This window comes from Galbitalea soli (assembly GCF_010686725.1).
In the GTDB taxonomy this organism is placed as follows: domain Bacteria; phylum Actinomycetota; class Actinomycetes; order Actinomycetales; family Microbacteriaceae; genus Galbitalea; species Galbitalea soli.
The window spans coordinates 57672-173014 of sequence record NZ_JAAGWZ010000001.1; the positions used below are offsets into that span (position 1 = coordinate 57672).

The 115343-nt window shown below is 70.8% G+C and carries 109 protein-coding genes (2 of these 109 cut by a window edge); 75 read left to right on the forward strand and 34 right to left on the reverse strand.

The window, feature by feature from the left end:
- The 7 genes from hrpA to G3T37_RS14615 all read right to left on the reverse strand — a co-directional run.
- On the reverse strand, positions 1–2946 hold the 5' portion of the coding sequence (gene hrpA / locus G3T37_RS00250) for an ATP-dependent RNA helicase HrpA (RefSeq protein ID WP_163471377.1). 903 nt of this gene lie to the left of the window's left edge; only the first 2946 of its 3849 coding nucleotides appear in the window; it begins with the start codon at positions 2944–2946; the stop codon falls past the left edge of the window.
- Between the two features lie 115 nt (positions 2947–3061).
- Complete coding sequence (locus G3T37_RS00255) at positions 3062–3643, reverse strand: cation efflux transmembrane domain-containing protein (RefSeq protein ID WP_163471379.1); 582 nt, start codon at positions 3641–3643, stop codon at positions 3062–3064.
- A 112-nt stretch (positions 3644–3755) separates the two neighbouring features.
- Positions 3756–4019, reverse strand: a complete 264-nt coding sequence (locus tag G3T37_RS00260) for a ferredoxin (protein WP_163471381.1) — start codon at positions 4017–4019, stop codon at positions 3756–3758.
- Complete coding sequence (locus tag G3T37_RS00265) at positions 4016–5257, reverse strand: NADH-ubiquinone oxidoreductase-F iron-sulfur binding region domain-containing protein (RefSeq protein ID WP_163471383.1); 1242 nt, start codon at positions 5255–5257, stop codon at positions 4016–4018. Before G3T37_RS00265 ends, G3T37_RS00260 begins: the two co-directional genes overlap by 4 nt.
- Entirely contained in the window at positions 5254–5886 is a 633-nt protein-coding gene (locus tag G3T37_RS00270; protein ID WP_163471386.1) for a ferric reductase-like transmembrane domain-containing protein, read from the reverse strand. Before G3T37_RS00270 ends, G3T37_RS00265 begins: the two co-directional genes overlap by 4 nt.
- 2 nt (positions 5887–5888) lie before the next feature.
- Complete coding sequence (locus tag G3T37_RS14610) at positions 5889–6845, reverse strand: FAD:protein FMN transferase (RefSeq protein ID WP_206673777.1); 957 nt, start codon at positions 6843–6845, stop codon at positions 5889–5891.
- 2 nt (positions 6846–6847) lie between these two features.
- Positions 6848–7123, reverse strand: a complete 276-nt coding sequence (locus G3T37_RS14615) for a hypothetical protein (RefSeq protein WP_206673778.1) — start codon at positions 7121–7123, stop codon at positions 6848–6850.
- 293 nt (positions 7124–7416) lie between these two features.
- On the opposite strand from G3T37_RS14615, the gene lgt reads away from it, so the two are divergent.
- Positions 7417–8352 (forward strand): prolipoprotein diacylglyceryl transferase, encoded by a 936-nt coding sequence (gene lgt / locus G3T37_RS00280; RefSeq protein WP_163471390.1) that lies wholly within the window; start codon positions 7417–7419, stop codon positions 8350–8352.
- 18 nt (positions 8353–8370) lie between these two features.
- Here lgt and G3T37_RS00285 read toward each other — a convergent pair whose 3' ends face one another.
- From G3T37_RS00285 to G3T37_RS00300, 4 genes are read right to left on the reverse strand one after another with little or no spacing between them, the layout of a single operon-like run.
- Positions 8371–9633: a chloride channel protein gene (locus tag G3T37_RS00285; RefSeq protein WP_338401131.1), complete on the reverse strand. Its 1263-nt coding sequence runs from the start codon at positions 9631–9633 to the stop codon at positions 8371–8373.
- A gap of 44 nt (positions 9634–9677) precedes the next feature.
- Positions 9678–10607: a cation diffusion facilitator family transporter gene (locus tag G3T37_RS00290; RefSeq protein WP_163471392.1), complete on the reverse strand. Its 930-nt coding sequence runs from the start codon at positions 10605–10607 to the stop codon at positions 9678–9680.
- Positions 10604–11647 carry a cation diffusion facilitator family transporter gene (locus tag G3T37_RS00295; protein ID WP_163471394.1) on the reverse strand — a complete coding sequence of 348 codons (1044 nt, stop codon included), beginning with the start codon at positions 11645–11647 and terminating at the stop codon, positions 10604–10606. Before G3T37_RS00295 ends, G3T37_RS00290 begins: the two co-directional genes overlap by 4 nt.
- The gene (locus G3T37_RS00300; RefSeq protein ID WP_163471396.1) at positions 11644–12012 is read right to left on the reverse strand and encodes an ArsR/SmtB family transcription factor; all 369 of its coding nucleotides are present in this window, start codon (positions 12010–12012) and stop codon (positions 11644–11646) included. Before G3T37_RS00300 ends, G3T37_RS00295 begins: the two co-directional genes overlap by 4 nt.
- A 241-nt stretch (positions 12013–12253) precedes the next feature.
- On the opposite strand from G3T37_RS00300, the gene G3T37_RS00305 reads away from it, so the two are divergent.
- The 5 genes from G3T37_RS00305 (at position 12254) to G3T37_RS00325 (ending at position 16087) form a co-directional block, all read left to right on the forward strand.
- The gene (locus tag G3T37_RS00305; RefSeq protein WP_163471398.1) at positions 12254–12730 is read left to right on the forward strand and encodes a nuclear transport factor 2 family protein; all 477 of its coding nucleotides are present in this window, start codon (positions 12254–12256) and stop codon (positions 12728–12730) included.
- 37 nt (positions 12731–12767) lie between these two features.
- Positions 12768–13259 carry a hypothetical protein gene (locus G3T37_RS00310; protein WP_163471400.1) on the forward strand — a complete coding sequence of 164 codons (492 nt, stop codon included), beginning with the start codon at positions 12768–12770 and terminating at the stop codon, positions 13257–13259.
- Between the two features lie 111 nt (positions 13260–13370).
- Positions 13371–14006 (forward strand): TetR/AcrR family transcriptional regulator, encoded by a 636-nt coding sequence (locus tag G3T37_RS00315; protein WP_163471401.1) that lies wholly within the window; start codon positions 13371–13373, stop codon positions 14004–14006.
- 123 nt (positions 14007–14129) lie between these two features.
- A complete protein-coding gene (locus tag G3T37_RS00320) occupies positions 14130–15161 on the forward strand; it encodes an LLM class flavin-dependent oxidoreductase (protein ID WP_163471403.1) in 1032 nt (343 codons plus the stop codon).
- 125 nt (positions 15162–15286) lie between these two features.
- On the forward strand, positions 15287–16087 hold the full coding sequence (locus G3T37_RS00325) for a phosphate ABC transporter ATP-binding protein (RefSeq protein ID WP_422110961.1): 801 nt from the start codon (positions 15287–15289) through the stop codon (positions 16085–16087).
- Between the two features lie 134 nt (positions 16088–16221).
- Here G3T37_RS00325 and G3T37_RS00330 read toward each other — a convergent pair whose 3' ends face one another.
- The 4 genes from G3T37_RS00330 to G3T37_RS00345 form a co-directional block, all read right to left on the reverse strand.
- Positions 16222–16425 carry a cold-shock protein gene (locus G3T37_RS00330; protein WP_163471407.1) on the reverse strand — a complete coding sequence of 68 codons (204 nt, stop codon included), beginning with the start codon at positions 16423–16425 and terminating at the stop codon, positions 16222–16224.
- Positions 16426–16604: 179 nt separating this feature from the next.
- Entirely contained in the window at positions 16605–18077 is a 1473-nt protein-coding gene (locus G3T37_RS00335; protein WP_338401132.1) for an SDR family NAD(P)-dependent oxidoreductase, read from the reverse strand.
- A 1-nt stretch (position 18078) separates the two neighbouring features.
- A complete protein-coding gene (locus tag G3T37_RS00340) occupies positions 18079–18645 on the reverse strand; it encodes a WHG domain-containing protein (protein ID WP_163471409.1) in 567 nt (188 codons plus the stop codon).
- Positions 18638–19459 carry an alpha/beta fold hydrolase gene (locus G3T37_RS00345; RefSeq protein ID WP_163471411.1) on the reverse strand — a complete coding sequence of 274 codons (822 nt, stop codon included), beginning with the start codon at positions 19457–19459 and terminating at the stop codon, positions 18638–18640. Before G3T37_RS00345 ends, G3T37_RS00340 begins: the two co-directional genes overlap by 8 nt.
- A gap of 62 nt (positions 19460–19521) precedes the next feature.
- Between G3T37_RS00345 and G3T37_RS00350 the strand changes: the two genes are divergently transcribed.
- Complete coding sequence (locus G3T37_RS00350) at positions 19522–20457, forward strand: nucleoside hydrolase (protein ID WP_163471413.1); 936 nt, start codon at positions 19522–19524, stop codon at positions 20455–20457.
- The gene (locus tag G3T37_RS00355; RefSeq protein WP_163471415.1) at positions 20450–22966 is read left to right on the forward strand and encodes a DEAD/DEAH box helicase; all 2517 of its coding nucleotides are present in this window, start codon (positions 20450–20452) and stop codon (positions 22964–22966) included. The genes G3T37_RS00350 and G3T37_RS00355 overlap by 8 nt, the downstream gene beginning before the upstream one ends.
- 18 nt (positions 22967–22984) lie before the next feature.
- On the opposite strand, the gene G3T37_RS00360 is transcribed toward G3T37_RS00355, so the two are convergent.
- Positions 22985–24238: an FAD-binding protein gene (locus G3T37_RS00360; RefSeq protein ID WP_163471417.1), complete on the reverse strand. Its 1254-nt coding sequence runs from the start codon at positions 24236–24238 to the stop codon at positions 22985–22987.
- Between the two features lie 124 nt (positions 24239–24362).
- On the opposite strand from G3T37_RS00360, the gene G3T37_RS00365 reads away from it, so the two are divergent.
- Together G3T37_RS00365 and G3T37_RS00370 are read left to right on the forward strand one after the other, a co-directional pair.
- Positions 24363–25061: an esterase/lipase family protein gene (locus G3T37_RS00365; RefSeq protein WP_163471419.1), complete on the forward strand. Its 699-nt coding sequence runs from the start codon at positions 24363–24365 to the stop codon at positions 25059–25061.
- Entirely contained in the window at positions 25036–26418 is a 1383-nt protein-coding gene (locus tag G3T37_RS00370) for an MFS transporter (protein ID WP_338401133.1), read from the forward strand. The genes G3T37_RS00365 and G3T37_RS00370 overlap by 26 nt, the downstream gene beginning before the upstream one ends.
- Before the next feature lie 16 nt (positions 26419–26434).
- Here G3T37_RS00370 and G3T37_RS00375 read toward each other — a convergent pair whose 3' ends face one another.
- Entirely contained in the window at positions 26435–27601 is a 1167-nt protein-coding gene (locus tag G3T37_RS00375; RefSeq protein WP_163471421.1) for an ROK family protein, read from the reverse strand.
- Between the two features lie 39 nt (positions 27602–27640).
- Complete coding sequence (locus G3T37_RS00380; RefSeq protein WP_163471423.1) at positions 27641–28492, reverse strand: UbiA family prenyltransferase; 852 nt, start codon at positions 28490–28492, stop codon at positions 27641–27643.
- A gap of 58 nt (positions 28493–28550) precedes the next feature.
- On the opposite strand from G3T37_RS00380, the gene G3T37_RS00385 reads away from it, so the two are divergent.
- Together G3T37_RS00385 and G3T37_RS00390 are read left to right on the forward strand one after the other, a co-directional pair.
- Positions 28551–29045: a hypothetical protein gene (locus G3T37_RS00385; RefSeq protein WP_338401134.1), complete on the forward strand. Its 495-nt coding sequence runs from the start codon at positions 28551–28553 to the stop codon at positions 29043–29045.
- Positions 29009–30253 (forward strand): glycoside hydrolase family 3 N-terminal domain-containing protein, encoded by a 1245-nt coding sequence (locus tag G3T37_RS00390; RefSeq protein ID WP_163471425.1) that lies wholly within the window; start codon positions 29009–29011, stop codon positions 30251–30253. Before G3T37_RS00385 ends, G3T37_RS00390 begins: the two co-directional genes overlap by 37 nt.
- Positions 30254–30259: 6 nt before the next feature.
- Here the strand turns inward: G3T37_RS00390 and G3T37_RS00395 are convergent, their stop codons facing one another.
- Positions 30260–31300: an FUSC family protein gene (locus G3T37_RS00395; RefSeq protein WP_163471427.1), complete on the reverse strand. Its 1041-nt coding sequence runs from the start codon at positions 31298–31300 to the stop codon at positions 30260–30262.
- Between the two features lie 60 nt (positions 31301–31360).
- Positions 31361–31714, reverse strand: a complete 354-nt coding sequence (locus tag G3T37_RS00400; protein WP_163471429.1) for a hypothetical protein — start codon at positions 31712–31714, stop codon at positions 31361–31363.
- Between the two features lie 369 nt (positions 31715–32083).
- Here G3T37_RS00400 and G3T37_RS00405 point away from each other — a divergent pair, with 369 nt between their 5' ends.
- Both G3T37_RS00405 and G3T37_RS00410 read left to right on the forward strand, forming a co-directional pair.
- Complete coding sequence (locus G3T37_RS00405; RefSeq protein ID WP_163471431.1) at positions 32084–33307, forward strand: phosphotransferase family protein; 1224 nt, start codon at positions 32084–32086, stop codon at positions 33305–33307.
- A gap of 95 nt (positions 33308–33402) precedes the next feature.
- Positions 33403–34149 carry a dienelactone hydrolase family protein gene (locus G3T37_RS00410; RefSeq protein ID WP_163471432.1) on the forward strand — a complete coding sequence of 249 codons (747 nt, stop codon included), beginning with the start codon at positions 33403–33405 and terminating at the stop codon, positions 34147–34149.
- A 1-nt stretch (position 34150) separates the two neighbouring features.
- Here G3T37_RS00410 and G3T37_RS00415 read toward each other — a convergent pair whose 3' ends face one another.
- Complete coding sequence (locus G3T37_RS00415; RefSeq protein WP_163471434.1) at positions 34151–35941, reverse strand: glycoside hydrolase family 15 protein; 1791 nt, start codon at positions 35939–35941, stop codon at positions 34151–34153.
- A gap of 29 nt (positions 35942–35970) precedes the next feature.
- Here G3T37_RS00415 and G3T37_RS00420 point away from each other — a divergent pair, with 29 nt between their 5' ends.
- Positions 35971–37353, forward strand: a complete 1383-nt coding sequence (locus G3T37_RS00420; RefSeq protein WP_163471436.1) for a glucose-6-phosphate dehydrogenase — start codon at positions 35971–35973, stop codon at positions 37351–37353.
- Positions 37354–37357: 4 nt separating this feature from the next.
- Here the strand turns inward: G3T37_RS00420 and G3T37_RS00425 are convergent, their stop codons facing one another.
- The 4 genes from G3T37_RS00425 to G3T37_RS00440 form a co-directional block, all read right to left on the reverse strand.
- The gene (locus tag G3T37_RS00425) at positions 37358–38644 is read right to left on the reverse strand and encodes a type II toxin-antitoxin system HipA family toxin (RefSeq protein WP_163471438.1); all 1287 of its coding nucleotides are present in this window, start codon (positions 38642–38644) and stop codon (positions 37358–37360) included.
- On the reverse strand, positions 38641–38961 hold the full coding sequence (locus G3T37_RS00430; protein WP_206673779.1) for a helix-turn-helix domain-containing protein: 321 nt from the start codon (positions 38959–38961) through the stop codon (positions 38641–38643). The genes G3T37_RS00425 and G3T37_RS00430 overlap by 4 nt, the downstream gene beginning before the upstream one ends.
- 66 nt (positions 38962–39027) lie before the next feature.
- A complete protein-coding gene (locus G3T37_RS00435) occupies positions 39028–40104 on the reverse strand; it encodes an App1 family protein (RefSeq protein ID WP_163471440.1) in 1077 nt (358 codons plus the stop codon).
- A 17-nt stretch (positions 40105–40121) separates the two neighbouring features.
- Positions 40122–40805 carry an SOS response-associated peptidase gene (locus G3T37_RS00440; protein ID WP_163471442.1) on the reverse strand — a complete coding sequence of 228 codons (684 nt, stop codon included), beginning with the start codon at positions 40803–40805 and terminating at the stop codon, positions 40122–40124.
- 106 nt (positions 40806–40911) lie between these two features.
- Between G3T37_RS00440 and G3T37_RS00445 the strand changes: the two genes are divergently transcribed.
- From G3T37_RS00445 to G3T37_RS00465, 5 genes are all read left to right on the forward strand, one after another.
- A complete protein-coding gene (locus G3T37_RS00445; protein ID WP_163471444.1) occupies positions 40912–41562 on the forward strand; it encodes a TetR family transcriptional regulator in 651 nt (216 codons plus the stop codon).
- A gap of 161 nt (positions 41563–41723) precedes the next feature.
- Entirely contained in the window at positions 41724–42629 is a 906-nt protein-coding gene (locus G3T37_RS00450) for an ABC transporter ATP-binding protein (RefSeq protein ID WP_163471446.1), read from the forward strand.
- Positions 42630–42655: 26 nt separating this feature from the next.
- Entirely contained in the window at positions 42656–43306 is a 651-nt protein-coding gene (locus G3T37_RS00455; protein ID WP_241732038.1) for an ABC transporter permease, read from the forward strand.
- Entirely contained in the window at positions 43303–44043 is a 741-nt protein-coding gene (locus G3T37_RS00460; RefSeq protein ID WP_206673780.1) for an ABC transporter permease subunit, read from the forward strand. The genes G3T37_RS00455 and G3T37_RS00460 overlap by 4 nt, the downstream gene beginning before the upstream one ends.
- Positions 44044–44079: 36 nt before the next feature.
- Positions 44080–44985: an ABC transporter substrate-binding protein gene (locus tag G3T37_RS00465; RefSeq protein WP_206673781.1), complete on the forward strand. Its 906-nt coding sequence runs from the start codon at positions 44080–44082 to the stop codon at positions 44983–44985.
- 56 nt (positions 44986–45041) lie between these two features.
- Here G3T37_RS00465 and G3T37_RS00470 read toward each other — a convergent pair whose 3' ends face one another.
- Both G3T37_RS00470 and G3T37_RS00475 read right to left on the reverse strand, forming a co-directional pair.
- Entirely contained in the window at positions 45042–45689 is a 648-nt protein-coding gene (locus tag G3T37_RS00470) for a VTT domain-containing protein (protein ID WP_163471452.1), read from the reverse strand.
- 14 nt (positions 45690–45703) lie between these two features.
- Positions 45704–46552, reverse strand: coding sequence for an aminotransferase class IV (locus G3T37_RS00475; RefSeq protein ID WP_163471455.1), 849 nt, complete (start codon positions 46550–46552; stop codon positions 45704–45706).
- Between the two features lie 11 nt (positions 46553–46563).
- Here G3T37_RS00475 and G3T37_RS00480 point away from each other — a divergent pair, with 11 nt between their 5' ends.
- The 5 genes from G3T37_RS00480 to holA all read left to right on the forward strand — a co-directional run bounded on the left by G3T37_RS00480 (position 46564) and on the right by holA (position 54838).
- A complete protein-coding gene (locus G3T37_RS00480; RefSeq protein WP_241732039.1) occupies positions 46564–48027 on the forward strand; it encodes an anthranilate synthase component I family protein in 1464 nt (487 codons plus the stop codon).
- A gap of 83 nt (positions 48028–48110) precedes the next feature.
- A complete protein-coding gene (gene leuS / locus G3T37_RS00485) occupies positions 48111–50687 on the forward strand; it encodes a leucine--tRNA ligase (protein WP_163472531.1) in 2577 nt (858 codons plus the stop codon).
- A gap of 64 nt (positions 50688–50751) precedes the next feature.
- A complete protein-coding gene (locus tag G3T37_RS00490; protein WP_338401135.1) occupies positions 50752–51450 on the forward strand; it encodes a ComEA family DNA-binding protein in 699 nt (232 codons plus the stop codon).
- A complete protein-coding gene (locus tag G3T37_RS00495; RefSeq protein WP_163471457.1) occupies positions 51447–53768 on the forward strand; it encodes a ComEC/Rec2 family competence protein in 2322 nt (773 codons plus the stop codon). The genes G3T37_RS00490 and G3T37_RS00495 overlap by 4 nt, the downstream gene beginning before the upstream one ends.
- 26 nt (positions 53769–53794) lie before the next feature.
- Positions 53795–54838 (forward strand): DNA polymerase III subunit delta, encoded by a 1044-nt coding sequence (holA, locus tag G3T37_RS00500; RefSeq protein ID WP_163471459.1) that lies wholly within the window; start codon positions 53795–53797, stop codon positions 54836–54838.
- A 242-nt stretch (positions 54839–55080) separates the two neighbouring features.
- Here holA and rpsT read toward each other — a convergent pair whose 3' ends face one another.
- Positions 55081–55341 (reverse strand): 30S ribosomal protein S20, encoded by a 261-nt coding sequence (rpsT, locus tag G3T37_RS14700; protein WP_163471461.1) that lies wholly within the window; start codon positions 55339–55341, stop codon positions 55081–55083.
- Positions 55342–55599: 258 nt separating this feature from the next.
- On the opposite strand from rpsT, the gene G3T37_RS00510 reads away from it, so the two are divergent.
- From G3T37_RS00510 to G3T37_RS00525, 4 genes are read left to right on the forward strand one after another with little or no spacing between them, the layout of a single operon-like run.
- The gene (locus tag G3T37_RS00510) at positions 55600–55914 is read left to right on the forward strand and encodes a helix-turn-helix domain-containing protein (RefSeq protein WP_163471463.1); all 315 of its coding nucleotides are present in this window, start codon (positions 55600–55602) and stop codon (positions 55912–55914) included.
- A gap of 4 nt (positions 55915–55918) precedes the next feature.
- Positions 55919–57091, forward strand: coding sequence for a pyridoxal phosphate-dependent aminotransferase (locus tag G3T37_RS00515; protein ID WP_163471466.1), 1173 nt, complete (start codon positions 55919–55921; stop codon positions 57089–57091).
- A 3-nt stretch (positions 57092–57094) separates the two neighbouring features.
- Positions 57095–58945: a translation elongation factor 4 gene (lepA, locus tag G3T37_RS00520; RefSeq protein WP_163471468.1), complete on the forward strand. Its 1851-nt coding sequence runs from the start codon at positions 57095–57097 to the stop codon at positions 58943–58945.
- Between the two features lie 56 nt (positions 58946–59001).
- Positions 59002–59616 (forward strand): DUF1990 family protein, encoded by a 615-nt coding sequence (locus G3T37_RS00525; RefSeq protein ID WP_338401196.1) that lies wholly within the window; start codon positions 59002–59004, stop codon positions 59614–59616.
- A gap of 27 nt (positions 59617–59643) precedes the next feature.
- On the opposite strand, the gene G3T37_RS00530 is transcribed toward G3T37_RS00525, so the two are convergent.
- A complete protein-coding gene (locus tag G3T37_RS00530) occupies positions 59644–60306 on the reverse strand; it encodes an HAD family hydrolase (protein WP_163471472.1) in 663 nt (220 codons plus the stop codon).
- A gap of 35 nt (positions 60307–60341) precedes the next feature.
- Between G3T37_RS00530 and hemW the strand changes: the two genes are divergently transcribed.
- A complete protein-coding gene (hemW, locus tag G3T37_RS00535) occupies positions 60342–61574 on the forward strand; it encodes a radical SAM family heme chaperone HemW (protein ID WP_163471474.1) in 1233 nt (410 codons plus the stop codon).
- Between the two features lie 133 nt (positions 61575–61707).
- Here the strand turns inward: hemW and G3T37_RS00540 are convergent, their stop codons facing one another.
- On the reverse strand, positions 61708–62103 hold the full coding sequence (locus G3T37_RS00540; RefSeq protein ID WP_163471476.1) for a DUF4870 domain-containing protein: 396 nt from the start codon (positions 62101–62103) through the stop codon (positions 61708–61710).
- A 207-nt stretch (positions 62104–62310) separates the two neighbouring features.
- Between G3T37_RS00540 and hrcA the strand changes: the two genes are divergently transcribed.
- From hrcA to leuA, 15 genes are all read left to right on the forward strand, one after another.
- Complete coding sequence (gene hrcA, locus G3T37_RS00545; RefSeq protein WP_163471478.1) at positions 62311–63333, forward strand: heat-inducible transcriptional repressor HrcA; 1023 nt, start codon at positions 62311–62313, stop codon at positions 63331–63333.
- A 29-nt stretch (positions 63334–63362) separates the two neighbouring features.
- Positions 63363–64475 (forward strand): molecular chaperone DnaJ, encoded by a 1113-nt coding sequence (dnaJ, locus tag G3T37_RS00550; RefSeq protein WP_163471480.1) that lies wholly within the window; start codon positions 63363–63365, stop codon positions 64473–64475.
- A 4-nt stretch (positions 64476–64479) separates the two neighbouring features.
- Complete coding sequence (locus G3T37_RS00555) at positions 64480–65208, forward strand: 16S rRNA (uracil(1498)-N(3))-methyltransferase (RefSeq protein WP_163471482.1); 729 nt, start codon at positions 64480–64482, stop codon at positions 65206–65208.
- 24 nt (positions 65209–65232) lie between these two features.
- Positions 65233–65586 (forward strand): HIT domain-containing protein, encoded by a 354-nt coding sequence (locus G3T37_RS00560; RefSeq protein WP_163471484.1) that lies wholly within the window; start codon positions 65233–65235, stop codon positions 65584–65586.
- A gap of 64 nt (positions 65587–65650) precedes the next feature.
- Positions 65651–66700 carry a PhoH family protein gene (locus tag G3T37_RS00565; protein WP_241732114.1) on the forward strand — a complete coding sequence of 350 codons (1050 nt, stop codon included), beginning with the start codon at positions 65651–65653 and terminating at the stop codon, positions 66698–66700.
- Positions 66700–67161, forward strand: a complete 462-nt coding sequence (ybeY, locus tag G3T37_RS00570; RefSeq protein ID WP_163471488.1) for an rRNA maturation RNase YbeY — start codon at positions 66700–66702, stop codon at positions 67159–67161. The genes G3T37_RS00565 and ybeY overlap by 1 nt, the downstream gene beginning before the upstream one ends.
- Before the next feature lie 12 nt (positions 67162–67173).
- Complete coding sequence (locus G3T37_RS00575; RefSeq protein WP_422110970.1) at positions 67174–68472, forward strand: hemolysin family protein; 1299 nt, start codon at positions 67174–67176, stop codon at positions 68470–68472.
- Entirely contained in the window at positions 68469–69365 is an 897-nt protein-coding gene (gene era / locus G3T37_RS00580; RefSeq protein WP_163471490.1) for a GTPase Era, read from the forward strand. Before G3T37_RS00575 ends, era begins: the two co-directional genes overlap by 4 nt.
- Before the next feature lie 69 nt (positions 69366–69434).
- Positions 69435–70703, forward strand: a complete 1269-nt coding sequence (locus G3T37_RS15080; RefSeq protein ID WP_163471491.1) for a sensor histidine kinase — start codon at positions 69435–69437, stop codon at positions 70701–70703.
- Positions 70700–71368, forward strand: a complete 669-nt coding sequence (locus G3T37_RS00590; protein WP_163471493.1) for a response regulator — start codon at positions 70700–70702, stop codon at positions 71366–71368. The genes G3T37_RS15080 and G3T37_RS00590 overlap by 4 nt, the downstream gene beginning before the upstream one ends.
- Before the next feature lie 76 nt (positions 71369–71444).
- Positions 71445–72212, forward strand: coding sequence for an ABC transporter ATP-binding protein (locus G3T37_RS00595; RefSeq protein ID WP_163471495.1), 768 nt, complete (start codon positions 71445–71447; stop codon positions 72210–72212).
- Complete coding sequence (locus G3T37_RS00600) at positions 72209–73609, forward strand: FtsX-like permease family protein (protein ID WP_163471497.1); 1401 nt, start codon at positions 72209–72211, stop codon at positions 73607–73609. Before G3T37_RS00595 ends, G3T37_RS00600 begins: the two co-directional genes overlap by 4 nt.
- A gap of 182 nt (positions 73610–73791) precedes the next feature.
- Positions 73792–75114, forward strand: coding sequence for an alpha/beta hydrolase-fold protein (locus tag G3T37_RS15230; RefSeq protein WP_163471499.1), 1323 nt, complete (start codon positions 73792–73794; stop codon positions 75112–75114).
- Positions 75111–77621: a phosphatidylglycerol lysyltransferase domain-containing protein gene (locus G3T37_RS15235; protein WP_163471501.1), complete on the forward strand. Its 2511-nt coding sequence runs from the start codon at positions 75111–75113 to the stop codon at positions 77619–77621. Before G3T37_RS15230 ends, G3T37_RS15235 begins: the two co-directional genes overlap by 4 nt.
- Before the next feature lie 143 nt (positions 77622–77764).
- A complete protein-coding gene (gene leuA / locus G3T37_RS00615) occupies positions 77765–79531 on the forward strand; it encodes a 2-isopropylmalate synthase (RefSeq protein ID WP_163471503.1) in 1767 nt (588 codons plus the stop codon).
- On the opposite strand, the gene G3T37_RS00620 is transcribed toward leuA, so the two are convergent.
- Positions 79479–80177, reverse strand: coding sequence for a trimeric intracellular cation channel family protein (locus G3T37_RS00620; protein WP_338401137.1), 699 nt, complete (start codon positions 80175–80177; stop codon positions 79479–79481). The two genes, leuA and G3T37_RS00620, sit on opposite strands and share 53 nt — an antisense overlap.
- A 67-nt stretch (positions 80178–80244) precedes the next feature.
- On the opposite strand from G3T37_RS00620, the gene recO reads away from it, so the two are divergent.
- The 3 genes from recO to G3T37_RS00635 are packed head-to-tail and all read left to right on the forward strand — an operon-like array spanning position 80245 to position 82610.
- Positions 80245–80970: a DNA repair protein RecO gene (gene recO / locus G3T37_RS00625; RefSeq protein ID WP_163471507.1), complete on the forward strand. Its 726-nt coding sequence runs from the start codon at positions 80245–80247 to the stop codon at positions 80968–80970.
- The gene (locus G3T37_RS00630) at positions 80967–81770 is read left to right on the forward strand and encodes an isoprenyl transferase (RefSeq protein WP_163471509.1); all 804 of its coding nucleotides are present in this window, start codon (positions 80967–80969) and stop codon (positions 81768–81770) included. Before recO ends, G3T37_RS00630 begins: the two co-directional genes overlap by 4 nt.
- A gap of 15 nt (positions 81771–81785) precedes the next feature.
- The gene (locus G3T37_RS00635) at positions 81786–82610 is read left to right on the forward strand and encodes a hypothetical protein (RefSeq protein ID WP_163471510.1); all 825 of its coding nucleotides are present in this window, start codon (positions 81786–81788) and stop codon (positions 82608–82610) included.
- Here the strand turns inward: G3T37_RS00635 and G3T37_RS00640 are convergent.
- Positions 82604–83572, reverse strand: a complete 969-nt coding sequence (locus tag G3T37_RS00640; RefSeq protein ID WP_241732040.1) for a LysR family transcriptional regulator — start codon at positions 83570–83572, stop codon at positions 82604–82606. The two genes, G3T37_RS00635 and G3T37_RS00640, sit on opposite strands and share 7 nt — an antisense overlap.
- Positions 83573–83650: 78 nt before the next feature.
- On the opposite strand from G3T37_RS00640, the gene G3T37_RS00645 reads away from it, so the two are divergent.
- From G3T37_RS00645 to dapF, 20 genes are all read left to right on the forward strand, one after another.
- Positions 83651–84730 (forward strand): aminotransferase class V-fold PLP-dependent enzyme, encoded by a 1080-nt coding sequence (locus G3T37_RS00645; RefSeq protein WP_163471512.1) that lies wholly within the window; start codon positions 83651–83653, stop codon positions 84728–84730.
- A 9-nt stretch (positions 84731–84739) separates the two neighbouring features.
- A complete protein-coding gene (locus G3T37_RS00650; protein WP_163471514.1) occupies positions 84740–85777 on the forward strand; it encodes a Gfo/Idh/MocA family protein in 1038 nt (345 codons plus the stop codon).
- Between the two features lie 94 nt (positions 85778–85871).
- On the forward strand, positions 85872–86606 hold the full coding sequence (locus tag G3T37_RS00655) for an NrtR DNA-binding winged helix domain-containing protein (protein ID WP_163471516.1): 735 nt from the start codon (positions 85872–85874) through the stop codon (positions 86604–86606).
- 28 nt (positions 86607–86634) lie between these two features.
- Positions 86635–87939, forward strand: coding sequence for a quinolinate synthase NadA (gene nadA / locus G3T37_RS00660; protein WP_163471518.1), 1305 nt, complete (start codon positions 86635–86637; stop codon positions 87937–87939).
- A gap of 1 nt (position 87940) precedes the next feature.
- Positions 87941–89467: an L-aspartate oxidase gene (gene nadB, locus G3T37_RS00665; protein WP_163471520.1), complete on the forward strand. Its 1527-nt coding sequence runs from the start codon at positions 87941–87943 to the stop codon at positions 89465–89467.
- Complete coding sequence (gene nadC, locus G3T37_RS00670) at positions 89461–90318, forward strand: carboxylating nicotinate-nucleotide diphosphorylase (RefSeq protein WP_163471522.1); 858 nt, start codon at positions 89461–89463, stop codon at positions 90316–90318. Before nadB ends, nadC begins: the two co-directional genes overlap by 7 nt.
- The gene (locus G3T37_RS00675; RefSeq protein WP_163471524.1) at positions 90315–91469 is read left to right on the forward strand and encodes an aminotransferase class V-fold PLP-dependent enzyme; all 1155 of its coding nucleotides are present in this window, start codon (positions 90315–90317) and stop codon (positions 91467–91469) included. Before nadC ends, G3T37_RS00675 begins: the two co-directional genes overlap by 4 nt.
- 59 nt (positions 91470–91528) lie before the next feature.
- Complete coding sequence (locus tag G3T37_RS00680; RefSeq protein WP_163471526.1) at positions 91529–92914, forward strand: glycine--tRNA ligase; 1386 nt, start codon at positions 91529–91531, stop codon at positions 92912–92914.
- Positions 92915–92990: 76 nt separating this feature from the next.
- A complete protein-coding gene (dapA, locus tag G3T37_RS00685) occupies positions 92991–93968 on the forward strand; it encodes a 4-hydroxy-tetrahydrodipicolinate synthase (protein WP_163471528.1) in 978 nt (325 codons plus the stop codon).
- 51 nt (positions 93969–94019) lie between these two features.
- Positions 94020–95696, forward strand: coding sequence for a ribonuclease J (locus G3T37_RS00690; protein ID WP_163471530.1), 1677 nt, complete (start codon positions 94020–94022; stop codon positions 95694–95696).
- Positions 95697–95767: 71 nt separating this feature from the next.
- Positions 95768–98521: an FtsK/SpoIIIE family DNA translocase gene (locus tag G3T37_RS00695; protein ID WP_163471531.1), complete on the forward strand. Its 2754-nt coding sequence runs from the start codon at positions 95768–95770 to the stop codon at positions 98519–98521.
- A gap of 77 nt (positions 98522–98598) precedes the next feature.
- Positions 98599–99174, forward strand: a complete 576-nt coding sequence (gene pgsA / locus G3T37_RS00700; protein ID WP_163471533.1) for a CDP-diacylglycerol--glycerol-3-phosphate 3-phosphatidyltransferase — start codon at positions 98599–98601, stop codon at positions 99172–99174.
- Positions 99171–99737, forward strand: a complete 567-nt coding sequence (locus tag G3T37_RS00705) for a CinA family protein (RefSeq protein WP_338401138.1) — start codon at positions 99171–99173, stop codon at positions 99735–99737. The genes pgsA and G3T37_RS00705 overlap by 4 nt, the downstream gene beginning before the upstream one ends.
- A 172-nt stretch (positions 99738–99909) precedes the next feature.
- On the forward strand, positions 99910–100218 hold the full coding sequence (locus G3T37_RS00710; RefSeq protein WP_163471535.1) for a helix-turn-helix domain-containing protein: 309 nt from the start codon (positions 99910–99912) through the stop codon (positions 100216–100218).
- A 224-nt stretch (positions 100219–100442) separates the two neighbouring features.
- Complete coding sequence (locus G3T37_RS00715; protein ID WP_163471537.1) at positions 100443–100670, forward strand: DUF3046 domain-containing protein; 228 nt, start codon at positions 100443–100445, stop codon at positions 100668–100670.
- Between the two features lie 281 nt (positions 100671–100951).
- Positions 100952–102070 (forward strand): recombinase RecA, encoded by a 1119-nt coding sequence (gene recA / locus G3T37_RS00720; protein WP_163471539.1) that lies wholly within the window; start codon positions 100952–100954, stop codon positions 102068–102070.
- 51 nt (positions 102071–102121) lie between these two features.
- Positions 102122–102802, forward strand: a complete 681-nt coding sequence (locus G3T37_RS00725) for a regulatory protein RecX (protein ID WP_163471541.1) — start codon at positions 102122–102124, stop codon at positions 102800–102802.
- 67 nt (positions 102803–102869) lie between these two features.
- On the forward strand, positions 102870–104444 hold the full coding sequence (gene miaB / locus G3T37_RS00730; RefSeq protein ID WP_163471543.1) for a tRNA (N6-isopentenyl adenosine(37)-C2)-methylthiotransferase MiaB: 1575 nt from the start codon (positions 102870–102872) through the stop codon (positions 104442–104444).
- Positions 104445–104450: 6 nt separating this feature from the next.
- Positions 104451–105356 carry a tRNA (adenosine(37)-N6)-dimethylallyltransferase MiaA gene (miaA, locus tag G3T37_RS00735; protein ID WP_163471546.1) on the forward strand — a complete coding sequence of 302 codons (906 nt, stop codon included), beginning with the start codon at positions 104451–104453 and terminating at the stop codon, positions 105354–105356.
- On the forward strand, positions 105353–106231 hold the full coding sequence (dapF, locus tag G3T37_RS00740) for a diaminopimelate epimerase (protein WP_163471548.1): 879 nt from the start codon (positions 105353–105355) through the stop codon (positions 106229–106231). Before miaA ends, dapF begins: the two co-directional genes overlap by 4 nt.
- Before the next feature lie 4 nt (positions 106232–106235).
- On the opposite strand, the gene G3T37_RS00745 is transcribed toward dapF, so the two are convergent.
- Positions 106236–106847, reverse strand: coding sequence for a class I SAM-dependent methyltransferase (locus tag G3T37_RS00745; protein WP_163471549.1), 612 nt, complete (start codon positions 106845–106847; stop codon positions 106236–106238).
- A 42-nt stretch (positions 106848–106889) separates the two neighbouring features.
- Here G3T37_RS00745 and hflX point away from each other — a divergent pair, with 42 nt between their 5' ends.
- The 3 genes from hflX to metE all read left to right on the forward strand — a co-directional run bounded on the left by hflX (position 106890) and on the right by metE (position 111837).
- Positions 106890–108434 (forward strand): GTPase HflX, encoded by a 1545-nt coding sequence (gene hflX, locus G3T37_RS00750; protein WP_163471551.1) that lies wholly within the window; start codon positions 106890–106892, stop codon positions 108432–108434.
- 152 nt (positions 108435–108586) lie between these two features.
- Positions 108587–109525, forward strand: a complete 939-nt coding sequence (locus G3T37_RS00755) for a methylenetetrahydrofolate reductase (RefSeq protein WP_338401139.1) — start codon at positions 108587–108589, stop codon at positions 109523–109525.
- A complete protein-coding gene (metE, locus tag G3T37_RS00760; RefSeq protein ID WP_163471555.1) occupies positions 109522–111837 on the forward strand; it encodes a 5-methyltetrahydropteroyltriglutamate--homocysteine S-methyltransferase in 2316 nt (771 codons plus the stop codon). Before G3T37_RS00755 ends, metE begins: the two co-directional genes overlap by 4 nt.
- 59 nt (positions 111838–111896) lie before the next feature.
- Here the strand turns inward: metE and lexA are convergent, their stop codons facing one another.
- Positions 111897–112592 (reverse strand): transcriptional repressor LexA, encoded by a 696-nt coding sequence (gene lexA, locus G3T37_RS00765; protein ID WP_163471557.1) that lies wholly within the window; start codon positions 112590–112592, stop codon positions 111897–111899.
- A gap of 498 nt (positions 112593–113090) precedes the next feature.
- On the opposite strand from lexA, the gene G3T37_RS00770 reads away from it, so the two are divergent.
- The 4 genes in view from G3T37_RS00770 to hisH are tightly spaced (at most 45 nt apart) and all read left to right on the forward strand, a layout consistent with a single transcriptional unit that may run on beyond the window.
- On the forward strand, positions 113091–113438 hold the full coding sequence (locus tag G3T37_RS00770; protein WP_163471559.1) for a LysM peptidoglycan-binding domain-containing protein: 348 nt from the start codon (positions 113091–113093) through the stop codon (positions 113436–113438).
- A gap of 45 nt (positions 113439–113483) precedes the next feature.
- Complete coding sequence (locus G3T37_RS00775; RefSeq protein WP_163471561.1) at positions 113484–114599, forward strand: histidinol-phosphate transaminase; 1116 nt, start codon at positions 113484–113486, stop codon at positions 114597–114599.
- Positions 114596–115201 carry an imidazoleglycerol-phosphate dehydratase HisB gene (gene hisB, locus G3T37_RS00780; RefSeq protein ID WP_163471563.1) on the forward strand — a complete coding sequence of 202 codons (606 nt, stop codon included), beginning with the start codon at positions 114596–114598 and terminating at the stop codon, positions 115199–115201. The genes G3T37_RS00775 and hisB overlap by 4 nt, the downstream gene beginning before the upstream one ends.
- Before the next feature lie 2 nt (positions 115202–115203).
- Positions 115204–115343 carry the start of an imidazole glycerol phosphate synthase subunit HisH gene (hisH, locus tag G3T37_RS00785; RefSeq protein WP_163471564.1) on the forward strand. 493 nt of this gene lie beyond the right edge of the window, so the window shows 140 of its 633 coding nt (coding positions 1–140); its start codon is at positions 115204–115206; the stop codon falls past the right edge of the window.

A 115343-nucleotide genomic window follows, 5' to 3' on the forward strand; every position in this document is an offset into this window, starting at 1 on the left:
GCGGGCACGGCTCTTGAGCTTCTGCTGCAGGGCGGGGAGGTCCTTCGACCGGGCGACCTCGCGGCCGCCCTCGCCGATGACGGCGAAGGTGACGCGCAGGTGCGCGGGGACCCGCTCGGTATCGAAGTCCTCGGCCGAGAGCGGGGTGTGGGTCATCCGCTGGATCGTGTCGGCCAGGAACTCGGTGAGCGTGGTCTGTTCGAGGGCGACGGGGTCGTCGGTCGGCAGGGCGTCGAGCAGCCGTCGCGCCCAGTCGGCCGCGGGGACGACGTTGCGCCGGATCGCCTTCGGCAGGCTCTTGATGAGGGCGGTGACGAGGTCGTCGCGCAGCCCGGGTACGAGCCAGTCGAAGCCCGCGGGGGAGAGGCGGGCGAGGAGCGCGAGCGGCACCCGCACCGTGACGCCGTCGTCGTCGGCACCCGGCTCGAATCGGTAGCTCAGGGCCAGCGTCTGGTCGCCCTGCACCCAGTTCGCCGGGAAGGCGTTCTCGTCGATCTCGGCCTCGCCCGCCAGCGCCTCCGCGGTCATCGTGAGGAGTTCGGGGGTCGTGGCGCGGGTGCGGCGCCACCAGCTCTCGAAGCCGCGGGTGGTCGCGACGTCGGCGGGGATGCGCGCGTCGTAGAACTCGAAGATCGCCTCGTCGTCGTAGAGGATGTCGCGCCGGCGCGTGCGCTCCTCGACCTCGGCGAGTTCCGCACGCAGCTGCCGGTTGGCACGGTCGAAGGCGGTCAGCCGGCGGTCGAGCCGACTGGTGTCCCACTCGCCCTCCACGAGCGCAGCGCGGATGAAGAGTTCACGCGCGACGACCGGGTCCACCCGCGCGTACTGCACCCGCCGGTGCACCACGATCGGCACGCCGTAGAGGGTGGCGCGCTCGTAGGCGACGACGGAGCCCTGCCGCTTCTCCCAGTGCGGCTCGGAGTAGCTGCGCTTCACGAGGTCGCCGGCGAGGGCCTCCGCCCAGGCCGGGTCGATGGCAGCGTTCATGCGCGCGAAGAGCCGGGAGGTCTCGACCAGTTCGGCGCTCATGACGGCGGCCGGGGGCTTCTTCGCGAGCGCCGACCCGGGGAACAGCACGAATTTCACCTGCCGCGCACCCGTGTACTCGCCGCGCGCCTTCTGCGCGGGGCGCCCCTGGCCCGGGCTCGCCCCGCGCGCGCCGCCGGTCGCGCCCGCCGCGCCCTCGCGGATTCCGATCTGGCTCAGCAGGCCGGCGAGCAGGGAGGTGTGGATGCCGTCCGGGTTCACCGCGGGGTCACCGATCGTGAGCCCCAGTTGCCTGGCCTGGCGGCTGAGCTGGCGGAACAGGTCGCTCCACTCGCGGATCCGCAGGTAGTTGAGGTACTCGCTGCGGCACAGGCGGCGGAACTGGTTGCCGCTCAGCTCCTCCTCCTTCTCGCGCAGGTAGTTCCAGAGGTTCAGCAGGGTGAGGAAGTCGCTCGTCGGGTCGATGAAGCGGGCGTGCTTCTCCTCCGCCTGCGCGCGCTTCTCGAGCGGGCGCTCGCGGGGATCCTGGATCGTGAGCCCGGCGACGATCGCTGCGACCTCTCGGGTCGTGCCGTGGCGCTTCGATTCGACGATCATCCGCCCCAGTCGCGGGTCGATGGGCAGCCGCGCGAGGTCGCGGCCGATCCGGGTGATGCGCGGGGTCGCGCCGCTCGTGTCGACCGCGCCGAGCTCGCGCAGCAGCTCGAGACCGTCTTTCACCCCGCGCGAGTCGGGGGGCTGCAGGAAGGGGAAGGCCTGCAGGTCGCCCAGACCCAGGGAGATCATCTGCAGGATCACCGCCGCCAGGTTCGTGCGCAGGATCTCGGGCTCGGTGAACGCCGGCCTCTTCTCGAAGTCGGCCTCGGAGTACAGCCGGATCGCGATGCCGTCACTCGTGCGCCCCGAGCGCCCCGAGCGCTGATTGGCCGAGGCCTGGCTGATCGCCTCGATGGGCAGCCGCTGGATCTTCGCGCGAGTCGAATACCGACTGATACGCGCGGTGCCCGCGTCGATGACGTAGCGGATGCCCGGCACGGTGAGGCTCGTCTCGGCCACGTTGGTCGCCAGCACGATCCGCCGCTGCACCCCGGCCTGCTGCGAGGGCTGGAATACGCGGTGCTGGTCGGCCGCGCTCAGCCGCCCGTAGAGCGGCAGCACCTCGGTGTGCGGGAGGTTGCGCCCGCGGATCGCCTCCTCGGCGTCGCGGATCTCGTTCTCGCCGCTCAGGAAGACGAGCACGTCGCCGGCGGACTCGCGCGCCAGCTCGTCGAGTGCCGCGTTGATGCCCTCCAGGTAGTCTCGGTCGACCGTCGCGGGGCCGTCGACGTCGTCGTCGTCGCCCTCGCTCTCGGCCGCCTCGGCCACGAGCGGGCGATACCGGATCTCGACCGGGAAGGTGCGGCCGGAGACCTCGATGATGGGGGCGCCGTCGAAGTGGCGCGAGAAGCTCTCCGGGTCGATCGTCGCGCTCGTGATGATGACCTTGAGGTCGGGGCGCTGGGGGAGGATCTGCTTCAGGTAGCCGATGAGGAAGTCGACGGTGAGGCTGCGCTCGTGCGCCTCGTCGATGATGATGGTGTCGTATTTGCGCAGCAGCCGGTCGCGGTGGATCTCGTTCAGCAGGATGCCGTCGGTCATGAGCTTGATGCGCGTCTCGGGCCCCACCCGGTCGGTGAAGCGCACCTGGTAGCCCACGATGCCGCCCAGCTCGTCGCCCAGCTCCTCCGCGACGCGCTCGGCGATCGTGCGGGCGGCGAGGCGGCGGGGCTGCGTGTGACCGATGCTCGTGCGGCCCAGCTCGAGGCAGATCTTGGGGAGCTGGGTGGTCTTGCCGGAGCCGGTCGCGCCGGCCACGATGACGACCTGGTGATCGCGAATCGCGCGCGCGATATCGTCCTTCCGCTGGCTGACGGGCAGCTCGGGCGGGAAGGTGATGGCGGGGAGGGCGTCGAGAGACATCAGCCCTCCATCGTAAGCGGCGCCGGGCGCGGGTCGGGGCGCGGGGTCGCGGTCGGTTCTCCGGTCACTTCTCGCGGTCGGTGCTCCGGTCACTTCTGGCGGTCGGTGCGCGCGGTCAGTGCGCGCGGAAGACCTGCACAGCCTCGCGCACGGCGTAGAACACGATGACGTAGCCGGCGAGGGCATCGGCCCACCACCAGCCGAGCAGCAGGTCGAGGCTCACCCCCAGCAGCACGGCGACGGCCAGCAGACCGTCGACGAAGGTGACTCGACCCTCCGTCTCGAGCACGGGATTGCCGAGCGCGCGCCCCGTGCGCGCCTTGCCGGCGGCGAGGGAGAACATCACGATCGCGGTCACCCCGGTCCAGACGATTCCGCCCGCGCCGGGGTCGGGGCGGTGCGCGGTGACGAGCGCGACCGTGGACTGCGTGCCGAGGTAGAGGGCGAGCGCGATGAAGGCGAGGCCGATCATCCGCAGCGCCCGCCGTTGCCGCGCCTCACCGGTGCCCGAGAGCTCCCAGAGCACGACGGCGCTCGCGCCGATCTCGATCAGGCTGTCGAGGCCGAAACCAGCCAGGGCGACGGATGCGCTGCTCAGGGCGAGCACCGCGAGCACGACGACGCCCACGACGTTCCAGCCGAGCGTCACCCACTCGAGGGCGCGACCGCGGCGGAGGAGCGCGGCGGAATCGGTCATGCTCCGATTCTCGCAGGCGCAGGCGCAGGCGCAGGCGCGGGTACCGGCGCGAGCTGGCCGGGCGCAGGCGCAGGCGCGGGCCGGGCTCAGCCGCGCGGCGCCGCGCGCAGGCTCAGCCGCGCGGCGCCGCGCGCAGGCTCAGCGCCTGGCGCGGGCAGAGTGCGACCGCGTCCCAGGCGGCCTCCTCCTCCGCGGCCGAGACGGGCACGTCGGATCCGTAGCCCAGCGCGCGCGGATACCCCCACTCGTCCCGGTCGAGCAGCCCCGCGAGCAGTTCGGTGCAGAGCCCGCGACCGTCGCAGGCCGTCCAGTCGATGTGCAGGGTGTGCGTCGCCGCGGCCCGCGCTCCGGTCGTCAACCGGGTCTGGCCGCTCATGCCGCACCGCCCAGGCAGTGGCCCGCGAGGTGGGCCTCGACGTCGTCCGCGAACGCGGTGAGCGTGCTCAGCACGAATCGCGCCGTGCCGTCCGGGTGGTGGCAGGAGCCCCGCCCGGTCACGATTCCCGCGAGTCGCCGCACCTCCGCGGGCAGACCGGGGTCGCGCCGGCCGCTCGCCAGTCGCGTGAGCACGCTCGCGAGCTCGGGGAGGCCGTTCACGCAGGGTCCGCACTGGCGGGCCGACTGGCTCGCGAGGTAGCGAGCGATCTGCGCCGCGGCGGTCAGCCCGCAGCTGCCCACGGGCAGACCCATGAGGATCCCCGCGCCCGGCGCCGCGCCGAACTCCTGCAGCGCCTCCCGCGTAAGGGGCCGACCGAGGTGCTCGGATCGCACCCAGCCGCCGTGGTACCCGCCGACGAGGACCGCCGAGAATCCGCGCGGGTCGACCCCCGCGAGCGAGACCGCCTCCGCGATCGACACGCCGCCGGCGGCCTCGATCACTCGCAGACCGTCCGGTGCGCGAACCGTGAAGAGGCGGGTTCCCGGCTCCTCGCGCGAACCGACGGAGCGGAACCAGTCCGCGCCGTAGCGTGCGACGAGCGCGAGGTGCGCGAGCGTCTCGACGTTGTGCAGCAGCGTGGGGCGACCGCGCAGGCCCGAGGTCGTCAGCCGCACCACGTGGTCGCGGGGGATTGCCCTGCCCTTCTCGATCGAGTGGATGACCGCCGAGGCCTCACCCGAGATGAAGCTGTCGGGCGCCTCGCGCAGCACGATGCCGCGGGCGTCCGAGCGCTCGAGCGTCGCCGCGCGCACACTGGCCAGCGCCGCGGCTCCCGTGTAGAGGTAGAGCTCGGTCGCGCCGACCGCCGCACCCGCGAGCAGCAGTCCGTCGATGACGAGGTGCGGGGCGCGCTGCAGGAGCGTGGCATCCTTCGCGCTCATCGGCTCGCCCTCGGCGCCGTTCCCGATGACGACGACACGGTCGCGGGTGCCGGCCCGCTTCTGCGCGGAGGCGATCTTGCGCCAGGCCGGGAAGGCGGCCCCGCCTCGACCCGCAAGGCCCGCGGCCTGCACCTCGTCGACGAGCGCCGCGGAGTCGGGATGGGGGAGCGGCCCGAAGGTCGCCGCGTGGTGGGCGAGATCGGGTGCGCCCGCGGCGAACAGTCGGCGGGTGCCGGCGGGAGCGGGTGGGTCGGTCACCGCGCGGGTCGCTGCGGTGAGGGTGGGCGTGCTCATCGGGTCACCTCCAGGGTGCGGGTCGTGTCGGTCGTCGGGGTCGGGGTCGGGGCGAGCGCCGGGGTCGGATCGGCCGGGAACTCGTGGACGCGGCGCGAGCGGTACTCGACGAATCTCTCGTTCACCCGCCAGACGAGCGCGCCGCCGACGAGCGCGATGCACAGTCCGGTGAGCAGCAGGAACCAGGCCGACGAGGCGTCGGACCCCATTCCGAGAGCGTGCACGAGCGCGATGGGCCACATGGCGTAGCTGAACCAGTGCACGGCGCGGAACACCCGGCGTCCCACTCGGGCCCGCAGCAGCGCGGTGATCACGATGGCGAACAGCAGGTCGAGCCCGACCGTGCCGAATCCCAGCCACAGCGGGTTCGCGGCCCCGAGGAAGGGCAGGAACAGGTCGACGAGGTCCAGCTGGGCGTAGGAGTCGAAGAAGAGCGAGACGACGTGGATGACCACGAACACGCTGCCCAGGAGCGAGGCGTTGCGGTGCACGAGCGTGACCGCGAACCGCGGCAGGCCGAAGGCGGGGCGCCCGGAGCGGGTCAGGATGCCCAGTACCACCGAGACGGTGATGAGCACGAGCGACACGACGCCCGTCCCGCGGCCGAGCGCCCACAGTGCGGTGGACATGGTCAGCCCGCCTTTCTCAGTTCGGGGTGCGTCGCGGGGGTCGCGGACGCGGGTTCGGCCGGCCAGTCGCCGGTCGTGATCACGGTGTCGTCCCAGCGCACGAGTCGCGCGGCGACGCCCTTCGCGGCGAGCCACGACACCGCCTCCTCCCCGCGCACGATGCTCGAGGTGCTCAGCGCGTTCGCGGCGAGGCAGCTCGGCGCGGCGGCGGTGACGGTCTTCCACACGGCGGGCGCGGGCAGGCCGGTCCGCGGGTCGAGGATGTGGTGCACGGGGATGCCCGCCCGCGTCCAGCGCCGCTTCTGCGTGCTGCTCGTGGCGAGGGCCGTGCCACCACCCAGTTCGACGGTGATGCGGCGGTCATCCGGCAGGTCCTGGACCAGCACGTGCCAGCCGACCCTCGGGGGAGTGCCCGCGGTCGCGATGTCGCCGCCGAGGCTCACGAGCACGCCGCAGCCCAGCTGGTCGACGATCTCGGCGGCCACGAGGTCGGCTGCGACGGCCTTCGCCGTCGCCCCGAGGTCGAGCGCGAGGTGCGCGGGGAGCCGCAGCAGCGAGCCGTTCAGGCTCACGCTCTTCCATCCGGGTCGTCGGGAGACGATCGCCCGGAGGATGCGATCGGAGTCCTCGACGAGCCGGATATCGCGGTCGTAGCCGACCGCGCTGAGGGCGTACCCCAGCGTGGGGTCGACGGTGCCGTCGGTCTCGGCCGCGACGTCGAGGGCATAGCGCACAAGGGTCGCGAGCAGGGGGCTGACGTCGACGCCGTCGGCGAGCGCGGGGGCGATCCGGCTGAGCTCCGAGTCGGCGCGGAACCGGCTGCAGGCCGCGTCGATGTCGGCGAGGATGCGGTCGGCGATGCGGACAGCGTCGTCGAGGCGAGCGGGGTCGGTGACGACGAGGCGGGCCGTGGTGCTCCAGAGCGACCATTCCGCCGCGCGCGTGGTCGGGGCCGACACGGTCACGATCCGCTCGAGGTCGCGGCGGTGTTGCTGCTCGAACTCGACCCGACGGAGGTGGTGCCCGAGGAGGTGCTGCTCGTCGTGCCGGTGGAGCTGGTGCCGGTGCTGCTGGTGCCCGTGCTGCTCGTGCCGGTCGTGCCGCTGGTTCCCGAGGTCGAGGCCTCGATGCTCACGGTCGCGGCGGTGAACGCGGCGCCCAGCCCGAGCGCGCTGGCGGTGGCGATGAGCGCGGTCGCGATGGTGGCCTTGCGCTTGCCGGTCTGTCTGGGGGTCATGGTTCGCTCCGTTTCTGCTCCGTGCGGGTGTTCTGTCTGATGTCAGCGTGCTCAGCGACCCTGAGGGGTTTCTATGAAGCAGCCAAGACGGAAGCGAGACTGCGTGTGAGTTCTCACGTGCGGGGTGGCGGTGCCCGCGTCGCGAGCTCCCGGGCACGGCGCGGCCACCGCGCGGCCCGCCCCGGCACCCGCGCCACCCGCTCCCGGAATTGTGCGAGAAGATGGTCTGTGCGTCGCGATCGTCGGCGCGCCCACCGTCCCGCCGATCGTCACGCCCGTGGAGGAGCCCCGTCATGCTGCACGCGAGTATTCCGAGTCCGCCGTCCGCGTGGGCGCAGTTCAGCATCGGACCGCTGACGATCCACACCTACGCGATCTGCATCCTCATCGGGATGGTCGCGGCGATCATCATCACCCAGTCGCGTCTGACCCGGCGCGGTGCTCCGTCGGGGGTCGTGCTCGACATCGTGTTCTGGGCGATCCCGCTCGGCATCGTCGGGGCGCGGTTCTATCACGTGTTCACGCACGTGGGCGACTACTTCTTCCCCGGTGCGAATCTCTGGAACGTGTTCGCGATCTGGGACGGCGGCAACGCGCTGTACGGCTCGCTCATCGGCGGCGCGATCGGCGCGTGGATCGGGTGTCGTCGCTACGGCATCCGCTACTGGGCCTTCGCCGACGCCCTCGCGCCGGCCATGCTGGTGGCCCAGTCGCTCGGCCGCTTCGGCAACTACTTCAACCACGAGCTCTTCGGCCTGCCCACGACCCTCCCGTGGGGCCTGCAGATCGAGTCCACCAACGCCAAGTTCCCGGCGGGCCTGCCGGCCGGCACGCTCTTCCACCCGCTGTTCCTCTACGAGATCATCTGGAACCTGATCGGCGTCGCGATCCTCCTGCTCATCGAGCGTCGCCTCCACCCGCAGTGGGGCAAGCTGTTCGGCGCCTACCTCATCTGGTACGGACTCGGCCGCAGCTGGCTCGAGGCGATCCGCATCGACCCGACGAGCGACGGCTACCTCGGCATCCCCGCGAACATCTGGGCGTCGTTCGTGGCCATCGCCCTGGGGATCCTGCTCATCGTGGTGCAGAGCCGCCGCCACCCCGGCGTCGAACCCTCGGTCTTCGTCGACGGCTGGGTTCCGAAGAACGCCGCCGCGACGGTGGACACCTACAGTGACAGCGACGAGGAGCCGGCCACGACGCCGAGCGAGACCGCGCGCACTCCCTGAGCCATCCCGCTCGCGGGGTCAGTCGACTCCGGGTGCCCGCCTGCGGCGCCAAGGGTGGGAGGCGAGCATCGCCGCCGTCGTGCCGATCACCATCGGCAGCAGCATCCACGGGGTCGCGTGGGTGAACTCCACGACGAGCACGATCGCGGTCACGGGCGCGCGCAGGGTCACGGCGAGGAATGCCGCGGCCCCCACGAGCGCGAAGGCGCTGAGGGATGCCCCGGTGAGGGAGTGCAGCGGAGCGCCGGCCGCGGCACCGAGCGCCGCCCCGATCGCGAGGGCGGGCGTGAGCGTGCCGCCCGCCGCACCGCTCGCGATCGTGCCCGTGGTGGCGACCGTCTTCACGATCGCGAGCACGGCGAGACCGAGCATCCCGATCGCACCGTCGAAGGCGATCTGCCCGAGGCCACGGCCGTTGCCGAGGATCGCCGGCAGCCACACCGAGGCGATGCCGACGGCCGCGAACACGAGCGGCATGACCAGCAGGATCCGCCAGCTCCGCGGTCGTCGCGCCGCTGCGCGGGCCGTCAGTGCGACGAACCCCGCCGCGAGCGCGCCGAGCACCGCGCCCACGACGATCGACCACGCCACGAACCACGGGCCGAAGGGAACGGATGACCAGCGCACCGCGGTCGTCCAGCTCAGCTGCGCCGGCAGCGTGTAGAGCGGGTCGGTGGGCACCACGAGGCGCGCGACGAGGGTGCCGAGGCCCGCGGTCACGACGGCGGGGATGACCGTCCCCACGGTCAACTGCGCGAGCAGCACCTCCAGCGTGAAGACCGCGCCGCCGAGGGGCACGTCATACACCGCGGCGAGCCCGGCGCCCGCGCCGCAGGCGACGAGGATGCGCCGTTCCCGCTCCGAGATGCCCGCCCGGTCGCTCAGCCAGCCGCCGACGAGTGCCCCGAGCTCGCGGGGTGCCGCCTCCCGCCCGATGGAGGCGCCGAGTCCCACGACCACGACCTGGAGGGCGGCGTTCGCGAGGGTCGCGAGGCCGGGCATCCGTCGGCCGTCGACCGCTCGCTCGACGGTGACGATCGCGCGTCCCCAGCGCCGCAGTGCCCACCAGCCGAGCGCGCCGACGACTCCCGCGACGAGGAGGGCGACGACGCGCACGGCGGGCGGCGCGTGCGTCGCCCCGTCGAGGAAGGTGCCTGCGGAGTAGCCGTAGGCGAGGTGCTGCACGAGGCGGAGGGCGAGGGTGACGAGCATGCCGCCGATTCCGGCGCCGATCCCGACGAGCACGGTGACCACGGCGAGGCGGAGGAGCCGGGGGAGCACAGTCTCGATCCTAGAGTCCGCCGCGGTACGAGGGATGCCCGCGATCAGTCGTGCGTCGGGCTCTCGTGTGAACGGTGGGTGACCGGTTCGAGTTGGAAGGTCGAGTGCTCGACGCTCACATTGAAGTGGCCGGCCACGCACTGCTGCAGCTCGTCGAGGAGCTGGGGGGAGTGCCCGTCGGTGAAGCACTCGTTGTCGATCACGACGTGGGCGGTGAGCACGGGGAGGCCGGTCGCGATCTGGCTGGCGTGCAGGTCGTGCACGCTCTGCACGTGGTCGAGCGCCAGAAGGTGCTCGCGCACGGCGTCGAGGTCGAGTCCGCGCGGGGTCGATTCGAGCAGCACGTCGACCGCCTCGCCCAGGAGCCGGAAAGCCCGGGGGAGGATCAGCACCCCGATGAGGATGGCGGCGACGGCGTCGGCCCCGCCCCAGCCCGTGAGCCGGATGACGATCGCGGCCGCAATGACCGCGATCGAGCCGAGCGCGTCGTTCACGACCTCGAGAAAGGCCGCGCGCAGGTTGAGATTGTGCGACCGGGAGCTCGCGAGCACGACGATGGAGGCGACGTTGCCGACCAGACCGATGATGCCGAACACGAGCAGAGTGGTCGGCGGAACCTGCGGTGCCTCGAACAGCCGGCGCACACCCTCGACGAGCACGAAGAGTCCGACTGCGAGCAGGACTCCCGCCTGTGCTGCGGCCGCGATCACCTCGGCGCGACCGTATCCCCAGGTGCGACGGGTGGTCGCGGGCCGGCGCACGAGACCGGCGGCGAGCAGGGCGACCGCGAGGCCGCCCGCATCGGTGAGCATGTGCGCCGCGTCGACGAGCAGGGCGAGGCTTCCCGTCAGGATGGAGCCGATGATCTCGGCCACCAGGATTCCCGCGGTGATGCCGAACGCGATCGCGAGCCGCTGGCGGGTCGCGCCGGACTGCCCGTGGCTGTGACTGTGGCCGTGATCGTGCGCCGTCATCCGGCCTCCTCCCGCGTTCGCTCGCTCGATGTGGTCCGAATGGTCATGCTATCGAGCGTGGGGAAGGCGTGGCCCAGCCGGTGCTCCGCCTCCGCCGCGATCGCCTCGGCGCCGGCGAGAGTCGTCGCGCCGACGGCGACCGTCGCGGTGCCCTGGAGCCGATGGCCGACCCACCGCAATTGGAGTCTGTCGACGGCGTCGACGCCGGGGGTCTGGGCGATGACCCGCTCGGCGCGCTCCACGAGCGCGGGCTCGATGCCGTCCATGAGGCGACGACCGATGCTCCGCACCGTGCCCGCGAGCAGCACGAGGATCGCGACGGAGATGAGGATGCCGACGAGGGGGTCGGCGAGCGGGAACCCGGCGAGCACCCCGATCGCGCCGAGCACGACGGCCAGGGAGGTGAAGCCGTCGATGCGGGCGTGCACACCGTCGGCGACGAGCGCGGCGGAGCCGATCTTCTGGCCCACCCGGATGCGATAGATGGCGACCAGCTCGTTGCCGGCGAAGCCGATGACCCCGGCCACGAGCACCCACCACAGGTTGTGGAGGGGGTGCGGGGTGACGAAGCGATCGATCGACTGCCAGGCCGCCACGATGGCGGAGACGGCGACGACGGCGATGATGAAGAGCCCGGCGAGGTCTTCGGCGCGGCCGTAGCCGAAGGTATAGCGGCGGGTCGCGGCGCGTCGTCCGATCACGAAGGCGATCCAGAGCGGAACGGCCGTCAGCGCGTCGGAGAAGTTGTGGATCGTGTCGGCGAAGAGCGCGACCGAGCCGCTGATGAGCACGATCGCGAACTGCAGCACCGTGGTCGCGAGCAGGATGAACAGGCTGATCTTGACCGCTCGCACCCCCTGCACGCTCGCCTCGAGGGCGTCGTCGATCGAGTCGGCGGCGTCGTGCGAGTGCGGGACGAAGAGGCCGTAGAGGAACCCGCGGAACCCGCTCGGGTGCGCGTGGTCGTGGTCGTGGTCGTGCGGGTGGTCGTGACCGTGGCCGTGGTCGTGCGCGTCGTCGTGGGCGTGGTCGTGGGTCACGGGGTGGTGTCCTCAGGGCTGTCGTGGTGGTGCCGGGGGACGTCGTCGAGCGAGTGCTCGGCCTGCAGAATGGCGTCGGTGACGAGCTGGCGGGCGTGCTCGTTCTCGAGTCGGTAGTACACGCGCTGGGCATCCTTGCGGATCGCGACGATGCGCGCGAGACGCAGCTTGGCGAGGTGTTGCGAGACGGCGGTAGGCGACTTGCCGACGATCTCGGCGAGCTCGCCGACCGAGCGCTCTCCCGCGCGCAGGGCGAGGATGAGGCGAACGCGCGTGGCATCCGCGAGCATCGCGAAGACCTCCACGGCGAGTTCGACGTACTGGCCGTCGGGGTCGAGACCGCATATCTGCTTATCTGCGTCCATGCGCATATTCTGTCACACGGCGGGCTCGCGCCCAGGGGTGCCGCGGCCCGCGGGTACCCGCAGCTCGGCCGCAGCCCCGGACAGGCCCGCCCGATTTACGGTTTGTTGTCGAAAACCGCGAATTCCTCGTCGAATCGTCTTGCCGACGGATCGCCCGCCGTGTTTGATTGCTGGCGCCTGCCCATTTTCGCCGGGGCGGCACGGGCTGTGTGGGGATATCGCTCGGGGGGAGTGAATAACCATGAGTTGGATCAGTGACCATCTGGGCGTGCGCGGCCCACGGCGCACAGTGACGACGGGCGCGCTCATCGTCAGCACCCCGCAGGTGCTCACCGCCGCCGAGGCGATCGTCGCACGCCTCGGTGCGGGAGACATCGAGGCCTACTTCGAGTGCTTCGCCAGCGACGCGACCTTCGCGCACTACGCCCACTCCGACCAGGTGCTGTCGCGCAGCCAGTTCCTGCTGCGCTGGCGCGAGTCCATGGAGGCGGAGGGGGTTCGGATGCTCTCGGCGCGGTCGAGCGACCGGCGGGCGCACATCCACGGGGACTTCTCCGTCTTCTCGCACCTGCTGCGCCGGGAGATCGCGCGCGGCGAGCAGCGCGAGACGCTCACGGAGCGCGAGAGCATCGTGTTCGCTCGCCGCGGCGGGCGCTGGATGGCCGTGCACTCGCATGTCTCGCCGGTCCACTCGACGGCGGGCCGCTCCGCACGCTAGGTTGTGCCTGAGGATTTCTCTGAGGGCGAGGGTGTCGATGAACCTGCACGACCTTCGATCGGCGATCAGCGGCACGGTCGACGACGACTGGAACCTGATCGAGCTGGACGCCGTTCCCGGGGCGGATGCCCGCTCGGTGCCCGCGTCGTTCGAGATCGACACCTACCACCGCGCCGTGCTCACGAGCGACGTGAGCGCCGCCATCGAGTGGGGCAAGCCGGGGCAGCGCGTGAGCGACGACGACCTGACCCTCGACGACTACGGCTGGGCGGCGCGCGTGCCGTGGGCCGACCGTCGCGTCGCGGAGGAGCTCGTCGACGTCTACTTCGGGGCGAGCCTCGTCGACCGGGTCACGATCCTCGTCGTCGACGGCTATCGCGCCCACCTGCCGATCCCGCGGGTCGACGGCGACCACTGGGTGGTCGACTCCTGGCACGTCGCGATCGCGCGACTCGTCGACATCCTCTCGGGGCACACCTCCTTCGAGCGCTATCTCGGCGAGGCCGGGGTGCGCTTCGGTCGCCCCTGACGCGGCCGAGACCCGCGTTACGTCCCGTGAATGCGGGGGACAGACAGGTCTTTCCGGCCACGTAGGATGTGCACAGTGGTACCCGACATCGCCACCTGAGGAAGTGACGCCATGCCTGAAAGCCTCTCCGTCGCCGCGCGCATCATGGACGCGGCCGCCGACGTCATCGTGGGCGATGGCTTCGATGCGGTCTCCCTGGCCCGGGTCGCGCAGACCGCGGGCGTCTCGGAGTCGCAGATCCTCGCCGAATTCGGCAGCCTCGATGAAGCCCTCGTGCTCATGCTCAACCGCGAGTTCACGTCGATCTACGTCTCGATCGTCGACAACATCGAGCGCGATCCGCGCGGCGGGCTCCTGTCGCGCATCTACTACTACACCCTGACCTCCGTGTACGAGCGGCCGCTCGCCAAGGTGCTCTACACCGCCGACCGCGACGCGATGAACACGATCATGCGCAACGCGAACAGCTTCGGTTACGTGCCCGGGGTCGGGATCCGCAGCGACTTCGTCGAGGGCATGCAGCGCGCTGGCATGGTCCGCCGCGACATCGACGCCGAGACGGTCTCCCACCTCCTCACCATCTTCTCGGCCGGGCTCGCGCTCACCGCCCCGCACGCGGATCTCGATCAGATCGTGCGCGGCGTGACGGACGTGCTCGCCCGGGCCGTCGACACGGAGGCACGCGACACCACCGCGGGCAAGCGCGTGTTCTTCGACTGGGCGATGAAGCTGACGCAGTCGCGCTAGCGTGACGATGCCCGCGGCACGGTCATCCGACGGGAATACCCGGCCCGCCGCACCGGTTGACGCGTTCGATACGTTTGCATAGATGCCCGACCACCGGGCGGTGCAGGGAATGGACGGTGCGCGATGGCACAGGAACTCGAACTCGGACTCGACACCTTCGGCGATGTGACGCGCGCCGAGAACGGGGAGCCGACGCCCTACCCGCAGGTGATCCGCGACGTGATCGAGGAGGCCGTGCTCGCCGACCGCGTCGGTGTCGACTTCTTCGGCATCGGGGAGCACCACCGCAGCGACTTCGCCGTCTCCTCGCCCGAGATGGTGCTCGCCGCGATCGCGGGGCGCACGAGCCGCATCCGTCTGGGCTCGGCCGTCACCGTACTCAGCTCGGACGACCCCATCCGCGTCTTCCAGCGCTTCTCCACCCTCGACGCCGCCTCGAACGGGCGGGCCGAGATCATCCTCGGCCGCGGCTCCTTCACCGAGTCCTTCCCCCTCTTCGGCTTCGACCTCAGCCAGTACGAAGAGCTCTTCAGCGAGAAGCTCGACCTCTTCGCCGAGCTGCGCAAGGAGGAGCCGGTGACCTGGGCCGGCAGCACCCGCCCGCCGCTCGTCGCCCAGAGCGTGTACCCCACGACCGGGTCCGGCTCGCTGCCGGCCTGGATCGGGGTGGGCGGCAGCCCGGAATCGGTCGTGCGGGCCGCCCGCTACGGCATGCCCCTCCTGCTCGCGATCATCGGGGGAGCGCCCGAGCGGTTCGCGCCCTACGCCGACCTCTACCGCCGCGCGCTCACGCAGCTGGAGCAGCCCGAACTGCCCATCGGGGTGCACTCGCCGGGTCACATCGCCGACACCGACGAGGAGGCGCGCGAACAGCTCTGGCCCGACTACAAGATCATGCGCGACCGCATCGGCGCCGAGCGCGGCTGGGGCGCGATGGGTCGCGACGAGTTCGAACAGGAGGCCGATCACGGCTCGCTGTACGTGGGCTCGCCGGAGACCGTCGCGCGCAAGATCGCGACGACGGCGCGGGCACTCGGCCTCAGCCGATTCGATCTCAAGTACAGTGCGGGACCGCTCCCGCACGCGCTGCTCATGCACTCGATCGAGCTGTACGGCACGCGGGTCATCCCGCGGGTGCGCGAGCTGCTCGCCTGAGCGGGCGCCGATCATTCACCGGGCGTTCATCCGGCGCCACACTCCCGTTTGATCGGCCTCGGTAGCTTTCATCCGGCGGGTCGCCCCCGGGCCCACGACGGACCCACCGCCGTGTGAAGGAACCCGTGAGCCTCGTCGACGCCCGCCCCCGTCTCGCCTCGCTCGAAGCCCGCGCCGTCTCCGCCTGGTTCGGTGACCGCAAGGTGCTCGACCGGGTCTCGCTCCTCATGCCTGCCGGCAAGGTGACGGCCCTCATCGGCCCCTCCGGTTGCGGCAAGAGCACCTTCCTGCGCATCCTCAATCGCATGCACGAACTCGTCCCGTCCGCCTCGCTCGCCGGCGAGGTGCTCGTCGACGAGGTCGACATCTACGACGCTGGCCTGCGGATCACCGACGCGCGTCGGCAGATCGGGATGGTGTTCCAGAAGCCGAACCCGTTCCCCGCGATGAGCATTCAGGACAACGTCACGGCGGGCCTCGTGCTCACCGGCATCAAGGCGGGAAAGGCGGAGCGCGCGGACCTCGTCGAGGAGTGCCTCACCAAGGCGGGGCTGTGGAACGAGGTCAAGGATCGCCTGCGGCAGCCCGGCGGCGGCCTTTCCGGCGGCCAGCAGCAACGGCTCTGCATCGCCCGCTCGCTCGCGGTGCGGCCCCGTATCCTCCTGATGGACGAACCCTGCTCGGCCCTCGACCCCACCTCCACGCGGCGCATCGAGCAGACGATCCAGGAACTCGCCGCCGATGTCACGATCGTCATCGTGACGCACAACATGCAGCAGGCCGCGAGAGTCAGCGATCAGTGCGCGTTCTTCCTCGCCGAAGCGGGCACGCCGGGCGTGATCGTCGAGCACGGCCCGACCGACCTCATGTTCGAGGCACCGCAGGACCAGCGCACGATGGACTACGTGAACGGCGTCTTCGGCTGAGCGCCCCCGCAACGACAGAGCCCCCGCAACGACAGAGCCCCGACGACAGAGCCCCCGCAACGACAGAGCCCGGGCAACGACAGAGCCCCCGGTCCCTTCCGAGGAAGGAGCCGGGGGCTCTGTGCTAGCGAAGACTAGAGCGGGCGGATGTTCTCGGCCTGCGGACCCTTGGGGCCCTGCGCGACGTCGAATTCGACCTTCTGGTTCTCGTCGAGGCTCTTGTAGCCGCTCGTGGCGATCGCGGAATAGTGCGCGAACACGTCGGGGCTGCCATCCTCGGGGGAGATGAAACCAAATCCCTTTTCAGCGTTGAACCATTTAACAGTTCCAGTTGCCATGTTGTTGTGACTCCTTTTTCGTGCATTCGGTCGGTCCCGAACACCGGAGCCTCACGATCACCGCGCCAACTGAGCGCAGTAATGCACTTGTAACCCTAGTGCAGTGGCCCGCATCCGCAAGACCGGGGCGCGATCGCCGCGTAACAATCCGGTACGAGCGGCGCCGTGCGCGACCGCCGTCACCACCCGCTCGGCGCGTAGTCCTTCAGGAAGACCCCGTAGAGATCGACACCCGCCTCGCCCTGCACGATCGGGTCGTAGACGCGTGCGGCGCCGTCGACGAGGTCGAGCGGTGCGTGGAAGCCCTCCTCCGCCAGCCGCACCTTCGTGGGGTGCGGGCGCTCGTCGGTGATCCAGCCGGTGTCGACGCTCGTCATGAGGATGCCGTCGCTCTCGAACATCTCGCGGGCACTCGTGCGCGTGAGCATGTTGAGGGCCGCCTTCGCCATATTGGTGTGCGGGTGGCCCGGCCCCTTGTAGCGCCTCGAGAACACCCCCTCCATCGCCGAGACGTTCACCACGTAGCTGCGGTGGGCGCTCGTGGCCGCGAGGGCGGGGCGCAGCCGGGAGATGAGGATGAACGGCGCCGTCGTGTTCGCGAGCTGCACCTCGAGCATCTCGAGCGGATCGACCTCGTGCACGTGCTGCGTCCAGCTGTTGACGTGGTGCGTGTCGGGCACGAGTCCGCCGGCGTCGATGGCCGTGCCCGCGGCGAGACGGTCGAGCGAGGTGGACCCCGCGGCGAGCGCCTCCGCGGTCAGCTGCTCCGCCCGGGCGGCGGCCGCGGCGAGGATCGGGTGGCTGGCCACCGAGGCGGCGAGCGCCTGCGGGTGGGCGTCGTTGGTGTGGCCGAAGGTCAGCAGCTCGGGAAGGGGGCCGTCGGGCAGGGGCGCAAGCTCGGCCTCGGCGAGCGGGGCGTAGGCCCCGGGGGAGCGGCGGACCGTCTGCGCCGCGTTGTTGATGAGGATATCGAGCGGCCCCGCCTCGGCCACCGAGTCGGCGAGGGCGATCACCTGGGCCGGGTCGCGCAGGTCGATTCCGACGATGCGGAGGCGGTGCAGCCAGTCACCGGCATCGGGCAGGGAGGAGAAGCGGCGCACCGCGTCGCGCGGAAACCGCGTCGTGATCGTGGTGTGCGCGCCATCGCGCAGCAGTCGAAGTGCGATGTACATGCCGATCTTGGCCCGGCCCCCGGTGAGCAGGGCGCGCCTGCCGCTCAGGTCGGTGCGGGCGTCGCGCTTCGCGTGGCTGAGGGCGGCGCAGTCGGGGCACAGCTGGTGATAGAACGCGTCGACGAGCGTGTAGTGCTTCTTGCAGATATAGCAGGCGCGCGACTTCAGGAGGGTGCCCGCGACCGGCGCCTCGACGCGGGTCTGCAGCGGGATTCCGCGGGTCTCGTCGTCGATGCGGTCGGATGCGCCGGTCGCCGTGGCGGCGACGACGGCACGGTCGGCTTCCGCGATCTCCGCCCGCTTCTCGAGCCGGCGCGACTTCTTGACCGACTTGAACATGCGCGCGGTGGCCCGCCGCACCGCGATGAAGTCGGGGTGGTCCTCCTCCAGCCGATCCATGCCGGCGAGCACCTCGAGCGCGATCGCGAGCTTCGCGGGGTCGATCCCGGGCTCGGAGTCGGGCAGCTCGGTGGAGGTCACATCAGATTGTATCCGAGCCCCATGAGGCGATCATCCGCTCGAGCCCCGCGACCAGGCGGTCGAAACTGCGGTCGGTGCCGGGCAGTCCGAAGCCGCCCGAGGCCTCCAGGCTGGCGAAGCCGTGCAGGGTCGCCCGCAGCGCGCGGGTGGCGTCGATCGCGTCGTCGCCCGCCAGCCCGTAACCCGCCAGGATCGCCGTGATGACCTCGACCGCCCGGGCGGAGGCGGCGACCTCGGCCGCGTCATCCGGGTCGGGGGCGCGCAGCGTGGCCTGATAGCGCCCCGGATGATCGGCCGCCCACTCCCGGTACGCCCGGCACGCCGCGTCCACCGCCGCCGCGCGCGACCGCCCGACCGTCGCGGCAGCCAGCGCGTTCGCGAACTCGTCCTTCGCGCGCGTGGCGACGAGCGCCCGCAGTGCGTCCAGGCCGCCGACGTGCTTGTAGAGACTGGGCACCTGGACCCCGAGTCGCTGGGCGAGCTGGGCGAGGGTGACCGGCAGTCCCTCGTCGGAGAGGCGCTCGGCTTCGAGCACGACCCGCTCGGTGCTGAGCCCCGCCCTAGGCACCGGCGGTCACCCGCTCGGCGAAGGCCACGATCGCGGGGGCGACGAGGTCGGCCCGCTGCGAGTGCGGGTAGTGGCCCGCCTGCGGCACCATGAGCACCTCGGCGTGCAGTCGATCGCCGATCCAGGCGGCCTCGGCGGCGGGGTCGCGGAAGTCGGGGTCGCGGTCGCCCATCACGACGAGCGCGGGCGACTCGACGTCATCGAGCGCCGCCTCGGCGGGGGCGTGCGAGGTGCGGGTGGTGGCGGAGAAGGCGCGGGCATGGCCCGGTCGCCGCATCGCGGCCGCCACGCTCGCGCGGTAGTCGTCGAAGTCGGCCGGCTTCGTTCCGGCGTAGAGCGAGGGCAGGTAGGCCGCCCAGACCCACCGGCACCAGGCCGGGGCCATCAGCACCCGGAGCAGCAGCGCGCTCGCCCGGTTCACCGGGGGGTTGCGCACGAAGGGCCCGACGAGCACGAGTCCCGTCACGAGCTCGGGCCGGTGCGCGGCGGCGATGACCGCGGCTCCCGCCCCCATCGAGTTGCCGACGAGGAGGGCGGGCTCGCCCAGCTGCTCGGCGAGGGCGATCGCGTCGTCCGCCGCCGCCTCGTCGTCGTATCGGGTGAAGGTGGCGTCGCTGTCGCCGTGCCCGCGCAGGTCGAGGGTCGCGACGCGGAACCCGGCCGCGGTGAGCGCCGGCACGAGGTGGCGGTAGCTCGCGCGCAGATCGCCCATGCCGGGGATGGCGATGACGAGCGGGCCCCGGCCGGTGACGGTGTAGGCGATGCGGCCGCCATCGCGGTCGAGGTGGGTGACGAGAGGCTGGCTAATTGACATAGCTAAAAAGCTAATAAAGTTAGCTGGCGTTGTCAAGACGCGCGATATGGCACGGTTGAGGCATGACCCACAGGATCCTCCTCGACTGCGACCCGGGACTCGACGACGCGCTGGCCATCCTCCTCGCCGTGGGCGACCCGGCCCTCGAACTCGTCGGCATCACGACGGTCGGCGGCAACGTGTCGCTCGCGAACACGACGCGCAACGCCCTGCAGTTGCGGGAGTACCTGGGCATCGACGAGGTTCCCGTCGCCGCGGGGGCCGCCGAGCCGCTCGTGCGCGCGCCCGAGACCGCCGCGCACGTGCACGGGGCCGAGGGTCTCGGCGACCTGGTGCTGCCGGCGGCCCGGCTCGCCGCATCCGAGGCCCACGCCGTCGAGGTCATCATCGAGACCCTGCGCGCCGAGCCGGGAGCGATCCACCTGGTCGCCACCGGCCCGCTCACCACGATCGCGCTCGCGCTGCGCAAGGAACCGCGCATCGCCGAGTGGGCCGCGTCGTTCACGATCATGGGCGGCTCCTTCACCCGCGGCAACGCGAGTCCCGCGGCCGAGTTCAACATCTACGTCGACCCGGAGGCGGCCGCCGAGGTCTTCGCCGCGGGCTGGACGGTCACCATGGTCGGCCTCGATCTCACCCTCCAGGCGCTCGTCACCCCCGAGGTCGAGGCGCGCATGCTCACGCTCGGCCCCATCGGCGGCGAGCTCGTCGTGCCGCTCGCTACCTACTACCGCAACCGGAGCGGCGACGCGTTCCAGGGGCAGGCGGTGCACGACGTCTGCGCGGTCGCCTACCTCGCCCGGCCGGAGCTCTTCGTCTCGCGCCCCGCGCGCGTGGAGGTCGAGACGCGCGGCGAGTTCACCTCGGGGATGACCGTCGTCGACTTCTCCTCCGACCGCCCCAACGCGATCGTGCCGGTCGAACTCGACGTCGAGGGATTCTGGGACTACGCGCACGAGGCGTGGGGTCGCGTCGCGCCGACGCGCCGGCATGGCTGACGACCTCCTCGGCAGCGCGCCCCGCCCCTGGGATCCGGACGCGGCCTACCTCGCCTTCGAGGTGTGGGCCGAGTCGCGCGGACTCTACCTCTACCCGGCCCAGGCCGAGGCGCTCATCGAGATCGTGTCGGGCAACAACCTGATCCTGAGCACCCCCACCGGCACCGGAAAGTCGCTCGTCGCCGTCGGGGCCCACTTCGCCGCGCTCGCCCAGGGCTGGCGCAGCTACTACACCGCTCCCATCAAGGCGCTCGTCTCCGAGAAGTTCTTCGCGCTCGTCGACATCTTCGGCGCCGAGAACGTCGGCATGGTGACGGGCGACTCCTCGGTCAACGCCGACGCCCCGATCATCTGCTGCACGGCCGAGATCCTCGCCAACCTCGCCCTGCGGCACGGAGCCGACACTCCTGTGCAGCAGGTGGTGATGGACGAGTTCCACTTCTACTCCGACCCGGAGCGCGGCTGGGCGTGGCAGGTGCCGCTCATCGAGCTTCCCGGCGCGCAGTTCATCCTCATGTCGGCCACCCTCGGCGAAGTGGGCTGGCTCGCGGATGACCTCACCCGCCGCACCGCGCGCGAGACCGCCCTCGTCACCGGCGTCGAGCGCCCCGTGCCGCTGCACTATTACTACGAGACGACCCCGATCCACGAGACGGTCGAGGAGCTGCTGCAGACCGGGCAGGCGCCGGTGTACATCGTGCACTTCTCGCAGGCGGCCGCGCTCGAGCGCGCCCAGGCACTCACGAGCGCGAAGGTCGCCACGCGCGAGCAGCGCGACGCGATCGCCGACCTCATCGGCGGCTTCCGCTTCTCGACGAGCTTCGGCACGACGCTGTCGCGGCTGCTGCGCGTGGGGGTGGGGGTGCACCACGCGGGCATGCTGCCCAAGTACCGCCGGCTCGTTGAGCAGCTCGCCCAGTCGGGCCTGCTGCGCGTGATCTGCGGCACCGACACGCTCGGCGTGGGCATCAACGTGCCGATTCGCACGGTGCTGCTCACCGCCCTCACCAAGTTCGACGGCACGCGCATGCGGCAGCTGAGCGCGCGGGAGTTCCACCAGATCGCGGGCCGCGCGGGCCGCGCGGGCTTCGACACCGCAGGAACCGTCGTGGTGCAGGCGCCCGAGCACGAGACAGAGAACGCGCGCCTCGTCGCGCGCGCGGGCGACGACCCGAAGAAGCTCAAGCGCGTGGTGCGCAAGAAAGCGCCCGAGGGCTTCGTCTCCTGGGGCAAGGCGAGCTTCGAGCGGCTCGTCGAGGCGGAGCCGGAGACCCTCGTCTCGAGCATGACGATGACCTCGGCGATGCTCATCAACGTGATCGGGCGGGGCGGCGACGTCTTCGCGAACGTGCACCACCTGGTCTTCGCGAACCACGAGCCGTGGAAGCGGCAGCTGGCGCTCGCGCGGCGCGCCCTCGCGATCTACCGCACCCTACGCACCGCCGAGGTCGTGACGCAGGAGGCCGACGGCACCATCCGGCTCACGCTCGAGCTGCAGCCCAACTTCGCCCTCAATCAGCCCCTCTCGCCGTTCGCGCTCGCCGTGTTCGACCTCCTCGACCCCGATCCCGCCCGCTCGGCCGGCACGGGCCACTACGCGCTCGACATGATCTCGGTCATCGAGGCGACCCTGGACGACCCGCGCCCCGTCACCTCGCAGCAGCAGTTCCTCGCCCGCGGCGAGGCCGTCGCGGCGATGAAGGCGGAGGGCATCGAGTACGAACAGCGCATGGAGCTGCTCGAGGAGATCACGCACCCCCAGCCGCTCCGCGACATGCTCGATGCGGCCTTCTCCACCTACAGCGCCTCGCAGGCCTGGATCGCCGACTTCGAGCTGCACCCCAAGTCGGTCGTGCGCGACATGTACGAGCGCGCGATGACCTTCGGCGACTACATCCGCTACTACAAGCTGGCCCGCAGTGAGGGACTCGTGCTGCGCTACCTCTCCGACGCCTTCCGCGCCGCCCGGCAGACGATCCCCGACGAGGCGAAGACGGATGACCTGCTCGACCTCATCGAGTGGCTCGGCGAGCTCGTGCGCCAGGTCGACTCCAGCCTGCTCGATGAGTGGGACGAGCTCGTGAACCCGAGCGCCCGCGACGACGATGGGGCGCCGATCCTGCCCCCCGCACCCCCGGGCGTGACGGGCAACGCTCGCGCCTTCCGGGTGCTCGTGCGCAACGAGCTGTTCCGTCGGGTGCAGTTGGCCGCCCTGGAGAAGTGGGACGAGCTCGGCGAGCTCGACGCCGCCGCGGGCTTCGACGCCGACGGCTGGGCCGACGCGCTCGACCCGTACTACGACGAGTACGACCGGATCGGCACCGACGCCGACGCGCGCAGCTCGCGGATGCTCATCCTGGAGGAGGGGGCGACCCAGTGGACCGCCCGCCAGATCCTCGCCGACCCGGCCGGCGACCACGACTGGGGGATCAGCGCCGTGATCGATCTCGCCGAGTCGGACGAACAGGGTGTCGCCGTGGTGCGCATCGTCGGGGTCGGTCCCGCCTAGAAACCGACCCCGATCGCCTCAGATTCCGAGGGTGCGCGTGAGGAACGCGTTGTGGAACAGCCCCTGCGGGTCGTGGCGGGCGACGAGCGCGGCGAAGTCGCGCAGCCGCGGGTAGAGCGGTGCGACCCGGTCGGCGCCCGCGGTGAACACCTTGCCCCAGTGCGGGCGCGCGCCGAGCGGCAGCAGTCGTGCCTCGATCTCGGGCAGCAGCGCGGTCACCTCGGCGGGCAGCTTCTTCCAGGTGAAGTGGATGCCCAGCGCATCCGTTCCGTACGCCCCGCTCAGCCACAGCTGATCGGCCGCCATCGTGCGCAGCTCGGTGACGAGCAGGAGCGGCTCGATGCGGTCGGCGATCTCGCGCAGGCTGCGGAGCGCCTCCACGGCCCGGGCCCGTGGCACCAGGAACTCGCTCTGGATCTCGGTGCCGTTGCTCGGCGTGAAGCCCATCTTGAAGTGCGGCAGTCGATCGTTCCACGCTCCGGGCACGCCGCCCTGGGTGGTGGTGTTGAGCGGCTCCTGCTCGGGCACCATGTGCTCCTCACGCGCGGCCGGACGGGCGCCGAACAGCTCGGTCGGCGGCACCGGCTGGTCCATGCGCGACTTGAGCCAGACCTGACCGATCGTCTCGCCCACCCACCGGGTGAACATGCTCACGCTGTAGGCGCTCGAGGTGATGCGATCGAGGTGCTCGAGGGCCGCATCCCAGGGCAGCTCGTCGTAGAGATCCTGTCGCACCTGGAAGCTCGGCTCGATGTCGAGGGTGATGCGGGTGACCAGGCCGATCGCGCCAAGCGACACGATCGCGCCCGAGAAGTCGGCGTCGGAGCGGCTGAGCCGCACGAGCCGGCCCGCGCCGTTCACGAACTCGAGGCCCGCGACCGCCGTGGCGAGGTTGCCGTTGCGGTCGCCCGAGCCGTGCGTCGCGGTCGCGACCGCTCCCGCCACCGAGATGTGCGGGAGCGACGCCATGTTGTGGATCGCCCAGCCCCGGCCCTCCAACAGGGCGGCGAGCTCGCCGTAGCGCACGCCCGCCCCGAAGCTCGCGGTGCGCGCCTCCTCGTCGATCACGAGGTCGACGGGGAGACCCGCGAGGTCGACGAGCGCGCCCGTCGTGTCGGCCAGGTCGTTGAAGGAGTGCCGCGAGCCGAGGGCGCGCAGCGGTGTTCCGCGTTCCACGAGTCGGATGACCTCGTCGACGCTCGTCGGGCGCTCGAGCGCCGCGGCCCGGTAGTCGTAGACCTCGGCCCAGTTGGAGCCCGCGGGGCCGGTCATCGGATTCCGTCGCGGTGGGCTGGCTCGCGCGCCGCAGCGTCGCGGTAAACGTTGTAGATCATGTGCTCATTCTGGCGCATTCCGCACCGCCCGGGGCCCCGATCCGCCTGCTTAGACTGAACAAATGGTCGCCGCCCGCCTCGCCGAGGGAATCGCCGATTGGCCGTACAGCTGGTTCTGGAAGCTGCGCGGTCTGCTCGGCGACGAACCCGCCGAGTCCTTTCGCAGCGGGCCGGGCTCTCCCGTGCTCCTGCTTCCCGGCGTCTACGAGACCTGGCACTTCCTGCGGCCGGCCGCGCGCCGCCTGCACCGACTCGGCCACCCCATCCACGTCGTGCCCGGCTTCCGTCGCAACACCGGCAGCATCCCCGAGATGGCCGCTCTCGCCGAGCGCTACCTCGAGCAGCACGATCTCCGCGACGTCCTCCTCGTCGCCCACAGCAAGGGCGGCCTCATCGGCAAGCACCTGATGGTGGTGGATGACCGGGCCGGCCGCATCCGCGGAATGATCACGATCAACACCCCCTTCGCCGGCTCCGTCTACTCGCGCTACGCCCCCAGCGCGGCTCTGCGGGCATTCATTCCCACCGCACCCACCCTGGCGATGCTCCAGGCGAGCGTCGACGCGAACGCCCGGATCGTGTCGCTGTCGGCCCAGTGGGACCCGCTCATTCCCGGCGGCGGCCAGCTTCCCGGGGCCACGAACGTGCGCCTGCCGATGGCCGGACACTTCCTGCCGCTCGTCGACAGCCGGGTGCTCGCCTGCATCGAGCGCGTCGCGGGTGTTGACTGGGGGAGTGACCACCGCCGCCCTCAGCCGTGACCAGCGGCTCGTTCTCGGGACGGCCATCCTCGCGTCCTTCGTCGCCTTCCTCGATGGCAGCGTCATCAACGTCGCGCTGCCCGCGATCTCGCGCGAGCTCGGGGGCGGCATCGTCACCCAGCAGTGGGTGGTCGACGCCTACCTGATCACGCTCGGGTCGCTCATCCTGCTCGCCGGGTCGCTCTCCGACGTGCTCGGGCGCATCGTGATCCTGCGGGTCGGCATCATCGGCTTCGGTGTCACCTCGCTGCTGTGCGCCGTGGCCCCGGGCCCCGAGTTCCTCATCGTCATGCGCGGGGTGCAGGGCATCGCGGGCGCGCTGCTCGTGCCGAGCTCGCTCGCCCTCATCACCTCCACCTTCGAGGGACCGGCGCGCTCCCGGGCGATCGGGCAGTGGACCGCCGGCACGACGGTGGCCTTCCTCACCGGCCCGCTGCTGGGCGGCGCGCTCGTCGACAGCGTCGGATGGCGCTGGGTGTTCGCAATTAACGTGCTCCCGATCGCCGTGACCCTCGTGCTGCTCGCCCTCCTGCACCACCGCGACGCGCGCGAGCCGGGCGTGCGGATCGATCTGTTGGGCGCCGCGCTGTGCGTGGTCGGGCTCGGCGGACCGGTGTACGCGCTGATCGAGCAGGGGCGGCTGGGGTGGGGGACGCCGGTCATCCTCGTGCCGCTCGTCGTCGGGCTCCTCGCCTTCGCCGCCTTCCTCTGGCGCCAGCGGGTCGCGCGCCAACCGCTCATGCCGCTCGGGCTCTTCGCGGTGCGCAACTTCGGCATCGGCAACATCTCGACCGCGCTCATCTACGCCGCCCTCTCGATCGGCGGTTTCATCATCGTGGTGTTCCTGCAGCAGGTCGCCGGGTTCCCGGCGACGCTCGCCGCGCTCTCCCTGCTCCCTCTGGGCATCCTCAACATCACGCTGTCGACGTGGTTCGGCTCGCTCGCCGGTCGCTACGGCCCGCGCTGGTTCATGGCGATCGGCCCGATCGTCGCGGGGATCGGCTACCTGCTCATGATCGGCGCGGGTGACCGGGTCGACTACCTGACGCAGATCCTGCCCGGGGTGCTGCTGTTCGGGCTGGGGCTGGCGGCGACGGTCGCCCCGCTCACGGCCGCGATCCTCGGCTCGATCTCCGAGGCCCAGTCGGGCATCGGTTCGGCGATCAACAACGCCGTCAGCCGGGTCGCCGGGCTCATCGCGATCGCGTTCATCGGTGTGATCCTGGGCGGCCAGGTGACCGCGGCCGGCTTCCACCGGGTGCTCATCGTCGCGGCGGCGCTGCTCATCGCCGGGGGAGTGGTGGCGGCGCTGGGCATCCGCACCCCGGGCGGGAAGGCTCCGAGCAGCGCGGGCTGAGCACCGCGGCCGTCGCTCAGCCGGGCAGCCCCGTCACCGCGCTGTCGAGCCGCCGGTGCAGTTCGGCGACCAGCAGCTCGCGCGCACCGGTGAGCACGGGCGCCGGACCCGCGGCCGTGGCGACCACGGGCGTGCGCCAGCGCGAGAGGCGCGCCACCTGCGCCGCCACCCGCTCGGCGAGCGCGGCGCCGCCGGCGAGCCCGGTCGGTCCCCCGAGCACCACGAGCTGCGGATCGAGGATCGCCACGAGCGGGATCACGCTCAGCGCGATCCGCGGTGCCAGTTCGTCGAGGGCGCCCGCGTCGTCGGGCAGCCGGGCGAGCAGTTCCGAGAGGCGCTTGCCGCGCGCACCGTGCCGCCGCAGGATCCGCGTGACCGCCGGTCCGCCGATCAGCTCGGTGAGGTCCCGCGCATCCGGGGCGAGGTCGATCGCCGCGCGCGGCACCGAGAGGGAGCCGATCTCCCCGGCGCTGCCGGTCGCGCCGCGGTGCAGCCGGCCGTCGAGATCGAGCGCGACGCCCAGGCCGCTCCCCATCCAGAGCAGGGCGACGCTCTCGCTTCCCGCCGCGGCTCCCACCGCCCGCTCGGCCACGGCCGCGAGGTTCACGTCGTTGTCGATCGTCACGTCCAGCTCGAGGGCCGCCTCGATCGCGCGTCGCGCGCCGTGCTCCGGCCAGCCGGGCAGGGTCTCCGAGAAGGCGAGCGTGTCGCCCGAGTCGCTGACCGCGGCCTGCACGCCGATCGCCACGAGCTGCACGCTCCCGCGCTCCACTCCGGCGGCGGTGACGGCGGTGTCGATCGCCTGGCGCACATCGCCCTCCGGCGTGCGCGAGTGCGGCAGCACGGGGATCTCCACGATCGGGTGCTCCGTGCGGGTGGCGTCGACGACGGTCGCCGACATGACGGTCTCCCGGATATCGATCGCGACGGCGCGGAGCCGATCGTTCCGCACGGCGTAGACGGCGGCGTTGGGCCCGCGCCCGCCGGACGCCTCGCCGACCACGTGGATGAGCCCCGCCTCCTCGAGCCGGGAGACCATGAGAGCGGCGGTCGGCTTGGAGAGGCCCGAGAGCTCGCCCAGCCGATTGCGGGTGAGCGGTCCGTGCTCGAGCAGGAGGGCGAGCGCGAGGCGGTCGTTGCGCGTTCTGAGCCAGCCGGGCGTGCCGGGTTGGGTCGTTGTCACTCGCGTCTCCTCCGCGAGGAATCTATCAGTAAAGAATCTTTATGAAAAGGTCCAGGCGCGCCCGGTCAGCACGAGCGCGACGACGTCGACGAGGGCCGCGAGGATGATCAGCCGAAAGTTCCACCGCGTCGCCCGGCCCGACAGCGCGACCCCCGCGACCCCGACCGCACCGCTCAGTGCCGTGGCCACCGCGGTGGCGGCGATCGCGGAGGGCGCAGCCCCACCGCTCGCCTCCCCGAGCAGCAGCACGCCCGCGGCGAGCGCGAGGGCCGCGGCGGCGACGATGGCGGTGGGTCGGCGGCCGAGCCGGTGCGGGAGTCCACGCACGCCGGTGCGGCGGTCGTCGTCCAGATCGGGGAGGACGTTCGCGAAGTGCGCGGCGGCGCCGAGCAGGGCACCGGCGGCGAGGGGCCACCAGGCGGTCATCCGCACCGGATCGGCCGAGACGGCGACGAGCAGGGGGAGCAGCCCGAAGCTCAGGAGGTACGGGGCGACCGAGAACGGTGTGGCCTTGAGCCCCAGGTTGTAGGCCCAGGCGCTCGCCAGGAACACAGCGTGGATTCCGAGGGCGGCGGGGCCGAGCGCCGCGGTCAGCAGCAGCGCGAGCGCGAGGGTCGCGAACGCGGCGGTCCGCACCGGTGCCACGCCCACGTCCCCGCGGGCGACGGGTTTGTCCCGGCGCCCCACCGCGCGGTCGCGACCCGCGTCGATCCAGTCGTTGCAGAGGCCGACGGAGGCCTGCCCGGCCAGCATCGCGAGCGCGAGAAGGGCGACGCGCCACGGCGACAGCGCGGCGCCCACGCCGAGGAGCGCGGTCACCGCGGTCACCGCGAGGGTGGGGCCGGGGTGCGTCGAGAGGGCGGTCGCGGTCGCGGTCGCTCGGGAGGGCATGCCGTCATCGTAGCCGCGGCTCTCGCCGCGACCGTGGGCCGACCGGTAGATTGGTGCCGTGACCGTGGCGACGAACGACCGTGCCCTGGCCGGGATCCTCCCCGGGCGATGGCGCGTCGCCGCGAGCAACTTCCCGATGTGGGTGGACGGCACCCGCTTCTCGCCGGTCTTCAGCTATGAACTGCTGTCGAGCGACCCCCTCGTGCTCGCCGACGACGTGTCGTACCTCACCGCGGAGGGAGTGGAGAAGCACATCCTCGGCGTCGACACCTTCGTCGAACTGGACTTCATCTGGCGGGGTCGCGGCTGGCAGCGCTTCGTGTCGAGCCGCTGGCGCATCGGCGGGTTCAACCACGACCAGACCATCGCCTGCCTTCATTTCAGCCGCTCCCGGGTGAGCCCGGCCGGCATCGACCTCGTGGTGCGCGAGGGAGTGGAACCGCCCGAGTTGCGCCGCACCGTCGCGCACGACGCCGCCCTGTACGGCCTGGGCCCCGAAGAATTCGCGTCCCTCGCATGGCTCGACCAACACGCCCCCCGACCGCCCGCCTGACGGCGGCCGGCCATCACCCCCGGGCGCGCGCCCTCGCGTCGGCCGTGCTTCTCGGAACCCTGCTCGCGGGCTGCACCCTGCCCGCACCCCTCCCGGGGCAGGGGAGCCCCGGCCCGGGTCCCTCGCCGAGCTCGGGCCCGCATCCCGCGCCGAGTCCCACCCCGACCGTCGATCCGATCGTCGCGGCGGCGCAGGCGCGTCTCGCCGCGATGACGGTGCGCGAGCGGGTCGCGAGCCTGTTCATGTTCCATCTGCGCGGCGCCTCCGCCGCCGCGCTGCGGGCGTTCGCGACGCAGACCGGCGCGGGCGGGCTCATCCTCATGGGTGACAACATCCCCGATCCGGTCACTCGGCTTGCCGCCGAGGTCCGTGGAGTCAGCCCCGATGCGGCCCTTCCCCTCCTGACCGCCGTCGACCAGGAGGGCGGTAGCGTCCGACGCATCCCCGGCGATGACGGCGCGGCCGGCCACGCCCTCGCGGCGCTGCCCGTGGCCGCGACCCGATCCGCCTTCGCGGCCCGCGGGGCACTCGTCGCCTCGATGGGCATCGCCATCAACTTCGGGGTGATCGCCGACGTGACGGATGACCCCCGCTCCTTCATCTTCCCCCGCACGCTCGGCTCCACTCCCGCCCAGGCCGCCGCGCGGGTCACCGCCGCCGTGGACGGCGAGGGCACCCGCGTGCTCACCACGCTCAAGCACTTCCCGGGACACGGCGCCTTCGAGGCCGACTCGCACTCGACGATCCCGCGCTCGAACCGCAGCCTCGCGGTGTGGCGCACCCACGATGCCGTCCCGTTCGAGGCGGGGATCGCGGCGGGCGCGCCGATCGTCATGTTCGGCCACCTGCGCTACGACGCGGTCGACCCGCTTCCCGCCACGCTGTCCCCGCGCTGGCATCGAATCCTGCGCGACGAGCTCGGTTTCCACGGCATCACGATCACCGACGACATGATCATGCTCCAGCACTCGGGCGACCCGCGCTATCGGGACCCGGGGCGCAACGCCGTCGCCGCGCTCGCCGCGGGCAACACCATGCTCCTCTACGTGCTCCAGCCCGACTCCGCGGCCGCGGGGGACGACCCCGCCCGGCTCGTCGACGCGGTCGTCGCCGCGGTCGCCGACGGCAGTCTCCCGCAGTCCACGGTCGACGCGGACGCGCTGCTCCTCCTGGAGGCGCGCCTGCGACTGGCCACCGCCCGCGGCTGACGCCGATCAGGCCTCGTCGAGCGCGCCGAGAACCTCTTCGCGCACCCGCCGCATGTCTTCGAGCAGCGATCCGATGAGCATCCACTGGGTGGGGTGCGGGCGCAGCACCTCGAGCGGGGCTGTGAGCGCGGGTGGCTCCGGCGGGCCGGTGGGAAGGGCGGCGTCGCCGTCGCCCGCGACGATCCGCAGGTCGTGCGCGGCACGGCGCATCTCGCGGGCGATGTCGTGCACGGTCGGGTCGTCCACGACCTCGGCGTCCCAGTTGTCGTGCACGGTGCGCGACATGCCCACGATCCGGGTGACGAGGATCGAGAGGCGGGCGAAGAGCTCGGTATCGCGTTCCAGGATGCGCCGGTGGCGACCGCGCCGCGCGTTGAGGGTGAGGCTCTCGGCGCCCGCCGAGATCGCCGACTGGGCGGTGTCGCGCAGGGGGCGGAGTTCGCGCGCGCGGGCGAGCAGGGCATCCAGTTGCTCGCCGGTCTGCTCGGTCGTGAGGGCGTCGGCGACCGCCTCGAGCGCGGCCGCGCAGTCGTGCACGAGTCGCTGGACGGCGAGGTGGGCGGGGGCGAGCGCGACCGGCGGGGCGATGGCCGCGTTGACGACGAGGGCGACAAGCGCCCCGAGCACGGTCTCGATGATGCGGTCGACCGCGTAGCCGGGCGTCTGCGCGCCGATGGCGAGCACGAGCATGGCGCTGATCGGGATCTGGTTCGCCGAGCCGGGGGAGAGGCGGAACGCCCACGCGACCAGGAGCGCGACGACGATGACGCCCAGCACGATCACGCTCGAGCGCCCGAAGAGCGCGCCGATGCCGTAGGCGAGCGCGACGCCCGCGATGACACCGAGACTGCGCTCGACCCCGCGCGCGAACGACTGCGACACGCTCGGTTGCACGACCAGGAGCGCGGCGATCGCGGCGAAGATCGGAAGCGGCTGGTGCAGCAGGGCGACGCTCAGCAGCCAGGCAGCGATGGCGGCGATCGAGGTCTTGATGACCTGGATGATCGGCGGTCGTGTCGCGAGCCGCAGGCTCCCGGTGATCTTCACCCGTCAAGGCTAGCCGGGAGCCGGGAGCCGGGAGCCGGGAGCCGGGAGCCGACAGGGGTGTTACGGAGTCGAGCCCGGGGCGTCGTAGGCCAGGGTCGGAAGCTGTGTACCGTCGAGCTGCGAGGCCGAGTACGGCCCGGACGCTCCGCGGGGGGTCGCGGGAGCGGGATCAGCGACGGCGGTCGGCGACTGGGTAAGCGCGCCACCGACCAACAGGGCACTCGCCAGGATCGCGACCGCGCCGGCACCGCTGAGCCACCCGGCGAGGGCGTTCAGGCGGGAGGTGCGGCGCAGGATCACGAGGTACACGCCCGCGATCATCAGCGCGATGATCGAGGCGGCGAGGAGCAGTGCCAGGGGGAGGGTGCCGAGCGCAGGCGTAACGGGGGTGAGCAGGCGCGCGGCGGTGTTCATTGCTGGGCGTTCCTTTCGGGTGAGGAACCGGCCGTGTCGGGTACGCGGTCGTGTGGGGGGATGCGGTGTCCGCCCTTAGGGGGACACCCAACCAGCACTGCACAAGCTACCAGCGAGATTCTCGCGTCGTCAATCACTTTTCGGGGCGAGCCGCGAAAGTCATTGCGGATGGCAATGAGAGCGCTCTCAGCGCGCTGCCGCCGTGCATATCGTCGAGCAGCGGCGTCAGGGCCGATGCTTTGCCCCGACTCGCGCCGAACACCCGCATGGTGGCGCGCTGAGCCGCGAAATACCACCCCTTTCGCCGGAAGTTCGGCATCATCGACAATCAACAGGTAACGCTCAGCGTCGCCCGAGAAAGCGAGAACCATGACCGCCCTGACACCCCCGGGTCCGGCGGCCCCTGAGAAGCATGCCCCGCGTGTGCTCACGCGGCTGGCCGACACCCTCGGCATGCAGTTGCTCGCCTGGCGCACCACGGTCGCCGAACCCACCGACGCCGGGTTCCTGCAGGGCTACGAACTGGAGTTCCGGGGCCGGGCGGGCGAGCGCATCCGCCAGACGGTCTTCGTCGAGACCAGCCCGAGCACGCCCATCCGTGCCGGCGTCCTCGTGCTCGATGACGAGCCGGACGCGACGGTCGCGGTCTGGACCTACCCGCACGACCCCCAGCTTCCCGCGCTCGCCGAACTGCTCGACGCCGAGCGGGTGGTGGGCGTGCTCGCCCGGCTCGGTGTGGATGCGCAGCCCATGGCGTCCACCGTCGTCGCCTACCGCCCCGGCAAGCGTGCGGTCGTGCGTCTCGATACCCCGCAGGGCAGGCTCTACGTCAAGATCGTGGAGGACGGCAAGGCGCCGTCGATCGCGGAGCGGCACGCGCTCTTCCGGGCGAGCGCGGTGCCGGTGCCCCGCGTGCTCGGCTGGTCGCGCGACGGCCTCGTCGCGCTGTCGGAGCTCCCGGGTGTCGAAGCGCAGGCGGCGCTCGCGCGCATCGGCGACCCGGAGCGATTCCTCGATCAGGTGGAGTTCCTGACGACGCTGATCGCGGGCATCCCCGCCATCAACACCGCACGCCCCTCCCTCCTCGATCGTGTCGACTGGTACGTCGATCGTCTTCGGGAGCGTCTGCCCGAGCGGGCGGACGCCGTCGCGCGAGTCGGCGACCAGATCATGCGTCTGCGGCGGCGGGGCCGGGAGTACGCGCCCGATCCGGTGACCATCCACGGCGACCTCCACCTGGGCCAGCTCTTCGTGGACCGGACGGACCCCGCGCAGATCACCGGCGTGCTCGACATCGATACGGCCGGCTCCGGCGATCCCGCCGACGACGCGGCCGCCCTCTACGCGCACCTCGTCACGCTGGGCGTCACCTCCGAGCAGGCGGACGCCGCCTACGCGGCCGCCTGCTTCGACCTCGCGGCCCGCTGGCTCGCCCGCTGGCCGCGGCACCGGAACGCGGGCTTCAACGCGCGGGCCCGGGCCATCGCCGCCACGCACCTGCTCGGCCACGCGCTCCGCCCCGCGACCGGCGACGACGACGCGATCGCGCCCCGGCTGCTGGCCTGGGCGGAGAGGCTCGTCGCCGTCGGCTGATCGCCCAACGGAGGGCAGTGCCGCGCGGCGGGCCGACCACCCCGCCGCGCGGCCCGGTGGCCCGCCGGCCCGCGCGAAGGGCGTAGCGTTCAGACATGACCCAGGGCCTCGCCGACATCCTCATTCCGATCGACCTCGACGGGGCGAGCCGCGGCCTCGGCGGCGTGCTGGGGGTACCGGAGGGCGATGGTCCGTGGCCCGCGATCGTCGTCGTGCACGAGGCCTTCGGAATCAACGAGGTGATGCGCCGCCAGGTGGAGCGGCTCGTGGCCGCCGGCTACGTCGTTCTGATGCCCGACCTCTTCACCGAGGGCGGCGCGCGCAAATGCCTCACCGCCACGTTCCGGGCTCTCACGAGCGGGACGGGTCGGGCGTACCAGGACATCGAGGCCGCGCGGCGATATCTTCTCGCCCGTGAGGACGTCACCGGCGCGGTCGGCGTGATCGGCTTCTGCATGGGCGGCGGCTTCGCCCTCATGACCGCCTCGCGCGGTTTCGACGCGGCCTCCGTCAACTACGGGATGCTGCCGAAGGACCTCGACGCCGCTCTCGCCGGCGCCTGCCCGATCATCGGCAGCTACGGCGCCGCCGACCGGACCCTGAAGGGGGCGGCCGCGCAACTGGACGCCGCGCTCGACCGGCTCGGCGTCGAGCACGAGGTCACCGAGTACCCGGGAGCGGGCCACGCCTTCCTCAACGATGCGCCGAGCGGTCCCGTGCTCCTGCGCCCGCTCCTGCGCGTCACCGGGATGGGCCCGCGCCCGGAGCAGGCCTCCGAGGCGTGGACACGCATCGAGGCCTTCTTCGCGACGCACCTCCGCGAGGGGGCCGACCGGGCCTGAGTCAGCCCTGCGCCTCCGCGGCGAAGGCGAGCTCGATCGCGTCGGCGGCGCGCACGAGGCTGAGGTGCGAGAAGGCCTGCGGGGTGTTGCCGGCCTGCCGGGAGTCGCCCACGTCGTACTCCTCGCTCAGCAGTCCCAGGTCGTTCGCGAAGCCGACGAGCCGGTCCATGAGCGCGACCGCCTCCGGCAGCCGCCCCGAGCGCGCGTACTGCTCGGCCAGCCAGAACGAGCAGGCCAGGAACGGATGCTCGCCGCCCGGCAGCCCGTCCACCCCGGTCTCGGTGCGGTAGCGCAGCACCAGGCCGTCGCGCAGGAGGGTGCGCTCGATGTGCGCGACGGTGCCGAGCATCCGCGGATCGGTCGGCTCGATGAAGCCGATCTGGGTGAGTTGCAGGAGCGAGGCATCGACGGTGCCGCTGCCGTAGAACTGGGTGTATGTGCCGAGGTGGTCGTCCCAGCCCTTCGTCTCGATCTCGGTGCGCAGGGCATCCCGGTGCTTCTCCCAGCGCTCCACCGGGCCGTCGAGCCCGAACTCGCGCACGCCTGTGATCGCGCAGTCGAAGGCGGCCCAGAGCATCGCGCGGGAGTGCGTGAAGTGCCGCGCAGGACCGCGGATCTCCCAGATGCCGTTGTCGGCGCGGGTCCAGTTGTCTTCGACGAACTGCATGAGGGAGCGCTGCAGCGACCAGGAGAGGTCCGTCTCGGCGATGCCCGCCGCGCGCGCGTGGTGCAGCGCCAGCATCACCTCGCCGAAGATGTCGCCCTGGTACTGGGTGAACGCGCCGTTGCCGACGCGCACCGGCGCGGAGTCCTGGTAGCCCGGGAGCGACTCGACGACCCACTCGGTGAGCCGGCGCTCGCCCGCGATTCCGTACATGATCTGCACGTCCTCCGGGTCGCCGGCGATCGCCCGGAGCAGCCACTGGCGCCAGTCCTCCGCCTCGGCGACGAAGCCGTGGCTCGTGAGCGCGCCGAGGGTGAGCGAGGCGTCGCGCAACCAGACGTAGCGGTAGTCCCAGTTGCGGCTGCCGCCGAACTCCTCGGGCAGGCTCGTGGTCGCCGCGGCGACGATGCCGCCGGTGTCCTCGTGACTGAGGGCGCGCAGCACGAGCAGCGAGCGGTGCACCTCGGCCCGGTAGTGCTCGGGAGCGGCGCAGCTCGCGGCCCAGTCGCGCCACCAGTCGCGCGTGACCCGGAGCTGGTGGTCGACGTCGAGCGGCCCCGGTGCCGCCTGATGCGAGGGGTACCAGGTGAGGCTGCAGTCGACGGTCTCCCCGGGCGTCACGCTGAACTCCGCCACGTGGCGATGGTCGGCCGCGACGAGCCGCGGCCCGCGCAGCACGACCGCATCGGGACCGGCGACCGCGATGAGCGCGTTCCCGCCGTCCGCGGGCGACTGCCGCACCCAGGGCAGGGCAGCGCCGTAGTCGAAGCGGATGCGCACCTCCTCGGTCATCGTCACGGTTCCCTCCACCCCGCGCACGCGTCGCACGAGGTCGGCCCGACGCTCGCCGTGGGGCATGAAGTCGATCACGTCCACCCGGCCGGTCGTGGTGACCCAGTGGGTCACGAGCACGAAGGTGTCCTCCTGATACTCCCGCGTCACCTCGACGACCTCGTCGGCGGGCGCCACGAGCCAGCGGCCGTGATTCTCGTCGCCGAGGAGGGCACCGAACAGCGACGGGGAGTCGAAGCGGGGGAGGCACATCCAGTCGATGGAGCCGTCCTTGCCCACGAGCGCCGCGGTGTGACAGTCGCCGATCAGGCCGTAGTCCTCGATTTTCAGAGCCATTCCGTCATCCTGACAGTTAGTTTGGAGACATGACCTCTCCCCGCCGCACTCTCGTGATACTCGGAGCGAGCGGCGACCTCACCGCCCGACTCCTGCTCCCCGGCCTCGCCCAGCTCCTCGACTCGCGGCCCGATCTCGAGGTCGACCTCATCGGGGTCGGCTCGGAGCCGATGACGGCGAGCGCCTGGCACAAGCGGGTCACCGCATCCTTCACCGCGGGTGGGATCGACGTGCGCAAACAGGCCGGCGTCATCTCGGCGAGCCGCTACTTCGACGCCGATGCGACCTCGGCCGCCGATCTCGCCATGATCCTCGAGGCCTGCCCGGGAATCCCCGCGCTGTACTTCGCGCTGCCTCCCGCGGTCACCGAGCGGGTGTGCGAGACCCTCGCGACGATGAGGCTCCCGCGTGGAATAGTGCTCGCACTCGAGAAGCCGTTCGGCACCGATCTGCGCAGCGCGCAGGCGCTCAACCGGCTGCTGGCCGGCTTCCTGCCCGAGCGGCAGATCCATCGCGTCGACCACTTCCTCGCCAAGTCCACCGTGCTCAACATCCTGGGACTCCGCTTCGCCAACCGTGTCTTCGAGCAGAGCTGGAACGCCACCAACATCGAGCGGGTCGAGATCGGCTACGACGAGAGCCTCGGCCTCGAATCGCGCGCGGGGTACTACGACCACGCGGGGGCGCTGACCGACATGATCCAGAGCCACCTCCTGCAGGTGCTCGCGGTCGTCGCGATGGAGCCGCCGTCGACGCTCGACTCGGATGACCTCCGCGGGGCGATGGCGCAGGCCCTCCGTGCCACCCGCCTGTGGGAGAACTCGCCGCAGGCGGCCACCCGGCGGGCGCGATACACGGCGGGTGAGATCGACGGCAAGCGGCTCCCGGCCTACGTGAAGGAGCCCGGTGTCGACCCGTCCCGCGGCACCGAGACGCTCGCCGAGATCGCGCTCGCCGTGAACAACTGGCGCTGGGCGGGCGTGCCGTTCATCCTTCGCTCGGGCAAGGCGCTCGCCGACGACGACAAGGCCATCGTCATCACCTTCAAGCCCGTGCCGCACCTCCCGACCGGGCTCACCGGAACGACGGGCGCGACCCAGCTCCGCATCGCCCTCGATCCTCACCTCATGCACCTCGACCTCAACGTGAACGGCGAGGGCGATCCCTTCGCGCTCGACCGGGTCACCCTCAGCGCCACGATGCAGGACTCGGCCCTCGGCGCCTACGGCGAGGTGCTGGAGGGGATCCTCACCGGCGACCCGACGCTCTCCGTGCGCGGCGACGTCGCCGAGGAGTGCTGGCGCATCGTCGGCCCCGTCCTCGCCGCCTGGCGTAAGGACGCGGTTCCGCTCGACAACTATCGCGCGGGCTCGGCGGGACCCCGGTCGTGGAAGCAGCTGCCGACGGCCTGACCGCTCAGAGCTCCGCGAAGCTGCGGCGGATCTCCGTCGTCAGCCCGGGGAGGAGTCCCGCGGCCCCCGCGAACTCCTCCCAGCGCGCGACGGCGGCCTCCACCTCGCGCAGCGCGGCGGCCGCGCCCGGCACCTCGAAGCGGTCGGCGACCCGCATCAGCTCGGCGCGGCCGATGTCGCGGAACCTCCCGTCCACCGCCATGAGGTGCTGGTACGTCCACTCCCCAGAAGGGTTGTACGCGAAGGTGAGGTCGTAGGCGGGCGACAGCTCCCAGCTCGCCCCCGGCCCATCGAGCAGGAAGGAGTGGTTCTTGCTGTGGTCGTCGCAGTTGCGGGCGAGCACGTTGAACGCCATCCTTCGGAACGCCTCGGCACGGTCCCGGGGCCCGAGTCCCAGCTCGGCCATCGCCTGGAACAACTGGGCGTAGTCGTTCGCACCGCGCCGGCGGAAGTCGATCTCGGCCAGGTCGCAGAGGGTGAGGGTGTGGATGCGCCGGCCGTCGTCGCCCCGGTCGAAGCGGCGGGTCAGGAAGTGCGCGCGGCCGTTCTCCTCGAGAAGGCGGCACTCGGTCATCCGGATTCCCGCCGCGACGGCCATCAGGTGGTAGGCGTACTCGATCCGCCCATAGGCCTGCCCCATGCCGAGTTCGCGATCGGGGCCTACGCCGTCGAGCTTGACGAGCCAGTACTCGAAGCCCTCGTCGGCCGGCAGCTGCCCGGAGCGGATCTCGCCCGTCGCCCGGTTCCACGCGATGACGGCCTTCGCCCGCGCTCCACCCGCGGAGGTGCCGACGCGGATGAGGCTCTGCAGGGCCTCCTCGGTGTCGCCATCCGAGGCGAATCGTCCGCCGAGCAGCGCCCGCGCGCCCTGCACGAGGTCGCCCAGCTCGACCGCGCTCGGCACGCGATGCCGCGGCCCGCGACTGGGGCGGAATTCGAGCGCGCCCATCGCGCGCCCCGCCATGTACGCGAGCCGGTCGAGCGGCGTGATGTCGGCCCGCCGAACGCCCTGGCCGGCGAGCCAGGCATCGATGAGCGCGTTGCCGAAGTCGTCGGGCAGCGAGTCGGCGAGGAGCGCTGGAAGACGGTGGAAGGTGGCCTCGGGCAGGGCCGGGAAGACCCAGCGGCCGCGGCGCGCGGGCATGGTCAGCGGGGCGAGCTCGATTCCGCGCGCGATCCAGTCGGGGTAGTACTCGAAGACGTAGAAGCCGAGCCCCGGGTCCGGGGCGACGACGCCCACGCGGTGCCCCCAGGCGCTGACCTCGACCGCGTCGACCGGCTGGTAACTCATGCGCTGCCGCCGCGCTCCCGGTAGACCCGCTGCCGCGGTGTGCGCCGCTCGCGCATGAGGTCGAGCGGGCTGACCGTCACGGCGGGCGCGAGCGCGTCGAGCCAGTCCTCGCGACCCAGCGCCCGGGCCACGCGGATGACCGTCCGCAGCGTGGAGCCCTCGCCCCGTTCGAGGTGGCGCAGCGCCCCCAGGCTCACCGCCGCATCCCGCGCCAGGCCGGCCTGATCGCGACCGTCGGCCAGCCGCATCGAGCGGAACTCCGCACCGACCCGCTGCTCCCACTCCTCGGTGGTGAAATGCTGCTCTCTAATACGCACACTTATAGTTTTAGCACGTCAAAGTGCCAATAAAAAGCATAAAAGTGACTATTGCATCACTGCAATTCAGCCACCGATGCCATTCGGGTAGTGCGGCAGCAGGCCGACGTCGGCGAGGAGCTCCGAGAGCCCGGCGCCATCGGAGGCGTACAGCCAGGGCACGTCGGTCATCGCCGCCCGCTCGCCGTTCTCGCTGCGACCGCCCGCGAACACCGCCTCGCCCGGCGAGAGCTGCCGGATACAGACCGCCGCGACGTTGGCGGGGTGCTCGGTCGCGAAGTGGCCGTACAGCTCCTCGTCGTGCTGGCCGTCGTCGCCCACGAGGATCCAACGCATCTCCGGGAATTCCGCCGCGAGCCGCTCGAGCGAGGCGCGCTTGTGCTCCCGGCCGCTGCGGAACAGGCGATCGTGGGTCGGCCCCCAGTCCGTCAGCAGCAGCGGACCCGCGGGATACAGGTTGCGCGAGAGGAAGCGGGTGAGGGTCGGGGCGACGTTCCAGGCGCCGGTGGAGAGGTACAGCACGGGGGCGTCACGGTGGGCGCGGGCCAGACGCTCGTACAGCACGGCCATTCCGGGAACGGGCCGCCGGGCGTGCTCGTCGAGCACGAAGGTGTTCCAGGCGGCGAGGAAGGGGCGGGGGAGCGCGGTGACCATGACGGTGTCGTCGATGTCCGAGATGAGGCCGATCCGCACCGCGGGGTCGACGATGTGGACGGGCGCGTCGACCGCGGCCGAGTCGTCGGTGCGCAGCGAGATGGTGTTCCAGCCGACCGGCAGCTTCACCTCGATCCGCGTGTCGACCACGCCGCCGCGGTCGGCCTTGACTCGGAACTCCTGGCCGCCCGCCTGAATCGTGACCTGCACGGCGCCCGCGGGAACGCTCGTGAAACTGCGCCAGCCGCGGATGTTCCGCGCGCGCGTCTGCGGCGCCTCGCCCTTCTTCGGCGGCTTCGCCAGCAGCACCCGGCCGAGCACGCGGACCCAGCCCGTGCCGCCGTACCCGGCGTAGGGGATGACCGCCGGCAGCAGACCGCGCCGACGCGCCCGCACCTCCCGGAAGTGGTGGAACGCGTCCTCCATCCGCGCGGCGCGATGCAGGATCAGCTCGCCGTTCGCGGCGGCACTGCCGGGTCGGGGAGCCATGACTCCATCCTGACACGTCACTCCGCGCCGACGGGGCTCCGGGGCTCGATCAGCACGCGATCCGCGACCTCCGCGGCACCGGCGACGAGCTGGTCGAGCAGCTCCTCGGTGCCCTCCTCGACCGGATCCAGCCAGGTCTCGACGAGGTCGGCGTCGAGGAACACCGGCATGCGCTCGTGGAGTTCGGCGAGACCGCCGGTGGAGGGGCAGGTGAGGATGGTCGCCGACAGCAGCCACCGCTCGGGCGAGCCCTCCGGCGCCTCCGTGTTCTTCCACCACTCGTAGAGCCCGGCGAACAGGAGCAGTTCGTGTCCGGGCGCGTGGATGAACTGCGCGACTGTGCCGTCCGCCCGCGTCTCCCACTCGTAGTACCCGCTCGCCGGGATGACCGCCCGCCGGTGTGCGAAGGCCTTCTCGAAGCTGGGCTTCTGCTGCACGGTCTCAACCCGGGCATTGAACAACGGCGCGCTCTGGGTGGGGCTCGCCGCCCATCCGGGAACGAGCCCCCAGCGGGCGGACTCGAGTCGGCGGACGGGTTCGGGAAACTCCTCACCCCGGGGGAGCGAATCGATCACGACTGCAATACGCTGGGTCGGAGCAATATTCGAGGAAGGCTCCGGTAGGCGGTCGCCCTCGATATCGACGTCGAAGAGGGTGACGAGATCGGTGGTCTTCCGGTCGAGAGCAAAGCGTCCGCACATGCCCCAATCCTGTCAATCTTCAAAGACGTGAGAAAGTCGCGTGGTTTTTGCCGCCCCCGCTTCGGGGGCGCGCTAGTATTTCGCTCACAGACACGAAGGAGACCCAGTGCCGATCACAGACCTCATCGAGAGCCAGCTCGGGGCGTCCGCGCAATTGCGCAATGAGCCCGTTCAGGCCCGGTCGACCGCGCGCCTGACCGCACTGCTGGATGCGGCCGCGGCCGCCGTCGACGAGCTCGGTTACGAGCGTCTCACGACCGCCATGGTCGCCGAGCGTGCGGGTGCCTCCATCGGCACCGTCTACCGCTACTTCCCCGACCGCATCGCGGTGCTCCAGGCGCTCGCCTCCCGCAATCTGGAGCGCGTGCTCACCTCGGTGCACGAGGCGATCAGCGACCCCGCCGCGACGACGTGGCTCGCCGCCGTGGACGGCGCGTTCGCCGCGTTCGTGGAGGCCTTCCGCTCCGAGCCCGGCTTCGCCTCGCTCCGCAGCGGTGACGTCATCGACCTTCGTCCCGCCCCGCTGCCGACCACCTTCAACAGCCGGGTCTCCGACGCGATCCTCACCATGCTCTCGGAGCGGTTCGGAATCGAGAAGTCGGCCGACCACCTCTTCGCGCTCGAGAACGCGATCGAGGTCTCCGACGCGCTCATCGCGCGGGCCTTCGCCCGTGACGCGGCCGGCGACGCGGCGTTCCTCGCGAGCGCCCGCTCGATCGTGCGCGACATCCTCGAGAAGGCCTTCGGCCCGGCATAGCCGGGTCACCGCGCGGGCGACCGCGCGGCGCGTCATCGCCGACGGTCGCGATGATGACGGAAAATTTCATTCCCCGCGGGAATGTCATCGGCTCCGAATAGTGTTGGAATGGTCGATGGCTGGCGTCGATTCGTGCCCCCGCGAGGAATGAGCCGCAACACATGATCGAGTTCCGCTCGGTGACGAAGCAGTATGCCGATGGCACTCGTGCCGTCAGCGAGTTCAGCGCCGTCATCCCGAGTCGCAAGACGACCGTGTTCGTGGGCTCGTCCGGCTGCGGCAAGACGACACTGCTGCGGATGATCAACCGCATGGTCGACCCCACCGAGGGCGTCATCGAGATCGACGGTCATGACATCGCGGCCACCGAGCCGGTCGCCCTGCGTCGCAGCATCGGCTACGTGATGCAGAACTCCGGACTCCTCCCGCACCGCCGCGTCATCGACAACATCGCCACCGTCCTCCTCCTCACGAGGGTGCCGAAGGCCGAGGCGCACGCGCGCGCCCTCGAACTGCTCGACACGGTGGGTCTCGATCGCGCGCTCGCAAACCGTTATCCGGGTGAGCTCTCCGGCGGGCAGCAGCAGCGCGTGGGCGTCGCCCGCGGGCTCGCCGCCAATCCGAACATCCTCCTGATGGACGAACCCTTCGGGGCGGTCGATCCCATCGTGCGCACCGATCTGCAGGCCGAGACCATCCGTCTCCAGCGGGAGCTCGACAAGACCATCGTCTTCGTCACGCACGACATCGACGAGGCGTTTCTGCTCGGCGACCAGGTGATCATCCTCGAGAAGGGCGCGACGATCGCGCAGCAGGGGTCGCCGGAGGAGATCCTCGCCAACCCAGCCAGTGACTTCGTGGCGAGCTTCATCGGGGCCGATCGCGGCAAGCGGCGCCTCACCGTCAGCGCCGATGTCCCGGCCCGCGGCGACGACGTCCTGCTGATCGACGCCGGCGGATACGCCGCGGGCGTGATCTCCGCGCCCGGGGGCAAGCTCGCCTCGGGCAGCGCGAGCCCCAAGTCGCGCAGCGTGTCCAACAAGACCTCCCAGGCGGGCGACGCCTGATGGACTGGGTATGGAGAAGCCTCCCCATGATCTGGGGGCTCGTCGTCGATCACGTCGCGGTGAGCGTTCCCCCGATCATCCTGGGATTCATCCTCTCCATACCGCTCGGCTACTGGGCATCCCGGTCGCGCGTCGCGCGGGCGATCCTGCTCGGCCTCGGCAGCGTGCTCTACACGATCCCCGCGCTCGTGCTGATCGTCGTGCTGCCGGTCGCACTCGGCACCGCCATCCTCGACCCGCAGAACCTCCTGCGGGCGCTGACCGTCTACGCGATCGCCATCATGGTGCGCTCCTCCACCGACGCGTTCAGCTCGGTGAGTGACGACGTGCGGGAGTCCGCCCGCGCGATCGGCTACTCCGGCGTTCAGCGCTTCTTCGCGGTCGAGCTGCCCCTCGCGGGCCCGGTGCTGCTCGCCGGCGTGCGCGTGGTGTCGGTGAGCACGGTGAGCCTCGCCACCGTGGGCGCGGTCATCGGCATCAGCACGCTCGGGCAGCTGTTCACGAACGGCTTCCAGCTCGACTTCCAGATCGAGATCGTGACCGGGATCGTGGCCGTGCTCATCGTCGCCGCGGTCTTCGACGTCATCATCACCACGGTCGGGCGGCTTCTCATGCCCTGGAACCGGCGCCCCGCCCGCACGCGGGCGTCCCGCCGACCCGCGGGGGTGACCGCGTGAATCTGTTCGGAGCGGGCTTCGCGTGGATCCTCGCCCCGAGGCACTGGGTGACGACCGCCGAGGGCTCGGGCATCGGCGACGCGCTCGTGCACCACCTCTTCCTCACGGCCGTGAGCGTGCTGATCACGGTCGTCATCGCCGGACCGCTCGGGCTGTACATCGGCCACACCGGCCGTTTCCGCCGGGTGGCGATCGGTGCCAGCAACGCGGCTCGCGCGCTCCCCACCCTCGGGCTCCTCTCCGCGCTCATCCTCCTGCTCGGCATCGGTGACGTGCCCCCGGTCGTCGTCCTCGTGGTGCTCGGCATCCCGCCCCTCCTCGCGGGTGCCTACGCGGGGCTCGAATCCCTCGACCGGCAGACCATCGACGCCGCCCGCGCCGTGGGCATGACCGAGTTCCAGATACTGAGGAAGGTCGAGATCCCGCTCGCCGCCCCGCTCCTGCTGGGCGGCCTCAGGGCGGCCGCGCTTCAGATCGTCGCGACCGTGGCGCTCGCCTCTGTCTTCGGCCTGCAGAGCCTCGGAACCTTCATCATCGACGGCCTCGCGCAGGCCGACTACGTGAAGATGACGGCGGGGGCGATCCTCGTCGCCGCCCTCGCCCTGCTCCTCGACGGCGTGCTCGCCGTCGTCCAGAGACTCGTCGGTCCGCGAGGGGTGTCCCGCGGAACCGACCGACACCGCACCACAGCACGCGACGGGAAGAAGCCCGTCGCGCTCACGCAGGACGCCCACTAGGAAGGTAGACGCACAATGTTCGGATCAAGAAGAGGCATGATCGCGGTCGGCGCGATCGCAGCAGTCACCGCGGTGCTGCTCGCGGGGTGCTCGTCCAGCTCCTCGACCCTGAGCGGCAACTCGGGCACCAAGGCCAAGACGTCGATCGTCGTCGGTTCGGCCAACTTCAGCGAGAACGAGATCCTCGCCGACATCTACGGTCAGGCGCTCGCCGCCAACGGCTACCACGTGAGCTACAAGCTCAACATCGGCGCCCGGGCAGCCTACGTCCCCGCGCTCGAGAAGGGCGAGGTCAACCTCATCCCCGAGTACTCCGGCAGCATCCTCGCCTACCTGAGCAAGTCGGCGACGGCCAGCTCGTCGGCCGACGTGAAGGCGGCCCTCGACGCCGCCCTGCCGGCCAGCCTCAAGGCGCTCACCCCGTCGTCGGCGGCCGACAGCGACTCGCTCAACGTCACGCCCGCCTTCGCCGCCAAGAACGGACTCAGCTCGATCGCCGATCTGTCGAAGCTCTCGACGGTGAAGATCGCGGCCAACCCCGAGTTCCAGACCCGGCCCGACGGCATCAAGGGTCTGCAGAGCATCTACGGGCTGACCAACCTGAAGTTCACCGCGATCAGCGACGGCGGTGGCCCGGCCACCCTGAAGGCGCTGCTCGACGGCACGGTCGACGTGGCCGACATCTACAGCACGACGCCGTCGATCCTGGCGAACAAGCTCGTGACCCTCAGCGACCCGAAGAGCCTCTTCGCCTCGCAGGAGGTCGTGCCGATCGTGAGCAGCAGCAAGGTCGACGCCAAGCTGACGAGCGTGCTCAACAAGGTCTCCGCCGCCCTCACCACGCAGGACCTCCTCGCGCTCAACACCGAGGTCTCGGGCGACAGCAAGACCGCTCCCGCCGACGCCGCCAAGGCGTGGCTCGCGAAGGCGGCGCTCTTCTAGAGCCGGGTCAGCGATGTGCGGGACGAGGGGCGGATGCCGGGCATCCGCCCCTCGACTCATTCCCCGGGGTGCCGCATGTGCTTGTCTTCGCTGCGCTCGATGAGCTTCTTGACGAGATAGATCACGAGCAGGGCCGCGCCCACCACGGCGACGAACAGGTAGCCGGCGACGTGCAGCTGGCCGGACAGCTGCCGGTAGCCGCCCGCCGCGAAGGCGCCGACCGACACATACGCGAATGCCCACAGCACGCAGGCCGGCGCCGTCCACGCGATGAATCGTCCGTAGCGCATGGCGCTCGTGCCGACCACGAGCGGCACGAGCGAGTGGAACACGGGCAGAAAGCGCGAGATGAAGACCGCGACTCCGCCGCGCCGCTCGAGATAGGTCTCGGCGCGCACCCAGTTGCGTTCGCCGAGTCGCCGGCCCAGGCGCGAGGCACGGATGCGCGGGCCGAAGAATCGACCGAGTGAGAAGCCGATCGACTCCCCGCACAGCGCCCCCGCGATCACCGCGAGCGCGAGTGCCACGTACTGCACCGGACCGTCGACCCCCGTGGACGACACGAGCACGATCGTGTCGCCGGGCACCACGAGCCCCAGCAGCACCGAGGTTTCGAACACCATCGCGATGCCGGTGATGAGCACGCGCAGCACGGGATCGACCGACTGCACCGTCGACAAGAGTCCGTCCAGGATCTCGTTCACGGTACCGAGACTAGCTACAGCGGCTTACGGAGAGCATCGAGTCGGGCGCGCCAGGTGGATAACCGGCCGGGGAGCTCAGCGAGCGCGGGACCGTCCACCCACGCGGTCACGATCCTGATCCCGTGCAGGGCGCTCAGCGACCACAGCTCGGTGCCGGCGAGCTCGGCCGGCGTGACGGCCTCCGCGAAGGTCTCCACCCCGAGAGCGGCCGCGAGGGCGAGCACGCTGCGCGCGGTCACGCTGTCGACCCGTTCGAACTCGTCGAGCGGTCGGCACAGGATCTCGCCGCGCCACCAGAGCAGCGCGCTGTAGGCGCCCTCCACGACGAATCCCTCCGGGGTGAGGATGACCGCCTCCCCGGCCCCGGCCGGCTGCACCGCGGTGCGCAGCGCGAGCATCGCGGCGAGGTCGGGGCCCTTCCGGCGCGGGTGCGTGCGCGGGTCCTCGCCGCCCCACGAGGCGACGACGACGGAGCGGGACCGCTCGGGGGCGGAGCGCAGTCGGAGCACGAGCAGCCAGCCGCCCGCTGCGCGGTGCTGCAGCTCCACGCGGGGGAACCAGTCCCCGGTGCGCGGAATGACGGCGCGCGAGGCGTCCCAGAATCCGACGGGGTTCAGTGCCGCGAGCGCGAGGTGGGGCTCGACCGCGTCACCCGCCTCGCCGCCCGCCTCGGTCGCTGCGGCCTCGGTGACCGCCTCGGTCACCGCGGCCAGGAATCGCTCGCGGTGCAGGCCGAGGGCGAGCGCCGTGCCCTCCGTGACGAACCAGGAATCCGCCGCCGCGATCGAGGTCTCCGTCATGTCGCAGTAGTCGAGCGGGTGCAGCTCGCCGCCGTGCCAGCGGTGAATGCTTTCGACGCTCATAGAGTTAGGGTATGCGCCCCCGAGTCCTGCGGTATCCGCTCGCCCGCGCTGTCGATCCCGCCGCCGCCTACCTCGCGCTCTTCGCGGGGCAGACCGACACCGTGTGGCTGGACTCGGGGCCGGATGCGGTGGCGGGCACGAGCATCATGGGCCGGGCATCCCGGCGACTGGTGCGCGACCGTGTGGAGGAGTCCTTCTTCGCGGAGCTCGCGGCGGACCTCGCCCGCGTCGGGGCGGGCCAGGGCGGCGTCGAGGTGCCCGTCGCGCCCGTCACCCCCGCCTCGCCCGTCGCGCCCGTCACCCCCGCCCCGCCCGTCGCGCCCGTCACCCCCGCCCCGCCCGTCGCCCCCGGCGCGGCCATCCCGGCGGGGTTCCCGCTCGGCTGGGTCGGCTGGCTCGGCTACGAGGCCCGCTTCGCCGCGATGGGGGAGGCGCGCACCCGCGACGGCCGGCACCCGGAGGCCGCCTTTCTCTTCCTCGACCGCGCCGTCGAGTTCGACCACGCCTCGGGGCGGGTCGCACTCGTCGCGCTCGGCTCGGAGTGGGCGGGCGAACTCCGCGAGTGGCGCGACGGGGTGGAGCGGGCCCTCACCTCGCCGCCCAGCGCCGCGATCGCGCCGTCCGCGAGCCCGGCCGTCGCGCGCTGGCACGCCGACGAGGAGCGCTACCTCGCCGAGATCGAGGCCTGTCGCGAGGCGATCGTGCGCGGCGACGCCTATCAACTCTGTCTTACCAACGAGGCCACGGTCGCAGGCACCCACGACCCCGTCGAGGTGTACCTCCGCCTGCGCACCGCGAGCCCGAGCCATCACGGCGCGATCATCCGGGTCGGCGGCATCGCGCTGCTGAGCGCCTCACCCGAGCAGTTCCTGCGCGTGACATCCGACCGGATGATCGTCACCAAGCCCATCAAGGGCACGCGCCCGCGCGGGCGCGACCTCGCCCAGGATGCCGCCCTCCGCGCCGAGCTGCTGGAGAGCGAGAAGGAGCGCGCCGAGAACCTCATGATCGTCGACCTCATGCGCAACGACATCGCGCGCGTGAGCGAACTGGGGAGCGTCGAGGTCACCAGCCTCAACGCCGTCGAGTCCTACGCTCAGGTGCATCAGCTGGTCAGCACCGTGCGCGGGCGCCTCGCCCCGGGGCTGACGGGGGTGGATGCCGTCGTCGCCTGCTTCCCCGCCGGCTCCATGACCGGGGCGCCCAAGCGCAGTGCCACCCGCATCCTCGACCGGCTGGAGGGTCGCCCCCGGGGGGTCTACGCGGGGGCGTTCGGCTGGTTCGGGGTGGACGGCACGGTGGACCTCGCCATGACCATCCGCAGCATCGTCATCGACGGGGAGGGCGCGACGATCGGTGCCGGCGGCGGGATCACGGCGCTGAGCGTGCCCGCGGAGGAGTTGGCGGAGGTGCGGCTGAAGGCCGCGGTGCTTCTCGCCTGCGTCGGGGCCGGGGCAGGTCATCCCCAGCTTTAGTACGCTTGTCTGCGGGCAACGGCAGCTTCGCCGACCACGTCGACGATGACGGGGCCCTTCCCCGCAACGAATTGGATCTCCCCGTGGTACCAGAGCACGACCGTCCCGACGCACCCGAGGTGCAGGGCTACGACTTCCGCAGGCTGCAGGAGAGGTGGCTGCCCGTCTGGGACGAGCTGCAGCCGTTCCGCAGCGGCGATCCGGCCGACACCCGACCCCGCAAGTACGTACTCGACATGTTCCCGTACCCCTCCGGCGACCTGCACATGGGGCACGCCGAGGCCTACGCGCTCGGTGACGTGATCGCGCGGTACTGGCGCCTGCAGGGCTTCAACGTGCTGCACCCGATCGGCTGGGACTCCTTCGGCCTGCCCGCCGAGAACGCGGCGATCAAGCGCGGCATCGACCCGCGCAAGTGGACCTACGACAACATCGACCAGCAGAAGCAGTCGATGCGCCGCTACGCGACCTCCTTCGACTGGGATCGCGTGCTGCACACGAGCGACCCCGAGTACTACAAGTGGAACCAGTGGCTGTTCCTCGAGATGTTCAAGAAGGGTCTCGCCTACCGCAAAGACAGCTGGGTCAACTGGGATCCGGTGGATCAGACGGTCCTCGCCAACGAGCAGGTGCTGCCGGACGGCACCTCGGAGCGCAGCGGCGCGGTCGTCGTCAAGCGCAAGAAGACCCAGTGGTACCTGCGGATCACCGACTACGCCGACCGACTGCTCGACGACCTGAATCAGCTGGAGGGCTCCTGGCCGTCCAAGGTGATCTCGATGCAGCGCAACTGGATCGGTCGCTCGCGCGGCGCCGACGTCGACTTCGTGATCGAGGGGCGCGCCGATAAGGTCACCGTCTTCACCACGCGACCCGACACCCTCTACGGCGTGACGTTCATGGTGGTCGCTCCGGATTCCGACCTCGCCGCCGAGCTGGTCGCGGGCGCCGATCCCGAGGTGCGCATGGCGTTCCAGGACTACCTGGAGCAGGTGCAGAAGTCCACCGAGATCGAGCGCCAGGATGCGACCCGCGACAAGACCGGCGTTCCACTCGGCCGATTCGCGATCAACCCTGTGAACGGCGAGCGCATCCCCATCTGGACGGCCGACTACGTGCTCGCCGACTACGGCCACGGCGCCGTCATGGCGGTGCCTGCGCACGACCAGCGTGACCTCGACTTCGCGCGCGCGTTCGGTCTCCCCGTGCGCGTCGTGCTCGACACCAACGCGCCCGTCACCGGCGCCGTCCCCGTCCTCGAACTGGACGAGAACGGGCAGGCGATCCTCCCCGACGAGCTGCCGCCGCTCGACCCCGCGGCCACCGGCAAGGCGCTCGTCGGCGATGGCAGGATGATCAACTCCGGCCCGCTCGACGGGCTCAGCAAGTCCAACGCGATCAAGAAGATCATCGAGCAGCTCGAGGCGGCGGGTACCGGTCGCGCCGCGAAGACCTACCGCCTGCGCGACTGGCTGATCTCTCGCCAGCGCTACTGGGGCACCCCGATCCCGATCATCCACGGCGAGAACGGCGAGCTCATCCCCGTTCCCGACGATCAGCTGCCCGTGCTGCTGCCGCCGACGGACGGCCTCGACCTGCAGCCGAGGGGCCAGTCGCCGCTCGGCGCCGCCGAGGACTGGGTCACCGTGACCAACCCCGTCGACGGAACGCCGGCTCGCCGCGACCCCGACACCATGGACACCTTCGTCGACAGCTCCTGGTACTTCCTGAGGTTCCTGAGCCCGAACGACGACTCGCGCGCCTTCGACCCGCGCGAGGCCGACAAGTGGGCACCCGTCGACCAGTACGTGGGAGGCGTGACGCACGCGATCCTGCACCTGCTCTACGCGCGGTTCATCACCAAGGTGCTGTTCGACCTCGGCTACGTGAGCTTCACCGAGCCGTTCAGTGCGCTGCTCAACCAGGGCATGGTGCTCATGGACGGCTCGGCGATGTCGAAGAGCAAGGGCAACCTCGTGCGACTCTCCGACCAGCTCGACGAACACGGCGTCGACGCCGTGCGCCTCACCATGGCCTTCGCGGGTCCGCCGGAGGACGACATCGACTGGGCCGACGTCTCGCCGGCCGGATCGGCCAAGTTCCTGGCCCGCGCATGGCGGCTCGCCGGCGACGTGACGAGCTCGCCCGAGATCGAGTGGAAGACCGGTGATGTCGCGCTGCGGCGCCAGACCCACCGCTTCCTCGCCGAGGCCCCGGGCCTCATCGAGTCGTTCAAGTTCAACGTCGTCGTCGCCCGGCTCATGGAGCTCGTCAACGCGACGCGCAAGACCATCGACAGCGGTCCCGGCGGCGGCGACGCCGCGGTGCGCGAGGCGACCGAGGTCATCGCGGTGGGGCTCAGCCTCTTCGCGCCGTACACGGCAGAGGACATGTGGGCGACGCTCGGCTACGCACCGAGCGTCGCGCAGGCGCTCTGGCGCAAGGCCGATCCGGCGCTTCTCATCGAGGAGTCGGTGACCGCGGTCGTTCAGGTCGACGGCAAGGTGCGCGACCGGCTCACCGTGTCGCCGAAGATCGACTCCGCCGAACTGGAGCGGCTGGCGCGGGCGTCCGCGGCGGTGATCCGCTCGATCGGCGACCAGCCGGTCACGGGTGTGATCGTGCGCGCGCCGAGGCTCGTCAACATCACGACACGGTAGCTGGTCATCCACAGGGCGGGTCCGAGCGCCGACGGGGCGCGAGGTCCCGACCTAGCCTGACCGAGTGAGTGACAGCCCGAGCGAGGAGCGACCGCGCGGCAGGCTGCGGGTCACGCTCGGTGCCGCCGCCGTCGTCGTGATGACGTGCCTCGTGGTCGTCATCGCGGTCGTGTCGTTCACGCCCCACGGTGGTGCCCGCACGGTCGCGCGGCCGGCGGTCCCCGCGCCCGTTCGCTCGGGGCAGGCCGGGGCGGCGTCGGTGTGGCCCGGTGCGACAGCAGCCCCTCGGCGGGGCGCGGGCACGGCGGCGAATGGCTCGGGAATCGATGACTCGGGAATCTACGTGCACGTCACGGGCCAGGTCGCGCGGCCCGGGCTCTACCGCCTCGCGCAGGGCGACCGGGTGGTGGACGCGATCGCGGCGGCGGGCGGATTCGCCGCGGGCGCCGATCAGGGTGCGCTCAATCTCGCGCGAGTCGTCGCCGACGGTGAGCAGCTGCCGGTGCCGCGGAAGGGCGCCACCGCCTCCGCCGTTCCGGGTGCCGGTGGGGGAGCCGGGGCGGCCGGCGGAGCGCTCGTCAATCTCAACACCGCCGACGAGGCCACGCTCGAGACGCTCGACGGAGTAGGCCCCGCCCTCGCCGCGCGGATCCTCCAGTATCGGGCGGCCCACGGCCGCTTCGCCTCGGTCGATGAGCTGACGAACGTCACCGGCATCGGCGACAAGAAGTTCGCGGCAATCAAGCCGAGGGTGACGGTGTGACCGGCGCGCGCATCGGCATCCCCGCGCTTACCGCGTGGGTGGCCACCGCGGTCTGCCTGCAGGCCCCCGGTGCGGCCTGGCTGTGGATGATCGGCCTCGCCACCGTCGCCCTCGCCGGCCTCGCCCTCGCCGGCGGCCTCGCCCGTGCGCGTCGCCGACCCGCGCCCGCCGCGCTTCTGCTCGCGGTCGTCGCGGCCTGCTTCGCCGCCGTGGCCGCGGGTTCGGTCGTCGCGCACGACCCCGCCCGGCACCCGCCCGAGCTCTCCGGGGTGCGCACGCTGAGCGATGCGCGCCTGGTCACGGCGCAGACGGTCATCCCCGGAACCCGGCACTTCGCCGCGACCCTCGTGCGGGCGCAGGGGCGCGGCTACGCCGTTCCCGTGCTGGTGTTCGACGGCGCTCCGCACGAGCGCATCGAGCTCGGCTCCACCATCCGCCTCAGCGGTCGCCTCCGGGCGACGCCGCGCGCCGATTCCGCCTCCTTTCTCGTCTTCGCGAGTGGCCCCGCCCGGGTGCTCGCGCCGCCGCCCCCGTACCTCGCTTGGGCGGGAGCGCTGCGTCACGGTTTCGGGCGGGCCGCGGCGCGGCTGCCCGGCGACGCGAGCGGGCTCCTCCCCGGACTCGCGCTCGGCGACACGGTGGCCGTCGACCCGTCGCTCACGACCGCGATGACGACCTCCTCGCTGACGCACCTCACCGCGGTGTCGGGGGCGAACTGCGCCGTCGTGATCGGGCTCGTCGTGCTCGTGGGTGGCGCGCTGGGGCTCTCCCGAGGCATCCGCATCGCTGCGGCGCTCGTGGTGCTCCTCGCCTTCGTGGTGCTCGTCACTCCGCAGCCGAGCGTTCTCCGCGCCGCGGTCATGGCGGCGCTCGTGCTCGTCTCCCTCGCGCGGGGCAGACCCGTGCAGGGCGTGCCCGTCATCTCCGTCGCGGTGGCCGTGCTCGTGCTCGCCGATCCCTGGCTCGCGGTCCAGTTCGGCTTCGTGCTGTCGGTCGTGGCCACGGTCGCGCTCGTGGTCATCGCGCCGCCCCTCGCCCGCCGCCTCGGTCGGTGGATGCCCGGCTGGCTCGCGCTGACGCTCGCCGTGCCCGCGTCGGCACAGCTCCTCTGCCAGCCGGTGCTGATCCTCCTCGCCCCGACCCTGCCCCTCTACGGTGTCGTCGCGAACGTGTTCGCCGAGCCGGCCGCGCCCGTCGCGACGGTGATCGGGCTCCTCGCCTGCGTTCTCCTCCCGGTCTGTGCTCCGCTCGGTCAGCTGCTGACCGCGGTCGCCTGGCTGCCCGCGGCGTGGATCGCCGCGGTCGCACGGTTCTTCGCGGGCCTCCCCGGCGCGAGTCTCGCCTGGCCCGCGGGCCTCCCGGGCGCGCTCCTGCTCGCCGCGGTCACGGCGCTGCTCCTCCTCGTCCTTCTCGCCCGGCTGCCGCGCACGGCTCGGCGCGTGCTCGCCGCGGCTCTCGCGGGCGTGGTGATCGTTGTCGCGGTCGCCACGCTCGCGGGTCGCGTGATCGCGGATGCGGGCAGGCCGGCCGACTGGGCGATCGCGGCCTGTGACGTGGGCCAGGGCGACGCGATGATCGTGCGCAGCGCGGGTCGCGTCGCCCTGCTCGACACCGGTCCCTCACCGACGCTGCTTCGCGCCTGTCTCGCCACGCTCGGGGTGACCCGCGTCGACCTCCTCGTGCTCAGCCACTTCGATCTCGATCACATCGCGGGTACGCCCGCGGTCGACGGTATGGTCGACCGCGCGCTCGTCGGGCCGCCGAGCGGCCGTCCCCGCGAGGCACAGCTGCTCGCGGGGCTGAGATCCGCGGGAGCGACCGTCGAGCAGGTGTCGATCGGGGTGGCGGGGCGACTCGGCGATCTGGACTGGCGCATCCTCTGGCCCACGGCGGATCACGCCGGGTACGAGCCGGGCAACGAGTCGAGCGTCACGATCGAGTTCCGCCCCGCAGACGGCTGTCGCTCGGGGTGCCTCCGGTCGATGTTCGTCGGCGATCTCAACGAGCACGCGCAGACCGGCCTGCTCACGGCGAATCCGCGCCTCGGCCACCTCGACGTCATCGAGGTCGGGCACCACGGCTCGGCCGATCAGGCACCCGCGATGTACGCGCGGGTCACCGCGGTGGTCGGTCTCATCGGTGTCGGGCTCCACAACCGCTACGGGCATCCCACCGCGACCGCGCTGGGCATCCTGCGCCGCGTGCGCACCGTCGTCGCGCGCACCGACCTGCAGGGGCTCGTGCTCGTCGCGCCCGGCGCACGCCCGGGCGAGCTGCGGCTCTGGAGCGCCCGGCGGGGTGTCGGCGGGGGACCATAAACTGGGGAGCAGCGAGAGGGGGCCCGGTGGCCGCAGCACGACCCGCAGCACGGTCGACGTCGGGAGCATCAGGCTCCGCCCGCGGTGCCGCGATCCCGCAATTGAGCTGGCGCGAGATCCGGCCCGCACCGATCGTGCTCGTGTCGGGTACCGAGGGGTTCCTCGCCGATCGGGCCATCCGGCGCCTCCGGGAGACCCTGAAGGCGGAGGACCCGAGCCTCGAAGTGAGCGACCTCGAGGCCGACGCCTATGCTCCGGGCGAGCTCATGACCCTCGCGAGCCCGTCCCTGTTCGCCGAACCCCGTCTGATCCGCGTCAGCAACGTCGAGAAGTGCACGGATGCCTTCCTCGCCGAGACGATCGCCTACCTCGACCAGCCCGCCGACGACACCTACGTGGTGCTGCGCCACGCGGGCGGGGTGCGCGGCAAGAAGCTGCTGGACGCGATCCGGTCGGGCACGGGCGGCGGAATCGAGGTCGTCTGCGGCGAGCTCAAGAAAGACACGGAGAAGCTCGACTTCGCGGCGGCCGAGTTCGCCGACCGCGGCCGCCGCGTCACCGCGAGTGCCCTGCGCGCGCTCGTCTCCGCGTTCGCCGACGACCTCGCCGAGCTCGCCTCCGCGTGCCAGCAGCTCCTCGCCGACTCCAGCGAGGAGATCACCGACGCCACGGTCGAGAAGTACTACTCGGGCCGGGTGGAGACGAACGCCTTCAAGGTCGCGGATGCGGCGATCGCGGGGCGCTCCGGCGAGGCGCTCGTTCTGCTCCGCCACGCGCTCTCCTCGGGAGCGGACCCGGTTCCCATGGTCGCGGCGTTCGCCTCGAAGCTGCGCACGATGGCGAAGCTCTCGGGTGCGCGCGGCGGCTCCGGGCAGCTGGCCCAGCAGTTCGGTCTCGCGCCCTGGCAGGTGGAGCGCGCGCAGCGCGACCTGCGCGGCTGGAGCGACGAGGGACTCGGGCGCTCGATCGAGCTGCTCGCCGAGACGGATGCCCAGGTCAAGGGCGCCGGTCGTGACCCGGTCTTCGCCCTCGAGCGCATGATCGCCGTCATCAGCCGGCGCGGGGAGTAGTCCGCGGGCGCGCACAACCCGCCACGCCTGAGCGCGCACAACCCGCCACGCCTGAGCGCGCACAACCCGCCACGCCTGAGCGCGCACAACCCGCCACGCCTCAGCGCGCACAGCCCGCGACCCCTCGCCGCCGCAGTGCGCCCGCCACCGGCAACGGAAGAAGCCCGCCGCTCAATGAGCGACGGGCTTCCTGCCACGGTTTGCGTGCGAGGCGCGAGTGGCTCGCGCGTCAGCATGACGCCTTAGAGGGCGGCGACCTGCTTGGCGATGGCCGACTTGCGGTTCGCCGCCTGGTTCTTGTGGATGACACCCTTGCTGGCGGCCTTGTCGAGCTTCTTGCCGGCAACGGAGAGCGCGGTCGACGCCGCCGCCTTGTCACCGGTGGAGATGGCCGTGCGGGCGGCGCGGATCGCGGTCTTCAGCTCGCTCTTGACGGCCTTGTTGCGGTCCTGAGCCTTCTTGTTGGTGCCGATGCGCTTGATCTGCGACTTGATGTTTGCCACGTGGATTACCCTTTTCGTTACTGAGGAATGAGTGAGCGGCCGAGCTCGAGAACCATCAGGTGGTGGACTCTCGGCCGCGAATCGCGCTTCCCTCCCGAGTGGATCGGAACGGGCGCGTAAGCCAACAGGAAACACTACCAGCCCGGGGGCGCAATCGCCAATGCCGGTCATCCTGGTCGATACCCTGCATACTGGATGCAAACGCATAGTGTCGTGCGCCTCTGTTCTGTCCTGATCGGGATGAGTACTCATGACGGTATGGCTGAGATGAAATCTGAAGCCGCACGCGTCTTCGGCGAGCGGGTCCGCGACAACCGCAAGCGCCTCGGCATCAGCCAGGAGACCCTCGCGGAGCTGTCGGGCGTCCACTGGACCTTCATCGGACAGGTGGAACGCGGCACCCGCAACCTCAGCCTGCACAACATCGTCAAGATAGCCGCCGGACTCGACGTCGATCCGGGCACTCTCGTGCAGGGGATCGGCGCCGCCGATGTTCCGGCCGAGGAGAAGCCGGTGTCGGCGGCCGAGCGCATTCGCACCGAGCGCCTCGCGGGGACGAACCCAGTAGCGTAGGCCTATGCCGCAGCTCGCCCCGCACATCCCCCAGGTGCCGGGGTCTGGCATCCGTCGGATCTACCTGATCGCCTCCGAGCTCGACGACGTCATCTCGCTCGGGGTGGGCGAGCCCGACGTGCCGGTGGCCGCCCACATCGGCGAGGCCGCGAAGCGCGCCTGGGACGCCGATCAGACCGACTACACCGACAACGGGGGAATCGCGCCGCTGCGCGCCGCGCTCGTCGAGAAGCTCGCTCGCGAGAACCGGCTGCACGTGACCCCGCAGCAGGTGTGGGTGACGATCGGCGCGACCCAGGCCCTCCATCAGGCGATGCACCTCCTGCTCTCCGCGGGCGACGAGGTGCTCATCCCCGACCCGGGCTACACGACCTTCACCATGACCCCGCGCATGCTCGACGCCGTGCCGGTGCCGTATCCGCTGCATCCCGACCACGGCTTCCTGCCCGAGATCGCGCAGCTCGAGCAGCTCGTCAGCGAGCGCACCAAGGTGCTCGTGATCAACTCGCCGTCGAACCCGCTCGGCACCGTGCTGTCGGAGGAGCGCATGCGCGAGCTGCTCGCCTTCGCCCGGCGCCACGATCTCTGGATCCTGAGCGACGAGGTGTACGAGTACTTCGCCTGGGATGAGCCGCACGTGAGCATCGCGAGCCTCGACGACGACGATCGGGTCTTCACGGCCTTCTCGCTGTCGAAGACCTACGCGATGACCGGGATCCGCATCGGCTACCTCGTCACGCCCCCGGGTATGGCCGAGGTCATGCGCACCGTTCAGGAGACCACGATCAGCTGCGCGAGCACGCCGGGCCAATACGCGGCGATCGCGGCCGTCACCGGCAGCCAGGCGCCGGTGGCCGAGGCGCGCGAGCACTACCGCTCCAACCTCACGGCGGCGATGGCGCTGCTGGATGACCGCGGCATCCGCTACCTCGTTCCCCACGGCACCTTCTACCTCTGGGTCGACGTCAGTCACGCGAGCGGCGGCGACGTCGCCGAGTGGGCGGTGCGGTTCCTCATGGAGCAGCGCGTCGCCATCGCCCCGGGGAGCGCCTTCGGGCGGTCGGGCGAGGGCTGGATCCGCGTGTGCGCGGCCGCGACACGTGAGGATCTGCTGGAGGGCCTGCGCCGGCTGCCGGCGCCCGGGCATCCGGCCGCCCCGCCGCGTGGGACAATATGACAAATGTCACCACGAGCACTCAAGGCCCTCGAGCCCGCGGCGACCGACCCCGCGTTCATCCGTAACTTCTGCATCATCGCCCACATCGACCACGGCAAGTCGACCCTGGCCGACCGGATGCTGTCGATCACGGGTGTCGTCGACGACCGCTCGATGCGGGCCCAGTACCTCGACCGGATGGACATCGAGCGCGAGCGCGGCATCACCATCAAGAGCCAGGCGGTGCGCATGCCGTGGCAGCTCGGCGCCGACACCTTCGCCCTCAACATGATCGATACCCCGGGGCACGTCGACTTCACCTACGAGGTGTCCCGCTCGCTCGCGGCCTGCGAGGGAGCGATCCTGCTCGTCGATGCGGCCCAGGGCATCGAGGCGCAGACGCTCGCGAACCTGTACCTCGCGCTCGAGAACGACCTCACGATCATCCCGGTGCTCAACAAGATCGATCTGCCGGCGGCGGAACCCGAGAAGTACGCGAAAGAGCTCGCGAGCCTCATCGGCGGGCACCCGGATGACGTCCTCAAGGTGAGCGGCAAGACCGGCGTCGGCGTCTCCGAGCTGCTCGACCGGGTCACGCAGCTGATCCCGCCGCCGGTCGGCGACCCCACCGCGGCCGCCCGGGCGATGATCTTCGACTCCGTCTACGACAGCTACCGCGGCGTGGTCACCTACGTGCGCATGATCGACGGCAAGCTGAACGCCCGCGAGAAGATCCAGATGATGTCGACGCGCGCGGTGCACGACATCCTCGAGATCGGCGTGAGCTCGCCGGAGCCGGTGGCGACCAAGGGACTCGGTGTCGGCGAGGTCGGCTACCTCATCACCGGCGTGAAGGACGTGCGCCAGAGCAAGGTCGGCGACACGATCACGACCGCGGCGAAGCCCGCAACCCAGGCGCTCGCGGGCTACACCGAACCGAAGCCGATGGTCTTCTCCGGGCTGTACCCGATCGACGGGAGCGACTACCCGCTGCTGCGGGAGGCGCTCGACAAGCTCAAGCTGTCCGATGCCGCACTCGTCTACGAGCCGGAGACCTCGGTCGCGCTGGGCTTCGGCTTCCGCTGCGGCTTCCTGGGCCTCCTGCACCTCGAGATCGTGACCGAGCGACTCGACCGCGAGTTCGGGCTCGACCTCATCACGACGGCACCGAGCGTGATCTACGAGGTCACGACGGACGACAAGAAGACGATCACCGTCACGAACCCGAGCGAGTTCCCCGGCGGCAAGATCGCGAGCGTCGCCGAGCCGATGGTGAAGTCGGCCATCCTCGCGCCCAAGGACTACGTGGGCGTCATCATGGAGCTGTGCCAGGGTCGTCGGGGCACGCTCCTCGGTATGGACTACCTGGGCGAGGACCGCGTGGAGATCCGCTACCGCATGCCCCTCGGCGAGATCGTCTTCGACTTCTTCGACCAGCTGAAGAGCCGCACCGCCGGGTACGCGTCGCTCGACTACGAGCCGGACGGCGAGGCGACGGCCGATCTCGTGAAGGTCGACATCCTGCTGCAGGGCGAGCAGGTCGACGCCTTCAGTGCGATCGTGCACCGCGACAAGGCCTACGCCTATGGCGTGCTCATGACGGGCCGCCTGCGTGAGCTCATCCCGCGCCAGCAGTTCGAGGTGCCCATCCAGGCGGCGATCGGCGCCCGCATCATCGCCCGCGAGAGCATTCGCGCAATGCGCAAGGACGTGCTCGCCAAGTGCTACGGCGGTGACATCACCCGCAAGCGCAAACTGCTCGAGAAGCAGAAGGAGGGCAAGAAGCGCATGAAGATGGTGGGCCGCGTCGAGGTGCCGCAGGAGGCGTTCATCGCCGCGCTCTCGGGCGACGTCGAGAAGAAGGACAAAAAATAGGCCGCGGAACGGCGCAGGAGCCTCCCCTGTGGGAGCGGCCGGTCAGCTACGGCGCGATCGGCGGCACCCAGGCGCCCGATCTCCTGCAGTACCCGCCCCGCGGCTTCCGTCCGATGGAGCGACGGGTGCGCATCGGCCACGGCGCCGTGCGGTGGGAGTACGCCTGGACGCAGCTCTTCACCTGGGGCCTCCAGCGACTCAGCGGCATGGGGGTCGAGGTCGCCGAGCTGCCCGGCGAGGTGACCGCTCTGAGCTATACCCCGGTCGGCTTCGACGCCGAGGGCAACCCGGTGCAGCCGGCGACGATCGACTCCTCCGGTGACGCGCTCTTCGGACCGGATGGCACCCCCTTCCTGCGCCCGGGCGACACGGCGATGCTGCGCATCCCGTTCGGGCCGTTCCGGGTGGGCGCGCCGGTTCGCGTCGTCCTCGTGATCGACGAGCCCGCTCGCAAGGGCTTCGCCTACGGCACCCTCAAGGGGCATCCGGTGAGCGGTGAGGAGGCCTGGGTGGTCGAGAAGGCCGACGACGGGTCGATCTGGATGACCATCCGCTCCTTCTCGCGCCCCGCATCCGGCTGGTGGCGGCTCGTCTACCCCGCGCTGCGCCTGTCGCAGGAGGCGTACACGCGCCGGTACGAGCGCGCGCTGGCCGGCCCCATCGGACCCTGAGCGAGCATCCCGCGGAGGGCCCGTGCCTCAGCGCGCGAGGAACTCCAGCACCGCGTCGAGGCCCGAGTCGAAGTCCTCGATGAGGAGCGCGGCGCCCGTCTCGCGCAGGTCGTCCACCGAGTACACACCGGTCGCGACCCCGATGAAGGGGATGCCCGCCGCCTGCGCCGCGATGTCGTCGCCGGGGGTGTCGCCGATGATGACGGTGCGGTGGTCGAGCAGTTCCTCCTGCGCGCGGATGGTGAGCTCGCTGCGCAGTGGAGTGATGTCGCCGAAGTAGGAGTGCTGCCAGTCGAACGCATCGACGGGGAGGCCCGAGCCGTCGATCTTGAATCGCGCTCGGCGCTCTGAGTTGCCGGTGAGGAGCGCGTTGACGTAGCCGCGCGCGGCGAAGGCGTCGAGCGCCTCGGGGATCCCCGGGCAGATCTCGCGATGCAGGCCGCGCTCGTGGCGCAGGCGGGAGAGCTCGTCGAGATGGTGGCGCGCGGTCTCGTGCAGCCCCGCGTCGAGGCCGTGGGCGGCGAGGGTCTCGGCGAGGATCTGCCCGTCGGTCTTGCCGTGCATGTGGGGGAGCAGCTGTTCGAGGGCCCGCCCCGCGCTGAGTTCGACCGCCTCGTGGTAAAGGTTCGCGGCCTCCCTCCCGTTGCGAAGCAGCGTGCCGTCGACGTCCCAGAGAATGTAGGTGCTCATCGCGTCAAGGCTATCGGTGCGAGACTTGTCGGGTCATGCCGAGCGCCCTCCCCATCGCCGATCCCGCGCCCCTCGACGGGCTCCTTCCGGATTCGGTGCGCCAGGGGGCCGAGACCCGCGCCTTCGGCGTCTACCTGCACGTGCCGTTCTGCCGGGTGCGCTGCGGCTACTGCGACTTCAACACGTACACGGCGGACGAGCTCCGTGGCGCGAAGCGCAGCGACTACGCCGGTCAGGCGATCGCGGAGATCGCGCTCGCCCGTCGCGTGCTCGAGCGGGCGCAGCTGGCGCCCCGCCCCGCATCGACCGTGTTCTTCGGCGGCGGCACGCCGACGATGCTGCCGGTCACCGACCTCGCCGACATGCTCGGCGCGGTGCGCGACGCGTGGGGGCTGGTGCCCGGCGCGGAGGTGACGACGGAGGCGAACCCCGACTCCGTCGATGCCGGCTACCTGCGCTCCCTGCGCGAGGCGGGCTTCACGAGGGTCTCCTTCGGCATGCAGTCGGCGGTGCCGCGGGTGCTGGCGACCCTGGAGCGCACGCACGACCCGGCCCGCATTCCGCTCGTGGTCGCGTGGGCGCGCGAGGCCGGGCTGGAGGTGAGCCTCGATCTCATCTACGGCACACCGGGGGAATCGATCGACGACTGGCGAGCATCCCTCGATCAGGCCATCGCCCAGGAGCCCGACCACGTCTCGGCCTACGCGCTCATCGTGGAGGAGGGCACGAAACTCGCCCGGCAGATCGCGCGGGGCGAGGTGGCGGCCCCTGGCGACGACCTGCAGGCCGACATGTACGAGCTGGCGGATGCCGTGCTCGGCGAGGCCGGATTCGGCTGGTACGAGGTGAGCAACTGGGCGCGCGACGGTGCCGCCGATCACCGCTCCCGTCACAACCTGGCGTACTGGCAGGGTCACGATTGGTGGGGCGTCGGACCGGGGGCGCACAGCCACGTCGGGGGCGTGCGCTGGTGGAACGTGAAGCACCCCGCGGCCTACGCCGCGCGGATCCTCGCGGGGGAGTCGCCGGCGTTCGGGCGCGAGACCCTCGATGACGAGACCCGCAGGGTCGAGCGCGTGCTGCTCGCGACGCGCATCCGCGAGGGTCTGCCGATCGAGGCGCTCACGACGCAGGGGCGGACCTCCGTCGCCGGGCTCATCGCCGACGAACTCGTGGATGCCCGAGCCGCCCTGCACGGAACCATCGAGCTGACCCTCCGCGGCCGCCTCCTCGCCGACGCGGTCGTGCGTCGCCTGCTCGCCGAGTAGGCCGTCGCCCCGCCGCGTGACCCGGCCCGCGCCCGTGCACCCGCCCGTGCCCTGGCCCGCGACCCGCCCGTGCCCGACAACGACCGAGGGGGGCCGGCCGAAGCCGGCCCCCCTCGGGACGCGCGCGGTGGGACTACTTGATGAGTCGGATGGCGAAGGGGTAGCGGTACGCGATGCCGTCCTTGGCCTTGAGGAACCCCATGATCGACAGCACGATGCTGAGGATCGCGACGACCCAGACGAGGATGATGAGCAGCCCGCCGATGCCGAAGGTGATCGCGCCGACGATTGCCGCGAGGATGTTGATCACGATGTAGAGGCCCAGGCAGGTGAGCTGGAAGTTCAGCGCCTCCTTCGCCTCGGTGTTCGTGAAGCGGCCGCGGTCCTTGAACACGAGCCAGATGATGAGCGACGGCAGGAAGCCGATGATTCCGCCGAGGTGCGCGAACGACGCCCACTGGCGGTCCTCCGCCTCGGTGAGGGGAGCGCCGGGAGTAGCTGCGGCCGGCTGGGGAGTCGGTTCAGTCATGATGTGTCGCCTTTCAGGTAACGAAATGTGGACCGGATGCCCCGTTAAGGCACTGGTTCTGCCGCTGCCAGCCGATACTCAGCTTTTGGCGGTAACACAACACAAGCTAGTGCTTGGGTGTGCGGCGTGCAACGGGAGAAATGCCCGAAGTCACGATAGAATTGGCAGTCAATATCAGTGAGTGCTAATCCATGAGGGGGCGTTTCCATGGTTTCCGAGCGCAGCCTCGACGTGCTCCGCGTCATCGTGCAGGACTACGTCGCGTCGCGCGAGCCGGTCGGCTCGAAGTCCATCGTCGAGCGGCACGCCTTCGGCGTCTCGGCCGCGACGATCCGCAACGACATGGCGCTCCTCGAGGAAGAGGAGCTCATCACCGCGCCCCACACCTCCTCGGGGCGCATCCCCACCGACAAGGGCTACCGCGTCTTCGTCGATCAGCTCGCCGACATGCGCCCGCTCACCGCGGCCCAGCGGCAGGCGATCGAGGCCTTCCTGGGCGCCTCCGTCGACCTCGACGACGTGCTCGCGCGCACCGTCCGGCTCCTCTCCCAGCTCACCCACCAGGTCGCGCTCGTGCAGTACCCGTCGCTGGCCCCATCGCGCGTGCGCCACGTCGAGCTCGTCCCGCTCAGCGCCTCGCGGGTCATGAGCGTCTTCATCACCGATTCGGGCCGGGTGGAGCAGCGGATCCTCGACGTCGCGGCACCCGTGGACGAGTCGTTCCTCGCCGACCTCCGCGCGCGGCTGAATGCGACGCTCGGCGGTCGCGGGCTCGCGGATGCGGCCTCCCTGCTCGCGAAGTTCCCCGAGCAGTTCGTGCCGGAGCGGCGCCCCGTCGTCACCCAGATCGCCTCGAGTCTCGTCGAGCAGGTGGCGGCGAACCGCCAGGACCGGCTCGTGATGGCCGGCACCGCCAACCTCGTGCGCACGGAAGACGACTTCTCCGGCAGCATCTACCCCGTGCTGGAGGCCATCGAGGAGCAGGTCACGCTCCTGCGCCTGTTCGGCGAGATGGCGATCGACGAGCACGGCGTGGCCGTGCGGATCGGCCGCGAGAACGCGGAGTTCGGCCTCGGCGAGACCTCGGTGCTCTCGAGCGGCTACACCCAGGCGGGTGGGGGCGCCGCGCGCCTCGGTGTGCTCGGCCCGCTCCGCCAGGACTACTCCAACAACATGGCCGCCGTGCGCGCGGTGGCCCGATACCTGACCCGTCTTCTCGGCGAAGACTGAGTCCCGAAGACCAAGACACGAAGGAACACGTGGCAGACCATTACGAGGTGCTCGGCGTCGATCGCACGGCGACACCGGAAGAGATCAAGAAGGCGTATCGTCGCCTCGCCCGCGAGCTGCACCCCGACGTCAACCCGAGTCCGGACGCGAGCGACCAGTTCAAGCTCGTCACCCACGCCTACGACGTGCTGAGCGACCCGCAGGCCCGGCAGCAGTACGACGCCGGTCCCCAGGCGGGCTTCGGCGGCGCGGGCGGCTTCGGGGGCTTCGGCGACATCTTCGAGACCTTCTTCGGCGGCGGAGCGGGCGGAGGCCAGGGTCGCGGCCCGCGGTCCCGGCGTGAGCGCGGTCAGGATGCCCTGCTCCGGGTCGAGCTCGACCTCGACGAGGTCATCTTCGGCACGCGCCGCGAACTCGACATCAACACCGCGGTGCTCTGCGAGACCTGCGAGGGCAGCTGCTGCGCGCCCGGCACCTCCCCGCAGACCTGCGACATCTGCGGCGGCTCGGGCTCGATCCAGCGGTCGGTCCGCAGCCTGCTGGGCAACGTCATGACGTCGAGCCCCTGCGGCACCTGCCGCGGCTACGGCACGGTCATCCCGAGCCCGTGCCCCACCTGCCAGGGTCAGGGACGCGTGCGCGCGACCCGCACCGCGACGGTCGACATCCCTGCGGGCGTCGACACCGGCCTGCGCATCCAGTTGCCGTCGCAGGGCGAGGTCGGCCCGGCGGGCGGCCCGCAGGGCGACCTCTACCTGGAGATCAAGGTCAAGCACCACGACACCTTCAGTCGCAACGGGGATGACCTGCTCGCGACCCTCGAGGTGCAGATGACCGACGCGATCCTCGGCACGACGGCGCGACTCAAGACGCTCGACGGCGAGGTCTCCGTCGAGATCAAGCCGGGAACGCAGAGCGCCGAGGTCATCACGGTGAAGGATCGCGGCATCACGCACCTGCGCGGCAGCGGCCGCGGCGACCTCAAGATCGGTGTGCAGGTCGTGACGCCCACGCGCCTGAGCTCGAAGGAGCAGGAGCTCGTGCGCCAGCTGGCGGGATCGCGCAAGCAGGTTCCGCCGCACCTCGCCGCGTTCCAGCAGGGGCTCTTCGCCAAGCTCCGGGACCGCTTCCTGAACGTCTGACGCCGTGGCCCACCTGTATCTCGACGAGGAACTCGGCGATCCGGAGCTCGATGCCGAGGCGGTCGTCACGGGCGCCGAGGCGCGCCACGCCGTCGTGGTCGGCCGGTTGCAGGTGGGCGAGCACGTCTCCGTCGGCAATGGCGCGGGCCTCATCGCGAGCGGGGTGGTCACGGCTGCCGCGCCCGCCGAGTTCCGCTTCCGCGTCGACGAGCTCGCGCGGCAGCCGCGGCGGGAGCCGGCCATCTGGCTGGCCCAGGCGCTCGCGAAGGGCGACCGCGACGAGCTCGCGGTGCAGGCCGCGACCGAGCTCGGCGTCGACGGCGTGATCCCGTGGGCCGCCGCGCGCAGCGTCTCGCGCTGGGAGGGGGCCAAGATCGCGAAGGGGCAGGCGCGCTGGACCGCCCTCGTGCGCGAGGCGAGCAAGCAGTCGGTGCGGCCGTGGCTGCCCGAGGTGAGCCCGCTCGTCACGACGCGGCAGCTCGCGGCCCTGGGTTCGTCGGCGCGGCTCGTGGTGCTCGACCCGGAGTCGTCGCAGCCGCTCTCGGCCGTGCATCCGGATGACCGCGACCTCGTGCTCGTCGTCGGCCCAGAGGGCGGCATCTCGCCCGCCGAGTTCGACCTCTTCGCCGCCGCCGGCGCCCTGCGCGCGCGCCTCGGACCGGAGGTCCTGCGCACCTCGACGGCGGGGCCCGCCGCGATCGCTCTGCTCAGCGCGAAACTGGGGCGCTGGTAGGCGCCCGCGCTCTAAGCTGAAACCATGTCGACGACCGAACCCACCCTCTTCGAGCGCATCGCCGCGCGCGAGATCCCGGCGCGGATCGTCTTCGAGAACGAGCGCGTGATCGCGTTCCACGACATCGCGCCGCAGGCGCCGCTCCACCTCCTCGTCACGCCCAAGTCGGGTGCCTACGCGACCGTCGCCGAGCTCGCCGCGGCCGATCCCGCTCTCCTCGCGGAGGTCGTGATCATCGCCGACGGGCTCGCGAGCGAGTTCTCCAACGGGGAGTACCGGCTCGTGTTCAACAGCGGCGCCTCGGCGGGCCAGACGGTCTTCCACGTGCATGCCCACCTGCTCTCCGGCGGCCTCGACGAAGGTTCCCTTGGCTCCTGACGACAGCTCGCTGGCCGACGACACCGGGGTGACCCGCGCCGAGCTGCGCGTCGACGGCGTCGCCATGGTGCGACTGCTCGGCCCGCAGGACCGGCTGCTCACCACCATCGAGCGGCAGTACCCCGAGGTCGAGGTGCTCGTCCGCGGCAACATCATCACCCTCACCGGGCCGGCGACGGAGGTCGCCGCGTCCGAACGATTGGTCAAGGAGCTGATCACACTGGTACGCAACGGCGCCGAACTCGGCCAGAGCGATGTGACGTCGTCCGCGCGCATCCTGGAGGGCGGCCAGGGCAGCCCGGCCGAGCTGCTCAGCCAGGCCATCCTCACGAGCCGCGGCAAGAGCATCCGACCGAAGACCCTCGGGCAGAAGGAGTACGTCGACGCGATCGACCGGCACACGATCGTGTTCGGCATCGGGCCGGCGGGCACCGGCAAGACCTATCTCGCGATGGCGAAGGCGGTGCAGGCGCTGCAGCGCAAGGAGGTGGAGCGGATCATCCTGACCCGCCCCGCCGTCGAGGCGGGGGAGCGGCTCGGCTTCCTGCCGGGCACACTCACCGACAAGATCGACCCCTACCTGCGCCCGCTGTACGACGCGCTCAACGAGATGATGGACCCGGAGATCGTGCCCAAGCTGCTCGCGGCGGGCACGGTCGAGGTCGCCCCGCTCGCCTACATGCGCGGTCGCACGCTCAATAACGCCTTCGTCGTGCTCGACGAGGCCCAGAACACGACGCCGGAGCAGATGAAGATGTTCCTCACGCGCCTCGGGTTCGGCTCCCGCATGGTCGTCACGGGCGACATCACGCAGGTCGACCTCCCGGTGGGCGCGAGCGGGCTGCAGCTCGTCACGCGGGTGCTCAGCGATATCGACGACATCCACTTCGCGCGCCTCACGAGCGAGGATGTGGTGCGCCACAGCCTCGTGGGCCGGATCGTCGACGCGTACACGAAGTACGACGCCGAGCGGCAGGCCGCCCGATTCGAGCGCGAGCACGGCGACCCGGACGGCGCCAATCGTGCCGAACGCCGCGGGCACGCGCCGCAGGACCGCAAGACCGCCCAGAACCCGAAGGCCCCCGGCCGCCCCGACAGAAGGTGGGGCCGCTAGTGTCCATCGAGATCAACAACGAGTCCGCGATCCCCGTCGACGAGGCGGTGCTGCAGCGGCTGGTCACCTACGACCTCGACCAGCTGCACGTGCACCCGGACGCCGAGCTCGCGATCGTGCTCGTCGACGAGTCGGCCATGGAGCAGCTGCACGTGCAGTGGATGGACGAGCCGGGGCCGACCGACGTGCTGAGCTTCCCGATGGACGAACTGCGCCCGGGCACCGAGGAGCAGCCGACTCCTGCCGGACTCCTCGGCGACATCGTGCTCTGCCCCCAGGTGGCGATCGCGCAGGCGGAGACCGCGGGCCATAGCCCGATCGAGGAACTGATGCTGCTCACGACGCACGGTCTGCTGCATCTGCTCGGCTTCGACCACGCCGAACCGGACGAGGAGCGCGAGATGTTCGCCCTCCAGCGTGAGCTGCTGGATGGTTTCGCAGCGCAGGAACGACGACGGTAGCGGAGTGACGTGATCGCGATCTTCGTCACCGCGGCCGTGGTGCTCGTGATGTTCGGCGGGCTGCTCGCGGCCTCCGATGCCGCGCTCCAGGTGCTCAGTCGCACCGATCTGATCGACATCGCGTCGCACAGCCGGTCGCGGCGCTCCCTGCTCGGGATCGCCTCCGACATCGGCGCGCACGTCAACGCGCTCAACTTCATGCGCGTCGTGTCGGAGACGACCGCCGCGGTGCTCGTCTCGCTCTCGTTCGCGTACTCGATCCGAGAGTGGTGGTGGGCCCTCCTTGCGAGCGCCCTCATCATGACGGCGGTGTCGTTCGTGCTCGTGGGGTCGAGCCCGCGCAGCGTGGGGCGGGCGAACTCGCGCACGATCATCCGGGTGTCGGCACCGCTCATCCGCGCGATCCGTGTATTTCTCGGCCCGGTCGCGAGCGCGCTCGTCGCGATCGGCAACCGGGTCACGCCCGGGCGTCCCAAGAACGCGACCTTCTCGAGCGAGGAGCAGCTGCTCAGCATGGTCGACGAGGCGACCGAGCTCGAGGTGCTCGAGGAGGACGACCGCGAGCTGATCCACTCGATCTTCGAGTTCAACGACACGGTCGTGCGCGAGGTCATGGTGCCGCGCACCGACATGGTGACGGTCGACGCGGATGCCCCGCTCGACACCGCGATGGGGCTGTTCCTCAGCCGCGGCGTGTCGCGGATGCCCGTCCTCGGCGACGACGTCGACGAGGTGCTCGGCGTGCTCTACCTCCGCGACGTGGCGCGGGTCACCTACGAGCGCACGGCGGGCGCGTCCGCCCTGACCGCGGCCGGTCTCGCTCGGCCGGGACTCTTCGTGCCCGAGTCGAAGAAGGCCGACGACACGCTCCGCCAGATGCAGCTCGAATCCAATCACCTCGCGCTCGTCGTCGACGAGTACGGCGGAATCGCGGGCCTCGTGACGCTCGAAGACCTCATCGAGGAGCTCGTGGGCGAGATCTCTGACGAGTACGACCGCGAGGTGCCCGACGTCGAGGATCTCGGCGAGGGTCGCTACCGCGTCGCCGCCCGGATGCCGGTCGACGAGCTCGGCGACCTCTTCGGCCTCGACCTGGACGACGACGAGGTGGACTCGGTCGGCGGTCTGCTCACGAAGGCGGTCGGCCGACTGCCCGTGGCGGGCTCGCGCGGTGAGATCTCCGGGCTCATCCTCACGGCGGAGCGCACCGAGGGCCGCCGCAAGCGCATCAGCACCGTCCTGGTCGAACGCGACCAGGCCCTCATCGACGCGCAGGCCGCGTTCAGCGAACAGACGAAGGACGACGAATGACCGGGACCGAATTCAGGGCGGGCTTCGTGAGCTTCGTCGGGCGCCCCAACGTGGGCAAGTCGACGCTCACGAACGCGCTCGTGGGCGAGAAGGTGGCGATCACCTCCTCGAAGCCGCAGACCACGCGGCGGGCGATCCGCGGCATCGTGCACCAGCCGACCGGGCAGCTCGTCGTCGTCGACACCCCGGGAATGCACCGCCCGCGCACCCTTCTCGGCGAACGGCTCAACAGCGTCGTGCAGGACACGCTGGCGGATGTCGACGTGATCGGCTTCTGCGTGCCCGCGGGGGAGCGGATCGGGCCGGGCGACAAGTACATCAACGAGCAGCTGGACTCCTTTCCGCGCGCGAAGAAGGTCGCGATCGTGACGAAGATCGACGCGGCGCCGCGCCCGACCGTCGCGGAGCAGCTCCAGGCGGTGAGCGAGTTGCGTGACTGGGACGCGATCATCCCGATCTCCTCGCTCGAGGGCATCCAGCTCGATATCCTCGCCCGCGAGCTCATCGCTCTCATGCCCGTCTCCGCGCCGCTCTACCCCGCCGACGCGGTGACCGACGAGGGGCTGGAGGCGCGGGTCGCCGAGCTCATCCGCGAGGCCGTGCTCGAGGGCGTCCAGGACGAGCTGCCGCACTCGATCGCCGTGACGGTCGACGACATGGTGGAGCGGGAGGACAGCGAACTCATGGACATCTACGCGAACCTCTTCGTGGAGCGCGACAGTCAGAAGGGCATCATCATCGGGCACGGCGGGGAGCGTCTGGCCGAGGTCGGAGCCCGGGCGCGCAAGCAGATCGAGGCGCTGCTCGGTCGGCGGGTGTACCTCTCGCTGCGCGTGAAGGTGGCGAAGGACTGGCAGCGCGACCCCAAGCAGTTGGGCCGCCTCGGGTTCTGACCGGCGGTACATCCGCAGGATGATCCCCGGGGCGCGCCCAGTCCCTATCGTTGAAGCATGTTCCGCGCGATGAAGACCTCCCAGCTGGTGGTCGACGGCTCCATCGCCTTCGTGTTCCTGTTGCTCATGACACACTCCTCGCTCGGCGAGGCGTCGCGCTGGGCGGTCGCGGTCGGTTTCACCGTCTCCCTCGCGATCCGGCGGTTCTCCCCGCCGCTGTCGCTGGGGGTCGCCTGGGTCACCGCGCTCGCGCAGATGTTCGTCTTCCACAATGACCCCTCCATCGTCGACCTCGCGATCCTCGCCACGCTCTACACGAGCTCGGCCTATGGCGACCGTGCGCTGAAGTGGGCGGGATGCGCCTCCGTCGCGGTCGGCGCGATCGTCGGGTCGCTCTACCTCAACTTCGGCGCCTCCTCGACCGTGTTCGAGGTGTCGAGCCTCGGTGGTGTGGCGAGCGCGGCGATCCCGGTGCTCTTCGTCTTCATCGCGATGGCGGTGCTTCTCGGCCTGCCGTGGACCGCGGGACTGCTCGTGCGCGCCCGCATCGCGGCCCGCGAGAGCCGTGAGGCGCAGCTTCTCGCCCAGCGCGGCGCGGAGCTCGCCGAGCGCGACGTCATCGTCGAGCAGGAGCGCACCCGGATCGCCCGGGACATGCACGATGTCGTGGCGCACTCGCTCGCCGTGGTGATCGCCCAGGCCGACGGCGCGCGGTACGCGCGAGCGAGCGACCCCGCGGCGGCCGACGCCGCGCTCGACACGATCTCGGCGACCGCGCGGGAGGCGCTCGGCGAGGTGCGCGTGCTCCTCGGTCAGTTGCGCCACCCCCAGTCGGACGGCCCGCAACCGGGCCTCGACGAACTTCCCCGGCTGCTCGACCAGCTGCGCGCCTCGGGGCTCGTCATCGAGTTCGAGGCGCGGGGCGAGACGCGGCCCCTCGGCGCCGGTCCGCAGCTCGCCGCCTATCGCATCGTGCAGGAGGCCCTCACCAACGCGCTGCGACACGGCGATGTGAGCGGGCCGGTCGCGGTGCGCCTCAGCTGGTCGCCGCGCGAGCTCGAGATCACCGTGGTCAGCGCGCTCGTCGCCGCTCCCGCCACCGGCGAGCTGAGACTCGGCCACGGCCTGGCCGGTATGCGGGAGCGCGCCGCACTGGTGGGCGGTCGCCTGACCACCGAGGTGAACGACCGGCACTTCGGCGTCCGCGCGATTCTTCCCGTGACGGGCACCGCGCACGCGACGACGGGCGCGGTCCCGGTCGCGCCGACGGGCGCGCCCACGGCCCCGGACGACCCGCCCCTGACCGCCCGCCCCGCGCCCGGCCCGGTGCCCGCGTGAGCGGCGCCATCCGTGTCGGCCTCGTGGATGACCAGGCCCTGTTCCGCACCGGCATCCGCATGCTCATCAGCTCGCAGCCCGATCTCGAGTTCGTGGGCGAGGCCGCCGACGGAGCCGAGGGGGTCGCGATGGCGGAGGCGTCCCGGCCCGATGTGGTGCTGATGGACATCCGCATGCCGGTCATGGACGGAATCGAGTCGACCCGTCAGATCCTGGCTCGCGCCGATGAGCGCGGCTCCGACCGGCCTCGCATCATCGTGCTCACCACCTTCGACCTCGACGAGGCGGCGACCCGGGCGATCCGGGGCGGGGCGAGCGGGTTCCTGCTCAAGGACGCCGACCCCGAGTTCCTGCTCGCGGCGATCCGCACCGTGCACGCCGGCACCTCCGTCATCGCGGCCTCGGCGACCCGCGAGCTGTTCGAGCACTTCGATTCGCAGCCCGCGGCGGCGACCCCGCCCGCCGCGTTCGGCAGTCTCACCGCGCGGGAGAACGACATCTTCCTGCTCGCGGCGCGGGGCCTGAGCAACTCCGAGATCGCCGCGGGGGAGTTCCTGAGCGAGGCGACGGTGAAGACCCACATCTCGCGCATCCTCGGCAAGCTCGGCCTGCGCGACCGCGTGCAGCTCGTCGTCTACGCCTTCGAGCACCGTCTCGTCGACTGACGTCATCCTCCGGGTGGAGTCGGGAGGCGACTCGCGCCCGATTCGCGGGCGGCCGATCATCCTTAGCGTTGCGGGCATGCACACCGAACTGACCACCGCGATCGGCACCGCCGTCGCCCGGGTGGAGAAGCTGACGAAGTCCTACGGCACCGGACCGGGGAGGGTGGACGCGCTCGCGGGCGTCAGCATCGGCCTCGAGCGGGGGCGTTTCACCGCGATCATGGGACCGAGCGGCTCGGGCAAGTCGACGCTCATGCACATGATGGCCGGGCTCGACTCGCCCAGCTCCGGGCGGGTGTGGCTCGGCGACACCGACATCACCGCGCTCGGCGACTCGCAGCTCACGCTGCTGCGCCGCCGCCGGGTCGGGTTCGTCTTCCAGTCGTTCAACCTCGTGCCGACGCTCGACATCCTCGGCAACATCCGGCTGCCGTTCGAGCTCGACGGTCGCCGGCCGAGCCGCGACGAGGCCGCCTGGATCGACCGCCTGATCGACTCCCTCGGGCTTCGCGACCGCCTGGGGCACCGCCCCTTCGAGCTCTCGGGCGGGCAGCAGCAGCGCGTGGCGATCGCCCGCGCGCTCGGCACCCAGCCCGACCTCGTCTTCGCCGACGAGCCCACCGGCAACCTCGACTCGAGGTCGGGCCGCGAGGTGCTCTCGCTGCTCGCGACCGCCAGCAGCGAGTTCGGTCAGAGCATCGCGATGGTCACCCACGACCCGATCGCCGCGAGCTACGCCGACCGCATCGTGTTCCTGGCCGACGGCGTGGTGGCGGATGACCGCCCCCGCAGCACCCCGGAGCAGATCAGCTCCCTCATGCTCGCCCTGGAGCGCCACCCGTGAGGCCCGCCCTCTCGCGCGAGCAGTTCCCGACGATCCTGGTCGCCGCGCTCAGCTCCTCCTTCGGCGTCGCCCTCCTGGAGGTGACGCAGGCCCTCACCCTGCTGGTCTCCCGCGACGACGTCACGGGCAGCAGTCACACGGTGGCCGCGCTCCTCTCCGTGCTCGCCGTCGTCTTCACCGCGATCGCGGTCTACGTGGCGGCCGTCGTGACCGTGAACACGATCGCGACGATCGTCGCCGGGCGCACGCGCACCATCGCGCTCTACCGCCTCGTCGGGGCGAGTTCCCGCACCCTCCGCCGGTCGGTCGCGCGGGAGGGCCTCGCGGCGGGCGCGGTGGGGTCGGCCATCGGCGCCGTCGTGGGGGCTGGGGTGGTGGCCGGGGGCCTCGCGTTCGCGGTGCGGGGGCGGGTCATCCCCGCGCTGCCCTACTCGCCGTGGCACGCGGTCGTCGTGCTGCCGGTGGTCGCCGTCGTGCTCACGACCTGGCTCGCGGCGTGGATCGGCTCGCGCCGGGTGCTCGCCGTCAGCCCGTTGGAGGCGATCTCCGCGGCCGAGGAGCGCACGCTGGGGGAGACCGCGGCGCGCCCTGCGCGAACCGCGACCGCGATCACGCTGTTCTCGCTGGGAACACTGCTGCTCGTCGCGGGGATCCTCCTCGGTCTCGTGAGCGGCCTCGGCGTGCTCGTGGGACTCGGGGGTGGAATCCTGTCGTTCTCGGGCGTCGTTATCGGAGCACAGCTCGTGATGCCGCGGGCGCTCCGCCTCGTCGCGTACGCCTTCGGTCGCTCCGCCGCGGCGCGACTCGCGGGTCAGAACGCCCTGCGCTACCCCGAGCGCTCGACCCGCACCACGATCGGGCTCGTGATCGGGGTCACGCTCGTCACGATGTTCGCCGTGGCCATCGGCGGCTTCGAGGCGATGGTGCAGGCGGCCCGGGCCGCCCAGCCGGAGACGTATCAGGGCATCCAGCCGACCCTCGACGCGACGGTCGCCGTGTTCTCGGTGCTCACCGGGTACAGCGCGTTGATCGCCGCGGTGGGTCTCGTCGCGACCCTCTCGCTCAGCGTGCTGCAGCGCACGCGCGAGCTCGGTCTGCTGCGCGCCCTCGGCTTCAGCGCGCGGCAGGTGCGGTTCATGATCGTGGTGGAGAGCGCGCAGCTCACCTCCGCGGCGGTGCTCGTCGGCGTGGTTCTCGGCACGGGCTACGGCTGGGCGGGGGCGCAGTCGCTCCTCGGCTCGATCGCGGGTGCGCCGGGACTCATCGTGCCGGTTCTCCCCGTCGCGGTGCTCGCCACCATCGCGGGTGCGGCGGCGGCGCTCACCGTCGGTGCCTCGCTCGTGCCGGCCCGGCGCGCCACCCGCGTCTCGCCGGTCGCCGCCCTCGCCATCGAGTGAGCGGAAACCCGGCGCGCCGGTGCTGCCCGGCCGCGCCCGGCTGGACACCGTATTCGTGCCCGCTGTGAGCCACCTTGTGGTTCTCTCAGCAGCGGATCGCGTGTTCGAGCGCGCCTTTGCAGCGCTGCTGAGCAGAATGGATTCACGGCGCCTGAGGCGTCGGCAAGGCGAAGGAGAATGCGGTGCCCAGCTGGCTCGCGGATGTGCCGATCACCTCGGGTGCCGTGCCCGTCGTGCTCTATGTTCTGGCCCTCGCAGCGGTGACGGCGAGCATCGTCATCGGCGTCCGTGCGGGCCGCTGGCGCCGCGTGGTCATCGCCGGTGTCGCGGGCGGAGTGTTCGGCGGCATCGTCGCCTGGCTCGTCGGTGATGTCTGGAATCTGCTCGACGTGGGCTTCACGGTCGTGGTCAGGTTCTGGATCGTGGCCGCGTTCGCGGCCCTCGCGGCTGTCGGCGCGGCGAGTCTCGGCCGGGGCGCCGGCCCGCGGCGGGCACCCCTGCGGCGGTGGAGGATCGCGACGCCGGCGATCGCGGCGGTTCTCGCGGTCGCGGCCGCCGCCATCGGCATCGATACCGATTTCGGCCAGTACCCGACCATCGGTGAGGCCTTCGGCGTGTCCGGTTTCACGAGGGCGGCCCTGCCCGCGGTGCGCGCGGTGCCCGGCACGACGGCCGTGACCCTGCGCGGGTGGAGAGCGCCGGCGGGGATGCCCCGCTCCGGCCGGGTGTCGGTCGTGGACATCCCCGGGACCGTGTCGCACTTCCACGCCCGTCCCGCCCTCGTCTACCTGCCTCCGGCCGCGCTCACCGCGGCGCCCCCGCCCCTGCCCGTGCTCATCGCGCTCTCGGGTCAACCCGGTCAACCGTCATCCGTGTTTCGCGCGGGCCACCTCGATGCCCTCATGAACGCCTATGCGGCGACCCACCACGGCCTCGCTCCGATCGTCGTCGCCCCCGATCAGCTGGGCAGCCCGTATGTGAACCCGATGTGCGTCGACGGCCGCCTCGGCAACTCGCGCAGCTACCTCACCATCGACGTGCCGCGCTGGATCCGGGCCCATCTCAGCGTGCTCAGCGGCCGCCGCGCGTGGGCCATCGGCGGCTTCTCGCAGGGCGGCACCTGCTCGGTGCAGCTCGCGGCGGGGGATCCGGCCCTCTTCGGCTCCTTCGTCGATGTGGCCGGCGAACTCGTGCCCTCCCTCGGCACCGTGACCAAGACGATCGACGGCGGCTTCAGTCGTAACGCCGCCGCCTACCGCGCCGCGACCCCCAGGGGCCTCATGCTCGCTCGCGCGCCCTACGCGGATACCGTCGCCTTCTTCACCGTCGGCCAGACCGACACGCTCTACACCCATCGCGATCGGATCGTCGCCCGCATCGCCCGGTCGGTGGGCATGCACGTGACCTTCCTCGTCTCGCCCGGCACGGGGCACGACTGGAGCACGGTGGACTACGGCTTCGTGCACGCCCTCCCGGTGCTCACCGCGCGGATGGGGCTCCCGTGACCAGCATCGCCCTCAGCGCGCGCCGCCTGCGCGCCGGGGCGTGGGCGCGCGGCCACGCGGTCAGCCTCGCGCTCGCCGCGACCATGCTCGTCGGGGCGCTGGCCACCGGCTCGCTGCTGACTGGACCCCGCGGCACCCTCTCCGACTGGATCGGCACGGGCGCCGAGGCGTTCGCCCAGACCCACAACTTCCTGGGGCCGCTCACCGCCGCGTTCTTCGCCCCGGGGCCGCTCGTGCTGCTCGCCGCGCTCGTGGCGACAGTGCTCGTCGTGGGCGAGGCCGAGCGGCTCATGGGCCCCTGGCGCACGCTCGCGGCCTTCGTCGTCACCGCCTACGCGAGCGCCGGCATCGGCACCCTGCTGCAGTCGCTCGGCCTCCTCGCGCACGAGCGCTGGAGCGTGCGCATCCAGGAATACGTCGTCACCGACCCGTTCACGGCGATCATCGGCACGGTGATGACCGCGAGCGCGTTCATGGGCACGCTCTGGCGACGGAGGGTGCGCATCCTCGGCCTCTCCGCCGTCGTGATCGTGCTCCTCTACGCCGGTCACCCCTCGGATCTGTTCCGTCTCATCGCCGCCCTGCTCGGTCTCGTGCTCGGCGCGCTCATCGCCCGCGAGAAGCCGACGCTGCGGGTGGCGCGCAGTTCGCACCGCGAGGCGCGGAGCCTCGTCTCGGTCGTGCTGCTCGTCACGGCGGTCGGGCCCGTCGTGAGCGTGTTCTCGCCGCACGGCTACGGCCTGCTGCAGCCGCTCGGCGTGCTCTTCCGCAACACCCTTCCCTCGCTCGCGCCGCTGCAGCGGGCCTGCGCGGTGCCGTCGCCGGCCCTGCACTGCGCGGCGGATCTCGCGCTCGCGCGCATCAACGGACCGGGGGCGGTCATCCTCGCCCCGCTGCCCCTCGTGGTGCTCGCGCTCGCGGCGATCGGCATGCTGCGCGGGCGGCGGTCGGCGGCACTCGTCGCGATCGCGGTCAACGTGCTCCTCGCCGCGATGGCCGCCTTCTACTACGGCTTCGTTCCCGCCTTCGGGGAGTCGACGGTGCTCAGCCAATCGGCCGGCAGCGTCGAGGGCGTGGTGCGGCTGTCGATCGCGGTCGCGGTGCCGCTCGTGGTGGCGGCGGTGATCCTGGCCACGCTGCGCCACTTCACCGTGCGCACCTCGGCGACCCGTGCGGTGCGCTACGTGGCCGTCGTCGGCGGGTCGTTCCTCGCGCTCGCCGGCACCTTCCTGGCCGTCGGGATGCTCGCCCGCGCGCAATTCGCGCCCGTCGCGACGCCCGCCTCGCTGCTGCTCGAACTGCCCGACCGCTTCGTTCCCGTGGGCTTCCTGCGCCTCGAGGCGATCGATCTGCTCCCGAGCGGACCGCTCGCGCTCGCCGTGTACGACGCCGTCGGGCCACTGTTCTGGCTCATCGTGGTGGCGGCGACGGCGTGGCTCATCGTGGCGACCCCGGACGCGGTGGCCTCCGCGGAGCTCGAGCGGGTGCGGGCGCTTCTTCGGCACGGTTCGGGCTCCCTCGGGCACCTCGCCACCTGGCGCGGAAACCGCTACTGGTTCTCGGCCGACGGCGCAGTCGCGATCGCCTATCGCGTGCACTCCGGCTGCGCCGTCTCGGTCTCCGATCCGATCGGGCCGGCGGAGCAGTGGGAGGCCGCGGCGCGCGCCTTCGTCGACTTCTGCGACGATCGCGGCTGGGACGCCCTGTTCTACAGCGTGCACGACGACTTCGTCCCGATCGCCCACGCCATGGGGTGGGCCACGACCCGCGTCGGCACCGAGACGATCGTGCGCCCGGCGAGCCTCACGCTGCAGGGGCGCAGCTGGCAGGACGTGCGCAGTTCGATCAATCGTGCCGAGCGGGCGGGCATCCGCTTCCTCTGGACGAGGCACGCCGAGCTGCCGCCCGCTCTCGCGCTCCAGATCGACGAGATCTCCGAGTCGTGGGTGGCCGAGAAGGACCTCCCCGAACTGGGCTTCACCCTCGGCGGCACGGACGAGCTCCGCGACCCCGAGGTGGCGCTCGGCCTCGCCATCGACGCGGGCGGTCAGGTCGAGGCGGTGACGAGCTGGATGCCGCGCTACCGCGACGGGCGCGTCGTGGGGTGGACGCTCGACTTCATGCGGCGCCGGCCGGACAGCATCAACGGCGTGATGGAGTTCCTCATCGCCTCGAGCGCGCTGCAGATGCGCGACGACGGCATCGAGGAGTTGAGTCTGTCGGCGGCGCCGCTCGTCGCGCCCGAGGGGGAGGACGCGCTCGACCGGGCCGACGGCGCCCCCGCCCCGCAGCGCGTGCTCGCCCTGCTCGCCCGCGCACTCGAACCCGCCTACGGCTTCCGCTCCCTGTTCGCCTTCAAGCGCAAGTTCTCGCCGAGCTACGCGCCCCTGCACCTCGCCTATCGCGACGCCCTCGTCCTCCCCGCGGCCGGCGCGGCGCTCGCCCGCGCCTACCTCCCCTCGGCGGGGGTGCGGGATGCGCTCCAGGTCGCCCGCGCGCTGCTGTGACGCGCGCCCGCGCCGGGTGGTACCCTGAACACGTGTTGTTCGGTCTGCTCCTTCTTAGCTGCCGCGACGAGTCCTAACTCAGGCCTTCCTCGTCGCGGAGTTCGCCATTGGCTGACCACCTCAGACACGAGAAAGACACCCTGATGAAGAACACCCAGAAGCCGTCGACGATGCCGACGCACAAGTACCGCCCGTATCACGAGCAGTTCCAGGTCGATCTGCCCGACCGCACCTGGCCCTCGACGCACATCGAGAAGGCCCCGCTGTGGTGCGCCGTCGACCTGCGAGACGGCAACCAGGCGCTCATCGACCCGATGACCCCCGAGCGCAAGCGCATCATGTTCGAGCTGCTCGTGCGCATGGGCTACAAGCAGATCGAGGTCGGGTTCCCGAGCGCGAGCCAGACCGACTTCGACTTCGTGCGGTCGCTCATCGAGGACGACCTCATCCCGGACGACGTGACCATCCAGGTGCTCACCCAGGCGCGCGACCACCTGATCACCCGCACCTACGAGTCGCTCAAGGGCGCCAAGCAGGCCATCGTTCACCTGTACAACTCCACGAGCATCCTGCAGCGCGACGTCGTCTTCCGCACCGACCGGCAGGGTGTCATCGACATCGCCCTCGAGGGTGCGCGCCTGTGCAAGGCCGCCGAGGCTCTCGTGCCCGGCACCGACATCTTCTACGAGTACTCGCCCGAGAGCTACACGGGCACCGAGCTCGAGTTCGCGCTCGACATCTGCAACCAGGTGCTCGAGGTGTTCCAGCCGACCCCCGATCACAAGGTCATCATCAACTTGCCGGCGACCGTCGAGATGGCAACGCCCAACGTCTACGCCGACTCGATCGAGTGGATGTCGCGGCGCCTCAACCACCGCGAGAACGTGCTGCTCAGCCTGCACCCGCACAACGACCGGGGCACCGGCATCGCCGCCGCCGAGCTGGGCTACCAGGCCGGAGCCGACCGCATCGAGGGCTGCCTCTTCGGCAACGGAGAGCGCACCGGCAACGTCGACCTGGTCGCCCTGGGGCTCAACCTGCTGACGCAGGGGATCGACCCGCAGATCGACTTCAGCGACCTCGACGGGATCCGCCACACGGCCGAGTACTGCAACCAGCTCCGCGTGCACGAGCGCAGCCCCTGGGCCGGCGACCTCGTCTACACGGCGTTCAGCGGATCCCATCAGGACGCCATCAAGAAGGGCTTCGAGGCGATGGACGCGGAGGCGACCGCCAAGGGCGTCAGCGTGGGCGACCTCGTCTGGGCGGTGCCGTACCTGCCGATCGACCCGAAGGACGTCGGCCGCGGGTATGAGGCCGTGGTGAGGGTCAACTCGCAGTCGGGCAAGGGTGGCGTCGCCTACCTGCTCAAGACCGACCACGCCCTCGACCTGCCGCGCAAGCTGCAGATCGAGTTCAGCGGCGTCGTGCAGGCGAAGACCGATGCCGAGGGCGGCGAGGTGACGAGCGAGCAGATCTGGGAGATCTTCCAGGACGAGTACCTGCCCGCGCCGGCGCACCGGCCCGAGGACAAGTGGGGGCGATTCGAGCTCCTGTCGACCCGCACGGCGAGCGAGATGACCGGATCCACGACGCTCACCGTGCGCCTGCGGGTGGGCGAGGAGCAGCTCGAGACGGAGGCGCGCGGCAACGGCCCGATCAACGCCTTCCTCTCCGTGCTCTCCGAGCAGGGCATCGAGGTGGAGCTGTTCGACTACGTCGAGCACACCCTCTCAGCGGGCGGGGATGCGCTCGCCGCGGCCTACGTCGAACTTCGGGTCAACGGCAAGACGCTGTGGGGGGTCGGAATCGACGCCGACATCTCCACCGCGTCGCTCAAGGCGGTCGTCTCGGCGGTCAACCGAGCGGTCCGCGCGGAGGCCGGGGAGCGGGAGCTCGCCGCCGTCTGAGCGCGGGCAGTCGCTCGATCCTGCGCTGCTCGGGGAGTGACCATCGGAACAGCACGGCCAGCACGCGCACGCCGAAGGTGACGGCGACGCACAGCAGGGCGGCGAGGAAGATGGGCACCCCGAGCGCGTGCAGCGCGACCAGGGTCGAGGCACCCACGACCGCGGCGATCGCGTAGAGGGATCCGACGTGCATGAGCGCGATCGGCAGGTTCAGGAGCAGATCCCGCAGGATCGATCCCCCCACGGCCGACAGCACACCGACGAAGACGGCGGGCACGGCGGGTACCCCGAGCGCGAGCGCCTTAGTCGTGCCGATCGCGCAGTAGAGACCGATGGTGAGCGCGTCGAGAACCGTCATGACGATGCCGAGCCGCTGCAGCACGCTCTCCAGCAGCATCCCGATGAGCGCCCCGCCCACCGCGACGAGCAGGTACCAGTTGCTCGTGAGGGCGGCGGGGAGACGGGCGAGCAGCACGTCGCGGATCATCCCGCCGCCGAAGCCTGAGACGATGCCGATGATCGCGACGCCGAGGAGGTCGAGTCGTCGGTCGCGGAACTGGGCCGCGAACATCGCACCCTGGGTGCCGCCGATGCCGATCGCAGCCAGATCGGCCCACAGCGGGATGGCGAATGCGGTCGCGTGCACCCCACTATTCTCGCGTGTTGCCGCGCCGTCTGGTGGCGTCGTCAGCCGCTCGGGGGATACTGGTGCGGTGCCCCTGTATCGTGACGAAGCCGTGGTGCTGCGAACCCACAAGCTGGGCGAGGCAGACCGGATCGTCACCATGCTGAGCCGCCAGCACGGCAAGATCCGCGCCGTCGCGAAGGGCGTGCGCCGCACCGCCTCGAAGTTCGGATCGCGGCTCGAACCGATGATGGTCGTCGACGTGCAGCTGTACGAGGGGCGCAGCCTCGACATCGTGACCCAGGCCGAGTCGCTGGGTGCCTACGGCGCCGACATCGCGGGCGACTACGCGAGCTACACGGCGGCGGCCGCGATGATCGAGACAGCCGATCGCATCACCGACGACAGCGGCAGCCTGCAGCAGTACCTCCTGCTCGTCGGCGCCCTGCGCTCGCTCTCCCGCCGCGAGCGCGTGCCGGGTCTCACCCTCGACTCCTACCTGCTGCGCTCCCTCTCCATCGCCGGCTGGGCGCCGAGCTTCGTGGACTGCGCGGTGACGGGTGCCCCCGGCCCCCACACCGCGTTCGTCGTGCAGCTCGGCGGGGTGGTCGCCGACTCGGTCGCCCCACCCGGCACCCCTCGCGTCGATCCGGAGACGATCGATCTCCTCGCCGCCCTGCTCGCGGGCGACTGGCCGACGGTCGAGGCCTCGGATGACCGTGCCCGCGGCCAGGCGAGCGGCATCGTCGCGGCGTACACCCAGTTCCACCTGGAGCGCGGCCTGCGCTCCCTGCGCCTGGTCGACCGCCGATGACGCCCGTCGCCAAGACGCACCGCGATGCCGTCGAGTTCCGCCCGCTCGACTGGACGGGCCTGTACCCGCCCGCGCTTCCCGCGGCCGCCATCCCGGCCCACGTCGCGATCGTGATGGACGGCAACGGGCGCTGGGCCAACGGTCGGGGCCTCACGCGCGTGGAGGGCCACAAGGCGGGGGAGGCGGCGCTGCTCGATGTCGTCGCGGGGGCGATCCAGCTGGGCATCCGCCACCTCAGCGTGTACGCGTTCTCGACGGAGAACTGGAAGCGCTCGCCCGATGAGGTGCGCTTCCTCATGGGATTCAACCGCGACGTGCTGCATCGCCGTCGCGATCAGCTGAACGAGTGGGGCGTGCGCGTGCGCTGGGCGGGGCGCAAGCCCCGGCTGTGGGGCTCGGTCATCTCCGAGCTGCAGTTCGCGGAGCGCCTCACGGCGAACAACTCGACTCTCACCCTCACGATGTGCGTCAACTACGGCGGACGCACCGAGATCGCGGATGCGGTGCGCTCCATCGCCGACGAGGTAGCGGCGGGGCGGCTCAAGCCCTCCGGCATCACCGAGAAGACGATCCAGAAGGCGCTCTACGCACCGGAGCTGCCGGACGTCGATCTCTTCATCCGCAGCTCCGGAGAGCAGCGCACGAGCAACTTCCTGCTCTGGCAGAGCGCCTACGCCGAAATGGTGTTCCTCGACACGCTGTGGCCCGACTTCACTCGGGAACAATTGTGGGAAGCTGTGACACTGTATGCCACGAGGAATCGTCGATTCGGGGGTGCCGTCGATGCGCCGACGGCCTGAAGGGGAGTTGCACACATGAGCAGAATCGCTCGTCTGGTCACGGCGATCATCTTCCTGATCATCCTCGCCGCCTGCGGTGGCGCCGTCGTCTACTTCGGCACGGCCGACGGGCTCGGCTTCGGCGGCTCGGCGACCGTCGCCGGCACGGTCACGAAGGGCACGGGCGCCTATGTGCAGATCGGGTGGGTGCGCAACAACGCGCCGTGGCCGATCACCGTGACGGGGATCGAGGCGACCGCGAACCACGCCGCGAAGCCGGTCACCGTCTACCTCTCGGCGAAGCAGGAGACCACGGCCGCGGTGACCAAGGCCCCGGCGTGGGCGACTCCGGCGGCCGCGGCGATGCCGGTCGCCTTCGCGGGCGGCACCCTGCGCTACCTCGGGTTCGCGATGACCCCCGCGCAGGGCGAGGTCGCGTCGTTCGACAGCATCACCGTGACGTTCACCGGGCCGCTCGGCATCACCTTCCACAAGAGCTACTCCGGCGACACCTTCGCGGTCGCCTCGGACACTCTGCCGGCAGGCACCCTCGCCCTCGATCCCACGGTCGACTCCGGATCGCTCGACGGCTACATCGAGCTGCTGCGCAACGCCCTGCAGCAGAGCAACAGCGCCCAGCTCGCGGTGGTCATGGGCAGCGGCGTGAAGCCGGCCCAGGCCCAGAAGTTCGCGAAGGACATGGCGAAGTTCCAGATCAACGACAACGTGACGGCCACGCGCGATCCCGCGAACCCCTACCGCCGCACGCTGGTCTTCTACGCCACCTCGCCCACCAAGGACGGCCTGCCGCCGATTCGCATCGAGTGGAGCGGCTTCCGCTGGAGCGTGCTCGGCTACTGAGCCGCGGCGCGCGCCACCGCGCCGACCGGAGTGAGCCCCCAGTCCGCCCCCGGCACCGCGCGGATCGCCGCGATGGTCGCGGCGAGGCTCGGAACGCGGACGGCTCCCGCGTGGCTGACCAGCTGGATATCGCGGGTGGAGACCGGCGCGGTGGCCCGAATGGCGGCACCGGGCGGCACGGCGGCGGTGGCCAGCGCGAGCCGGGGGAGCAGCGCGACACCGACATCGGCGGCCACGAGATTGAGCACCGCGACCGCGTTGTCGGTCTCGTAGTCGATGACCGGATCGAAGCCCGCCGCCTCGCACACGGCGAGGAGGTGCCCGCGGCAGAGCGGGCAGCCGGCGATCCAGCGCTCCCGATCGAGGAGGGAGACGTCGACGGCCTCCTCCACGGCGAGCGGGTGCCGGGCGGGCAGGGCGAGCACCACCTCTTCGGTGAACAGCGGAGTGAGGTGCAGGCCGCTCGCGACATCCCGGTGCGGATCGGCGCGGTCACCCGGATAGCTGAAGGTGATCGCGAGGTCGACCGCGCCCTCGCCGAGCATGCCGATCGCCTCGGGCGGCTCGGCCTCGATGTAGGTGACGACGATGCCCGGGTGCTGGCTCGCCATCGTGTGGAGCAGGCGCGGGATGATCGTCGAGGAGGCCGTGGGAAAGCCCGCGATGCGGGCGGTCCCCGTGCGCATGCCGGCGAGCTCCGCCAGATCGCCGGCCGCCGCGTCGAGCGCCGAGGAGATCGTCACGGCGTGCCGGGCGAGCAGCTGCCCGGCCTCGGTGAGCCGGATTCCACGGCCCGCGCGGATCACCAGCGGCACGCCCAGACGGGCCTCCGCGCGCTGCAGGTGCTGGCTGATCGCGGGCTGACTGAAGCCCAGAACGCGCGCGGCGCCCGTGATCGTGCCCGTGTCGGAGATCGCGCGCACGATACGCAGCGAGTGCAGGTCGAGGTCGAGCTCGGTCATCCACTCATAATCTCGCATTATCGACAGCATCGAAAGCATGGCATTGTCGTATGCAAGCCCAGCGGGGATGCTGGGCGCATGACCACGCGTACCCTCGCCACCCCGTCCCTCGCCCTCGCCTCGGCCCGGGAGCAGTTCGGCGACGCCCGCGGCTACCTGGCGGTCGCCTCGATCGGACTTCCGCCGCGGAGCGCCGTGGAGGCGCTGAAGCGCGACCTCGACGCGTGGTTCGCCGCCGACCGCGACCCGCAGGGCTACGACCCCATCATCGAGCGCACCCGCGCGCACTACGCGGCGCTCGTGGGCGTCGCGCCGTCGAGGGTCGCGGCGGGGTCGCAGACCTCGGTCATCACCTCGCTCATCGCGGCCGCCGTGCCGGAGGGCACCGAGGTGCTGTGCGTGGAGGGCGACTTCTCCTCCATCATCTTCCCGTTCCTGGAGCGGCCGGGGATCCGCGTGCGCACCGTGCCGCTCGATCGTCTGGCGGAGTCGATCGACGAGCGCACCTGGCTGGTCTCCTTCTCACTCGTGCAGTCCTCGACCGGCGTGGTGGCCGACGTGCCGGCGATCCTCGAGGCCGCGGGGCGGGTCGGTGCGCTCAGCTACTGCGACACGACGCAGGCGACGGGGGTGCATCCGGTCGACGCGAGCCTGTTCGACGCGACGGTGTGCCACAGCTACAAGTGGCTCTGTTCGCCGCGCGGTGTCGCGTTTCTCACCGTGAGCGAGGCGATGCAGCGCCGGCTGACCCCGCTGCAGGCCGGCTGGTACGCGGGCGAGGAGGTGTGGAAGTCGTGCTACGGACCCGAGATGCACCTCGCCCGGGACGCGCGTCGCTTCGACGTCTCCCCGGCCTGGCAGGCCTGGGTCGGCGCCGAGCAGGCGATCGGGCTGTTCGCGGGGCTCGACATCGCGGAGGTGTGGGAGTGGACGGCGGGCCTCGGTGATCAGCTCTGCGAGGCGCTGGGCATCCGCCCGCAGCATCAGGCGATCGTGACCTGGGCCGACGCCGAGGGGGATGATCTGCGCGCCCTTGCCGCCGCGGGCATCCGCGCCTCGGGCCGGGCCGGTCGGCTTCGGGCCTCCTTCCATCTCTGGAACGACACGGGCGACGTGGAGCGGGTGCTCGCCGCCGTGCCCCGCAGGGAGCGCCGCTAGTCTGGCGGAATGCCAGCGAACAGCGCCCCCATCCGCACCGGGATCATCGGCTTCGGCCTCTCCGGCCGCATCTTCCATGAGCCCTTCCTCGCCGCCGATCCGGCCTTCCGGATCGATCTCATCGCGACGGGCGACCCGACCCGCCGGGCGCAGGCCGAGGCTCTCGGGCACCCCACCGTGCCCGGCCCGGGGGAGCTGCTGAACCGACTCGGCGAGCTCGACCTCGTGGTGCTGGCCTCGCCCGCGCACGTCCATCTCGAGCAGGGCGTCGCGGCTCTGGAGGCCGGAGTCGCGGTCGTCGTCGACAAGCCCTTCGCCGCCTCGGCCGCGGAGGCGGAGCAGCTCATCGCGGTCTCCGAGCGCACCGGGGCGCCGCTCATCGTGTTCCAGAACCGGCGCTGGGACGGCGATTTCCGCACCATTCAGGCGCTCGTCGCGGAGGGCCGACTCGGTCGCGTGCACCGCTTCGAGTCGAGCTTCGAGCGCTACTCGGGCGCCGTGCGCGAGCGCTGGCAGGACACCACCCCGATCGAGCGCGGAGCCGGCATCAGCTATGACCTCGGCAGCCACCTCGTCGATCAGGCTCTGCACCTCTTCGGTCCCGCCACCCTCCAGCACGCCGAGGTCAGCGTCGTGCGGTCCGGCGGCGTGAGCGACGACGACGCCTTCTTCTCGCTGCGCCACGAGACGGGCGTGATCTCGCACCTCGCCGTCAGTCGCGTCGCGGCGCAGGCCGGTCCGCGGTTCCGGGTGCTCGGTACGGAGGACGCGTACACGGTGTACGGGCTCGATCCCCAGGAGGCCACGCTGCGCGCCGGCGGGCGGCCGGGCGATGCGGGCTTCGGCGAGGCGCCCGAGGCCGAGTGGGGGATGCTCGGCGGCGGCAGCTCCGGCCCCGAGCTCCGGCGCGTGCCCACCCTCCGGGGCGAGTACGCCGCGTTCTACGCGGGGGTCGCGGCGAGCATCCGTGACGGCGCGCCGGTGCCGGTGAACGCCCGGGACTCGCTCGCCGCCCTCCGGATCCTCGATGCGGCGCACGGCCGCTAGGGTCGCCCGCGCTCATTTGGCAGATACAGTCACGGCGACTAAAATACCTTAGAGTCAACTGCACCTTTACTTGGTGCACTCGAGGGGAGGCACCGTGGCGCACAGCGAGCACCGCAGCGACGACGCCCTCCCCGTCGAGAGCACGCCGACCACCTCCGCGGTGGCGCTCGCGGTCTCGACCGTCATCTTCGCGCTCCGCTCCGACGGCGAGGGCGGCGGCGCCTCGCTCCGGTTGCCGCTCGTGCGCCGCATCCGCGAGCCGTTCGAGGGGGAGTGGGCGCTCCCCGGGGGTCCGATCTCGGCGCACGAGGGCCTCGCCGCCGCCGCGGGCCGCAACCTGCTCAGTACGACCGGGCTGACCCCCACCTACCTCGAGCAGCTGTACGCCTTCGGCGACACCGACCGGTCGCCCGGCGAGCGCGTTGTCTCGATCGTCTACTGGGCCCTCGTGCGCCCCGATCAGGCCGATCGCGCGACGGTCGGCGACAACGTGCGCTGGTTCGCCGCCGACGAGCTTCCCCGGCTCGCCTTCGACCACAACGAGATCGTGGACTACGCCCTCTGGCGGCTCCGCACGAAGATGGAGTACAGCCGCATCGCCCACGCCTTCCTCGGCGAGACCTTCACGCTCGCCGAGCTCCGGCAGGTGCACGAGGCGGTGCTGCAGCGCGAGCTCGACCCCGCCAACTTCCGCCGTCAGATGGAGAGCTCGCACGCGGTCGTCCCCACGGGCGAGCGGCTCACCGGCGGTCGGCACCGGCCTCCGCGCCTCTATCGCTACAACGACTCCGCGCCGCTCATCGACAATGGCCCGCTCACGAGCGCCTGACCACCCACCCCCACCCAGGAGACGACCCATGTCATCCGTCGACACCACCATTCGACTCATCAGCGCCGGCGCGATCGCGGGCGAGACCTGCAGCCCCGAGCTCGCGAAGGGCCCCTGGGAGTTCGACCTCGCGCCCGCACCGAGCTACGGCCCCGGCTCCTCGATGAGCGACGTCATCCCGACCGGATCGCCGCGCCAGGGTCAGCTGCCCGAGGTCTACCGCACGGCCTCGGCCGACGAACTGGATGCGCGCATTCGCGCGGCGAAGGACGCGCTCGGCGACCGCGTCGTCGTGCTCGGGCACTTCTACCAGCGCGACGAGGTCGTGCGCTACGCCGACTTCGTGGGCGACTCCTATCAGTTGGCGAACGCCGCGCTCGCCCGACCCGAGGCCGAGGCGATCGTGTTCTGCGGGGTGCACTTCATGGCCGAGACCGCCGACATCCTGAGCGCCGCCGACCAGTCGGTGATCCTGCCCAATCTCGCGGCCGGCTGCTCGATGGCCGACATGGCCGACATCGACTCCGTGCTGGAGTGCTGGGAGCAGCTCGAAGCCCGCTACGGCACCGAGCCCGATGCCGAGGGGCGGGTGCCGGTCATCCCGGTGACCTACATGAACTCCTCGGCGGCGCTCAAGGGCTTCTGCGGCGAGCACGGCGGAATCGTGTGCACCTCCTCGAACGCGGCGACCGTGCTCGAGTGGGCCTTCGCGCGCGGCCAGCGGGTGCTGTTCTTCCCCGATCAGCACCTCGGTCGCAACACCGCGAAGGCGATGGGGGTTCCGCTCGAGAACATGCCGATGTGGAACCCGCGCAAGCCGCTCGGCGGCAACGACGACGCCACCCTCGACGCGGCGCGGGTGATCCTCTGGCACGGCTTCTGCTCGGTGCACAAGCGATTCACGGTCGACCAGATCGACCGGGCCCGGGCCGAGCACCCCGGGGTGCGCGTGCTCGTCCACCCGGAGTGCCCCATGCCCGTGGTCGACGCGGCGGACGGCGCGGGATCGACCGACTACATCGGCAAGGCGATCGCCGCGGCGACCGAGCCCACCACCTTTGCGATCGGAACCGAGATCAACATGGTGAACCGGCTCGCGCAGCAGTACCCGCAGCACGAGATCTTCTCGCTCGACCCCGTGGTGTGCCCGTGCTCGACCATGTACCGGATCCACCCCGGCTACCTCGCCTGGGTGCTCGAGGCGCTCGTGCGCGGCGAGGTCATCAACCGCATCACGGTCGACGCTGCCGTCGCGGCACCGGCGCGGGTCGCCCTCGACCGGATGCTCGCCGCGCGTCCCGGCCAGGCCGCCGAGCGCGTGATCGGCGACTGAGATGCCGAGCGTCATCGTCGTCGGATCGGGGATCGCGGGACTCGTCGCCGCGCTGCGGGCCGCACCCGGTCACGAGGTCACCCTCATCACCAAGGCGGAGCTCGCCGAGAGCAACACGCGCTACGCCCAGGGCGGGATCGCCGTCGCTCTCTTCGACGACGACAGCGTGCAGTCGCACATCGACGACACCCTCCGCGTCGGCGGCGGATTGAACGCCCGACGCGCCGTCGAGGTGCTGTGCTCGGAGGGGCCCGAGCGCGTGCGGGACCTCATCCGCCTCGGCGTCGCCTTCGACCGCACGGGCGAGCGACTGGCCCGCGGGCGCGAGGCGGCGCACTCGAGCGCCCGCGTGATCCACGCGGGCGGCGACGCCACGGGCGCCGTCATCGAGCTCGCGCTCGTCGAGGCGGTGCGCGCCTCCGGCACCCGGATCCGCGAGCACTGCTTCGTCGACGACCTCGTGCTGGACGACGGGCGGGTGGTCGGCGTGCGGGCGATCGGGCCGGGCGGCGTCGCGGAGACGCTGTACGCGGACGCGGTCATCCTGGCCAGCGGCGGTGCCGGTCAGCTCTACTCGCACACCACCAACCCGCTCGTCACGACGGGCGACGGGGTGGCCGCGGCGCTGCGCGCGGGTGCCGTGCTGCGCGACCTCGAGTTCTACCAGTTCCACCCCACCGCGCTCGCCCTGCCCGGCAACTTCCTCGTCTCCGAGGCGGTGCGCGGCGAGGGCGCGGTGCTGCGGGATGCGGATGGCCGGCGCTTCCTGCTCGACGAGCACCCCGACGCCGAGCTCGCGCCGCGCGACGTGGTCGCACGGGGGATCGCGCGGCAGATGGCCCGACAGGGCGGTCGGGCCGTGCTGCTCGACGCGACCGCGCTCGGCTCGGAGTTCCTCGGAGAGCGATTCCCCGGAATCACGCGCGAGTGCCTGCGGAACGGACTCGACTGGGGCCGCGAGCCGATCCCCGTGACGCCCGCCGCGCACTACTGGATGGGCGGCATCCGCACCGACGAGTGGGGGCGCAGTTCGCTGCCGGGCCTGTTCGCGGTGGGCGAGGCCGCCTGCACGGGGGTGCACGGTGCCAACCGGCTCGCCTCCAACTCGCTCCTCGAATCACTCGTGTTCGCCTGGCGCGCGGTGGACGCGCTCGCCACGCCCTTCCCGATCGCGACCGTCGATGACGCGATGCCGATCGACCATCTGCCGCGGCGGGCGGCCGCGCCGCGCATCGTCGATCGCGACGCGCTCCAGACACTCATGTGGGAGGACGCCGGTCTCTTCCGCTCCGACGACACGCTCGAGGAGGCCGAGACGGTGCTCGCCGGGCTGGTCGACGACAGCGCCGCGGAGTCGATCGGCGCCCGCGAGGACCGCAACCTGCTCGATCTCGCGCGCGCGCTCGTGACCGCGGCGCGCGCCCGACGCGAGTCGCGCGGCGCGCACCATCGCAGCGACGCACCGGAGACCTCGGCCGCGTTCGCCCGTCATCTCGACGTGGCAGAGAGGGTGGTGGTCGCATGCTGAGCACCCGGCACATCGACACCGTGGTGGGCGCCGCGCTCAGCGAGGACGCTCCCTGGGGAGACGCGACCTCCGAGGCGCTCATCCCGGCCGGCGCGGTCGCGACCGCGCGGCTCGTCGCGCGCGAGGCGGGCGTCTTCAGCGGGGGTGCCGTGTTCGAGGCGGCCATGCGCCTCACCGATCCGGCCATCGAGACCCGGGTCGACATCGCCGACGGAGCAGCGTTCGAGGCGGGCGCAACGCTCGCGTGGGTCACCGGCCCGGCCCGGTCGGTGCTCACCGCCGAGCGCGTCGCGCTCAACTTCACGCAGCGCATGAGCGGCATCGCGACCCTCACCGCACGCTACGTCGCGGCCGTCGCCGGCACCTCGGCGCGGATCGTCGACACGCGCAAGACCACGCCCGGCCTCCGCGAGTTCGAGCGGCACGCGGTGCGGTGCGGGGGAGGACGCAATCACCGCTTCTCGCTCTCCGACGCGGTCATGGCCAAGGACAACCACCTCGCGGTGCTGACCGCGGGCGGGCGCGACCTCACCGAGGCGCTGCGGGCGGTACGGGCATCCCTCTCGCACACCACCCACCTCGAGGTGGAGGTCGACCGCATCGAGCAGATCGAACCGGTGCTGGCCGCGGGGGTCGACACGATCATGCTCGACAACTTCGACCTCGACGCGCTGCGCCAGGGGGTCGCGCTCGTCGCCGGTCGCGCGGTCGTGGAGGCGAGCGGCGGGGTCAGCCTCGACACGGTCGCCGCCATCGCGCGCACGGGCGTCGACGTCATCTCGGTCGGCGCCCTCACCCACAGCGTGCGGTCGCTCGACCTCGGTCTCGACATCGATCCGATCGCGCCGTGATCTACCTCGATCGGGCGGCGACCACCGAGGTGCGCCGGGAGGTGCTCGAGGCGATGTGGCCCTACCTCACGGGCGAGTTCGGCAACCCCTCCAGCTCGCACTCGCTGGGTGCGACGGCGGCGCGCGCGCTCGCGGATGCCCGTTCCCGGGTCGCCCGCGTGCTCGGCGCCCGCCCCGGCGACATCGTCTTCACCTCTGGCGGCAGCGAGAGCGACACCCTCGCGATCGTGGGCATCGCCCTGGCGAACCCCCGCGGACGCCACGTGGTCACGACCGCGATCGAGCACCCCGCCGTGCTCGAATCCTGCGCGCACCTCGCCCGGATCCACGGTTTCGAGGTGACCGTTCTGCCGGTCGGCCCGGACGGACTGCTCGACCTCGGCGCGCTCGAGGCGGCGGGTCGGCCCGACACGACCCTCGTCTCCGTGATGTACGCGAACAACGAGGTCGGGACCGTGCAGGACATCGCGGCCATCGCCCGCATCGCCCACGGCTCCGGCGCGCTCGTGCACAGCGACGCCGTGCAGGCGCCCGGCTGGCTTCCGCTCGACGTGCAGGAGCTGGGCGTCGATGCCCTGAGCCTCTCCGGGCACAAGGTCGGCGCGCCCAAGGGGATCGGGGCGCTGTTCGTGCGCGGTCGGATCCCGCTCGAGCCGGTCATCCACGGCGGAGGGCAGGAGCGGGGGCGCCGCTCGGGAACCGAGAACCTCGCCGGCGCGGTCGGCCTCGCCACCGGGCTCGAGATCGTCGACCGGCACCGCACTGAGGCGGCGCCCACCGTCACCCGCGTGCGCGACGCCTTCATCGACGACGTGCTGGCCTCGGTCCCGGATGCCCGGCTCACCGGCTCCCCGACGCACCGGCTGCCCGGCAGCGCCTCGTTCACCTTCCCCACGACGAGCGGCGAGGCGGTGCTTCTCGAGTTGGAACGGGCGGGCATCCTCTGCTCGAGCGGCTCGGCGTGCGCCGCCGGCAGCGACGAGCCGTCTCACGTTCTCGTCGCGCTCGGAATCGCGCCCGAGGTGGCCCAGACGGCCGTGCGCTTCAGCTTCGACGAGACCGTGAGCCGGGCGGAGCTCGCCGAGGTCGCGATCGCGGTGCGCGACGCCGTGCGCACGGTGGCTGCGGGCGGTGCCCCGCCCGCCCGGTAGGCTGGTCACTTCATACTCGACCGGGCATCCAGCTCGGTGTGAACACACAGGAGCTCCACGTGGCAACGCCCAATCCCCTCGACGCCGTCATCGCCCTCGCCAAACGCCGGGGCTTCGTGTACCAGGCCGGTGAGATCTACGGCGGCTCGCGCTCCGCCTGGGACTACGGCCCGCTCGGCACCGCGCTCAAAGAGAACATCAAGCGCCAGTGGTGGCGCTACATGGTGCAGAAGCGCGACGACATCGTGGGCATCGACTCGTCGATCATCCTGCCCCGTCGCGTGTGGGAGGTCTCCGGTCACGTCGAGGTCTTCAGCGACCCGCTCGTGGAGTCGCTGCACACCCACAAGCGCTACCGTGCCGACCACCTGCTCGAGGCCTACGAGGAGAAGCACGGGCGTCCCCCGGCCAACGGCCTCGCCGACATCAACGACCCGGAGACGGGCCAGCCCGGCGCCTGGACGGAGCCGCAGAACTTCTCGGGTCTCATGAAGACCTTCCTGGGCCCCGTCGACAACGAGGAGGGAATGGCCTACCTGCGTCCGGAGACGGCGCAGGGCATCTTCGTGAACTTCGCCAACGTCTCCGCCTCCGCGCGCATGAAGCCGCCCTTCGGCATCGCGCAGATCGGCAAGTCGTTCCGCAACGAGATCACGCCCGGAAACTTCATCTTCCGCACGCGGGAGTTCGAGCAGATGGAGATGGAGTTCTTCGTCGAGCCCGGGACCGACGAGGAGTGGTTCTCCTACTGGATCGACGCCTGCGAGCAGTGGTACACCGACCTCGGCATCACGCCCGACAACATCCGTCGCTACGAGCACCCGAAGGAGAAGCTCTCCCACTACTCGAAGCGCACGATCGACCTCGAGTACCGCTTCCGCTTCGCCGGCAGCGAGTGGGGCGAGCTCATGGGCGTCGCCAACCGCACCGACTTCGACCTGAAGACCCACAGCGAGGCCTCCGGCGTCGATCTCTCCTACTTCGACCAGACCAAGAACGAGCGCTGGATCCCGTACGTCATCGAGCCCGCGTTCGGACTCACCCGCGCGCTCATGGCGTTCCTCATCGACGCCTACCACGAGGACGAGGCGCCCAACACGAAGGGCGGCGTCGACAAGCGCACCGTGCTGCGGCTCGACCGTCGGCTCGCGCCCGTCAAGGTCGCCGTGCTGCCGCTCTCGCGCAACGAGCAGCTCTCGCCGCTCGCGCGCGGACTCGCCGACACGCTGCGCGATCACTGGAACATCGACTTCGACGACGCCGGAGCGATCGGACGCCGGTACCGCCGCCAGGACGAGATCGGAACCCCGTTCTGCGTGACCGTCGACTTCGACTCCCTCGACGACGGCGCGGTGACCGTGCGCGAGCGCGACAGCATGGCGCAGGAGCGGGTCTCGCTCGACCGGCTCCCCGGTTACCTCGCCGAGCGTCTCCTCGGCGCCTGACGCGGGACGCGGTCGTCCGCATCCTCACGCAACGAGGGTGCGGCGCCGCAACCGGCCAACCGATACCCTGTAAAGCGTGTCTACGACTTCCAACCCCTTCGGTCAGGTCCTCGTCGCGCTGGTGACCCCGTTCACCGCCGACGGTGAGGTGGACTGGGCCGACGTCGAGAAGCACATCGACGACGTCATCACCGCGGGGGCCGACGGCATCGTCGTCACCGGCACCACGGGCGAGACGAGCACCCTCACCGACCCCGAGAAGATCCGGCTCGTCGAGGTGGGCAAGTCGGTCGCGGCGGGTCGCGCCAAGATCATCACGGGGGGCGGCTCCAACGAGACCGCCCACGCCATCGAGCTCTACAAGGCGAGTGAGAAGGCGGGGGCCGACGGCGTCATGATCGTGACGCCGTACTACAACAAGCCGACCCAGGCGGGGGTGCTGACGCACTTCAGGATGATCGCCGACGCGACCGATCTGCCGGTCATCCTCTACGACATCCCGGGCCGCACTGGCATCCCGATCAAGTACGAGACCATCCTGCGGGCGGCCAAGCACCCCAACATCCTCGCGGTGAAGGACGCCAAGGGCGACTTCAGCGAGGTGAGCCGCGTGCTCAACCAGACCGACCTCATGTACTTCTCGGGCGACGACGCCAACGTGCTGCCGCACCTCGCCATCGGCGCGACCGGCTTGATCGGTGTGACCGCGAACATCGCTCCGCGCCCATACCGCATCATCATCGACGCGGTGAACCGCGGCGACCTCGCCGCGGCCACGGCCGAGCACAAGGCGCTCGAGCCGCTCGTGCGCGCGGTCATGACCCACGTGCCGGGCACGGTCGCGGCGAAGTACATCCTGCACGGCCTGGGCCGCATCCACTCGCCCCGCGTGCGACTGCCGCTCGTCGGCCCGGAGGAGTGGGAGGCGGCCCAGATCGAGGACGAGCTCGATCTCGTGCACGACATCCCCGGCGTGGACTTCTCCAACTTCCGCCCGGATCGCAACGCCGCCGCCGGTGGCGCCCTCCCGAAGGTGGCCGGCACCACCCGATAGACGTTTCCCTCGGAGCCGAGTGCTCCGCCCGCTCTGACGATTCAGGACTAGATGCCAATCACCGTGTACCAACCAGCCCCCCTCCGCCCCGGAACGCTCCGCGTCATCCCGATCGGCGGCCTCGGCGAGATCGGCCGCAACATGACGGCCTACGAGATCGACGGCAAGATCCTCATCGTCGACTGCGGAGTGCTGTTCCCCGAGGAGACCCAGCCCGGTGTCGACCTCATCCTCCCCGACTTCAGCCCCATCCGTGACCGGCTCGACGACGTGCTGGGCGTGGTGCTGACCCACGGCCACGAAGACCACATCGGCGCCGTGCCGTACCTGCTCCGACTGCGCAGCGACATCCCGCTCATCGGCTCCACGCTCACGCTCGCGCTCATCGAGGCGAAGCTCAAGGAGCACCGCATCACGCCGTACTCGCTGACCGTGCGCGAGGGCGATGTCGAGCAGCTCGGCCCGTTCGAGCTCGAGTTCATCGCCGTCAACCACTCGATCCCGGATGCGCTCGCCGTCGCGATCAAGACCGTCGCCGGCGTCGTCCTGCACACCGGCGACTTCAAGATGGACCAGTTGCCGCTCGACGATCGCATCACCGACCTCCGCGCCTTCGCGCGGCTCGGCGAGGCCGGGGTCGACCTGTTCCTCCCGGACTCGACCAACGCCGACGTGCCGGGCTTCACCGCGCTGGAACGCGAGATCGGCCCGGTGCTCGAGAGCGTCATCGCGAAGGCCCCTCGCCGGGTCATCGTCGCGAGCTTCTCCAGCCACGTGCACCGCGTGCAGCAGGTGCTCGACGCCGCGGTCGCCAACGACCGCAAGGTCGTGCTGATGGGCCGCTCGATGGTGCGCAACATGGGCATCGCGGCCGATCTCGGCTACCTCAAGGTTCCGGACGGCGTGCTCATCGAGGCGAAGAAGGCCGTCGATCTGCCCGACAACAAGCTCGTCTACATGTCCACCGGCAGCCAGGGCGAGCCCATGGCGGTTCTCGCGCGCATGGCGAATCTCGAGCACCAGATCGAGATCGGCAAGGGCGACACGGTCATCCTCGCGTCGAGCCTCATCCCCGGCAACGAGAACGCGGTGTACCGCGTGATCAACGGGCTCATCAAGCTCGGTGCCTCGGTCGTGCACAAGGCCAACGCGAAGGTGCACGTCTCCGGTCACGCGGCGGCGGGGGAGCTGCTGTACTGCTACAACATCCTCAAGCCCCGCAATGTGCTCCCGGTGCACGGCGAGTACCGCCACCTCCAGGCGAACGCCGATCTCGCCATCCGCACGGGGGTTCCCGAGGAGAACACGATCCTCGCCGAGGACGGCACCGTCATCGACCTCCGCGACGGCGTCGCGACGGTCGTCGGCCAGCTCGACCTCGGCTACGTCTATGTCGACGGGTCGAGTGTCGGCGAGATCACCGACGCCGACCTCAAAGACCGGCGCATCCTGGCGGAGGAGGGGTTCATCTCCATCTTCGTCGCCGTGGATGCCCAGACCGGCCGGGTCATCGTCGGCCCCGAGATCCAGGCGCGCGGCTTCGCCGAAGACGAGGACGTGTTCGACGCGGTCATGCCGCAGATCCTCAAGGCGCTGTCGGATGCGGCCGCCAATGGCACCCGGGACACGCACGCCTTCGCGCAGGTCATCCGTCGCACCGTGGGTCGCTGGGTGAACACCCAGCACCGCCGCCGGCCGATGATCATCCCCGTCGTCATCGAAGCCTGACGCTCGCACCCGCGGCTGACACGCGCCCCGGCTAAGCCCCGGGGCGACGCCGGGGCGGGTACCGTGGAGCGATGGCTACGAGCACTCGATCAGGCACGCGCGGCCGCGGCACGGGTTCGCGCCCGGCGGCATCGCGCGCCCGCACGACCTCGGCCAAGACGACGGCGGCCACCAAGAAGCTCCCGGTCGCCCGCGGATCGCGTGCTCGACCGGCCAAGGAGCGCGAGCACGGTGTGCTCGCGGCCGCGTGGCTCGGGCTGGCGCACATCGCCGGAGGGGCCTTCCGCTTCGTCGGCAAGGAGACGCTGGCCAAAGACGAGCGCCGCGACGGTGTGCCGTTCCTGCTGCTGCTCCTCGCCATCGCGGGTGGCGCGGTCGAGTGGTTCAATCCGACCGCCCCGGTCGCGCTCGCCCTCGACGCCTGGACCTTCGGCGGCCTCTTCGGTCGCGTGGCCTTCGCGCTCCCCGTGATCATGGTGCTGTTCGCGGCGTGGCTGTTCCGTCACCCCTCCAGCGTCCACGACAACACCCGCATCGGCATCGGCGGCATCCTGATGCTCTCGTCCATCGCCGCGCTCTGCCACATCGCGGGCGGGCAGCCGCAGCCGCACAACGGGATCGATCGAATCGCGCACGGCGGGGGCATCGTCGGCTGGATCCTCGCCGCGCCGCTCCTCAGCGTCGGTCACGAGCTGCTGGCGGTGCCCGTCGTCGTGCTCGTCCTCGTGCTCTCCCTGTTCATCCTCACCAAGACGCCCCCGAACCGCACGGCTGCGCGCCTGCGCCAGCTTTACGTCTACCTCTTCGGCGCTCAGGAGCCGGGCCCTGAGAGCACCGCCGCCGAGACGACCCACTCGACCGAGCCCGTGCACTTCAGCTCGCTCGACGACCTGCCCCTCGATGAGGATCCCGCGACGCTGCCCTGGTGGCGGCGCAACAAGAGCCGGCGCGAGCAGCTCAACGCCTTCGACAGCCCCGTGCTCGGTGCCGAGTCCGACAACGACACCGAGGTCATCGACCACACGCGCGCCGACAGCGCCGACTTCGGCATCGACCTCCTCGAAGAACTCGTCAAGGCCGAGGATGCGGTGCGCCGCTTCACGGGCGAGGTCGAGGTCGGCGCGACCGGGGTCGCTCCCGTGCGCGCCGAGGACCCCAAGGGCCTGCTTCCCGGTTTCGTCGACACCGCGAGCGAAAGGGGTCGGGCAGGGGAGTTCGACGCGCCGCCGGCGCGACCCCGTGCGACGCCGCCCTACCGCCTGCCGGCGGCGAGCATCCTGACCCCCGGCACTCCGCCGAAGGCCCGCAGCGCCGCGAACGACGAGGTCGTCGCCTCGCTCACCGGGGTGCTCGGGCAGTTCGACGTCGACGCCAAGGTCACCGGCCTGAGCCGCGGACCGTCGGTCACGCGCTACGAGATCGAGCTCGGTCAGGGTGTGAAGGTCGAGCGGGTGACCGCGCTCGCCAAGAACATCGCCTACGCCGTGGCGAGCAACGAGGTCACCATCCTCTCGCCCATCCCCGGCAAGAGCGCGATCGGTGTGGAGATCCCCAACAAGGATCGCGAGATCGTCTCGCTGGGCGACGTGCTGCGGTCCGCGGCGTCGACCAAGAGCATCCACCCCATGACGATCGGTCTCGGCAAGGACGTCGAGGGTGGCTTCGTGGTCGCGAACCTGGCCAAGATGCCCCACCTGCTGGTCGCCGGATCGACCGGCTCGGGCAAGTCGAGTTTCATCAACTCCATGATCACCTCGCTTCTCATGCGTGCGAAGCCGGCAGAGGTGCGCATGGTGCTCATCGACCCCAAGCGGGTCGAGTTGTCCATCTACGAGGGCGTGCCGCACCTGATCACGCCCATCATCACGAACCCCAAAAAGGCGGCAGAGGCGCTTCAGTGGGTCGTGAAGGAGATGGACATGCGGTACGACGATCTGGCGAGCTTCGGCTTCCGCCACATCGACGACTTCAACCGCGCAGTGGTCGCGGGCGAGATCGTGCTCCCGGTGGGAAGTGAGCGCGTTCTCCGTCCGTACCCCTACTTACTCGTCGTCGTGGACGAGCTCGCCGATCTCATGATGGTGGCTCCCCGCGACGTCGAGGACTCGATCGTGCGCATCACGCAGTTGGCGCGCGCCTCGGGGATCCACCTCGTGCTCGCGACCCAGCGCCCGTCGGTCGACGTCGTGACGGGACTGATCAAGGCCAACGTGCCGTCGCGGCTCGCTTTCGCGGTCAGCAGCATGACGGATTCGCGGGTGATCCTCGACCAGCCGGGCGCCGAGAAGCTGATCGGGCAGGGCGACGGGCTCTTCCTGCCGATGGGCGCGGGCAAGGCGGTGCGCGTTCAGGGCGCCTGGGTGAGCGAGGGCGAGATCGACGCCGTCGTCAAGCACGTCACCGAGCAGGCCCGACCCGAGTATCGCGAGGACGTCGCGGTCACCGCCGAGCGCAAGCAGATCGACTCCGACATCGGCGACGACCTCGAGCTTCTGCTCGCGGCCGCCGAGCTCGTGGTGAGCACGCAGTTCGGCTCCACCTCGATGCTGCAGCGCAAACTGCGGGTCGGCTTCGCAAAGGCGGGACGCCTCATGGACCTGCTCGAGTCCCGCGAGATCGTCGGCCCCTCCGAGGGATCGAAGGCACGCGATGTGCTCGTGACGGTGGAACAGCTGCCCGGAGTGCTCGCCCGCCTGCGCGGGGGAGACGCCGAGGACGCCCCGGTGAGTTCCCACAGAGACCCCCTCGAGGTCATGACGAGCGGTTACGATGAAGTCGAAGGCGAGTCGGACGACGACGCCTGGGGGCTGACCGGCAGGGAGTGATCGACGTGGCTCTACCTGCCAGAGACAACGGGGCCACGACCCCCCGCACGAACCCGATGCGCGGGCGCGTTGCCCGCATGGGCGATACCCCCGCGAGCACCGGCAACGTGGCCAACATCATCACCGTCGTGCGCATCCTGCTCGCCCCCTTGTTCGTCTGGCTCGTGCTGCTCGACGCCGGCCACAACGGCGTGATCCGCTACGTCGCAGCCATTCTGTTCATCGTCGCGATCGCCACCGACGGGCTTGACGGCATCCTGGCGCGCAGCCGCAACCTCGTGACCAACGTCGGCATCATCCTCGACCCGATCGCCGACAAGCTCCTCATCGGCGGCGCGCTCGTCTCCCTCTCTATTTTGGGCGAGCTGTGGTGGTGGGTCACCATCGTCATCCTCGTGCGGGAGCTGGGAATCACGGCGTTCCGTTTCGCGGTGCTCTCCACCCGCGTCATCCCTGCCTCGCGCGGCGGCAAGCTCAAGACGCTGTTCCAGGCGGTCTCGCTCTCGCTGTTCCTCATCCCGTTCCACACCTTCCTGGGCGACTGGGTGCTGTGGGTGAACTGGGTGACCATGGGGATCGCGCTCGTTCTCACCGTGGTCACGGGCTTCGACTACCTCTGGCAGGCGTGGCGCCAGAACCGCCGGGCCGCGTGACCGCGGAGACCTCCTCGCCGGAGCCTTCCACCCCGGCGACCCCCGAGCCTTCCACGCCCGCGCCCCCGGTCGCGGCGCTGCTCGAGGAGCTGGCTCGCCGCGGTCTCACGGTCGCGGTCGCCGAGTCGCTGACCGGGGGACTCCTCGTCGCGGCGCTGATCGCGCCCGCGGGAGCGTCGCGGGTCGTGCGCGGCGGCATCGTCGCCTACGACACGGCCCTCAAGCACAGCCTGCTGGGGGTCGATGCCGCGACCCTCGCGGCGCACGGGGCCGTGCATCCCGACGTCGCGCGATCGATGGCACTCGGGGTGCGGGAGCGACTCGCGGTCGCGGGCGTCCCGGCGTCGATCGGTCTGGCCACGACCGGGGTCGCGGGGCCCGATCCGCAGGACGGCCAACCGGTCGGCACCGCCTACGTCGCGCTCGCGGTGGGAGATCACGTCACCGTGCGAACGCTCGCGCTCAGCGGCACGCGCGATGCCATCCGACGGGCCGTCGTCTCCGAATCACTGGAAATGCTCACCGAATCGATAGCGCTGACCGATAGTCATCCGAGAGGGTGATCCGGTGGATCACTCGCCGGGAATAGCCGGCGTTTCGATCACGTTACAGATGACACGTTCACACGCACAGCACAGGGTGCGCGGGTTACAGTGTCAGCACCTGAGGGATGTAAGGTAATCCCCCCGGGCTGGCAGTTGAGCACAGCATTCGAGAGAGAGAAGGAGGGTCCCCATGGTTCTGGTTCGTCAAGAAATCGGTGACGTACTGCGTGACTTCCGTCTTCAAAAGGGTCGCACCCTCCGCCAGGTCGCGAGCAAGGCGAGCGTCGCCCTCGGGTACCTGAGCGAGGTCGAGCGCGGTCAGAAGGAGGCCAGCTCCGAGATTCTGGCGTCCGTCGCGGAGGCGCTGGACACGCCGATCTCCGTGATCATGCGCGAGGTCGGCGACCGCATCGCGGTCATCGAGGGTCTCAACCCGATTCCGGACACCGTGCCGGACGAGCTGGTCAGCGGTTTCGACGCCGACCTGCTGCTGAGGTAGTCCGCCCGAGCACAGGCGCGGGCTCCGGCGCATCGTTGCCGAACCCGCGCGTCACAGACATTCCGCCAGTGCCGCGGCCCCACGGGGCCGCGGCACTGCTGTCTGTCCGGATGTCGAAGCGAGCGTGCGCGGTGCGCACCCGACCCGCCGCCGACGTGCGGGCCCTTCGCCGCTGGCGTCGATCGGAGTCGGCAACCCCCGGTCGCGTCGTCTAGCGTTGAGGGGTGCGATTGAGCGAGTTCTGGCTGGCGGTGTCCGACGAGTTCGGCGAGGCTTACGGGCGCGTGGTCACGAGCGACCTCGTGCTCGAGGAGATCGGGGGTCGCACAGCGCAGCAGGCGATCGCGGCCGGCACTTCTCCGCGCGAGATCTGGCTCGCCCTCTGCCGGGCGAGCGATGTGCCCGCTGAACGCTGGTACGGCGTCGGGCAGCGGACCCCCAAGAAGCGCTGATCGCGGCACCGTCGCCGCTCCGTGCGTCGTTCGGTCGCCCGCGTGTCACTCGAACATTCGTTCCCCACTGGATAGACTCCTGCACAGCGGCGTTCGAATGCGGGTTATCACCTCTCCTGCCGTGGCATCGATGAAATGTCGGTGCTGCGGCGTACTGTCTGACTCGAAGCGGAACACCGCGACACCAGCCTTTTGTCGGGAGGCTGGCGGCCTTGCACCATCGGCTGCCAGCGGAGCGACAGCCTATGGGGCGCCACCGACGAACGACGAAAGAAGAGATCATGCCATCAGCAGCTGACCGCGAGAAGTCCCTCGAAACAGCACTCGCCCAGATCGACCGCCAATTCGGCAAGGGGTCGGTCATGCGCCTCGGCAGCGATGATCGCGCTCCCGTCGAGGTGATTCCCACCGGCTCCATCGCGCTCGACGTCGCGCTCGGCATCGGCGGATTGCCGCGCGGCCGAATCGTCGAGATCTACGGGCCGGAGTCCTCGGGTAAGACGACGCTCACCCTGCACGCCATCGCGAATGCCCAGCGTGCGGGCGGAATCGCGGCCTTCATCGACGCGGAGCACGCGCTCGACCCGGAGTACGCCAAGAAGCTCGGGGTCGACATCGATTCGCTTCTCGTCTCACAGCCCGACACGGGAGAGCAGGCGCTCGAGATCGCCGACATGCTCGTGCGCTCGGGCTCCATCGACCTCATCGTCATCGACTCCGTCGCCGCGCTCGTGCCTCGCGCCGAGATCGAGGGCGAGATGGGTGACTCCCACGTCGGTCTCCAGGCTCGCCTGATGTCTCAGGCCCTGCGCAAGCTCACCGGCGGCCTCAGCCAGACCAACACCACCATGATCTTCATCAACCAGTTGCGCGAGAAGATCGGCGTCTTCTTCGGGAGCCCCGAGACCACCGCGGGTGGTAAGGCGCTCAAGTTCTACGCCTCGGTGCGACTCGACATCCGTCGGATCGAGACGCTGAAAGACGGCACCGACGCCGTGGGCAACCGCACGCGCGTGAAGGTCGTCAAGAACAAGATGGCGCCGCCCTTCAAGCAGGCGGAGTTCGACATCCTCTACGGAGTCGGAATCTCCCGCGAGGGCAGCCTTCTCGACTTCGGTGTCGAGCACGAGATCGTGCGCAAGTCGGGAGCCTGGTACACCTACGACGGAGACCAGCTCGGCCAGGGCAAAGAGAACTCGCGCAAATTCCTCCTCGAGAACGACGCGATCGCCAAAGAGATCGAGCAGAAGATCATGTTCAAACTCGGTATCGGCGCGGAGGCGAAGGCCGCGATCGCGGCGGCCGCCGCGGCTGACGCCGCAGCGCCGGCAACGGGTACGAAGGGAGCGACCTCGCTCGCCGTAGGCAAGGAGCCCGCCCTCAAGGTCGTGAACAAGTAGCCGCGCCCCCGCGCGTTCGTTCACGACCACACCACGAAAGCGAGTCCGGACATGGCAGCATCCAGCGACCACCTCGCTCCCGTGATCTACCTCCCCGGCGTCCCAGCGCCGGGGAGCGTGGAGCACCTCCGGGATCGGATTCGCGAGGTGGAGAGTTCTCCGACGCCCCGCGCTTCGCGTTCGCGTCTCGGGACGGACGTCGCCGAGGAGGAGCTTCCCGAGAGCGTCGGGGAGCGCTCGGCGCGCGTCCACACCATCGCGCTTCGCGCGCTCACGCGTCGCAGCCTCTCGATCGCAGAGATGCGGAGTCTGCTCGCCACGCGGGAGATCGACGAGGTCGACCGGGAGATCGAGGTGGACGCACTCGTCCGAGTGGGGCTCCTCGATGACGATGACCTCGCGAGCACCCTCGTGCGCTCCCTCCGAGAGCGCAAGGGACTCGGGCGCGCTGCCATCGTCGCGGAGCTGAAGCGGCGCAAGATCGACCCCGACTCGATCACTGCGGCGCTGGACGACGTCTCTGAGGAGGGCGACGAGTTCGAGCGTGCCCTCGAGGTGGCGCTGAAACGCGCGGGCCAGTTGCGGTCCCTCGACCCCGAGACGGCCAAGCGGCGCCTCAGCGGCTACCTCATGCGCAAGGGCTACTCCGGCAGCGTGATGAGTCGCGCGGTCGGCGAAGCGCTCGGAGCGGGGGGCTCACGGCGCACTGCGGGCGGACCTCGGTTCGACTGAGCGCCGCTCCGGCCGTGCTGTCGTCGTCGACCCCGGCCCGAGGGCAGCGCTCTACACTGGAGCAATCATGACCCTCATCGCAGCCGACCCGGACGGTCGTATCGACGCTCCCGCTCTCCCGCGCACCTATGAGGTGCGCACCTACGGCTGTCAGATGAACGTGCACGATTCCGAGCGTCTCAGCGGCTCGCTCGAAGCCGCGGGCTACATTCGCGCCGAGGGTCAACAGGCCGACGTCGTCGTCATCAACACCTGCGCCGTGCGCGAGAACGCCGACAACCGGTTGTACGGCAACCTCGGCCAGCTCGCCTCCATCAAGCGGGAGCACGCCGGGATGCAGATCGCCGTGGGCGGGTGCCTCGCGCAAAAGGACAAGTCGGTCATCCTCGAGAAGGCGCCCTGGGTCGACGTCGTGTTCGGCACCCACAACATGGGATCGCTGCCCACGCTGCTCGAGCGCGCGCGGCACAACGGTGAGGCCCAGCTCGAGATCCTCGAGGCCCTCGACGTCTTCCCCTCCACGCTTCCCACGAGACGAGAGTCCACCTACAGCGGGTGGGTCTCCATCTCCGTCGGCTGCAACAACACCTGCACCTTCTGCATCGTGCCCGCGCTTCGCGGCAAGGAGAAGGACCGCCGGCCCGGCGACGTGCTCGCCGAGGTGCAGTCGCTCGTCGACGACGGAGCCGTCGAGGTCACCCTGCTGGGTCAGAACGTCAACTCCTACGGAGTCGAATTCGGCGACCGTCTCGCCTTCGGCAAGTTGCTGCGGGCCACGGGCGCGATCCCGGGGCTCGAGCGGATCCGCTTCACCAGCCCCCACCCCGCCGCGTTCACCGACGACGTCATCGAGGCGATGGCCGAGACGCCCGCCGTGATGCCACAGCTCCACATGCCGCTCCAATCGGGATCCGACCGCATTCTCAAGGCGATGCGGCGCAGCTACCGCTCCGAGAAGTTCCTCGGGATCCTCGACCGCGTCCGCGCCCGGATCCCGCACGCGGCCATCACGACCGACATCATCGTCGGATTCCCGGGCGAGACCGAGGAGGACTTCCAGGCGACCCTCGACGTGGTTCGTGCCGCCCGATTCGCCTCCGCCTACACCTTCCAATACTCCATTCGTCCCGGAACCGCCGCGGCGACGATGGCGGATCAGGTGCCGAAGGCGGTCGTGCAGGAGCGCTACGAGCGACTCGTCGCGCTGCAGGACCAGATCTCCTGGGAGGAGAACCAGCGCCTCATCGGTCGAACCGTCGAGGTCCTGGTCTCCGCCGATGACGGCAAGAAGCACGCCGACACGCGACGGCTCTCCGGGCGGGCCGAAGACTCGCGCCTCGTGCACTTCGAAGTGCCCGAGGGCGGCCCGACACCGCGACCCGGCGACGTCGTGACCGTCACCATCACCCAGGCCGCCCCCTTCCACCTCCTTGCCGACCGCACCGACGACGCCCCGCTCACCATCCGACGCACCCGCGCCGGTGACGCCTGGGATCGAGCCGAAGCCGAGAGCTGCGCGGTGCCCGCCCACGGCACGACCGGCGGCACCGGGACGGCGGCGGCCGGGCGGGTGGTGCTCGGTCTCCCCACCGTGCGCGTTGCCACGACGCCGATCTACGACCCACACGACGGGCAGCGCTAGACGACCGTGATCGTCGCGATCGTCGGCGCCACCGGAACCGGAAAGTCGGCCCTCTCCCTCGCCCTCGCCGAGCGACTGGACGCTCGCGGCCAGCAGGCGGAAATCGTGAACGCCGACGCGATGCAGTTCTACCGGGGAATGGACATCGGCACGGCGAAGCTCAGCGAGGCAGAGCGTCAGGGCATTCCGCACCACCTCCTCGACATCCTGGACGTGGGGGAGGAGGCGAGCGTCGCCGCGTATCAGACCCTCGCGAGGGCGACGATCGACCAGATCGCCGCGCGCGGTGGCACCCCGATCCTCGTCGGCGGATCGGGCCTCTACGTCTCCAGCGTGCTGTGGAACTTCGACTTCCCCGGCACCGACCCGGAGGTGCGTGCGGCGCTCGAGACCGAGCTCGAGGCGCGCGGGCCGGGCGCACTGTACACGCGGCTCAAAGAGGTCGACCCGGCCGCAGCGGCGTCGATCGGCCCGAGCAATGGAAGGCGCATCGTGCGGGCGCTGGAGGTCATCCAGCTGACCGGCGAGCCCTTCGGCGCCGGTCTCCCCGGGAGCGACACCGCCTGGAGACCCACCCGCATCATCGGCCTCGTGGCACCACGCGACCAACTCGTCCAGCGACTCGACGCGAGGGTCGACGGGATGTGGGGCGCCGGGCTGCTCGACGAGGTCAGGCGCATCGGTCCGGAGCGCATGGGAACGACCGCAGCGCGTGCCATCGGCTATGCCCAGGCGATCGCCCAGCTTCGAGGGCAGATCAGCGAGCGCGAGGCCATCGATCAGACCGCCGCTCTCACCCGCCGCTACGCTCGGCGTCAGGTCGGGTGGTTCCGCCGGTACCCCGACGTCACCTGGGTCGACCACGACGACACCGGTCGGGTGGATGCGGCGCTCGCTAGCATGGACACGTGAGCCAGAGCATCCACTTCACCAAGGGCCACGGGACCGGCAACGACTTCGTCCTGTTCGCCGACCCCGACGGCACCGTCGAGCTCACCCCCAGCCAGATCGCCGCGATCGCCGACCGCCACTTCGGGGTCGGCGGCGACGGCGTCATTCGTGCCGTGCGCTCCCGCCACCTCCCGGAGGGTGCGGCGGCGCTGGCTGAAGACGAATCGGCGGAGTGGTTCATGGACTACCACAACGCGGACGGCAGCCCCGCTGAGATGTGCGGCAACGGCATCCGCGTGTTCGCCCGGTTCCTCATCGACAACGGCCTCGTGGAACTCGCCGACGGAGACACGCTCTCCGTGGGCACGCGCAGCGGCGTGCGCGATCTGCAGCGCAACCTCAGCGGCTTCCAGGTCGATCTCGGCCGATGGAGTCTCGACGGCGGTGAACCTCTCGTGCGCGCCCGCAATCTGCCGGTCGCCCGACCGGGACTCGGCATCAATGTCGGCAACCCGCACGTCGTCGTCGCACTCGCGAGCGAGGAGGAGCTCGCGAGCGCCGACCTCAGCTACATTCCCCACCTCGATCCCGAGCCGACCGACGGTGCCAACGTCGAATTCGTGGTGCCGCTCGAACCGCTCGTCAAAGACGGTGTCGGTCGCATCCGGATGCGCGTCCACGAGCGAGGCAGCGGCGAGACGCTCTCCTGCGGCACGGGCGCCGTCGCCGCCGCGTTGGCGACCCGGCACTGGGCGGGCCGGGGTGCACCGAATCAGTGGATCGTGCACGTGCCCGGTGGCACCGTCGGCGTGCGGATGTTCCTCACCGAGGACGGGGAGCACGTCTCGCTCAGCGGACCCGCAGAACTCGTCTTCGAGGGCGAACTGGCCGTGTGATCGCTCAGGCCTTGCGCCGGGCGCGGAGCACCCGGTAGCCCTTGTTGGTCGCTGCCCGGGTGAACTGGAAGGTCTCGGGATAGCTCGCCTCGAGCCAGCGATGGAGCGAATCGGAGCCGAGATTGCGCTGCACCACCAGCCAGGCGTCGCAGCCCGGTTGAAGGCGGGGCAGCCAGTGATCGAGCATCCCGTGCAACTCGTTCTTGCCGACGCGAATGGGCGGATTCGACCAGATCGTCATGAAGCGGACGTCGTCGGGAACATCCTCGGGACTGACGGCGTTGACATTACCGAGCCCGAGAGCGTCGGCGTTGCGGCGGACGAGATCGAGGGCTCTGGTGTTCACGTCGACGGCCCACACGGTGGCGCGCGGCGACGCGAGTGCGAGACTCAGCGCGATGGGGCCCCATCCGCTGCCCAGATCGAGAAGATTCCCGCCCGGCGGTGGAGCGGGAGTGTGCGACAGCAGGACCTCGGTGCCGACATCGACGCGACCCGGGCTGAAGATTCCATTCGCGGTGGTCAGCTCGTAGTCGCGCCCCCCGAGTCGGGCGTGGATCTGCCGGAGCTCCAGTTCACTCCCCGGTGATGCAGAGAAATAATGCTCATCGGCCATCCAAGAAACCTACCGAAAAACAGAAGGCTACAGTTGGTGCACATGACTGACGACACCCCCACCACCCCCGAAACCACGGGCGACGACGCCGCCGTGGCGCGGGTGCTCGCGCGCGAGGGCACGCGTTCGGCCGGGTACACGATCTTCGGTGCGAGCGGCGCGGGCCGTGCCGACGCCCTGCAGAACGATTCGCACTACGACGACTTCCGCGACGGCGACCAGTTCGACCGCGAGGATCGCGCCGCGCTCCGCCGGGTCCAGGGGCTCTCGACCGAGCTCGAAGACGTGACGGAGGTCGAGTACCGCCAGCTTCGGCTCGAGAACGTCGTGCTCATCGGTACCTACCCCAGCGGCACCCTGACCGACGCGGACAACTCGCTGCGCGAGCTCGCCTCCCTCGCCGAGACGGCGGGTGCGCGCGTGCTCGACGGGCTCCTCCAGCAGCGCCCGCACCCCGATCCCAGCACCTACCTCGGCCGCGGCAAGGCGGAAGAGCTGCGCGGAATCGTCGCCTCGCTCGGCGCCGACACCGTGATCGCCGACACCGAACTGGCACCGAGCCAGCGGCGCGCGCTCGAGGATGTCGTGAAAGTCAAGGTCATCGACCGCACGGCGGTCATCCTCGACATCTTCAGCCAGCACGCGAAGAGTCGTGAGGGCAAGGCCCAGGTCGAGCTCGCACAGCTCGAATACCTGCTGCCCCGCCTCCGTGGGTGGGGAGAGTCGATGTCCCGCCAGGCCGGTGGTCAGGTCGGTGGGGCGGGGGCCGGAATGGGCAGCCGCGGCCCCGGTGAGACCAAGATCGAGCTCGATCGTCGTCGCATCCACACCCGCATGGCGAAGCTCCGCAAGCAGATCAAGGGCTTCCTGCCCGCGCGGGAGGCCAAGCGTGCCAATCGCACGCGGTTCTCGGTGCCCAGCGTGGCGATCGCCGGGTACACGAACGCGGGCAAGTCGAGTCTCCTCAACCGGGTCACCAAGGCCGGCGTGCTCGTCGAGAACGCACTCTTCGCCACTCTCGACGCGACGACCCGCAAGTACGAGACCCCGGATGGCCGTGCCTACACCTTCACCGACACCGTCGGGTTCGTGCGCAACCTCCCTCATCAGCTGGTCGAAGCGTTTCGGTCCACGCTCGAGGAGGTCGGCGACGCCGACGTCATCGTCCACGTCGTCGACGGCTCGCACCCCGACCCGGCGAGTCAGCTCGCGACGGTGCGCGATGTCATCGGCGAGATCGATGCGCGGAGCATCCCCGAGATCGTGGTGTTCAACAAGAGCGACCTCGTCGACGACGACCAGCGCCTCGTGCTGCGCGGACTCGAACCGACGGCCGTGTTCGCGTCGGCGCGGACCGGCGAGGGCATCGACGAACTCCTGGCCCGGATCGCCGAGCTGATCCCCGCCCCCGAGGTCGAGATGACACTGCTCGTGCCCTACCACCGGGGCGAGATCATCTCCCGGCTGCACGTGGGCGGCCGGGTGCTCGCCACCGAGTACGTCGAGGAGGGAACTCGCGTGACCGCGCTCGTGCACCCGCACAGCGTCGAGTCGATGCGCGAGTTCGAGGTGGTCACCGCGCGCTGACGCGAGGTCGATGACACACAGCGAAACACTCGTCGTCACACACGCCGAGCTGTTGGTACTGTGTGTGTCAACGGCGTCGAGTGTGTGGCGCCGGGAGCGACCGCCGAGCCCGGCACCCGCCCCGCCGTGATCACCTTCCGGAGGGCGCCCCCGTGGCACGTTTCTCATTCGAGCTCTACCCGCCTCGCAGCGAGGCTGCTGAGCGCGCCCTGCACGAGTCCCTCGGGCTGCTCGTCGCCACGCGGCCGGAGTTCATCTCGGTGACGTACGGCGCGAGCGGATCCACCAGGGATCTCTCGCTGGGCGTGCTCCGTCACCTCCTCACGACACCCGTTCCGCCCATGGCGCACCTCACCTGCGTGGGCTGGACCTACGACGAGGCATCACGGATCATCCGGGAGTTCCTCGACGCGGGGCTCACGAGTTTTCTGGCCCTCCGCGGGGACCCGCCGCAGGGCTTCGTCGAGGGGGAGGACTTCCTCGGCGACCTGAAGAGCGCGGGGGAGCTCGTGCAGCTCATCCACCGGGTTCAGGCCGAGAAGGCCCAGTTTCACGAGGAGGCGATCCCCGGTCTCCCGGGTGCGGTGCGACTGCGCAGCGGTCGGAAGGTGACCATCGCCGTCGCCGCCTTCCCGAACGGGCATCCGCGGTCTCGCTCGGTCGAGCAGGATCTCGACACCCTGCTCGCCAAGGAGGCGGCGGGTGCGAACCTGGCGATCACGCAGCTGTTCTTCGAGGCCGACGACTACCTGCGCTTCGTCGAACAGGCCCGCCGGGCCGGCGTCACGATGCGGATTCTCCCGGGAATCATGCCCATCCTGTCGCCGCAGCGCCTGCACCGCATGGTCGAGCTGACTCAGGAGCGCATGCCCACGGCGCTGCTCCGGCGGCTCGAGAGCGTGGGCTCGCCCGAGGCCCAGTACGACGTCGGCATCCAGCACGCGATCGAGCTGTCGCGCGCGGTCCTCACCGGGCCCGACGACGGCATCCATCTGTACACCTTCAACAAGCACGAGGCGGTGCTCGACGTGCTCGACGGCGTCGGACTGCTTCCCGACACCGTCACCACCCCAATCAAGGAGAACGCATGACCACGCCCGCCTTCCCGACCGGCACCATCCTCGGGTACCCGCGCATCGGCCGCCGCCGCGAGTTGAAGAAAGCCGTCGAGGCCTTCTGGGCCGGCCGCATCACCGCCGATGAGCTGGAGACCGCCGCCGCCGAGCTGCGCGCGGCCACGCGCGAGCGTCTCGCCTCGCTCGGCCTGGGCCGCACCGACTCCTCGATCCCCGAGGCCTTCTCCTACTACGACCAGGTGCTGGACGCCGCGGTGACCGTCGGCGCGGTGCCCACCCGGTTCGCCGACCTCGTCGCCGCCGACGGCACGATCGACCTCGCGGGCTACTTCACGATCGCCCGCGGCGAGGGCGACCGGGTGCCCGCCGAGATGACCAAGTGGTTCGATTCCAACTACCACTACCTGGTTCCCGAGATCGGTCCCGAGACCGACTTCCACCTCGCCTCCGACCGACTCGTTCGCGAGGTCGCCGAGGCCACCGTCGCCGGCTTCCGCACCCGTCCGGTGATCGTCGGTCCGGTGACCTTCCTGCTCCTCAGCAAGCCGAGCGAGGGAGCCCCCGAGGGCTTCCGCCCGCTCGACCGCCTGGATGACCTCCTCCCCGTCTACGCCGAGCTGCTGGCCGCGCTCACCGCGGTCGGCGCCGAGTGGGTCCAGCTCGATGAGCCCGCCCTCGTCAGCGAGTCGATCGAGGTCGATCGCGCCGAGGTGCTCTCCGCGACCGCCCGCGCCTACGCGCTGCTCGGGGCCGTTCCGGCACGCCCCGCGCTGTTCGTCGCCGCGCCCTACGGCAGCCTGGACGACGCCCTCCCCGTGCTCGAGGCGGCCCCCATCGAGGCGATCGGACTCGACCTCGTGCGCGGCGGTATCCCGTCGGAGCTGAACGCCGGCGACAAGGTTCTCGTCGGCGGCGTGATCGACGGCCACAACATCTGGCGCGGTGACCTCGCGAAGGCGCTCGACACCCTCGAGTCCCTGCGCGCGAGCGGGGCCACGGTCGCGGCCTCCACCTCGACCTCCCTCTTCCACACCCCGCACGACGTGGCCGACGAGCCGCTGCTCGATGCACGGCTTGTCAGTTGGCTGGCGTTCGCCGACCAGAAGGTCGGACAGGTCGCGACCCTCGCACGGGCTCTCGACGAGGGGCGCGAGTCGGTCGCGGCCGAACTGGACGCGGCCTCCGCGGCTCTCGCCGACCGCCTCGCCGCTCCTGGCGTGCGCGACGGCGCGGTGCGGGCGCGCGCGGCCGAACTCACCGAGGCGGACTTCAGTCGGGGCGACTACGCGACGCGTGCCGCCGCCCAGGAGGAGGCGCTCCACCTGCCCGCACTCCCCACCACGACGATCGGGTCGTTCCCGCAGACGGGCGACATCCGTCGCGAGCGGGCGCGCTTCGCGAAGGGCGAGATCACCGAGGGCGAGTACGTCGGTGCCATGCAGGACGAGATCAAGCGGGTCGTCGAGCTGCAGGAGGAGATCGGCCTCGACGTCCTCGTGCACGGCGAGCCCGAGCGCAACGACATGGTGCAGTACTTCGCCGAGAACCTCGACGGTTTCGCGGTGACGCAGAACGGCTGGGTGCAGTCCTACGGCAGCCGCTGTACTCGCCCGTCGATCCTCTGGGGCGACGTGTCGCGGCCCGCACCGATCACGGTCGGCTGGTCGAGCTACACGCAGAGCCTCACGAGCAAGCCCGTCAAGGGCATGCTCACCGGCCCGGTCACGATCCTCGCCTGGAGCTTCGTTCGGGATGACCAGCCGCTGGCCGACACCGCCAACCAGGTCGCCCTCGCCCTTCGTGACGAGATCGCCGACCTCGAGGCCGCAGGCATCGGCATCATCCAGGTCGACGAGCCGGCACTGCGCGAGCTGCTCCCACTGAAGAAGGCCGATCAGCCGGCTTATCTGGACTGGTCGGTCGGGTCGTTCCGCCTCGCCACCGCGGGCGTCGCACCGAAGACGCAGATCCACACCCACCTCTGCTACTCCGAGTTCGGTGTCGTGATCGACGCGATCGACAAGCTCGACGCCGACGTCACCTCGATCGAGGCGGCGCGCTCGAAGATGGAGGTCGTCGACGACATCAAGCGGAGCGCATTCGGCCGTGGCATCGGCCCGGGCGTCTACGACATTCACTCGCCGCGCGTTCCCTCGGTGGCCGAGGTGACCTCGCTCATCGAGACCGCGCTGGCGGGCATCCCGGAGCGCCAGGTCTGGGTCAACCCGGACTGCGGTCTCAAGACCCGCGGCTACACCGAGACCGTGGAGTCGCTGCGCAACGTGCTCGCGGCGACCCGCGCGGTGCGCGCCAAGGTCGATGCCTAGATCGGCCTGACCACGGGCGCTGGCCGTCGCGCCCACAACGCGGCGGCCTCCGCTCGCTCTCAGATCGAGCGGAGCACCGCCGTGACCTTGCCGAGGATCGTGGCGTAGTCGCCGAGAATCGGCTCGAAGTTGCTGTTGCGCGGCAGGAGCCAGGTGTGACCGTCACGCTGGCGGAACACCTTGACGGTGGCCTCGTCGTCGAGCATCGCGGCGACGATGTCGCCGTTCTCCGCCGTGTTCTGCTGGCGCACGACCACCCAGTCGCCGTCGCAGATCGCCGCGTCGATCATGGATTCCCCCACGACCTTCAGCATGAAGAGCTCGCCCTTGCCCACCAGTTGGCGGGGGAGGGGATACACCTCTTCGACCTGCTGCTCGGCCGTGATGGGGATGCCCGCCGCGATGCGGCCGACCATCGGAACCATCCGCACGTCGCCGACGGCCGGCGCGTTGTCGGTCGGGGTGTCGGATTGCGGGACATCGATGAGGATCTCGAGCGCGCGCGGCCGATTGGCGTCGCGGCGGATGTAGCCCGCGAGCTCGAGCTGAGTCACCTGGTGCGCGATGCTCGACAGGGAGGAGAGCCCGACCGCCTCGCCGATCTCGCGAAGGCTCGGCGGGTAGCCCCGGGTCGACACCGATCGCTGGATCGCGTCGAGCACGGCGAGCTGGCGCTCGGTGAGATGCGTCCGGCGCCGCAGTCGCGGGGACGCCGATGCTCCGTCGGCTGCGATGTCGTCGTCGGTGGCGGCCATGCGGTGTCTCCTTGAATTCGTGTGCGGCGTGGAGCTGCGGCGTGGAGCTGCGGCTCGGAGCTACTGCGCCGGGCTACTGCGCCGGGCTGCTGTGCCAGGCTGCTCCGCCGAGCTGGTGCGCCGAGCTGATGCGCGGTGCGATTGTCGGTGGTGACTGGTTGAGTTCTGACCAACCAATCGAAACTCTATCCATTTCGAGCGCGCACCGATACGTCTGTTCGAGTGTGTCGTGAAAATGTCGGTGGCTCGTTCGAAGATGATCTTGCCAATTCGAAGAGTCGAAGGTATGTTCGGTACAGGGATTCGTACCCGGTACTCCCGGCCGAGCGCCGGGTACGAACACCCAGCACTGGGACACCAGACGCTGGGTCACCCAGCACTGCGTCACCCAGCATTGGGTTATCCAGCACTGGGTTATCCAGCACTGGGTTATCCAGCACTGGGCTTCACACACACACATCCGAGTTGGCAGCAGAAGTACGAGCAGAGGAGCGAATCATGACCGCAATGACATTCACGCAGCGTCCCGCCGCCCGCTCACGGCTGCGTCTCACGCGCCGCGGTCGGGTCGTCCTGACCCTGCTCGTGGCAACCCCCTTCGTCGTGTGGGCCCTCGTGTCGGGCATCAATGCCGGTGGCGCCATCGCCACCTCCTCGGCCGCGACCGCCCCGCTCCAGACCGTCACGGTCTCGCCGGGGGAGACCCTCTGGCACTTGGCGAGCGTCATCGCGCCCACGGCCGACCCGCGCGACTTCGTCGACGACGTGATCGACCTCAACCAGCTCGACTCCGCCACGCTGCAGCCCGGTCAGTCCCTCGAGATTCCCGCGGCCTACTCGCACTGAGGCGCCCCGCTGGCCGTGGGCGGCGTTGCCACCGATTAAGATTCGATGGTGACCTCGCTCGACGACCTGCCCATCCGTGACGACCTTCGAGGGCTGACGCCGTACGGGGCGCCCCAGAAGCACGTGCGGATCCGCCTCAACGTCAACGAGAACACGCACCCCATCCCCGACGACGTGGCGCGCGGCATCGTCGACGCGGTCGCCGACGCCATCCGCACCGTCAACCGCTACCCCGACCGCGAGTTCACCCTGCTGCGCGAGAGTCTCGCGAGCTACCTCGGTCATGGCTTGGGCGCCGACAACATCTGGGCGGCGAACGGGTCCAACGAGGTCCTGCAGCAGATCCTGCAGGCCTTCGGGGGTCCGGGTCGCAGCGTGCTGGGTTTTCCGCCCACCTACTCCATGCACTCGATCATCGCGGCCGGCACCGGCACGGCGTGGCTGAGGGGAGAGCGCGACGAAGAATTCGGGATCTCTCCCGAGACGGCCGTGCGATGGATCGAGGAGACCGGCCCCGACATCGTCTTCTTCTGCTCACCCAACAACCCCACCGGCACGCCGCTCCACCTCGACACGATCACCGCGGCATACGACGCCACGGACGGCATCGTCGTGGTCGACGAGGCCTACGCGGAGTTCGCCCCCGCAGAGCTGCCCACTGCGCTCAGCCTGCTCGCGGGGCGGCCGAGGCTGATCGTCTCGCGCACCATGAGCAAGGCCTTCGCCTTCGCAGGGGCGCGGGTGGGTTACCTCGCGGCCGACCCCGCGATCGCGGATGCGCTGCGACTCGTGCGTCTGCCCTATCACCTCTCGGCACTGACGCAGGCGGCCGCGATCGCGGCTCTTGCGCACACCCCGCAGATGCTCGCGATGGTCGACGACATCAAGTCCCAGCGCGACCGCCTGCTCGTCGAACTGCCGAAGCTCGGGTACCAGGTGCACGACAGCTGGGCGAACTTCGTCCTCTTCGGGGGTGTGCGTGACCCGCACGCCGTCTTCGAGGCCCTCCTCGACGACGACATCATCATTCGCGACCTGAGCATCCCCGGTCACCTCAGGGTGACGGCGGGAACGGAGGAGGAGACGACCGCGTTCCTCGAGGCGATGGCGCGGATCACGGCGCGAGGCACGATCGGCGCGATCGATAGGATCGACGCATGACGACCGCGCGCACGGCCCACCTCACCCGGGAGACCAGTGAATCCCGCATCGAGCTCACGATCGACCTCGACGGCTCCGGCATCTCCGACATCTCCACCACCGTGCCGTTTTTCGACCACATGCTCACTGCGTTCGCGAAGCACTCGCTCGTCGACCTCATCGTGAAGGCGAGTGGTGACACCGACATCGACGTGCACCACACCGTCGAAGACACGGGCATCGTGCTCGGCAGGGCGATCGCGCAGGCCCTCGGCGACAAGGCGGGTATCTCCCGATTCGGCGACGCCATCGTCCCGCTCGACGATGCTCTCGCGCAGGCCGTCGTCGACGTCTCCGGCCGCCCCTACCTCGTCCACAGCGGCGAGCCGGCCGGCTTCGAATTTCACCTGATCGGCGGCCACTTCACGGGATCGATGATCCGCCACGTCTTCGAGGCGATCACCTTCGCGGCGGGGCTCACCGTTCACGTCACCGTGCTCGCGGGCCGGGACCCGCATCACATCGCGGAGGCCGAGTTCAAGGCCTTCGCGCGCGCCTTCCGCCAGGCTGTCGCGCGGGATGACCGCGTGAGCGGTGTGCCCTCCACCAAGGGTGCGCTCTGACCGTGAGTGCTCCCAGTGTGGTGGTGCTCGACTACGGCTCGGGCAACGTCCACTCCGCGGTGAAGGCTCTCGAGCTCGCGGGTGCGACGGTCGAGCTCACCGCCGACCGAGGCCGCGTGGCCGCCGCCGACGGCCTCCTCGT

Bases quoted from the DNA above. Each gene is read 5' to 3' on its own strand.
- hisB (WP_163471563.1), top strand. From the start codon at position 114,596: ATGACGACCGCGCGCACGGCCCACCTCACCCGGGAGACCAGTGAATCC.
- G3T37_RS00290 (WP_163471392.1), bottom strand. From the start codon at position 10,607: ATGACGGCGCACGATCACGGCCACAGTCACAGCCACGGGCAGTCCGGC.
- G3T37_RS00270 (WP_163471386.1), bottom strand. From the start codon at position 5,886: ATGTCCACCGCACTGTGGGCGCTCGGCCGCGGGACGGGCGTCGTGTCG.
- G3T37_RS00465 (WP_206673781.1), top strand. From the start codon at position 44,080: ATGATCGCGGTCGGCGCGATCGCAGCAGTCACCGCGGTGCTGCTCGCG.
- G3T37_RS00435 (WP_163471440.1), bottom strand. From the start codon at position 40,104: ATGGCTCCCCGACCCGGCAGTGCCGCCGCGAACGGCGAGCTGATCCTG.
- G3T37_RS00305 (WP_163471398.1), top strand. From the start codon at position 12,254: ATGAGTTGGATCAGTGACCATCTGGGCGTGCGCGGCCCACGGCGCACA.
- nadB (WP_163471520.1), top strand. From the start codon at position 87,941: ATGCCGAGCGTCATCGTCGTCGGATCGGGGATCGCGGGACTCGTCGCC.
- nadA (WP_163471518.1), top strand. From the start codon at position 86,635: ATGTCATCCGTCGACACCACCATTCGACTCATCAGCGCCGGCGCGATC.
- hemW (WP_163471474.1), top strand. From the start codon at position 60,342: ATGCCGAGCGCCCTCCCCATCGCCGATCCCGCGCCCCTCGACGGGCTC.
- G3T37_RS00440 (WP_163471442.1), bottom strand. From the start codon at position 40,805: ATGTGCGGACGCTTTGCTCTCGACCGGAAGACCACCGATCTCGTCACC.
- miaB (WP_163471543.1), top strand. From the start codon at position 102,870: ATGACCCTCATCGCAGCCGACCCGGACGGTCGTATCGACGCTCCCGCT.
- G3T37_RS00350 (WP_163471413.1), top strand. From the start codon at position 19,522: ATGACCCACAGGATCCTCCTCGACTGCGACCCGGGACTCGACGACGCG.
- G3T37_RS00595 (WP_163471495.1), top strand. From the start codon at position 71,445: ATGCACACCGAACTGACCACCGCGATCGGCACCGCCGTCGCCCGGGTG.
- G3T37_RS00710 (WP_163471535.1), top strand. From the start codon at position 99,910: ATGGTTCTGGTTCGTCAAGAAATCGGTGACGTACTGCGTGACTTCCGT.
- G3T37_RS00510 (WP_163471463.1), top strand. From the start codon at position 55,600: ATGGCTGAGATGAAATCTGAAGCCGCACGCGTCTTCGGCGAGCGGGTC.
- G3T37_RS00540 (WP_163471476.1), bottom strand. From the start codon at position 62,103: ATGACTGAACCGACTCCCCAGCCGGCCGCAGCTACTCCCGGCGCTCCC.
- G3T37_RS00630 (WP_163471509.1), top strand. From the start codon at position 80,967: ATGACGCCCGTCGCCAAGACGCACCGCGATGCCGTCGAGTTCCGCCCG.
- G3T37_RS00690 (WP_163471530.1), top strand. From the start codon at position 94,020: ATGCCAATCACCGTGTACCAACCAGCCCCCCTCCGCCCCGGAACGCTC.
- G3T37_RS00640 (WP_241732040.1), bottom strand. From the start codon at position 83,572: ATGACCGAGCTCGACCTCGACCTGCACTCGCTGCGTATCGTGCGCGCG.
- G3T37_RS00530 (WP_163471472.1), bottom strand. From the start codon at position 60,306: ATGAGCACCTACATTCTCTGGGACGTCGACGGCACGCTGCTTCGCAAC.
- lexA (WP_163471557.1), bottom strand. From the start codon at position 112,592: ATGGCCGCCACCGACGACGACATCGCAGCCGACGGAGCATCGGCGTCC.
- G3T37_RS00360 (WP_163471417.1), bottom strand. From the start codon at position 24,238: ATGACCGGCCCCGCGGGCTCCAACTGGGCCGAGGTCTACGACTACCGG.
- G3T37_RS15080 (WP_163471491.1), top strand. From the start codon at position 69,435: ATGAAGACCTCCCAGCTGGTGGTCGACGGCTCCATCGCCTTCGTGTTC.
- G3T37_RS00725 (WP_163471541.1), top strand. From the start codon at position 102,122: ATGGCAGCATCCAGCGACCACCTCGCTCCCGTGATCTACCTCCCCGGC.
- G3T37_RS00390 (WP_163471425.1), top strand. From the start codon at position 29,009: ATGGCTCGACCAACACGCCCCCCGACCGCCCGCCTGACGGCGGCCGGC.
- G3T37_RS00420 (WP_163471436.1), top strand. From the start codon at position 35,971: ATGACCTCTCCCCGCCGCACTCTCGTGATACTCGGAGCGAGCGGCGAC.
- G3T37_RS00450 (WP_163471446.1), top strand. From the start codon at position 41,724: ATGATCGAGTTCCGCTCGGTGACGAAGCAGTATGCCGATGGCACTCGT.
- hrcA (WP_163471478.1), top strand. From the start codon at position 62,311: ATGGTTTCCGAGCGCAGCCTCGACGTGCTCCGCGTCATCGTGCAGGAC.
- G3T37_RS00410 (WP_163471432.1), top strand. From the start codon at position 33,403: ATGACCCAGGGCCTCGCCGACATCCTCATTCCGATCGACCTCGACGGG.
- lepA (WP_163471468.1), top strand. From the start codon at position 57,095: ATGTCACCACGAGCACTCAAGGCCCTCGAGCCCGCGGCGACCGACCCC.
- G3T37_RS00345 (WP_163471411.1), bottom strand. From the start codon at position 19,459: ATGTCAATTAGCCAGCCTCTCGTCACCCACCTCGACCGCGATGGCGGC.
- G3T37_RS00695 (WP_163471531.1), top strand. From the start codon at position 95,768: ATGGCTACGAGCACTCGATCAGGCACGCGCGGCCGCGGCACGGGTTCG.
- G3T37_RS00425 (WP_163471438.1), bottom strand. From the start codon at position 38,644: ATGAGTTACCAGCCGGTCGACGCGGTCGAGGTCAGCGCCTGGGGGCAC.
- G3T37_RS00635 (WP_163471510.1), top strand. From the start codon at position 81,786: ATGAGCAGAATCGCTCGTCTGGTCACGGCGATCATCTTCCTGATCATC.
- G3T37_RS00255 (WP_163471379.1), bottom strand. From the start codon at position 3,643: ATGACCGATTCCGCCGCGCTCCTCCGCCGCGGTCGCGCCCTCGAGTGG.
- G3T37_RS14615 (WP_206673778.1), bottom strand. From the start codon at position 7,123: ATGACCCCCAGACAGACCGGCAAGCGCAAGGCCACCATCGCGACCGCG.
- G3T37_RS00560 (WP_163471484.1), top strand. From the start codon at position 65,233: ATGTCGACGACCGAACCCACCCTCTTCGAGCGCATCGCCGCGCGCGAG.
- G3T37_RS00315 (WP_163471401.1), top strand. From the start codon at position 13,371: ATGCCTGAAAGCCTCTCCGTCGCCGCGCGCATCATGGACGCGGCCGCC.
- G3T37_RS00260 (WP_163471381.1), bottom strand. From the start codon at position 4,019: ATGAGCGGCCAGACCCGGTTGACGACCGGAGCGCGGGCCGCGGCGACG.
- G3T37_RS00400 (WP_163471429.1), bottom strand. From the start codon at position 31,714: ATGAACACCGCCGCGCGCCTGCTCACCCCCGTTACGCCTGCGCTCGGC.
- G3T37_RS00310 (WP_163471400.1), top strand. From the start codon at position 12,768: ATGAACCTGCACGACCTTCGATCGGCGATCAGCGGCACGGTCGACGAC.
- G3T37_RS00320 (WP_163471403.1), top strand. From the start codon at position 14,130: ATGGCACAGGAACTCGAACTCGGACTCGACACCTTCGGCGATGTGACG.
- G3T37_RS00480 (WP_241732039.1), top strand. From the start codon at position 46,564: ATGCGCCCCCGAGTCCTGCGGTATCCGCTCGCCCGCGCTGTCGATCCC.
- G3T37_RS00415 (WP_163471434.1), bottom strand. From the start codon at position 35,941: ATGGCTCTGAAAATCGAGGACTACGGCCTGATCGGCGACTGTCACACC.
- G3T37_RS00455 (WP_241732038.1), top strand. From the start codon at position 42,656: ATGATCTGGGGGCTCGTCGTCGATCACGTCGCGGTGAGCGTTCCCCCG.
- G3T37_RS00380 (WP_163471423.1), bottom strand. From the start codon at position 28,492: ATGCCCTCCCGAGCGACCGCGACCGCGACCGCCCTCTCGACGCACCCC.
- G3T37_RS00515 (WP_163471466.1), top strand. From the start codon at position 55,919: ATGCCGCAGCTCGCCCCGCACATCCCCCAGGTGCCGGGGTCTGGCATC.
- G3T37_RS00565 (WP_241732114.1), top strand. From the start codon at position 65,651: ATGGTGCGACTGCTCGGCCCGCAGGACCGGCTGCTCACCACCATCGAG.
- pgsA (WP_163471533.1), top strand. From the start codon at position 98,599: ATGGGCGATACCCCCGCGAGCACCGGCAACGTGGCCAACATCATCACC.
- G3T37_RS00775 (WP_163471561.1), top strand. From the start codon at position 113,484: ATGGTGACCTCGCTCGACGACCTGCCCATCCGTGACGACCTTCGAGGG.
- metE (WP_163471555.1), top strand. From the start codon at position 109,522: ATGACCACGCCCGCCTTCCCGACCGGCACCATCCTCGGGTACCCGCGC.
- hflX (WP_163471551.1), top strand. From the start codon at position 106,890: ATGACTGACGACACCCCCACCACCCCCGAAACCACGGGCGACGACGCC.
- leuA (WP_163471503.1), top strand. From the start codon at position 77,765: ATGAAGAACACCCAGAAGCCGTCGACGATGCCGACGCACAAGTACCGC.
- G3T37_RS00645 (WP_163471512.1), top strand. From the start codon at position 83,651: ATGACCACGCGTACCCTCGCCACCCCGTCCCTCGCCCTCGCCTCGGCC.
- G3T37_RS00770 (WP_163471559.1), top strand. From the start codon at position 113,091: ATGACCGCAATGACATTCACGCAGCGTCCCGCCGCCCGCTCACGGCTG.
- G3T37_RS00330 (WP_163471407.1), bottom strand. From the start codon at position 16,425: ATGGCAACTGGAACTGTTAAATGGTTCAACGCTGAAAAGGGATTTGGT.
- G3T37_RS00365 (WP_163471419.1), top strand. From the start codon at position 24,363: ATGGTCGCCGCCCGCCTCGCCGAGGGAATCGCCGATTGGCCGTACAGC.
- G3T37_RS00405 (WP_163471431.1), top strand. From the start codon at position 32,084: ATGACCGCCCTGACACCCCCGGGTCCGGCGGCCCCTGAGAAGCATGCC.
- G3T37_RS00475 (WP_163471455.1), bottom strand. From the start codon at position 46,552: ATGAGCGTCGAAAGCATTCACCGCTGGCACGGCGGCGAGCTGCACCCG.
- G3T37_RS00355 (WP_163471415.1), top strand. From the start codon at position 20,450: ATGGCTGACGACCTCCTCGGCAGCGCGCCCCGCCCCTGGGATCCGGAC.
- G3T37_RS00265 (WP_163471383.1), bottom strand. From the start codon at position 5,257: ATGAGCACGCCCACCCTCACCGCAGCGACCCGCGCGGTGACCGACCCA.
- G3T37_RS00745 (WP_163471549.1), bottom strand. From the start codon at position 106,847: ATGGCCGATGAGCATTATTTCTCTGCATCACCGGGGAGTGAACTGGAG.
- G3T37_RS00650 (WP_163471514.1), top strand. From the start codon at position 84,740: ATGCCAGCGAACAGCGCCCCCATCCGCACCGGGATCATCGGCTTCGGC.
- lgt (WP_163471390.1), top strand. From the start codon at position 7,417: ATGCTGCACGCGAGTATTCCGAGTCCGCCGTCCGCGTGGGCGCAGTTC.
- G3T37_RS00300 (WP_163471396.1), bottom strand. From the start codon at position 12,012: ATGGACGCAGATAAGCAGATATGCGGTCTCGACCCCGACGGCCAGTAC.
- era (WP_163471490.1), top strand. From the start codon at position 68,469: ATGACCGGGACCGAATTCAGGGCGGGCTTCGTGAGCTTCGTCGGGCGC.
- recA (WP_163471539.1), top strand. From the start codon at position 100,952: ATGCCATCAGCAGCTGACCGCGAGAAGTCCCTCGAAACAGCACTCGCC.
- nadC (WP_163471522.1), top strand. From the start codon at position 89,461: ATGCTGAGCACCCGGCACATCGACACCGTGGTGGGCGCCGCGCTCAGC.